The 99,579-nt window shown below is 61.9% G+C and carries 101 protein-coding genes, 4 tRNA genes and 3 pseudogenes (1 of these 108 running past the window's edge); 65 read left to right on the forward strand and 43 right to left on the reverse strand.

The genetic code is table 11. The features are described 5' to 3' along the window. From FFS12_RS12775 to FFS12_RS12800, 6 genes are all read right to left on the reverse strand, one after another. Positions 1-693, reverse strand: the 5' portion of a protein-coding gene (locus FFS12_RS12775) for a glycosyl transferase family protein (protein ID WP_137887168.1). Its footprint begins 306 nt before the window's first position; the window shows 693 of its 999 coding nt (coding positions 1-693); the start codon lies at positions 691-693; the stop codon falls past the left edge of the window. Next, the gene (locus tag FFS12_RS12780; RefSeq protein ID WP_137887169.1) at positions 690-1,025 is read right to left on the reverse strand and encodes a TusE/DsrC/DsvC family sulfur relay protein; all 336 of its coding nucleotides are present in this window, start codon (positions 1,023-1,025) and stop codon (positions 690-692) included. Before FFS12_RS12780 ends, FFS12_RS12775 begins: the two co-directional genes overlap by 4 nt. Further along, on the reverse strand, positions 1,022-1,321 hold the full coding sequence (gene tusB, locus FFS12_RS12785) for a sulfurtransferase complex subunit TusB (protein ID WP_137887170.1): 300 nt from the start codon (positions 1,319-1,321) through the stop codon (positions 1,022-1,024). Before tusB ends, FFS12_RS12780 begins: the two co-directional genes overlap by 4 nt. Then, positions 1,321-1,680 carry a sulfurtransferase complex subunit TusC gene (tusC, locus tag FFS12_RS12790; RefSeq protein WP_137887171.1) on the reverse strand — a complete coding sequence of 120 codons (360 nt, stop codon included), beginning with the start codon at positions 1,678-1,680 and terminating at the stop codon, positions 1,321-1,323. The genes tusB and tusC overlap by 1 nt, the downstream gene beginning before the upstream one ends. 1 nt (position 1,681) lies before the next feature. Continuing rightward, positions 1,682-2,074 carry a sulfurtransferase complex subunit TusD gene (gene tusD, locus FFS12_RS12795; protein WP_137887172.1) on the reverse strand — a complete coding sequence of 131 codons (393 nt, stop codon included), beginning with the start codon at positions 2,072-2,074 and terminating at the stop codon, positions 1,682-1,684. A gap of 113 nt (positions 2,075-2,187) precedes the next feature. After that, the gene (locus FFS12_RS12800; RefSeq protein ID WP_137887173.1) at positions 2,188-2,856 is read right to left on the reverse strand and encodes a Bax inhibitor-1/YccA family protein; all 669 of its coding nucleotides are present in this window, start codon (positions 2,854-2,856) and stop codon (positions 2,188-2,190) included. A gap of 133 nt (positions 2,857-2,989) precedes the next feature. Here FFS12_RS12800 and FFS12_RS12805 point away from each other — a divergent pair. From FFS12_RS12805 to FFS12_RS12875, 15 genes are all read left to right on the forward strand, one after another. Beyond that, positions 2,990-3,077 (forward strand) — tRNA-Ser (locus FFS12_RS12805). Positions 3,078-3,240: 163 nt separating this feature from the next. Continuing rightward, positions 3,241-3,885, forward strand: a complete 645-nt coding sequence (uvrY, locus tag FFS12_RS12810) for a UvrY/SirA/GacA family response regulator transcription factor (RefSeq protein WP_119955230.1) — start codon at positions 3,241-3,243, stop codon at positions 3,883-3,885. Position 3,886: 1 nt separating this feature from the next. Beyond that, positions 3,887-5,710: an excinuclease ABC subunit UvrC gene (gene uvrC, locus FFS12_RS12815; RefSeq protein ID WP_137887255.1), complete on the forward strand. Its 1,824-nt coding sequence runs from the start codon at positions 3,887-3,889 to the stop codon at positions 5,708-5,710. 33 nt (positions 5,711-5,743) lie between these two features. Beyond that, entirely contained in the window at positions 5,744-6,313 is a 570-nt protein-coding gene (gene pgsA, locus FFS12_RS12820; protein ID WP_137887174.1) for a CDP-diacylglycerol--glycerol-3-phosphate 3-phosphatidyltransferase, read from the forward strand. Between the two features lie 55 nt (positions 6,314-6,368). After that, positions 6,369-6,444: transfer RNA gene (locus tag FFS12_RS12825), tRNA-Gly, on the forward strand. 43 nt (positions 6,445-6,487) lie between these two features. Next, positions 6,488-6,561, forward strand: a tRNA-Cys gene (locus FFS12_RS12830). A 190-nt stretch (positions 6,562-6,751) separates the two neighbouring features. Then, positions 6,752-6,838 (forward strand) — tRNA-Leu (locus FFS12_RS12835). Positions 6,839-6,999: 161 nt separating this feature from the next. Beyond that, positions 7,000-8,307, forward strand: a complete 1,308-nt coding sequence (locus FFS12_RS12840; RefSeq protein ID WP_137887175.1) for an integrase arm-type DNA-binding domain-containing protein — start codon at positions 7,000-7,002, stop codon at positions 8,305-8,307. A 76-nt stretch (positions 8,308-8,383) separates the two neighbouring features. Beyond that, complete coding sequence (locus FFS12_RS12845; protein ID WP_137887176.1) at positions 8,384-9,226, forward strand: hypothetical protein; 843 nt, start codon at positions 8,384-8,386, stop codon at positions 9,224-9,226. Between the two features lie 80 nt (positions 9,227-9,306). Then, positions 9,307-9,561: an AlpA family transcriptional regulator gene (locus FFS12_RS12850; RefSeq protein WP_137887177.1), complete on the forward strand. Its 255-nt coding sequence runs from the start codon at positions 9,307-9,309 to the stop codon at positions 9,559-9,561. Next, positions 9,558-9,914, forward strand: coding sequence for a hypothetical protein (locus FFS12_RS12855; protein WP_137887178.1), 357 nt, complete (start codon positions 9,558-9,560; stop codon positions 9,912-9,914). The genes FFS12_RS12850 and FFS12_RS12855 overlap by 4 nt, the downstream gene beginning before the upstream one ends. 3 nt (positions 9,915-9,917) lie before the next feature. Beyond that, the gene (locus FFS12_RS12860) at positions 9,918-10,985 is read left to right on the forward strand and encodes a toprim domain-containing protein (protein ID WP_137887179.1); all 1,068 of its coding nucleotides are present in this window, start codon (positions 9,918-9,920) and stop codon (positions 10,983-10,985) included. Positions 10,986-11,040: 55 nt separating this feature from the next. After that, complete coding sequence (locus FFS12_RS12865) at positions 11,041-12,885, forward strand: DUF927 domain-containing protein (protein WP_137887180.1); 1,845 nt, start codon at positions 11,041-11,043, stop codon at positions 12,883-12,885. A gap of 317 nt (positions 12,886-13,202) precedes the next feature. Continuing rightward, positions 13,203-13,652, forward strand: a complete 450-nt coding sequence (locus FFS12_RS12870; RefSeq protein ID WP_137887181.1) for a hypothetical protein — start codon at positions 13,203-13,205, stop codon at positions 13,650-13,652. After that, complete coding sequence (locus FFS12_RS12875) at positions 13,645-14,880, forward strand: site-specific integrase (RefSeq protein ID WP_137887182.1); 1,236 nt, start codon at positions 13,645-13,647, stop codon at positions 14,878-14,880. Before FFS12_RS12870 ends, FFS12_RS12875 begins: the two co-directional genes overlap by 8 nt. 247 nt (positions 14,881-15,127) lie before the next feature. On the opposite strand, the gene FFS12_RS12880 is transcribed toward FFS12_RS12875, so the two are convergent. The 3 genes from FFS12_RS12880 to FFS12_RS12890 form a co-directional block, all read right to left on the reverse strand. Then, complete coding sequence (locus tag FFS12_RS12880; protein WP_137887183.1) at positions 15,128-15,853, reverse strand: retron system putative HNH endonuclease; 726 nt, start codon at positions 15,851-15,853, stop codon at positions 15,128-15,130. Then, on the reverse strand, positions 15,850-17,214 hold the full coding sequence (locus tag FFS12_RS12885) for an AAA family ATPase (protein WP_137887184.1): 1,365 nt from the start codon (positions 17,212-17,214) through the stop codon (positions 15,850-15,852). The genes FFS12_RS12880 and FFS12_RS12885 overlap by 4 nt, the downstream gene beginning before the upstream one ends. 323 nt (positions 17,215-17,537) lie before the next feature. Further along, entirely contained in the window at positions 17,538-17,732 is a 195-nt protein-coding gene (locus FFS12_RS12890; RefSeq protein ID WP_137887185.1) for a hypothetical protein, read from the reverse strand. A gap of 407 nt (positions 17,733-18,139) precedes the next feature. On the opposite strand from FFS12_RS12890, the gene FFS12_RS12895 reads away from it, so the two are divergent. After that, entirely contained in the window at positions 18,140-18,958 is an 819-nt protein-coding gene (locus FFS12_RS12895; RefSeq protein ID WP_137887186.1) for a DUF2971 domain-containing protein, read from the forward strand. A gap of 1,020 nt (positions 18,959-19,978) precedes the next feature. On the opposite strand, the pseudogene FFS12_RS20390 reads toward FFS12_RS12895, so the two are convergent. Continuing rightward, positions 19,979-20,065: pseudogene (locus FFS12_RS20390) on the reverse strand (integrase); the annotation flags it as partial. A 338-nt stretch (positions 20,066-20,403) separates the two neighbouring features. Between FFS12_RS20390 and FFS12_RS12905 the strand changes: the two are divergent. The 5 genes from FFS12_RS12905 (at position 20,404) to FFS12_RS12925 (ending at position 22,496) form a co-directional block, all read left to right on the forward strand. After that, positions 20,404-20,700: a hypothetical protein gene (locus FFS12_RS12905; protein ID WP_137887187.1), complete on the forward strand. Its 297-nt coding sequence runs from the start codon at positions 20,404-20,406 to the stop codon at positions 20,698-20,700. A gap of 55 nt (positions 20,701-20,755) precedes the next feature. Then, positions 20,756-21,124, forward strand: coding sequence for a hypothetical protein (locus FFS12_RS12910; RefSeq protein WP_137887188.1), 369 nt, complete (start codon positions 20,756-20,758; stop codon positions 21,122-21,124). Positions 21,125-21,184: 60 nt separating this feature from the next. Then, the gene (locus FFS12_RS12915) at positions 21,185-21,397 is read left to right on the forward strand and encodes a hypothetical protein (protein WP_137887189.1); all 213 of its coding nucleotides are present in this window, start codon (positions 21,185-21,187) and stop codon (positions 21,395-21,397) included. Positions 21,398-21,852: 455 nt separating this feature from the next. Continuing rightward, positions 21,853-22,173, forward strand: coding sequence for a phage holin, lambda family (locus FFS12_RS12920; protein ID WP_137887190.1), 321 nt, complete (start codon positions 21,853-21,855; stop codon positions 22,171-22,173). Then, positions 22,170-22,496 (forward strand): lysozyme, encoded by a 327-nt coding sequence (locus tag FFS12_RS12925; RefSeq protein ID WP_137887191.1) that lies wholly within the window; start codon positions 22,170-22,172, stop codon positions 22,494-22,496. The genes FFS12_RS12920 and FFS12_RS12925 overlap by 4 nt, the downstream gene beginning before the upstream one ends. Before the next feature lie 40 nt (positions 22,497-22,536). Here FFS12_RS12925 and FFS12_RS20220 read toward each other — a convergent pair whose 3' ends face one another. After that, complete coding sequence (locus FFS12_RS20220) at positions 22,537-22,662, reverse strand: hypothetical protein (protein ID WP_256657379.1); 126 nt, start codon at positions 22,660-22,662, stop codon at positions 22,537-22,539. Between FFS12_RS20220 and lysC the strand changes: the two genes are divergently transcribed. The 4 genes from lysC to galU all read left to right on the forward strand — a co-directional run bounded on the left by lysC (position 22,661) and on the right by galU (position 25,899). Beyond that, positions 22,661-22,987: an Rz1-like lysis system protein LysC gene (gene lysC / locus FFS12_RS20475; RefSeq protein ID WP_218568977.1), complete on the forward strand. Its 327-nt coding sequence runs from the start codon at positions 22,661-22,663 to the stop codon at positions 22,985-22,987. The two genes, FFS12_RS20220 and lysC, sit on opposite strands and share 2 nt — an antisense overlap. 199 nt (positions 22,988-23,186) lie before the next feature. Then, positions 23,187-23,525, forward strand: a complete 339-nt coding sequence (locus FFS12_RS12930; protein ID WP_137887192.1) for a hypothetical protein — start codon at positions 23,187-23,189, stop codon at positions 23,523-23,525. A gap of 126 nt (positions 23,526-23,651) precedes the next feature. After that, a complete protein-coding gene (locus tag FFS12_RS12935; RefSeq protein ID WP_137887193.1) occupies positions 23,652-25,013 on the forward strand; it encodes a UDP-glucose/GDP-mannose dehydrogenase family protein in 1,362 nt (453 codons plus the stop codon). A gap of 46 nt (positions 25,014-25,059) precedes the next feature. Next, on the forward strand, positions 25,060-25,899 hold the full coding sequence (galU, locus tag FFS12_RS12940) for a UTP--glucose-1-phosphate uridylyltransferase GalU (RefSeq protein WP_137887194.1): 840 nt from the start codon (positions 25,060-25,062) through the stop codon (positions 25,897-25,899). 69 nt (positions 25,900-25,968) lie between these two features. On the opposite strand, the gene FFS12_RS12945 is transcribed toward galU, so the two are convergent. Beyond that, complete coding sequence (locus FFS12_RS12945) at positions 25,969-26,391, reverse strand: VOC family protein (protein ID WP_137819805.1); 423 nt, start codon at positions 26,389-26,391, stop codon at positions 25,969-25,971. A gap of 95 nt (positions 26,392-26,486) precedes the next feature. Between FFS12_RS12945 and gorA the strand changes: the two genes are divergently transcribed. Together gorA and FFS12_RS12955 are read left to right on the forward strand one after the other, a co-directional pair. Beyond that, entirely contained in the window at positions 26,487-27,845 is a 1,359-nt protein-coding gene (gorA, locus tag FFS12_RS12950) for a glutathione-disulfide reductase (protein ID WP_137887195.1), read from the forward strand. A gap of 7 nt (positions 27,846-27,852) precedes the next feature. Then, a complete protein-coding gene (locus tag FFS12_RS12955; protein ID WP_137887196.1) occupies positions 27,853-28,476 on the forward strand; it encodes a trimeric intracellular cation channel family protein in 624 nt (207 codons plus the stop codon). Positions 28,477-28,606: 130 nt separating this feature from the next. Here FFS12_RS12955 and FFS12_RS12960 read toward each other — a convergent pair whose 3' ends face one another. From FFS12_RS12960 to FFS12_RS12970, 3 genes are all read right to left on the reverse strand, one after another. Then, a complete protein-coding gene (locus FFS12_RS12960; protein WP_137887197.1) occupies positions 28,607-29,068 on the reverse strand; it encodes a copper chaperone PCu(A)C in 462 nt (153 codons plus the stop codon). Between the two features lie 180 nt (positions 29,069-29,248). Next, positions 29,249-29,512: a MoaD/ThiS family protein gene (locus FFS12_RS12965; RefSeq protein WP_137887198.1), complete on the reverse strand. Its 264-nt coding sequence runs from the start codon at positions 29,510-29,512 to the stop codon at positions 29,249-29,251. Further along, positions 29,512-30,645 carry a glycosyl hydrolase gene (locus FFS12_RS12970; RefSeq protein ID WP_137887199.1) on the reverse strand — a complete coding sequence of 378 codons (1,134 nt, stop codon included), beginning with the start codon at positions 30,643-30,645 and terminating at the stop codon, positions 29,512-29,514. The genes FFS12_RS12965 and FFS12_RS12970 overlap by 1 nt, the downstream gene beginning before the upstream one ends. Before the next feature lie 585 nt (positions 30,646-31,230). On the opposite strand from FFS12_RS12970, the gene FFS12_RS12975 reads away from it, so the two are divergent. From FFS12_RS12975 to FFS12_RS13010, 7 genes are all read left to right on the forward strand, one after another. Next, positions 31,231-31,920 (forward strand): ABC transporter permease, encoded by a 690-nt coding sequence (locus FFS12_RS12975; RefSeq protein WP_137887200.1) that lies wholly within the window; start codon positions 31,231-31,233, stop codon positions 31,918-31,920. Beyond that, a complete protein-coding gene (locus FFS12_RS12980) occupies positions 31,917-32,630 on the forward strand; it encodes an ABC transporter permease (protein WP_137887201.1) in 714 nt (237 codons plus the stop codon). Before FFS12_RS12975 ends, FFS12_RS12980 begins: the two co-directional genes overlap by 4 nt. A gap of 172 nt (positions 32,631-32,802) precedes the next feature. Next, complete coding sequence (locus tag FFS12_RS12990) at positions 32,803-33,570, forward strand: ABC transporter ATP-binding protein (RefSeq protein WP_137887202.1); 768 nt, start codon at positions 32,803-32,805, stop codon at positions 33,568-33,570. 536 nt (positions 33,571-34,106) lie between these two features. Beyond that, positions 34,107-34,439, forward strand: coding sequence for a cupin domain-containing protein (locus FFS12_RS12995; protein ID WP_137887203.1), 333 nt, complete (start codon positions 34,107-34,109; stop codon positions 34,437-34,439). 85 nt (positions 34,440-34,524) lie between these two features. Next, positions 34,525-35,301, forward strand: a complete 777-nt coding sequence (locus FFS12_RS13000; RefSeq protein WP_137887204.1) for an ABC transporter substrate-binding protein — start codon at positions 34,525-34,527, stop codon at positions 35,299-35,301. A 249-nt stretch (positions 35,302-35,550) separates the two neighbouring features. Continuing rightward, the gene (locus FFS12_RS13005; protein ID WP_137887205.1) at positions 35,551-35,862 is read left to right on the forward strand and encodes a multidrug efflux SMR transporter; all 312 of its coding nucleotides are present in this window, start codon (positions 35,551-35,553) and stop codon (positions 35,860-35,862) included. Between the two features lie 33 nt (positions 35,863-35,895). Then, positions 35,896-36,696 (forward strand): hypothetical protein, encoded by an 801-nt coding sequence (locus FFS12_RS13010; RefSeq protein WP_137887206.1) that lies wholly within the window; start codon positions 35,896-35,898, stop codon positions 36,694-36,696. A gap of 12 nt (positions 36,697-36,708) precedes the next feature. Here the strand turns inward: FFS12_RS13010 and FFS12_RS13015 are convergent, their stop codons facing one another. Continuing rightward, positions 36,709-37,641, reverse strand: a complete 933-nt coding sequence (locus tag FFS12_RS13015; RefSeq protein ID WP_137887207.1) for a LysR family transcriptional regulator — start codon at positions 37,639-37,641, stop codon at positions 36,709-36,711. Between the two features lie 191 nt (positions 37,642-37,832). Here FFS12_RS13015 and FFS12_RS13020 point away from each other — a divergent pair, with 191 nt between their 5' ends. Together FFS12_RS13020 and FFS12_RS13025 are read left to right on the forward strand one after the other, a co-directional pair. Beyond that, positions 37,833-38,489 carry a type 1 glutamine amidotransferase gene (locus FFS12_RS13020; RefSeq protein WP_137887208.1) on the forward strand — a complete coding sequence of 219 codons (657 nt, stop codon included), beginning with the start codon at positions 37,833-37,835 and terminating at the stop codon, positions 38,487-38,489. Between the two features lie 211 nt (positions 38,490-38,700). Beyond that, on the forward strand, positions 38,701-39,552 hold the full coding sequence (locus tag FFS12_RS13025) for a D-amino acid aminotransferase (RefSeq protein ID WP_137887209.1): 852 nt from the start codon (positions 38,701-38,703) through the stop codon (positions 39,550-39,552). 230 nt (positions 39,553-39,782) lie between these two features. Here the strand turns inward: FFS12_RS13025 and FFS12_RS13030 are convergent, their stop codons facing one another. Further along, entirely contained in the window at positions 39,783-40,502 is a 720-nt protein-coding gene (locus FFS12_RS13030; protein ID WP_137887210.1) for a metalloregulator ArsR/SmtB family transcription factor, read from the reverse strand. Between the two features lie 89 nt (positions 40,503-40,591). Between FFS12_RS13030 and FFS12_RS13035 the strand changes: the two genes are divergently transcribed. From FFS12_RS13035 to FFS12_RS13070, 8 genes are all read left to right on the forward strand, one after another. After that, positions 40,592-40,909 carry a Rieske 2Fe-2S domain-containing protein gene (locus FFS12_RS13035; protein WP_137819813.1) on the forward strand — a complete coding sequence of 106 codons (318 nt, stop codon included), beginning with the start codon at positions 40,592-40,594 and terminating at the stop codon, positions 40,907-40,909. 171 nt (positions 40,910-41,080) lie between these two features. Further along, a complete protein-coding gene (gene sufB / locus FFS12_RS13040) occupies positions 41,081-42,529 on the forward strand; it encodes a Fe-S cluster assembly protein SufB (RefSeq protein WP_137887211.1) in 1,449 nt (482 codons plus the stop codon). Between the two features lie 15 nt (positions 42,530-42,544). After that, positions 42,545-43,309, forward strand: a complete 765-nt coding sequence (sufC, locus tag FFS12_RS13045) for a Fe-S cluster assembly ATPase SufC (protein ID WP_137887212.1) — start codon at positions 42,545-42,547, stop codon at positions 43,307-43,309. Next, positions 43,306-44,646: a Fe-S cluster assembly protein SufD gene (sufD, locus tag FFS12_RS13050; RefSeq protein WP_137887213.1), complete on the forward strand. Its 1,341-nt coding sequence runs from the start codon at positions 43,306-43,308 to the stop codon at positions 44,644-44,646. The genes sufC and sufD overlap by 4 nt, the downstream gene beginning before the upstream one ends. After that, complete coding sequence (locus FFS12_RS13055; protein WP_137887214.1) at positions 44,643-45,917, forward strand: cysteine desulfurase; 1,275 nt, start codon at positions 44,643-44,645, stop codon at positions 45,915-45,917. Before sufD ends, FFS12_RS13055 begins: the two co-directional genes overlap by 4 nt. Continuing rightward, entirely contained in the window at positions 45,914-46,375 is a 462-nt protein-coding gene (gene sufU, locus FFS12_RS13060) for a Fe-S cluster assembly sulfur transfer protein SufU (protein WP_137819818.1), read from the forward strand. The genes FFS12_RS13055 and sufU overlap by 4 nt, the downstream gene beginning before the upstream one ends. Before the next feature lie 3 nt (positions 46,376-46,378). Continuing rightward, positions 46,379-47,224, forward strand: a complete 846-nt coding sequence (gene sufT, locus FFS12_RS13065; RefSeq protein ID WP_137887215.1) for a putative Fe-S cluster assembly protein SufT — start codon at positions 46,379-46,381, stop codon at positions 47,222-47,224. Between the two features lie 43 nt (positions 47,225-47,267). Beyond that, positions 47,268-49,253 (forward strand): thioredoxin domain-containing protein, encoded by a 1,986-nt coding sequence (locus FFS12_RS13070; protein ID WP_137887216.1) that lies wholly within the window; start codon positions 47,268-47,270, stop codon positions 49,251-49,253. Positions 49,254-49,292: 39 nt separating this feature from the next. On the opposite strand, the gene FFS12_RS13075 is transcribed toward FFS12_RS13070, so the two are convergent. Then, positions 49,293-50,549 carry an MgtC/SapB family protein gene (locus FFS12_RS13075; RefSeq protein ID WP_137887217.1) on the reverse strand — a complete coding sequence of 419 codons (1,257 nt, stop codon included), beginning with the start codon at positions 50,547-50,549 and terminating at the stop codon, positions 49,293-49,295. Positions 50,550-50,794: 245 nt separating this feature from the next. Here FFS12_RS13075 and FFS12_RS13080 point away from each other — a divergent pair, with 245 nt between their 5' ends. The 3 genes from FFS12_RS13080 to FFS12_RS13090 all read left to right on the forward strand — a co-directional run bounded on the left by FFS12_RS13080 (position 50,795) and on the right by FFS12_RS13090 (position 53,284). Further along, on the forward strand, positions 50,795-51,730 hold the full coding sequence (locus FFS12_RS13080) for a universal stress protein (RefSeq protein WP_137887218.1): 936 nt from the start codon (positions 50,795-50,797) through the stop codon (positions 51,728-51,730). 197 nt (positions 51,731-51,927) lie between these two features. Continuing rightward, positions 51,928-52,602, forward strand: coding sequence for a phosphoribosyltransferase (locus tag FFS12_RS13085; RefSeq protein ID WP_137887219.1), 675 nt, complete (start codon positions 51,928-51,930; stop codon positions 52,600-52,602). A 37-nt stretch (positions 52,603-52,639) separates the two neighbouring features. After that, positions 52,640-53,284: a dienelactone hydrolase family protein gene (locus FFS12_RS13090; RefSeq protein ID WP_137887256.1), complete on the forward strand. Its 645-nt coding sequence runs from the start codon at positions 52,640-52,642 to the stop codon at positions 53,282-53,284. Between the two features lie 122 nt (positions 53,285-53,406). On the opposite strand, the gene FFS12_RS13095 is transcribed toward FFS12_RS13090, so the two are convergent. Continuing rightward, the gene (locus FFS12_RS13095; protein WP_137887220.1) at positions 53,407-53,844 is read right to left on the reverse strand and encodes a Cd(II)/Pb(II)-responsive transcriptional regulator; all 438 of its coding nucleotides are present in this window, start codon (positions 53,842-53,844) and stop codon (positions 53,407-53,409) included. An 82-nt stretch (positions 53,845-53,926) separates the two neighbouring features. On the opposite strand from FFS12_RS13095, the gene FFS12_RS13100 reads away from it, so the two are divergent. Together FFS12_RS13100 and FFS12_RS13105 are read left to right on the forward strand one after the other, a co-directional pair. Next, a complete protein-coding gene (locus FFS12_RS13100; protein WP_137887221.1) occupies positions 53,927-56,290 on the forward strand; it encodes a heavy metal translocating P-type ATPase in 2,364 nt (787 codons plus the stop codon). A gap of 51 nt (positions 56,291-56,341) precedes the next feature. Further along, a complete protein-coding gene (locus tag FFS12_RS13105) occupies positions 56,342-56,632 on the forward strand; it encodes a zf-TFIIB domain-containing protein (RefSeq protein ID WP_137887222.1) in 291 nt (96 codons plus the stop codon). A gap of 205 nt (positions 56,633-56,837) precedes the next feature. Here the strand turns inward: FFS12_RS13105 and FFS12_RS13110 are convergent, their stop codons facing one another. From FFS12_RS13110 to FFS12_RS13155, 10 genes are all read right to left on the reverse strand, one after another. Beyond that, the gene (locus FFS12_RS13110) at positions 56,838-57,404 is read right to left on the reverse strand and encodes a phosphoribosyltransferase family protein (RefSeq protein ID WP_137887223.1); all 567 of its coding nucleotides are present in this window, start codon (positions 57,402-57,404) and stop codon (positions 56,838-56,840) included. Positions 57,405-57,454: 50 nt separating this feature from the next. After that, positions 57,455-58,366, reverse strand: a complete 912-nt coding sequence (locus tag FFS12_RS13115; protein ID WP_137887224.1) for a diguanylate cyclase domain-containing protein — start codon at positions 58,364-58,366, stop codon at positions 57,455-57,457. Positions 58,367-58,782: 416 nt separating this feature from the next. Next, positions 58,783-60,207, reverse strand: coding sequence for a glycosyltransferase family 39 protein (locus FFS12_RS13120; protein ID WP_137887225.1), 1,425 nt, complete (start codon positions 60,205-60,207; stop codon positions 58,783-58,785). Positions 60,208-60,395: 188 nt separating this feature from the next. Next, complete coding sequence (locus FFS12_RS13125) at positions 60,396-61,367, reverse strand: SdiA-regulated domain-containing protein (RefSeq protein ID WP_137887226.1); 972 nt, start codon at positions 61,365-61,367, stop codon at positions 60,396-60,398. A gap of 228 nt (positions 61,368-61,595) precedes the next feature. Next, positions 61,596-63,119, reverse strand: a complete 1,524-nt coding sequence (locus tag FFS12_RS13130) for a glycosyltransferase family 39 protein (protein WP_137887227.1) — start codon at positions 63,117-63,119, stop codon at positions 61,596-61,598. Positions 63,120-63,122: 3 nt separating this feature from the next. Further along, a complete protein-coding gene (locus tag FFS12_RS13135) occupies positions 63,123-63,410 on the reverse strand; it encodes a lipid-A-disaccharide synthase N-terminal domain-containing protein (RefSeq protein ID WP_137820727.1) in 288 nt (95 codons plus the stop codon). Position 63,411: 1 nt separating this feature from the next. Beyond that, on the reverse strand, positions 63,412-64,152 hold the full coding sequence (locus tag FFS12_RS13140) for a glycosyltransferase family 2 protein (protein ID WP_137887228.1): 741 nt from the start codon (positions 64,150-64,152) through the stop codon (positions 63,412-63,414). Between the two features lie 83 nt (positions 64,153-64,235). After that, entirely contained in the window at positions 64,236-65,237 is a 1,002-nt protein-coding gene (locus FFS12_RS13145) for an NAD-dependent epimerase (RefSeq protein ID WP_137887229.1), read from the reverse strand. Continuing rightward, positions 65,234-66,577 carry a UDP-glucose/GDP-mannose dehydrogenase family protein gene (locus FFS12_RS13150; protein WP_137887257.1) on the reverse strand — a complete coding sequence of 448 codons (1,344 nt, stop codon included), beginning with the start codon at positions 66,575-66,577 and terminating at the stop codon, positions 65,234-65,236. Before FFS12_RS13150 ends, FFS12_RS13145 begins: the two co-directional genes overlap by 4 nt. Positions 66,578-66,771: 194 nt before the next feature. Beyond that, entirely contained in the window at positions 66,772-67,458 is a 687-nt protein-coding gene (locus FFS12_RS13155) for a class I SAM-dependent methyltransferase (RefSeq protein WP_137887230.1), read from the reverse strand. 574 nt (positions 67,459-68,032) lie between these two features. Here FFS12_RS13155 and FFS12_RS13160 point away from each other — a divergent pair. Beyond that, on the forward strand, positions 68,033-68,335 hold the full coding sequence (locus FFS12_RS13160; protein ID WP_137887258.1) for a glycosyltransferase family 39 protein: 303 nt from the start codon (positions 68,033-68,035) through the stop codon (positions 68,333-68,335). A 230-nt stretch (positions 68,336-68,565) separates the two neighbouring features. On the opposite strand, the gene FFS12_RS13165 is transcribed toward FFS12_RS13160, so the two are convergent. From FFS12_RS13165 to FFS12_RS13185, 5 genes are all read right to left on the reverse strand, one after another. Beyond that, positions 68,566-68,871: a DUF5676 family membrane protein gene (locus FFS12_RS13165; protein ID WP_256657381.1), complete on the reverse strand. Its 306-nt coding sequence runs from the start codon at positions 68,869-68,871 to the stop codon at positions 68,566-68,568. Further along, positions 68,868-69,554, reverse strand: coding sequence for an isoprenylcysteine carboxylmethyltransferase family protein (locus FFS12_RS13170; RefSeq protein ID WP_137887231.1), 687 nt, complete (start codon positions 69,552-69,554; stop codon positions 68,868-68,870). The genes FFS12_RS13165 and FFS12_RS13170 overlap by 4 nt, the downstream gene beginning before the upstream one ends. Beyond that, positions 69,551-69,790, reverse strand: coding sequence for a DUF2933 domain-containing protein (locus FFS12_RS13175; RefSeq protein ID WP_137887232.1), 240 nt, complete (start codon positions 69,788-69,790; stop codon positions 69,551-69,553). The genes FFS12_RS13170 and FFS12_RS13175 overlap by 4 nt, the downstream gene beginning before the upstream one ends. 48 nt (positions 69,791-69,838) lie before the next feature. Continuing rightward, positions 69,839-70,255 (reverse strand): hypothetical protein, encoded by a 417-nt coding sequence (locus tag FFS12_RS13180; RefSeq protein WP_137887233.1) that lies wholly within the window; start codon positions 70,253-70,255, stop codon positions 69,839-69,841. 101 nt (positions 70,256-70,356) lie between these two features. Next, positions 70,357-70,752, reverse strand: a complete 396-nt coding sequence (locus tag FFS12_RS13185) for a hypothetical protein (RefSeq protein ID WP_137887234.1) — start codon at positions 70,750-70,752, stop codon at positions 70,357-70,359. Positions 70,753-71,006: 254 nt separating this feature from the next. Here FFS12_RS13185 and FFS12_RS13190 point away from each other — a divergent pair, with 254 nt between their 5' ends. The 4 genes from FFS12_RS13190 to FFS12_RS13205 all read left to right on the forward strand — a co-directional run bounded on the left by FFS12_RS13190 (position 71,007) and on the right by FFS12_RS13205 (position 79,406). After that, entirely contained in the window at positions 71,007-73,706 is a 2,700-nt protein-coding gene (locus FFS12_RS13190) for an HAD-IC family P-type ATPase (protein ID WP_137887235.1), read from the forward strand. Between the two features lie 173 nt (positions 73,707-73,879). Continuing rightward, positions 73,880-75,325, forward strand: coding sequence for an NADH-ubiquinone oxidoreductase-F iron-sulfur binding region domain-containing protein (locus FFS12_RS13195; protein ID WP_137887236.1), 1,446 nt, complete (start codon positions 73,880-73,882; stop codon positions 75,323-75,325). After that, the gene (gene fdhF / locus FFS12_RS13200) at positions 75,307-77,964 is read left to right on the forward strand and encodes a formate dehydrogenase subunit alpha (protein ID WP_137887237.1); all 2,658 of its coding nucleotides are present in this window, start codon (positions 75,307-75,309) and stop codon (positions 77,962-77,964) included. The genes FFS12_RS13195 and fdhF overlap by 19 nt, the downstream gene beginning before the upstream one ends. 53 nt (positions 77,965-78,017) lie before the next feature. Next, positions 78,018-79,406, forward strand: coding sequence for an MBL fold metallo-hydrolase RNA specificity domain-containing protein (locus FFS12_RS13205; RefSeq protein WP_137887238.1), 1,389 nt, complete (start codon positions 78,018-78,020; stop codon positions 79,404-79,406). Between the two features lie 19 nt (positions 79,407-79,425). Here the strand turns inward: FFS12_RS13205 and FFS12_RS13210 are convergent, their stop codons facing one another. The 3 genes from FFS12_RS13210 to FFS12_RS13220 form a co-directional block, all read right to left on the reverse strand. Further along, positions 79,426-80,226, reverse strand: coding sequence for a carbon-nitrogen hydrolase family protein (locus FFS12_RS13210; RefSeq protein ID WP_137887259.1), 801 nt, complete (start codon positions 80,224-80,226; stop codon positions 79,426-79,428). Positions 80,227-80,240: 14 nt separating this feature from the next. Continuing rightward, positions 80,241-81,920, reverse strand: coding sequence for an NAD(P)/FAD-dependent oxidoreductase (locus FFS12_RS13215; RefSeq protein WP_137887239.1), 1,680 nt, complete (start codon positions 81,918-81,920; stop codon positions 80,241-80,243). 201 nt (positions 81,921-82,121) lie between these two features. Beyond that, positions 82,122-82,595, reverse strand: coding sequence for an Lrp/AsnC family transcriptional regulator (locus tag FFS12_RS13220; RefSeq protein ID WP_137887240.1), 474 nt, complete (start codon positions 82,593-82,595; stop codon positions 82,122-82,124). A 426-nt stretch (positions 82,596-83,021) separates the two neighbouring features. On the opposite strand from FFS12_RS13220, the gene FFS12_RS13225 reads away from it, so the two are divergent. The 10 genes from FFS12_RS13225 to FFS12_RS13270 all read left to right on the forward strand — a co-directional run bounded on the left by FFS12_RS13225 (position 83,022) and on the right by FFS12_RS13270 (position 93,087). Further along, complete coding sequence (locus FFS12_RS13225; protein ID WP_137887241.1) at positions 83,022-83,921, forward strand: VOC family protein; 900 nt, start codon at positions 83,022-83,024, stop codon at positions 83,919-83,921. A gap of 11 nt (positions 83,922-83,932) precedes the next feature. Further along, a complete protein-coding gene (locus FFS12_RS13230) occupies positions 83,933-84,814 on the forward strand; it encodes a CoA transferase subunit A (RefSeq protein WP_137887242.1) in 882 nt (293 codons plus the stop codon). Between the two features lie 12 nt (positions 84,815-84,826). Further along, positions 84,827-85,630, forward strand: a complete 804-nt coding sequence (locus FFS12_RS13235) for a CoA-transferase subunit beta (RefSeq protein WP_137887243.1) — start codon at positions 84,827-84,829, stop codon at positions 85,628-85,630. 38 nt (positions 85,631-85,668) lie between these two features. Continuing rightward, positions 85,669-86,541 (forward strand): enoyl-CoA hydratase, encoded by an 873-nt coding sequence (locus FFS12_RS13240; RefSeq protein ID WP_137887244.1) that lies wholly within the window; start codon positions 85,669-85,671, stop codon positions 86,539-86,541. Then, positions 86,538-87,608 carry a nitronate monooxygenase family protein gene (locus FFS12_RS13245; RefSeq protein WP_137887245.1) on the forward strand — a complete coding sequence of 357 codons (1,071 nt, stop codon included), beginning with the start codon at positions 86,538-86,540 and terminating at the stop codon, positions 87,606-87,608. The genes FFS12_RS13240 and FFS12_RS13245 overlap by 4 nt, the downstream gene beginning before the upstream one ends. A gap of 117 nt (positions 87,609-87,725) precedes the next feature. Then, positions 87,726-88,484 (forward strand): enoyl-CoA hydratase family protein, encoded by a 759-nt coding sequence (locus tag FFS12_RS13250; RefSeq protein WP_137887246.1) that lies wholly within the window; start codon positions 87,726-87,728, stop codon positions 88,482-88,484. Between the two features lie 14 nt (positions 88,485-88,498). Continuing rightward, positions 88,499-89,665 carry an acyl-CoA dehydrogenase gene (locus FFS12_RS13255; protein ID WP_137887247.1) on the forward strand — a complete coding sequence of 389 codons (1,167 nt, stop codon included), beginning with the start codon at positions 88,499-88,501 and terminating at the stop codon, positions 89,663-89,665. A 10-nt stretch (positions 89,666-89,675) separates the two neighbouring features. Then, positions 89,676-90,731, forward strand: coding sequence for an acyl-CoA dehydrogenase family protein (locus FFS12_RS13260; protein WP_137887248.1), 1,056 nt, complete (start codon positions 89,676-89,678; stop codon positions 90,729-90,731). Between the two features lie 147 nt (positions 90,732-90,878). Then, positions 90,879-92,027 (forward strand): acetyl-CoA C-acetyltransferase, encoded by a 1,149-nt coding sequence (locus FFS12_RS13265; protein WP_137887260.1) that lies wholly within the window; start codon positions 90,879-90,881, stop codon positions 92,025-92,027. Between the two features lie 184 nt (positions 92,028-92,211). After that, positions 92,212-93,087: an SDR family oxidoreductase gene (locus FFS12_RS13270; protein WP_137887249.1), complete on the forward strand. Its 876-nt coding sequence runs from the start codon at positions 92,212-92,214 to the stop codon at positions 93,085-93,087. A 114-nt stretch (positions 93,088-93,201) separates the two neighbouring features. Here the strand turns inward: FFS12_RS13270 and amrS are convergent, their stop codons facing one another. The 3 genes and pseudogenes from amrS to FFS12_RS13285 form a co-directional block, all read right to left on the reverse strand. Next, the gene (gene amrS / locus FFS12_RS13275) at positions 93,202-94,290 is read right to left on the reverse strand and encodes an AmmeMemoRadiSam system radical SAM enzyme (RefSeq protein WP_137887250.1); all 1,089 of its coding nucleotides are present in this window, start codon (positions 94,288-94,290) and stop codon (positions 93,202-93,204) included. Beyond that, positions 94,283-94,441, reverse strand: a pseudogene (locus tag FFS12_RS20480) (AMMECR1 domain-containing protein); the annotation flags it as partial. The pseudogene FFS12_RS20480 and the gene amrS, both read right to left, overlap by 8 nt. Before the next feature lie 16 nt (positions 94,442-94,457). Beyond that, entirely contained in the window at positions 94,458-94,598 is a 141-nt protein-coding gene (locus FFS12_RS13285) for a hypothetical protein (protein WP_256657382.1), read from the reverse strand. Positions 94,599-94,625: 27 nt separating this feature from the next. Between FFS12_RS13285 and FFS12_RS13290 the strand changes: the two are divergent. After that, positions 94,626-95,044: pseudogene (locus tag FFS12_RS13290) on the forward strand (short-chain dehydrogenase); the annotation flags it as partial. A 226-nt stretch (positions 95,045-95,270) separates the two neighbouring features. Here the strand turns inward: FFS12_RS13290 and FFS12_RS13295 are convergent. From FFS12_RS13295 to FFS12_RS19930, 3 genes are all read right to left on the reverse strand, one after another. Then, the gene (locus FFS12_RS13295; protein ID WP_137887251.1) at positions 95,271-96,815 is read right to left on the reverse strand and encodes a DNA polymerase; all 1,545 of its coding nucleotides are present in this window, start codon (positions 96,813-96,815) and stop codon (positions 95,271-95,273) included. Then, positions 96,808-98,664 carry an RNA-directed DNA polymerase gene (locus FFS12_RS13300; protein ID WP_137887252.1) on the reverse strand — a complete coding sequence of 619 codons (1,857 nt, stop codon included), beginning with the start codon at positions 98,662-98,664 and terminating at the stop codon, positions 96,808-96,810. The genes FFS12_RS13295 and FFS12_RS13300 overlap by 8 nt, the downstream gene beginning before the upstream one ends. Positions 98,665-99,326: 662 nt before the next feature. Beyond that, on the reverse strand, positions 99,327-99,579 hold a 253-nt coding region (locus FFS12_RS19930; protein WP_218568979.1), incomplete at its 5' end, for a hypothetical protein.

The raw sequence follows: 99,579 nt of genomic DNA on the forward strand, positions 1-99,579 counted from the left end.
GATGCTGTGGTCGCCGAGCAACTGGCAGGCCTCGCGGTGCGCCGCCTGATAGCCCGGATGGAAGATGCTCTGCAGGCCGCAGCGCGCGTTGAGTGGGTTGAGCACGCGGGTTAGGGAGTGGATCGGCGAACGCAGGCCCAGGGTGTTGCGCAGGTCGATCATCCGTTGCAGTTGCGGCATCCAGTCTGCCAGCGGGCTGAACGCGAGGTTCTGCCGCTCGAGCGCCTGGCCGACCGACGGCCAGTCGCGGCAAAGCGGGATGCCCAGCAATTCGAGCAACTGCTCGCTGTACAGCCGTCCGGCAGTGTGCGCGCCGCCGCCATGCATCAGGATGCGCACACCGTTGTTGGCCAGGCACTTGGCGGCCAGCAGGTACCAGGGCAGGTGGCGTTTCTTGCCGGCGTAGGTCGGCCAGTCCAGGTCAACGGCGAGGGCCGGGGCGCCCAGACGCGCGCGCACGGCCTGGGTGAAGCCGGCCAACTCCTCGGGGCTTTCCTCCTTGTAGCGCATCAGCATCAGAAAGGCGCCCAGTTGGGTGTCTTCGACTGTGCCATCGAGCAGCATGCCCATCGCCTCGCGGGCTTCGTCCTGGGTCATGTTACGGGCGCCACGCTTGCCTTTACCGAGGATGCGCACGTAATGGGCGAAAGGGTGCTCGGCTGGGGTGGTCAGAGTCAGAGGCTGCGGATTCATAGGCAATTGGTCGGCTTCGGCAGGCCCGCCAGTTTGGCGGCGAGTTTGGCTGGGGTGCCCTTGAACAGGCGGTTGAGATGCAGGCTGTTGCCTTTTTCCGGTCCGAGTTTCAGCGCCACATACTTGATCAGCGGGCGGGTGGCCGGAGAAAGCTGGAATTCGCCATAGAAAGCCCGCAGCAGTTGCAGGACTTCCCAGTGCTCGGCGCTCAGCGGCAATGCTTCCTGCGCGGCCAGGGCTTCGGCGACAGCCGGCGACCAGTCGCTCAGCTCGAGCAGGTAGCCGTCTTTGTCCAGCGCGATACTGCGCCGATCGACTATCAATGCACTCATAGCCAGCTGTTGACCTTGGCAAAGCGCGTGCAGATGTCGACAAAGCCCGGGTAGTCGAGCGCCTGCAGGCGGGCCGGGCCACTTAGGGCGCGGGCGTGCAGGTCTTCGTCGAGGGCAAACAACGCGATGCTGGCGGGCATCAGTTCCAGCGCTTGCAGGTGGGCGCTGCCGGGCTGCAGGGCGTAGGTCGCATCGCCCGTCAGCAGCAGCGCATCCGCGGGGCCGAGCAGGCGCAGGCAACTGCTCAGGCGGCTGTCGCTGAACGGTGAATGGGAGAGGATATGCAGGGTGGCCATCAGAGGGTGATCACCTGGTCGTAATGGTCGATAAGGGTGGCCAGCGCCGCATCATCCAGGCTTTCCACCGGCAAATTCAGGGCCTGGGTCTCCAGGCCGCGTTCCTGCAGGCTGCGCGCGCAGGCGTAGAGCGACTCGACGCCAAACAGCGGCAGGGCCTGGAGGTTGGCGGTCAGGTCTTTCTGCTGCAATGCGCTGGCCTGCTGGGCCTGGGCAAGCTGGAAAACCCCGTCGTCGAGAAATAGCAGGCCGATAGGCAGGTCGAAGGCGCCGCCGGCCAGGGCGATATCCAGTGCCTCGCGGGCAGCGGGGCCGGACCAGGGCGCCTGGCGGCAGATGATCAGGAGTGATTTGGCCATCTCAAGGGCCTCCGAAACAGACCAGGCGATCGGCCAGCTGCGCCGCCTCATGCAGTTGCCCTAGGCCGGAAAGCTCCCAGGGCTGGGCCAGGTTGGCGCCGCCGCGTTGGTAGCGTTGCGCCTCCTCCTCATTCAGCACGCCACGACGCAAGGCGGCGGCGATGCACACCACGCCATCGAGTCGCTGCTGGCGGACGAAGGTCGCCCATTCAGCTGACAGGTCCAGCTCATCCTGGGGTGTCACCACATTGCCCGCGGCGCTGTACACGCCATCCTGATAGAAAAACAGTCGCACGATTTCATGCCCGCCCGCCAATGCGGCCTGGGCAAAGCGCAAGGCGCGCCGCGAGGAGGGTGCGTGCGGCGGGGAGAAGAGGGCGATGGCAAACTTCATGGCATACCCAGCAAGGGAGATTCAGCCGGAATGATACGGCCTGAACACACAAGTTGCTCGCCGCCGGCATGAAAAAGCCCGCCGAAGCGGGCTTTTCTAACAGCGGGAATCGATCAATCGTCGCTGCCGGCGATGCCCAGCAACTGCAGCAGGCTGACGAACAGGTTGTAGATGGACACGTACAGGCTGATCGTGGCCATGATGTAGTTACGCTCGCCGCCATGAATGATGGCGCTGGTCTGGAACAGGATGCAGACCGAGGAGAACAGCACAAAGCCGGCGCTGATCGCCAGTTGCAGGCCGCTGATCTGGAAGAACATGCTCGCCAGCGTGGCGCCGATCAGCACAAAGAAGCCGGCGGTGATAAAGCCAGCCAGGAAGCTCATGTCCTTACGCGTGGTCAGCACGTAGGCCGACAGACCACAAAACACCAGGGCAGTCATGGCAAACGCCGAGCTGACGACTTCGCCGCCGTTGGGCATATCCAGGTAGCGGTTGAGGATCGGGCCGAGGGTGTAACCCATGAAACCGGTCAGGGCGAATGTCGCCACTAGGCCCCAGGGCGAGTTGCGCAGCTTGGCGGCGAGAAAGAACAGGCCGTAAAAGCCGATCAGCACCACGAAGAAGCTTGGGTAAGGGACACGCATCTGCTGTGCTACATAGGCCACCAGGCCGCTGAAGGCCAGCGTCATGGCCAGCAGGCCATAGGTGTTGCGCAGAACGCGGCTGACTTCCAGCTGCTCGACCTGCGCGTGGCTGACTGCGTAATCTTGTTCGTGCATGGCAACACTCCTGAAGGGACTAAGGGTTCCGTGACCAAGGTCGAAAAGAATCATAACAGAGACCTTGCCACTGCCAATCTCGAGAGTTTGACAGTGTGTTTCGTTCCGGTATTATTGCCGCCCGCACTTTTGCGGAGGTGTGGCCGAGTGGTTTAAGGCAACGGTCTTGAAAACCGTCGACTGTAACAGGTCCGTGAGTTCGAATCCCACCGCCTCCGCCATCTTCTCTTCGTTCAAATCAGCAGCACCACAACCCAAATCCTGGCGCTCGCTATTTGACGGTTATGCGCCAAGCTAGGTCTTGCCGAGGCTTTTTTGCTAAGGTGGCCAGCATCCGATAAGACCGCTGCAATGAGCGGCTTTTGACGCACAACGAGGTGTCGCTTGATTAGGGTGCTAGTGGTCGATGACCACGATTTGGTTCGAACAGGCATCACCCGCATGTTGGCCGATATCGATGGCTTGCAAGTGGTGGGGCAGGCTGACTCGGGTGAAGAGTCGCTGAAAAAAGCCCGCGAGCTAAAGCCGGATGTCGTGCTGATGGACATCAAGATGCCCGGCATCGGCGGGCTCGAAGCCACCCGTAAACTTCTGCGTAGCCACCCCGACCTGAAAGTCGTTGCCGTGACCGCCTGTGAAGATGACCCGTTTCCCACGCGCCTGTTACAGGCCGGTGCGGCCGGTTACCTGACTAAGGGCGCCGCGCTGGAGGAGATGGTTCAAGCCATTCGGATGGTGTTCGCCGGCCAGCGTTATATCAGCCCGCAGATTGCACAACAGCTGGCGCTGAAGTCCTTCCAGCCGCAGACCAATAGCTCGCCCTTCGATTTGCTGTCTGAGCGTGAAATCCAGATTGCCTTGATGATCGCCGGCTGCCAGAAGGTGCAGAGCATCTCCGACAAGCTCTGCCTATCGCCGAAGACGGTAAACACCTACCGCTATCGCATTTTCGAGAAGCTCGCGATTACCAGTGACGTGGAATTGGCCTTGTTGGCCGTGCGTCATGGCATGGTCGATGCTTCCAGCTGAGATGGCTGAACCGTTCGACTCCAGCGCCTTCCTCGCCACCTGCAGTGGGCGGCCTGGCGTGTATCGCATGTTCGATGCGGACGCCAAGCTGCTCTATGTGGGCAAAGCGAAAAACCTGAAGAAACGCCTCGCCAGCTATTTCCGCAAGACGGGGTTGGCGCCGAAGACCGCCGCATTAGTGGTCAAGATCGTTCAGATCGAAACTACCATCACCGCCAACGAGACCGAGGCGCTGCTACTTGAGCAGACGCTGATCAAGGAATGGCGACCGCCGTACAACATCCTGCTGCGGGACGATAAGTCCTACCCCTACGTGTTTCTGTCCGACGGTGACTATCCGCGCCTGAGCATTCATCGTGGCGCCAAAAAGCAGAAGGGGCGCTACTTCGGGCCTTACCCGAGCGCCGGGGCCATTCGTGAAAGCCTCAGTTTATTGCAGAAGACCTTTTTGGTTCGTCAGTGCGAAGACAGCTACTTCAAAAACCGCACCCGGCCTTGCCTGCAATATCAAATCAAGCGCTGCAAAGGCCCCTGCGTCGGTTTGGTCGATCCCGCCGAGTACGCTCAGGATGTGCGGCACTCGGTCATGTTCCTCGAGGGGCGCAGCAATGCCCTGACTGACGAGTTGTCCAGTGGCATGGAGCAGGCGGCCGTGAACCTCGAGTTTGAGCGTGCCGCCGAACTGCGCGATCAAATTTCCCTGCTGCGGCGCGTACAAGATCAACAAAGCATGGAGGGCGGCACAGGCGATGTGGACGTTGTCGCGGCCATGGTCAACCCGGGGGGGGCTTGCGTACACCTGATCAGCGTGCGCGGCGGGCGCGTGCTGGGGAGCAAGAACTTCTACCCGCAGGTGGCCATTGAAGAAGATGTCAGTGAAGTGCTGGCAGCGTTTCTGGCGCAGTACTACCTGAGCAGTCATGAGCGCGATCTGCCTAGCGAGCTCATCGTCAATGCCGGCCACGACGATTTCCCCGCGTTGATCGAGGCGATTTCAGCGTTGCGGGGGCGGGAGCTGAGTATCAGTCACCGCGTGCGTGGCACCCGGGCGCGCTGGCAGCAGTTGGCGGTGACCAATGCCGAGCAGGCGCTCGCGTCGCGCCTGGCCAATCGTCAGCACCTCGCCGCGTGTTTCGATGCTTTGGCGCAAGCGTTGGATCTGGATGAGCCACCGCAGCGGATGGAGTGCTTCGATATCAGCCACTCCAGCGGTGAGGCGACTGTTGCCTCCTGCGTGGTGTTCGGCCCAGAAGGGCCGCTTAAATCCGATTACCGCCGCTACAACATCGAAGGAGTCACGGCGGGCGATGACTACGCCGCCATGCACCAGGCGCTCACTCGTCGCTTCAGCAAGGTTAAGGATGGCGAGGGCAAGCTGCCGGATATCCTTCTGGTGGACGGTGGTAAAGGGCAGTTGGCGATGGCGCGAGAGGTGCTGCAAGAGTTGGCGGTGCCGGATCTGATCTTGCTCGGGGTGGCCAAGGGCACAACCCGCAAGCCCGGGCTGGAAACCCTTTACCTGAATGATGCGGCCCACGAGTTCACCTTGCCGGGCAATTCACCTGCGCTGCACCTGATCCAGCAGATTCGCGATGAATCGCACCGTTTTGCCATTACCGGGCACCGTGCGCGGCGTGGTAAGGCGCGCCGTACTTCCAGCCTGGAAGAGGTCGCCGGAGTAGGGCCGAAGCGCCGGCGTGAGTTGCTCAATCATTTCGGCGGCCTGCAAGAGCTGGCGCGCGCCAGCACCGAAGAAATCGCCAAAGCACCCGGGATCAGTAAAAAGCTCGCCGAGCTGATTTATGCCGCCCTGCACAGCGAGTAGAATGCCGGCTCACCTCGCAGCCTAGTCGTGCCGATGAATATCCCCAACCTGATCACCATACTGCGCGTCCTGCTGATCCCGATCTTTATTTTGCTGTTCTATCTACCGTTCTCGTGGAGCTATCTGGCCGCCAGTGCGGTGTTTGGTTTTGCTGCCATCACTGACTGGCTCGACGGCTATCTGGCTCGCCGCCTGGAGCAAAGCACGCCGTTTGGGGCTTTTCTCGATCCGGTGGCGGACAAGCTGATGGTGGCTGTAGCGCTGGTGTTGCTGGTGGAGGAGCACGCCACTCTCTGGCTGACCTTGCCGGCGGCCATCATCATTGGCCGAGAGATTGTCATCTCGGCATTGCGTGAGTGGATGGCCGAGTTAGGTGCGCGGGCGCATGTGGCGGTATCTAACCTGGGCAAATGGAAGACTGCTGCGCAGATGGTGGCGCTGGTGATCTTGTTGGCTAACCCGCCATTGCTGACGGTCTGGGTGGTACTCGGTTATGTACTGCTGATTGTCGCGGCGGCGCTGACGCTGTGGTCCATGGTGCAGTACCTGATCGCCGCCTGGCCGCACCTCAGCCCAACCGCGAAAAATAATAAGCTTTTTTGAATCAAGGGGTTGACGGGGTGTTTGGATTCTATAGAATGGCGCCCGTCACCAAGACGCGGGAATAGCTCAGTTGGTAGAGCACGACCTTGCCAAGGTCGGGGTCGCGAGTTCGAGTCTCGTTTCCCGCTCCAATTTGTTGACGTTGACGCCGCAGTTTGCGGCGTCTTCGTTTGAGGCCGGGTGGCAGAGTGGTTATGCTGCGGATTGCAAATCCGTCTATGCCGGTTCGATTCCGACCTCGGCCTCCATTATAGATAAGCCCCGTAGATCTTTGATCTACGGGGCTTTTTCTATTGAGGTGGATGTTCCTTCCGCGCTCAATTTGTAGCCGTTGAAACTTGCGTCGCAGGGTAGGGCTGTATATATTCCTGCGCTCGCCATGGGGCGCGGATGTCGATTCTGCCGCAAGCACCCATAGCCAAGATTTACCGTTCTACCGCCCGGATGGCGAAATTGGTAGACGCAAGGGACTTAAAATCCCTCGTTCGTAAGGACGTGCCGGTTCGACCCCGGCTCCGGGCACCAATAGCAAGATTTCAGATGCTCCCATATGCACCTGAAACCCAGACAAACCGGCCTTCGTGGCCGGTTTTTTTGTGCCTGTATGATTTCAGATGTTCCTGTACAACCCCTGATTTTAGGGATACGTTTAGGGATATGTCTGGTTCGACAAGGAACGTATCCCTATGGCGCGCACTGTTACCCCTCTGACAGACCCGAAATGCGAGGCCGCGAAGCCGCGAGAGAAGGACTACAAGCTGTTTGATGGTCAGGGCTTGTACCTGTTGGTTAAGCCTACTGGTGTGAAGTCCTGGCGATTCAAATACACCAAGCCAGACGGCCGGGGCGGCCTGACTGCCTTTGGCAATTACCCGGCGCTGACTCTCAAAGGTGCCAGGGCTCGGCGAGCCGAGGCGCTGGAGCTGTTGGCCAACGGGCTTGATCCTGTCGAGCAAGCGCGCCAGGTGAAGATCGATGAAGCCGCAGAGAGCACGAATACCTTTGAGGCTGTAGCGCGGGACTGGCACGCCCGAATGGGCAAGTGGTCGAAAGACCATGCCGCTCGGGTACTGAAAGAGATTGAGGCCGACCTTTTTCCTGTGCTCGGTAAGCGCTTGGTCTCTGAGCTGAAAACTCGCGATCTGCTGGCGGCACTCAAAGCTGTAGAGAAACGAGGGGCGCTTGATCTGGTTGGCCGTCTGCGTCAACGCATCGTCGGCATCATGCGTGTGGCTGTTCAGCACAACCTGATTGAGTTCAATCCAGCATTAGATTTGATCGGTGGCACAGTTAGTCCCAAGACTACGCATCGGCCAGCCTTGCCGTTGGATCGACTGCCGGAGTTGATAGGGCGCATTGAGGCCGATGGCGGGCGCCCGCTGACCCGGTTGGCCACCATGTTGACGCTGCTGGTGTTCGTTCGCTCCAGCGAGTTGCGTTTTGCCCGCTGGCCTGAATTCGACTTGAAGCGCGCAATCTGGACCATGCCCGGCGTGCGTACCGAGATTGAAGGGGTTAAGCGCTCGCACCGTGGAGCCAAGATGGGTACCTCGCATCTGGTGCCGTTGTCCCGCCAGGCTTTAGCCATTGTCGAGCAGGTGCAACACCTTACCGGCCGCTTTGATTTGGTTTTTGTTGGCGACCATTACCACCACAAACCCATGAGCGAGAACACGGTAAACAAGGCTCTGCGGCGTATGGGGTACGACACCAAAACCGAAATTTGCGGCCATGGTTTCCGCTCAATGGCGTGCAGCGCGTTGGTTGAGTCTGGCCTATGGTCGCGCGACGCAGTAGAGCGGCAGATGAGTCACCAAGAGCGCAACGGGGTTAGGGCGGCCTACATCCACAAGGCCGAACACATTGAAGAACGGCGGCTGATGATGCAGTGGTGGGCCGACTATATGGACGCCAACCGCGAGCAGCATGTGACGCCGTATGACTTCGCCCATCGGGGCGGAGCTAACGTCGTCGCTTTGAGCAAGCGGGCCTGATCCACCCGACATCAAACTAACCCGCAGGCATAGGGATAACGGCCAAAGACACGGGCAAGAGACAAGAGGTAGTGCTGTGAGTAGTGATATCAAAGAAAAAGCTGTGGATGGTTACATCGAAGAGCACAAGGCCATCGAAACGCTGGTAGATCTGACTGGTAAGAGAATCACCACTGAAAACATGGAGGAGTGTGCTCGCCGAGGCATTGTCCCCGCCTACATGCAGTTCATGCCGAAGAACAAAGATTTGTACAACGGAACGTCCTTTCATCTCGTATATGACGATGCTATCGAATACGGCAACCTGGCTAACCTGACAACCCGTGACCCAGGAGGACTCGAAGGTGAGGAATGGGCGGTATTGCCGTTTCCACTACCAAGCGACGGGCTAGTAAAAGCCAATAACGGCTGGGTTTATCGGGTTTTCGTGTCCCGAAATGACGGCCGTTTGGAGCCGGTAACTGAGCAACACTACGTCAGGGTTTATGCCGATCAGGAGGTCAGGCAGGCAGCTAAGAACGTGAAGCGCTATCTGTCTAAGGGCGACGTTCGACGAATCAATCACGGTTGCTGCCAAACATGGGAGGACCCGGGCGATTATGACATGGACTTAAAAACCGTATGGATTATCGGCCCCTTCGCTGATTGCGAAAGCGCCGTAACCGTAAAAACGAAAAGTCCCGAACGCCCACTAGACCCCCGTGAGCGCACAAGTCTGTATCTGATCATCGCTGCTTTAGCCAATAAAGCGGGCTACCCACTGGTGGATAATCCCAATAGGGCAGAAGCCATGCTGAAAGACGATTTAGCCGCTATTGGTATCTGCGATGATTTGAACGGAAAAGGAACGGCAAAGAAATTTTTTGTAGAGGCCGCAGAAGCAGCTAAAAATGCCCGAACGCGTGCTAATGAGAAATGATTTTTCCTATTAGGACACGCGCTTAGGCTAGTGGTATTGAATCCGCTCCGTGACAACCACATGGACACGGAAGCGGATAAATGCACCCAAACACCACCTCTCCAAGTAAAGGGCTGATCCGTCAGCCCGCCCTCTGCCAATGGCTGGACGTGACCCGCTCCGGCCTCGCCAAACTCAAGACGAAAGACCCAACCTTCCCCAAGCCCATCAAGGATGGCGACGCCCGCCAGGCAGCAGCCTATTACGTTGTGGCCGAGGTCGAAGCCTGGCTGCAATCCAAGATTGCCGCGCGGGACAAGACCCAGGCCGACAGCTCCGAGGGCGCGAAAAAATGAGTGCTCCCAACTACTGGCGGGAACTGATCGCAACCCCGACGGCATCCACCGCAGACAACCTGCCTGAGCAGGCCCGCAGCCTTGAATGGTTAGCCTGTATTGCCGAGTGCCAGGGCGAGCGGTTGAGTTCCGGTATCGCCGCCATCGGCGAACTGTTGGATGGCGCCGCAAGTGCCAACCGCCTAGACGAAGGTGTCGCCGTCGATATTTGCTTGATGCTGGCGGCTTTGGCTGGGCTGTCAGCACAGTTGGCGGCCCTGACCTGTAACGCGAACAGCGCATTGGCCGGCATTCGCGCCACCGCGAATCACCGCCCGGCAACTCCCCACCTGTCACCCGTAAGCCAGGAATAACCCATGAGCTATTTTCAACAGCGCCGCGAGGCGTTGCCGGGATCGGCTTGCCTGAAGAAAGCCCGGATAGTCGAGGATATACGCGCAGTGGCCGCCGTCGCATTGCAGCACGCCGCCGCATTGGTGCCTGAACTGCTGCCGGAAGGCACCCGCAAGGGCAGCGAATGGCATGCCCGCAACCCCACGCGAGCCGACCGGCAGGCCGGGAGCTTTTCGGTTTCGCTGCTAGATGGACGTTGGCATGACTTCGCGTGCGGTGACGGTGGGGGTGATTTGGTATCGCTGGCCGCCTACTTGGCTGGCGTGAATCAGGCGGACGCCGCTTGCGACCTGGCCCGCCGACTGGGGCTGCGCCTAGACGCGCTGGAGGGGCGGCAGAGCACTGGCGATAGTCACGACGATGGCCAACGTCGGCGGCTTGCGGTGGCAAGACTGGAAGCCGAGCAGCGCACCGCCCGAGAGGCCGCCGACAAACTCAGTAAGCAACAGGTCGCCGCCAACTTTGCCCGCCGGCTCTGGCAGGCCAGCGCCGCCGCCCACCCGGCGCACGGCTATCTAGTCGCGAAGCGGCTGCAACCCCACGGCCTGCGCGAGCATCGCGGCGAACTGCTTGTGGCGCTGATCAACACGGCGGGCGATCTGGTGAACCTGCAACGGATCGGCCCCGATGGCGGCAAGCGTTTCCTGTTCGGTGGCCAGGTGCTCGGGGCCTTCCACTTGCTGGGCAGAGTCGAGCCGGGGCGGCGCTTGTATGTCTGCGAAGGATGGGCGACCGGGGCCACGTTGTTTGAACACTACGAGGGGGCCGACGCCGTGGCCTGCGCTATGAATGCCGGCAACTTGCGCCCGGTGGCGCAGGCCCTGCGCGCCAAGTACGGCAGCCTGATAGAGCTTGTAATTGCCGGCGATGACGACCGCCTGAGTGACGGCAACCCCGGCCGCGCGGCCGCCGATGCCGCCGCCCTGGCAGTTGGGGCCATGGTGGTGTTCCCCGATTGGCCGGCGGGTACGCCGCTGGAGCTTTCCGACTTTAACGACCTGCATTGCTGGGATGCCGACCATGACCGATAGGGCAAGTCAGTCGGTGCCGTTCGAGGCATTCGGGGCTGCTGGTCAGGGGGAAGCCATGCCCAGCGGAAAGCGGCCGAGCAAACTGACCAGCAAGCCCGTGCCCAAGAAACGCAAGGTGAAGATCAAGCACCCCACGGTCACACCCGCCCGGCCGAGTTGGGCCACCTACTCCATTTGGGTGCAGACGCGGCAGGGCCACATCCTGGCCCCCGGTCTCTATTTTCACGGCATCCGCGACGATGCGGAAACAGACACGCTGGTTTGCTCGCCGCTGGAGGTGTTGGCCATTACCTGCGATGAGCGCGGGGAGAACTTCGGTCGGCTCCTTCACTTGCTGCCCAAAGGGGCTAGCGCTTGGAAGCAATGGGCCGCACCTATGGAGATGCTGGCTGGTGACGGAGCCGAGCTGCGCGCGGTACTGCTCAACATGGGCGCGACCATCCCGCACAAGCAGCGGCAAGCGCTGATGGACTACCTGATGAGCAGCAGCCCGGAACGCCAAGCCATGGCGGCCACGCGCACCGGCTGGCATGGCCCGGCTTTATTCGTCATGCCGCGCCGGGTGATCGGCGGCGGCGACGTGGTGTTTCAGTCGACCGAGGCCGGCGGCCATGAGTACGACACGGCCGGCGACCTGCCCGGCTGGCAAGCCGAGGTGGCCGCCCGCTGCCTGGGCAATCCGGTGCTGATTCTCGCCGTCTGCGCGGCCCTGGCCGGGCCGTTGCTGACCCTGCTCGACGCCGACGGCGGCGGCTTCCACCTGCTGGGCGACAGCTCCAGTGGCAAAAGCATTGCGCTGGCCGTGGCCGCCAGTGTGTGGGGCAAGCCGCGCGATTTCCTACGCACTTGGAACGCCACCAGCACAGGCCTGGAAGGCGTGGCCACGCTGCGCAATGACACCCTGCTAGTGCTGGATGAAATCGGCGAGGCCAAGCCCCAGGACGTGGGCGGGATCATTTACGCCCTGGGTAATGGCACCGGCCGGCAGCGCGGCAAGGTATCGGGGCTGCCGCGCCAAGTGCAGAAGTGGCGGGTCATGGTGCTGTCCAGTGGCGAGCTGACCATGGGCAAGCACATGGAAAGCGCCGGGATGCGCAGCAAGGCCGGCCAAGAGCTGCGCCTATTGGACGTGCCCACCTATCGCCGCTATGGCGCCTATGACGATTTGCACGGCTTGGGCCTGCCCCATGATTCGGCGAGCGAGGATGGCCGCAAGGGCGCCGGCCGGGCATTCGCCGACATCCTCAAGCGCGCGACAGCGAAACACTACGGCCAGCTTGGGCCGGACTTTGTCGAGCTGCTGGTGACACGTGCGCAGGCGGCCGAGGCAGATGCAGCCACCGAGCTGGAAGCCTTGTTCGCCGACATGCGCCAGGGCTTCCCCGTGGGCACCGGGCAGGATGCGCGTGCGGCGGCGCGATTCGCTATCGCCGCCCTGGCCGGGGAACTGGCCATACAGGGAGAGTTGCTGCCGTGGCCGCAGGGCACCGCCATCGCCGCAATGCGGGAACTGTTCGGTGCCTGGGCTGAGTTTCGAGGCCGTGGTCAGTCCGAAGACGCCAAGATCATCCGGGCAGTGTCCACCTTCATCGACCGACACGCCGCCCGCTTTGCCAGCATCGACGGCACCGATAGCGCAGCGGTGCATGACCGCGCCGGTTGGTATCGCACCCATGGTGAAGGGCGCTTGTACCTGTTCACTCCGCACGCACTGGCGGACGCCGCCCAGGGTTTCGATACGCGGCGCGTGCTGGCCTGCCTCGACAATGTCGGCGCCATCGCCGAGCGCGACAACGACCGCGACGGCCGCTTGACCAAGCGTGTGCGGGTCAAAGGTGAAGGCATCGCGCGGGTTTACGCCGTCAATCCCGCCGCCTTGCTGGCCGCCATGGAGGAATAGCCATGGTGTGCCAGAACTCTCCGACCAGAAAGCCCAGGGTCACACCGGGAACAAGCCGCCAGGGGCAGCAGGCACGGGCCTTTGCAGGTAACTCTGCTGGGTCACAGGCCGGGAACACACCGGGAACAACCGGGAACAGTGCTCTGTTCTTTTGTTCCCGGTGTTCCCCATCAAATCCTTTACCGGGAACAGCTACAGGCCCTGCTATTGCTGGCAGTTCCCGGTGTTCCCGGTGTGACCCAGGCCAACAGCAGGTAGCGCGCAGTAGCGGGCCGGCGAAAGCGGCGGGACTCGACTTGGCCGCCCTGGGTGCATTCGTGCGGCAGTCGCTGCCCAGCACCGCCAAAGCAGAGGGCGGCAGTACCTCGAACCTGCCCGCTGCGCAGTGGCTGGAATTACTGGCTGCCGTGCTGGGTTGCTCGCCCGGCTGGCTGCTGGAAAGCGGCCGGTTGGATGCCGATGACCTCGCCGCGCGCGGCCGTATCAGTGATGTCGCCCGGCTAATCCGCTCGCATGGTTGGACACCACCGCCACGCCCGCAGCATTCGCCGGCACCGGCCACCGACTCAAGCATCGCCGCAGCAGTGCCGGCGGCCTGGTTGGCTGCCCGTGACACCTATCTGAGCCACGTCATGGTGTGTCGCGCCTGTCGGGCCCACCTCGCCAATTCCCCCACGCACTGCTCGGCCGGCGCCGAGCTGCGCGCGCAATACGACCAACAAACCACCGACCACCTCATTTCAACCCTGGAGGCTCCACATGCCTAAAACCGTAAGCGTCACCCTGTCCGAAGCGGCCATCAAAAAGCACGCAGGCGACGGCGAAGTCGCAGAGTTGCGCGACACCATGCGCCCGATCCGCTTTCGTTACCGCAAGAGCCGGGAGCGGGGCAGCTTCTTTGTTGTCCACAGCTCCAAAGGGAAAGCCTACTGGCATAAGGTCGGCAACTACCCCGACCTGCCTGTTAAGGCGATGTTGTCCATCCTGCCCGAGGTTTTGAAACGCTTGGCAGTGGAGCCACGGCATGGGGCACTGGCCACGACTGGGTGGTCTACCGTGGGCGATGTGCTGGAGTGGTATGCACAGCGCGTCGCCAACGACGGCAACCTGAGCAAGAACCGAAAAGCCACCGCGCGCTCGGCCGTGAAATGCCAGCTCATCCCATGCCTGGGCGCTGTGCGCTTGGTCGAACTGAACCGCGCCACACTGGACACCCAGTTGATGTGGCCGCTGCAATCGCAGTACAGCGTGGCGCATGTTCGGTTGGTATTCGGCGTGCTCAAGGTCGCCATCAAGCAAGCGACCAGCCTGGGGTTAATTGGCATCAATCCGTTGGCCGGGGTGACCTTCACCGACTTCATCAAGACCAAGATCAAGCCCAAGGACGCCCGCCTGCGCCCAGCCGACTGTGTGCGCCTGCTGGAGCAGTGGGCCGCGCGCTACACCCGCGAACGAAACGGGGTCGGCCTGGCGGTGCTGATGCTGGCCCACGGCACGCGGATCGGCGAAACCCGCCAAGCCAAGTGGCGGCACTTCGACCTGGCTGGACGAACCTGGCATATCCCTGCCGTCGATACCAAGACCAAGAAAGCCCACACGCTGCCGCTCACTGCCCAGGCGTGCGCGTTCCTGAGTCGCTACCGGGCGAGCCAACTTGCCACCGGCTATGACGGCGCCTATCTGTTCCCCGGCGTGCAGGGCAGGCCCTTTAGCGAAATGCAGGCGCAACTGGCGTTTACCGCGTTGTCGGGCGAGGAATGGACAAGTCACGACCTGCGGAAAACAGCCCGCACGGCCTGGGCTGACCTGGGCGTCGATTACCTAATTGGCGAGCTGTTGCTGAACCATGCGCTGAAGGCCCTGGACGTGACCTACATCCACACCACTGCCGAGGCGCAAAAGCGGCAGGCCCTGGAGCGCTGGCATGCCTGGCTCGATGAGCGCGGCTTTGCGGCCCTGCACAGTCCTGCCGAGGGTCGCACAGCCAGGACATAACCAAGACATGTCCAGTCCAGCCCCTACCGCCCGAACCAGTGGCGGCGGGGCTGGGCGACGGCTTCGAAATTGATTACAGGGGAGTAGGTTTTAGAAACTGGCAAAGTGCCTACTTGCAGACTGCTGCCTTGTATTTACTGAGCTAGCACATTTGCCTCACATGATCACTGACTGACATTTCGCGTTCGGTCTGATCAGCTTGCCATTACCACACATAGCTAGACTGACTAGGGAAGAGTCGCAGCCTTCACACAAGCTCGGGTGAATGCTCTTGCAGGGTCGTCTCAGCAATTTGGCCGAAGAGCTGACGTGTGAGACTGAAAAATCGTTGAAGTCGGTTGTTGATAGGGACCAGTTCAATTACGGCCCAGCTCTCAAGACTCCACCCTTTCGCCTCGTGTTCTTGGAATAGCTCGTCCATTTCATCCCACCACTGACGTCGACGTGTGATCAAGTAGGGGCTGTTAAGGTTGAGAGTGTCGATAGTGTGTTGTGCGCACCCTCGCTCATGGGCCCCTGAAACGGGACTAGGTACGATGCGGCCGTCGGACAAGTAAGCGAAGAAGCTAGCGGTATCTGGTTGGTGGCAGGAAACGAAAAGATTGATGTCACACCCTTGCTGTTTTCCCGGTGCATGGCCTCCAAAAGCCGCGTGCCCCTGTACCTTGAGCGTTTGCAGACCATTTACGATATCAAGGGCACTGGCAGCAAGATTGCTGTAATCAAAAGTGCGTGGCGGGTTCTGACTTTTATTTTCCACATGCTCAATGTGATAACCAAAGCCTTCCTCATCTGCGCGCAACTCGCTGTAGCAGCATAAATGGTACTGCTCATCCAGCAGGAATCGTAGAACTTCATCTTTGTGACCAAAACTACTCCAGCGGCTCGTTGCCTGCTGGCTGGTTGCTGGTGGATTGTTGTGTGCCCGATTTAGGTGGTAGCCACCATCGCCAACCTTGGAAATACTCCTCATCCCTTCAGCGCCTCTTGGCGTTGGATGCTGCGCTCAAGCCGCAGCAGTTGAGGGTGTTGTTTGCCGAGTGCCTTGCTTAGACTTTGCATGAGAAGTTTTGCTTCTTGAGTCTTGTAGCGGCCTAAGTCCACCCATTCAGTCAACCGCTGCAAGTCAGCCTTTTCGCTAACTGGCGGCTGCGGGTCAACCATCATCACGCTATGCAGCACGTCTCCGCTGGGCTCACCGTAGGTCATCGCGAGTGGAGAAGCGGCAATGATCTTGCCGTTTGCATCCGGGCCGATAATACGGATGTTCTCTCGCTTGACGGTGCTTAACACTTGGGGGCTATGGGTGGTAACGATGAATTGCGTGCCAGGGAATGTACGTGTTAGATCGGTAAGAACATGTTGCTGCCACGCAGGGTGAAGGTGCAGATCAACTTCATCGATGAGTGCGATAGCTGGCAAGTCCAGCGGATTCAGAGCCTCTTTGGTGCCAACACCAATCTGGTTATTCGCTTGCGCCATGCGGCGCGCAAGATCCATCACCAAGCCCAGCACGACCCTGTAACCATCACTCAATTCGCTTATTCGGAGCGTACGAGTCACGCCGTCTGGCATTTTCCGGTCAATAACGAAGCGCACTGGTCGAATTTCGGTGCGCGGATTGCTGAAGCCATCTGGCAGCATGCGCACGATTGCATCCCGCACAAGCTGGAGCTCGGGTAGACGATAATCAAAATCACGGAGTGATTCCCTCTCGCGTCGCTCTTGGTCCTCCATCGCATTGAACCACTCAAATGCAGCCCGAAAACGCGAGTCAGGCTCTAGGGCTCCAGCCAACGCCTCAAAACGTGAGAATTGTTTCTTGAAGCCTCTCCTACGTTGAACCTCGTCACGAATTGCGCGATTCGTGCCGTAGTAGGCAATGACTGGCAGGAAATATGGTGAGTCTTCAGCTGCCGCTTGAACTAGAGCCAGGGTGTACTCGTTGAGCTGCTTCACGCCAAGCGCGAGAGAGTCTTGGAAACGGTCAGACAGTGCTTTTTTTATTTTGGTGGCAGTCACTGCACTATCACGTCTGCGACCGCCTGACCAGACTATATCTTTGCCTTCCCTGCTTTTCGCTTCCCATACAAGCATCGTGAAAGGTTCACGACGCTCCCGCTCATTAAGGCGGATATCAGAGTCCTTGATAGTCAGGCCCGTGATGCCGGGGAGCTTGGTAAGGTAACGGCCAAAACCTATTGCAATTGCATCAAGAATAGCCGTCTTGCCGGCCCCGTTCTCCGCAATGATGACGGTCAGCTTTGGGTCAAACTCAACATTCAACTCATCAAAGCAGCGGAAGTCGCGCAGGCTTAGACGTTCAAGCCTCATAAAAGCTCTCCTTTGCACTGCTCTGGGAGGAGGGTGCACAAATCAAGATACTGTTGACCATCAAGTTAGGCCTGATGCGCGCTCTCTGGCGACGTCAGTCCCACGCTTCACGCAGCGCGCTGTCCGTCGTGGCGATGGCCAGAGTGGAATCATCGTGTAGTTTTTTTCGAAGCCATAGTCAGAGTTATCAGAACATACGCGCACTTAAGCAGACAACATTACCATCTATGGCGAGATCACTCTCCAGAAGGAAGGTGCCCGTGCACGGTTGCCTGCTTTGGCCTCTAGCATGCAGGCGCTTGGTCAAGTTATTCAGTCCCTCCTCAGAAGACTGGGTCCCTCTGGTAGAGTTTTTTTCCATTACGGTCGTCAGGCCCGCGCGGTTCGCGAATTTTCCAGCCCGGCGAAATCGGTGCCCTTTGTCCACCTTTTTTGACCAAAAAACACGCAACCTGAGCACTTAACATGTTGTTTTTCTTCACCTCTGTCAGCGCAAGAAAAGGCGGCAAGGTGGACATGCCAAGCGCACTGAATCCTAATCTAGCACGCGACAACCAGTGTGGTTGCTGGGCTCCGGTTTGGCCTGGGTGCGTAATTGCATCGCACTTGACCTCCCATTTGCATTGCCACTGACCAGTCAATTGCATTCGACTTGACCAGCACACGCCGCAGTGACGACCGGCAGAGAACGGCCCAGGCTGTGTGAAAACGTTTTGAGTGCCAAGCGCTGATCAATCAATGATCAAATTTGATGCTCTCTCGCGGACTATATGCAAGCTGGCTCGAATAACTTCTGCAGATTTCGCGTGGCAGCGCGAACCTCAGAATTGAGCGGGAGTTTTCACACAGCCTGGGCCAGCAGCGGACGGTGGACAGGCTGATAGCGAAACAGTAGCGTCAGGATTTTATTTAGGCATTTGAACCCATGTCACCGCCGCTGCGCCTCTACAAGTACGAGGCCTTTACCGCACAGTCGCTTCAGAACCTGAAGGACCAATTGATCTATTTCGGTTCCCCGCTCGCTTTCAATGACCCTTATGACTGCGCGCTTTCACCGCGCATTAAGGAGCCAACCGACGTCGATGTTGAGAGAGTGCGAAGTCACTACTTAGCGAAGCCCGAAATCGAAAATAGGGTTCGGCGAGAGTTCGAGACGGCATCCCCGGCTGCACTTCGGCATATGCTCCTTCGCATAGGTCAGAACACCTTAGATGACATGATCACAAAGTTTCTGTCACAGCGTGGGGTCACCTGCTTTTCAGAGAAGAGGGACAGCCTGTTGATGTGGTCTCACTACGGAGATCATTGCAAAGGTTTCTGCCTGGAGTTCTCAACCTCGGCCGATCCATTTCACAAAATTAAGAAGGTCCGCTACACGCAAGACATGCCTGTTATCGACGTCGTTCCGATGCTGTGCGATGAAGACTACGACCCTGTAGTCGATCTTTATTGCACCAAAGCGATCGATTGGGCATACGAGCACGAGTGGCGTGCTATTCATAGCCAAGCCGGCACGGCGTATCGGTATCCGTCCGAATCACTCACCGGCATCTACCTCGGCCCGGACATGCCCTTCACTGCATTTGAGATCATCGCGTTAGTTCTCGCAGGGCAAAACGAACACGTTCAGCTCTGGCAGGGTTCTCGTAGCAAGTCTAACTTCTCGGTTGAATTTCGGCCCGTAACATACACGTCGCATCTGGAAGCAAAGCGACTAGGACTGCTGGGGACAGCAGATGCCTAACCGGTCACTCAAGTCGACACCCCTCGGCCCACGACTCAGCCCTAACGTTTCGCACTGTCTGCTTTGGGTCCAGGCGGTGTGAAAACTCCTGCTCAATTCTGAGGTTCGCGTTGCTACACGAAGTCTTCAGAGGTTACCCGCGAAATTAAGAAAATGAGTAGAGCCAAGGAGGCAGGTTAGTAAGCCTGGGGGGAGCTAGGGTCGGACGTGTGGGGTGTGAGCCAGGGTCAGAGATGACGTAGTGGTTAGCCTCCCTAGCCGCTGACTTGTGCTTGATGTGTGCCGAGCTGGGCAGGGGTATCGGGTGGCGACAACCGAGAGTATTTATCAAAAGGTACTCCCGGCCCCCACCCCCATAGAGGGTAATTCGGGGCCCGCGCGTTCGCTGTGTACGACCCATTTTCAGTGGTTGGTTGTTGTGTAGTGATGCTGAATATCTCGATTGCCCGCCAGCTAACACAGGCAGGCCAATCCGTTCAGCAGAAAACCTAGGATTTTCCTCGAAAGCCCTTGATTGACGGGGCATCGAGCGAGTGGCCGAACCGACTGCGAGGTGGTTAAAAACATACCTTCGGGCCGCTAAATTTTTCGGGCCGCCTAGCCCTAAACACAACAACTGATGCGCCCAGTAGGTAGCAAGGTCATTATTTGCCGGGGCCATGTAGAGCAAGCGATGCGGGGTTGTGCCAGTGTTACGGTGACTCAGCTTTTTTGTGCCCGTAAAAGAGGGGGCTCCACTGTATAAGCGCATATGTCGGTTCGTTACGCGTCACGATGAAGGGGGTAGTTTGTGATTTAGGGATACGTTTAGGGATACGTCCTCACTTGCCTACTGGATACTCCCAGTGAATACTTGGGATACGCATCACTGTTCGACCCCGGCTCCGGCACCATTTAAAATCAAGGGCTTACAGGCGATTTCGCATGTAGGCCCTTGTTAGTTTATGGGCCGCAATTAATGACTTGGGCCGCAATTCATCGCGTCGGGGTTACTTTCTTGCCCTTACGCTCGCGGATGTACTACTCGGTCATGACGACGGTGGTATGCCCAAGTTGATCCCTGGCTTGCATGATATCGCCACTGGATTCGGCTTTGTCCGGAGCTGCTGGACGCTTACTGATTGGGCCTGATCGTCGTGTCATGACGAGATCGATCGCCGCCCGCTAAGCGACTGGAAGGATTTCACCAGTCGCCTGCAGGACGAGAGTGACCCACTGCGCTACATCGAAGCCCAGGCCATCTGGGGCCGCACGCGGATCAGCAGCGAGCGGACCGATACCGTCGACAACATCGCCTTCGTCTTCTGCGGGCATACCGTGCTGTGCAAACCCGCCCAATTGGGCAATCACCTATTCATCGACACCGGCGCCGTGTTCGGTGGACGGCTGACCATGGTGAATCTGACGAACTTCCACTACGTCCAAGCCGCCAGGGAGGGTTCTGAATGAGCCAACTGCCCACGGAAGAGCAAGACCAGATGGCGCTGATCGAGTGGTTCGACCTGCAGTACCCAACGCTGATAGGGCGCCTGGCTGCATCCGCTGGCGGGGCCTGGATGAAGATGCGCACCGCCTGCCGGCAGAAGGCTGCCGGTAACCGTAAGGGCTTTCCTGACCTGAACCTGCTGAATCGAGGCGTCCGGGTACGTTCGGCGCAAGGCCACGGAGATCGACGAGAGCGGCAAGGAGATCACCTACAGCCGCCTTGTGTTCGCTCCTGGTGTGAAAGGCACTCGCCCTGACAGCACAAGATCGACTGGCGGTTGCGTCCACCTGACTATCGCCGGTCGAGTTCAAATGGCCATCGGCACACTCCGCTCTGACATCCGTGCTTTTGGAAACTGGCTGTACAGCCCTGTCCCGACTGCAGAGGATCGAGAAACCGCCGAGGAAATCGTTTTCCATGGCGCCTATCGCGCTCTCGTCCAGGCTGGCGGCCGCATGACCAGGGCGAAGTGGCAGAAGGCCGAGTATGTGGCCAAGGGCGTGCTCTATCGCTACCGTCGCATGCACCAGGGCGGGCAGAGTGCATGCGAAGACCCGCTAGCGAGCCCCGAGGCATTCCGCGCCGCGTTGCTGGAAACCGACGACCTGAAGTTATCTTCTGAACAGTGGGGGCAGGGAGTGGGGTGGTTTCATCCAGCTATGCTTCGACGGGTGCCATGATCTGGACAAGCTGGCGCTAGCCCCGGTGGCGGCGGTCATTGGCGAGATGAAGGAGGCAGCGTGAATCACTTGGATTTATTGAAGGAGGACGTCAGGCAGAGCGTCGATGCACAGGGAGTGGCTCTTTTGTCCGGCATGGTGATCACCGATGTAGGTGCTACCGCAATTGCTGGTCAGCTACGCCTCCACTGCATCTACTTGAAGAAGGAAGATCGTTACGAGTTCGGGAGAAATATGTACCGAGCAAGCTCGCCGGACCGCGTCATACGGTAGACGTTGTAACGTATTAACAGAAATGTCCGGTTCGCTCATAGTTTTTCCCATCCTGTCGTTCTTTCCTCTGAAGAAAACGATCTTAAAAAGCCCGGCCCACGTGTCGGGCCTTTGTTATGCTTATGGTGTAGGTGAGAACGCAGACTGATGCGCAAGAGGATAGCAAGGAGACGTGGGGCGCGTTCCCAAGGGTACACGGTTAGAAAGATCTCCTGTGTGAGATCCACCCCTTATGCCGTGTGAAGCAGAAGAACTCATAAATCTTCTGCGAGATGCCTGATAAACCTTGTAAGCCGGAGACCAGCGCCGGCCACCTACTTTGAATTCCAAGCCCGCCATGTGCGGGCTTTTTTATTTCTGCTTCACGTTGGCACTCCCTCTCGCTAGTTCCTTTGCCCGCCCTCACTGCGGGCTTTTTTATTCACCAAGCGGCCCATGCGGCCAGGAACGGAGCCATGAAAATGGATCACGGCCTAAACCTGTGGGCGGCATTTATCGCCTGGGTGGCCACACACCACCGTCAGCTATACGCCTTCGGTTTGTCCGTGCTGATTGCCGTGGTACGCGTGACCCACGGCCGTGGCGGGTGGCGCCAGATGGTCATGGAGGGCGCCTTGTACTACCTGGCCATACTGACCCTGGTTCCGCTGCTGGCGCACTTCGGCCTGCCTGACTCAATGGCCACCTTCGCGGGTGGTGCGGTCGACTTCATGGGTGTCGAGAAGCTGCGCGATTACGCAAATCGCTTGATTGGCTGGAAGGTCGAGCAGGTATGAACACCAGTGACGCTGGCCTCGCCCTGATCCAGGACTTCGAGGGCCTGCGCCAGACCGCCTACCGTGACAGCGTGGGCGTGTTGACCATCGGCTGGGGTCATACTGGCCCGGACGTGGTGCAGGGCATGACCATCGACCGCGCCGAGGCTGAGCGTCTGTTGCGTGATGATCTGCATGACGCCGAGCGCGCCATTCAGCGCCTGAAAGTCCTCAGCCTCATCCCCCATCTGGGTATGGGCACTGCTCGCAGTCGCCGCCATTGTCGGCCTCCAAGAGCTGCGCATCAGCTGGAAGGAAAGCGCGCTGACTTCGGCTGTAGCTGATCTGGCTACGGTCGAAGCCGCAAACGCTACGTTGTCCGCATCACTTATCAGCCTGCGCAATACCGGCAAGCCGCTCCGCGAGAACATCACCGAATCCCAGGTCAAGCAGGCCGACACCAAAACGGCCGTCCGCCAGCACGACCAGAAAGCCGAGGCCATCAAGCATGAGAGCAAGCCTGTACGCGATTGGGCTGACACTGCTTTGCCTGCTGACATTGCCCGGCTGTACCAAAGGCCAGCCATTTCTGGTGCAGACGACTACCATCGATACCTGTCAGCCCCCGACAGCGTGCAGCCTGCCAGCGGAAAGCCCGCTGAGTAACGGCGACCTGGAAGGGAAGGAGCTCCGGGCACCACTATTCATAAGGGTTTCAGGAATGCACCCCTGTTTTTCTGAAGCCTTGAAGTTTTCTGTCAGTCACCGGTCAATCACCGCACTAGAAAAGGTGATAAGCAGAGCGCCTGATCGATGGCGGATTCGGCCGCGATAATTAACACCACCCCTTGGCGTTACGCCCTTCATTTTTCACTCCCTTGATCACCAATCTGGTTTTCCGTTTCTCGGATTACATCTTTAAGCTCCACATGCTTTCATGAACCTCATGGGCATGTTGCTGGCCTAAACCCATGATGCCGACCCAAGGCGGAATTCGAGTAACGATGAGGATTGGCTCTTAGCGAAGTGAAGAGATGAGCAAACGCACTACTGTACTTCTAGCGCTATCAGCGTTCGTAGCCTCTGCAGCCTTTGCTTATGAGCCGGCCGACGAACTGCGCTCTGCGCCAATCACCCGGATCTACATAAGCCCCGGCGCCAGCGGAAGTATCGGCACTTCGAGCCGCTATGAGCGCTACGACAACTACGGCGGCTATCCTGTGCCCAGCGGTGGGTACACGAACGAGCGAAGCTTTCAGGGCAGCGGCTCCTCGCAAATCAGGGGAAATGTCACCCAGAGCATCGAGTACCCGGGCGTCGGGGAGTTCCAGCGCCAGCCCGGCAGCCGCACTGTAGAGGTCAATAGGCGGTAATAGCCGCTCGCTCCGAGGCTTGTTCCGATCTGCCCAGGGCTTCTTGTCACGCCGCTGTCGCACCCCCGTCACACGCTTGCCACCGCTATTCGCTGCAATCACTGCAACTCATCTGGAGGTGCGGCGATGCGACTATGCGTAATCGGAGCAGGGTATGTTGGGTTGGTGACGGCGGCCTGCTTTGCCGAAATGGGCAATCGGGTGGTCTGTGTCGAGCGCGATCCGTTCCGTGTGGCGCGCCTCTCGCGTGGCGAAGTGCCAATCTATGAGCCTGGGCTGGAGGCCATGCTCAGGCCCCATCTCGCCAGTGGCCAACTGAGTTTCGCTCAGCAGCTTGAAGAGGGCGTCAAACAGGCGGAAATCGTCTTTATCGCCGTCGGTACGCCGAGTGGAGAGGATGGCTCGGCCGATCTGTCGCATGTGCTGGCGGTAGCCGATCAGTTGGGGGCGACGCTCAAGCAGGCTTGCGTGGTGGTGAATAAATCCACGGTGCCGGTCGGTACGGCCGAGCGGGTGGCGCAACTCATCAATGCTCGTCTGGCTGGTCGCGGGCTGGCATTCAGGGTGACGGTGGCGAGTAACCCGGAGTTTCTCAAGGAGGGTTCGGCGGTCGAAGACTTTATGCGCCCTGACCGCGTGGTGTTGGGCTGTGATGACGCCGAAACCGCCGAACTGCTGCGCCGGCTCTATGCGCCATTCCTGCGCAACCACGAACGGGTACTGAGCATGGGGGTGCGGGCTGCAGAATTCAGCAAGTACGCGGCCAATGCTTTTCTGGCCACGAAAATCTCCTTTATCAATGAGATGGCCGGGCTTTGTGCACGTCTGGAGGTCGATATCGAGGAGGTGCGCCGTGGCATTGGCAGCGACAAGCGCATTGGTACGCACTTTATCTATGCCGGTTGCGGCTACGGCGGCTCGTGTTTTCCCAAGGATGTTCGCGCGCTGATCCGCAGCGCCGAGCAGGAAGGCTTCGAGCCCGCCATTCTGCGGGCCGTAGAGGCACGCAATGCCCTGCAGAAAACCGTGCTGTTCGAGTCGCTGCAGGAGCACTTTGCCGGGTATCTGCAAGGTCGGGTGGTGGCGCTCTGGGGGCTGGCTTTCAAACCGGGCACCGATGATTTGCGCGAGGCGCCCAGCCTGGTTTTGCTCGAGGCCTTGTTGGCCGCCGGGGCACGGGTGCAAGCCTGTGATCCAGTGGCTATTGCCGGCGTCGCGGCCCGCTATCCACAGGCATTGGCCAGTGGCCAGCTGTGCTTGAGTGAATCGCCGTATACCGCAGCAGAAGGGGCCGATGCGCTGGTGTTGGTGACGGAGTGGAAACAGTTCCGTCAGCCGGACTTCTTGCGGATTCGTGGCCTGATGCGCATGCCGGTGCTGCTCGATGGGCGCAATATCTACGATTCCCGGGAACTATCTGCGCTAGGTTTTCTCTATCGAGGCATTGGTCGGCCAGTGGCGGGCCATTGTAAGGCGAGTGCGGCGTGATTAGACTGCGCGGCACAAAAGTACGACCCCTCCTTCAAGGATTCACATGATCAAGAAATGCTTGTTCCCGGCTGCCGGTTACGGTACTCGCTTCCTGCCAGCGACAAAGGCCATGCCCAAGGAAATGCTGCCGGTGGTGAACAAGCCGCTGATCCAGTATGGCGTCGAAGAAGCCCTCGAGGCGGGCTTGTCGGAAATCTCTATCGTGACCGGCCGTGGCAAGCGCGCGCTGGAAGACCATTTCGACATCAGCTACGAACTCGAGCATCAGATCAAAGGCACGGATAAAGAGAAGTACCTGGTTGGTATTCGTCGTCTGATCGACGAGTGCAGCTTCTCCTACACCCGTCAGGTGGAAATGAAAGGCCTCGGACACGCGATTCTCTCCGGTCGTCCGCTGATCGGCGATGAGCCCTTTGCCGTGGTGCTGGCGGATGACTTGTGCGTCAACCTAGACGGCGATGGCGTACTGACCCAGATGGTCAAGCTGTACAACCAGTTCCGCTGCTCGATCGTGGCGATTCAGGAAGTACCGCTGGAAGACGTATCCAAGTACGGCGTGATCGCCGGCGAGATGATTCGTGACGACATCTACCGTGTGAACAGCATGGTCGAGAAGCCCAAACCCGAGGATGCTCCGTCCAACCTGGCGATTATCGGGCGCTACATCCTGACCCCGGATATCTTCAAATTGATCGAAGAAACCGAGCCAGGCAAAGGCGGTGAAATCCAGATCACCGATGCGCTGATGAAACAGGCCCAAGATGGTTGCGTGCTGGCCTATAAATTCAAAGGCAAGCGTTTCGACTGCGGCGGCGCCGAAGGCTATATCGACGCGACCAATTTCTGCTTCGAGAACTTCTACAAAACCGGCAAGGCTTACTGATCGAGCCTCTTGCTGAACTGAAAGAGCCACCTTCGGGTGGCTTTTTTGTTGTGCGGAAAGACACCTGTATCAAGGAATCGGCATCGCCTCGGAACCTGGCCCGAGTGGTTGGCCATAGCTGAACTCGACATAGTTGCCGGCCGGGTCGCGCAGGCCGCAGTAGTAGCCGACCGGGTAGGGTTCCTCGCGCGGCGCCCAGATCAAGCAGCCCGCAGCCTGGGCTTGCGCGGCGATCGCCTCGACCTGCTCGCGGCTGTCCACGGCAAAACCAAAATGGCTGTAATCGTCTTCGGCCAGCTGCCGTGCCTGGCCGCCGGGCATGATCACGAAAATAAACTCATGTTCCTTGCCGGGCTCAGCCAGCCAAACAATCCGTGAGCCTTTGCCGGCGCGCTCATGGATCACCCGCATCCCGCAGAACTCTCTGTAGAACTGCACGCAGGCCTCAAGGTCGGGGACATGCAGGGCGAGATGGGTCAGCGTGCGGCGCATGCTTTTTCCTCCTGACGTATTGTTCTCAGTCTAGGCCCAAGCGCTGCGCTGGTGGGCGATTGGGGTATGCTGGCGGCCTGATTAGGAGACTCCCGATGACGTACGACTTCGACCTTTTCGTGATTGGCGCCGGTTCCGGTGGCGTACGCGCGGCACGCTTCGCGGCGGGCTTCGGCGCGCGCGTGGCGGTGGCCGAAAGCCGTTATCTGGGCGGCACCTGCGTGAATGTGGGCTGCGTGCCGAAGAAGTTACTGGTCTACGGTGCGCATTTCGCCGACGACTTCGAGCAAGCGGCGGGTTTTGGCTGGTCTCTGGGGGAGGCGGGCTTTGACTGGGCCACGCTGATCGGCAACAAGAATCGCGAAATCCAGCGCTTGAATGGCATCTACCGCAACTTGCTGGTGAACAGCGGTGTCACCTTGCTGGAAAGCCATGCGCGCCTGCTGGATGCGCAGCATGTGGAGGTCGACGGTCAGCGCTTTAGTGCCAAACATATCCTCATCGCCACTGGTGGCTGGCCACAGATCCCCGAGATCCCTGGTCATGAGCATGCCATCAACTCCAACCAGGCGTTCTTCCTCAAAGCGCTGCCCAAGCGGGTACTGGTGGTGGGGGGTGGCTATATCGCCGTCGAGTTCGCCTCGATTTTCCATGGCCTGGGGGCTAAGACCTCGCTGTTATACCGTGGCGAATTGTTCCTCCGTGGTTTCGATGGAGCGGTGCGCAACCATCTGAAAGACGAGCTGAGCAAGCGCGGCTTGGATCTGCAGTTCAACGCCGAGATCACGCGGATCGACAAGCAAGCGGATGGCAGCCTGCAGGCCACCTTGAAGGATGGCCGGGTGCTGCACACCGACTGCGTGTTCTACGCCACCGGCCGCCGCCCCATGCTGGATAATCTGGGCCTGGAGAACACCGGCGTCGAACTGGATGAGCGTGGCTTTATCCATGTCGATGAACAGTTTCAGACCACCGAACCCTCGATTTTCGCCCTCGGCGATGTGATCGGGCGCGTCCAGTTGACGCCGGTGGCGTTGGCCGAGGGCATGGCCGTGGCGCGTCGCTTGTTCAAGCCGGAAGAGTACCGCCCTGTGGATTACGCGCACATTCCGACGGCGGTGTTCAGCTTGCCGAATATCGGCACCGTAGGTCTGAGTGAAGAGCAGGCGCGTGCGGCCGGGCATGAAGTCAAGGTGTTCGAGAGCCGTTTCCGGCCGCTGAAACTGACCCTCACCGAGTGCCAGGAGCGCACCTTGATGAAGCTGGTGGTGGATGCCAAGACCGATCGCGTATTGGGCTGCCACATGGTCGGTCCGGAAGCGGGGGAGATCGTTCAGGGCCTGGCCGTTGCGCTCAAGGCCGGAGCCACCAAGCAGGTGTTCGACGAGACCCTCGGGGTTCACCCAACGGCCGCCGAAGAGTTCGTGACCATGCGCAGCCCCGTTGCATCCTGAGGATTCCATGGAACTTCTGTTCTTCCTGAGCGACCTGTTCGGGGTCGCGGTGTTTGCCGTTACCGGTGCCTTGATGGCCGGACGCAAGTCCATGGATTTGTTCGGGGTATTGGTGATCGCCATCGTCACCGCGCTGGGTGGCGGCACCTTGCGCGATGTGATTCTGGACAATCACCCGGTCAGCTGGATTCGCGATGACACTTATATCCTGGTGGCCTCGCTGGCCGCGGTCGGTACGGTGATCTGGGTACGCCTGACCCAACCCATTCACGAGAAAGGCCTGTTGATCGCGGATGCCTTCGGTCTCGCGGTGTTCACCGTGTATGGCACCGAGGTGGCGCTACGGCATGACGTGCCGATGAGCACGGCGGTGATCATGGGCGTGATGACGGGCGTCGCCGGTGGGGTGATGCGCGATGTGATCTGCAACGAGATCCCACTGATTTTCAAGAAAGAAGTCTACGCCACCGCCTGTATCGCCGGCTCGCTGGTGTTTATCGGGTTGCTCCAGTTGGCCGCGCCGCATTGGGTCGCGACGGGTATCGCCATGTTGGTGGTGCTGCTGACACGACTGGCGGCGATTCACTGGCACTTGGCCCTGCCACGCTTCCATCTGCTGGATAGGGACTGAGGACGCTCTAGACCCTAGGCTGGGTAGAACAACGTGAAACCCAGCGCACCCACAATGCTGAGTTGACGCGGGGCTTCGGCTGAAGCCTCTAGCCAGCCTTCAGATACCGCGATAGGTAAACGGGCGGGGCTTAGTGATTGGCGTGTTCGTCTGCTGCTTGCGCTTCGATAGCCACTTCGACCTCAACCTTGCCGGCCTTCTCGAACTGCAATGTCAGCGGGAAACGCTCACCGGCTACCAGCGGTTGCTTCAGGCCGAACAACATCAAGTGAGTGCCGCCCGGAGCGAATTTAACCGCGCCGCCGGCGGGGATGCCGACCGAGTCCAGGTGCTGCATCTTCATCACTTCACCCAACTGAACAATGGTGTGCAGCTCGGCCTTGGCCGCCCGCGGTGTGGCTGCGCCAAGCAAGCGATCTTGCGTCTGGGCATTGTTATGGATGACGAAATACGCGGCCCCCGTCGGCGCATTCGGCGGCAGCGCGCGGGACCACGGATGAGCAATATGCAACTCGCCAGCGGTGTATTCGTGAGCGAAAGACGCGCTGCAAACCAGTGCCAGCAATGTCGAAGTCAGCATCCGCACCAGCATCTTGGTTGTCTCCCTGCGGTCAGTAATCAAGGTCGCGGCAAACCATAACATGGGCTCAGTGGTTTACCGATGCGGCGGGGGGAGGCCCCACTCAAGCGCCGGGACGCCCTGCGGCGGAAACAAAGGAGCAGCCAACAGCTATCTGTCCCCGAGCATTCGGATGCTGTCGACTCCGAGGCGTCACCCGCCCGATAGCGCGGCGACCAGGACCACCTCCGCCCCGGCTGGCAGCGGCGCGCTCAGCGCCCGCTCGATCTCGCCGTTGACGAACAGCTTGAAGTGCGGGCGCAGCGCGCCCTGTTCATCGACGACGCGAAAGCGCAGGCCGGGGTAGCGCGCGTCCAGTTCGACGAACAGCGCGGCCAGGGTCGGCGGGTCCGCCAGGCTCAGCTCGGCGACCCCGCCGGTATAGCTCTGCACGTGGGTGGGTAGGTGCACCTGCATCAGCAGGCCTCCAGCGCATAAATTTCCGGCAGGTGGCGCACCAGGCAGGTCCAGGACTCGCCCTCGTCCGCGCTGCCCCAGACCTCACCGCTGCTGGTGCCGAAGTAGACGCCGGCCGAGTCGCAGCCATCCACGCTGAGGGCCTGGCGCTTGACGGTGAACCAGGCCTGCTCGGCGGGCAGGCCCTGGTCCAGCCGCGCCCAGGATGCGCCGCCGTCGCGCGAGCGATAGAGCGCCGGCCGCCCCTGCGGCGACACCCGCGGCCAGACCTCGCTGCCGTCCATGGGGAACAGCCATAGGGTGTCCGGGTCGCGCGGGTGCAGGCCGACCGGGAAGCCGATGTCGTAGCGCAGCCCGTCCGGCGTCGGCAGGTTGGCGCCTATGTCGCGCCAGGTCTCGTCCGGCCGGTCGAGGCGGAACACCCCGCAGTGGTTCTGCTGGTACAGCCGATCCGGGGCGGTGGGGTGCAGCCGCACGCAGTGCGGATCGTGGCCGTATTCGTGGTAGCCGCCGGGCGGCGGCGCGGGCAGGAAGTCGGCGCGCACGCCACGGTTGAGCGGGCGCCAGGATTCGCCGCGGTCGCTGGACTCGAAGGTGCCGCCGGCGGACAGGCTGACGTAGAGATGCCCGGCGTCGCGCGGGTCGATCAGGATGGAGTGCAGCTTGGCGCCGCCCGGCGGCCCCTCGTTCGGATCGCCGGCCCAGGCGCGGTAGCTCGGGTGCTGGTTGAAGCCATCCACCCCCGCCCAGTTACGCCCGCCGTCGGTGCTGCGGAACAGGCCCTGCGGGGTACTACCGGCGTACCAGACGTCGGGCTCCGAGGGGTGGCCGGGGGTGAGCCAGAACACATGGTCGAGCACCCGGCCGTTCGGCTCGGTGGGGAAGGCTGGCGGCGTCTGCGCCTCCTGCCAGTTGGCGCCGCCGTCGGTCGAGCGGAACACGGTCGGCCCGAGGTGGCCGGTGCGGGCCGCGGCCAGCACCAGGTTGCGCTCGCGCGGGTCGCTGAGCGCGTGATGGATGATGTGACCGAGGAAATGCGGCCCGGACAAGTCCCAATGCCGCCGCTGCGCGGTGCTGGACAGTCGCCACAGGCCTTTGCGGGTCGCAATCCAGAGCTGGATAGAGGGGGGCATGGCATCTCCTCGGCGTGGACACACCTGCGCAGTGTAGGCCACCGGCGCTGGGGCCTTACGACTACCCGATAAGCGTCGAACCCCAGCACTGACTCAGGTGGTGAGCCAGAGCGATAAGGGGCGAATTAACCGTGGTCCCCGATTCAGTGCGGGATTGGCCTTGCTCTCGAATAACGAGCAATAACGTCATGGCCAGCGAACTTAGCATGAGAAGCCGCATGAGAAGCCGCGCTGCGCAGACAAAGCCAGCTGGGCAAGATTCACCATGTCCCGTCAGGCAACAATGATTGACTCTTCGTTGATGATCGCGCGCAGCCATTCGCTGAACATCGTGCTGTCCACTTGCTGCGGCAAGCGGCGCACGTCATCCCTCTCAAGGAGCCGCCTATGTTCCCTGGCGCAGATTCAACCACGCTGGCCCGATCGCTGTCGGCTGATAGCGAGCATCCGCAGGGCCATCTATCCCGTTCGGCGCTGGCTCTGCTGAACCTGAAACCTCTGCCTTATCCGATCGAACGCTGTGTAACCGCTGCTGGCAAAGACTGACTTGAGCAGATCCTCAAAGCGCTTAATAAGGAGAGAACGATGTTCTTGGAAGGTTACGGCCCGCTGATTCTGAGCGGTACTTGGGCGACGATCGAGCTGGCTGTGCTGTCGCTGCTGCTGTCGCTGCTGATCGGGCTGCTGGGGGCCAGTTTGAAACTATCCAGCAACCGTCTGCTGCGTGGACTCGCCACCGGCTACACCACGCTGATTCGCAGCATCCCCGACTTAGTGATCATGTTGCTGCTGTTCTACAACATCCAAATTTTCCTCAACCACATCACCGAATGGCTGGAAGTCGAGCAGATCGTCATCAACCCGTTCCTGGCCGGGGTGGTGACCTTGAGCTTTATCTACGGAGCTTATTTCACCGAAACCTTCCGCGGCGCGTTTCAATCGGTGCCGCGCGGCCTGATCGAGGCGGCGGTGGCTTATGGCATGTCCCCTTGGCGGGTATTCAAGCGCGTATTGTTTCCGCAAATGATGCGTTTTGCCTTGCCCGGCATCGGCAATAACTGGCAAGTGCTGATCAAAGCGACCGCGCTGGTGTCGATTATCGGCCTGTCCGATATCGTCAAAGCCACCCAGGACGCCGGTAAAAGCAGCATGCAGCTGTTTTATTTCACCCTCGTCGGCGCCTTTATTTACCTGGCGATCACCACGATTTCCAGCATCGTATTGACTTGGCTTGAGCACCGCTATTCGGTGGGCGTCAGAAGGGCTGAACTATGATCGAGATCATTCAGGACTATTGGCAGGCCTATTTGTGGAGCGACGGCTATCGTTTATCCGGCGTGGCGATGACGCTATGGCTGCTGATTCTTTCGATCGCCTTCGGCTTTTTGCTGGCGGTGCCTTTGGCGATTGCGCGGGTTTCCAAGAACCCGCTCATTCGCGGCCCGGTATGGTTTTACACCTACGTATTCCGCGGCACGCCGCTGTATATCCAATTGCTGCTGTTTTACAGCGGCGTGTATAGCCTGGAAGTGGTGCGCGGGAATCAAATGCTGGACGCGTTTTTCCGCGAAGGCTTCAACTGCACCGTGCTGGCGTTTGCGTTGAACACCTGTGCCTACACCACCGAGATCTTCGCCGGGGCGATCAAGTCGATTTCCTACGGCGAGGTGGAGGCGGCACGCGCCTACGGCATGTCCCGCTTCATGCTGTACCGCCGCATCATAGTGCCATCCGCGCTGCGCCGCGCGCTGCCGTTCTACAGCAACGAAGCGATTCTGATGCTGCACGCCACCACGATCGCGTTTACCGCCACCGTACCGGACATTCTGAAAGTGGCGCGCGACGTAAATTCGGCGACTTATGCCTCGTTCGAAGCATTCGGCATCGCTGCCCTGCTGTACGCGTGCATTGCTTTTGTGCTGGTTTGGTTGTTCCGCCGCTTCGAGATCCATTGGCTGGCCTTTATGAAACCCCAAGGCCACTAACAGGCCGTTGAAAAATGTAGGCGAGGCAGCCGAGACAAGGCGAAAACGGCCGAAAAAGCGCAGTTTACGTGTTGTAAATGAGCATTTTGAGGCCGTTTTTAACGCCGTATCGGCAACGTAGGTAGTTTTTCAACGGCCTGCTAATCCGCCTGGCTGCACTGGAGAAATCACAATGTATAAATTGACGGTTGACGACCTGTACAAAAAATATGGCGATCACGAAGTGCTCAAGGGCGTGTCGCTCAAGGCCAAGGCGGGTGATGTGATCAGCATCATCGGCTCTTCCGGTTCCGGCAAAAGCACCTTTCTGCGCTGCATCAACTTCCTCGAGCAGCCGTGCGCCGGGTCTATCACGGTGACCGGCGAAGCGATCCAGACCAAGCGCGACAAGCACGGCGCGCTCAAGGCGGCCAACCAGAAGCAGCTGCAAGCCATGCGCAGCAAGCTGGCCATGGTGTTCCAGCATTTCAACCTGTGGGGCCACATGACGGTGTTGGAAAACATCATCGAGGCGCCGATCAATGTGCTGGGCATTAGCCGCGCAGAAGCGCTTGAGCGCGCCCGTAAGTACCTGGCCAAAGTGGGCCTGGCGTCGGCGGTAGAAGACCAGTATCCGGTGCACTTGTCCGGCGGCCAGCAGCAGCGCGTGGCGATTGCCCGCGCGCTGGCGATGGAGCCGGAGGTGATGCTGTTCGATGAACCGACCTCGGCGCTGGACCCGGAGTTGGTGGGCGAAGTGCTGAAGGTGATGCAAGCGCTAGCTGAAGAAGGTCGCACCATGGTGGTGGTGACGCACGAGATGGGGTTTGCCCGCCACGTGTCCAACCATGTGGTGTTCCTGCATCAAGGCAAGATCGAGGAGCAGGGCCACCCGTCCGAGGTGCTGAACCAGCCGAAGAGCGAACGTCTACAGCAGTTCCTCAGCGGTAGGCTGAAATAACCTCCTAGTGTGCCGTCTCTAGATAAAGGTTCTGCACGGATTAGCGTGAACCAAGGCAGTGGTTGGCAGGCAAGCGCAGCAACCTCGTAGGCTGGGTTAGCGGCGTATGCCAGCAAGGTACAGGCGATACATTTTCCGAACGCCGCGTAACCCAGCACGGCGTCGGTACTCGCGCTGCCAATGCTGGGTTACGCCGCGCCAGATCCGGCTGCTTGAGCGGACCACCGCGCACGCGCCTAACCAGCCTACGGAACTGATCGTTATTGCTGCGACAGCACACTAGCTGTGCCAGCGGTTCCTGAGGTAATTGCAGGATTGGCCTCGCTCTCGAATAACCCGGCATAACCTCATGGGCCGCGAACTCGGCAGGAGAAGCCGCGCTGCGCAGACAAAGCCAGTTGGGCGAGCCTCACCATGTCCCGTCAGGCAACAGTGATTGACTCTTCGTTGATGATCGCGCGCGGCAATTCGCTGAACATCGCGCTGTCCACTTGCTGCGGCAAGCGGCGCACGTCATCCCACTCGAGGAGCCGCCTATGTTCCCTGTTGCCGATTTAATCACGCTTGCCCGGTCGCTGCCGGCTGATACCGACCACTCGCTGGGCCATCTATCCCGTTCGTCATTGGTGCTGCTGAACCTGAAACCTCAGCCTTATCCGGTCGAACTTCACCAAGAGACCGAGCGCATCTTGGTGCTGCAGGGTGAGGCGGGCGTCGAGTTTGAGCAGGGTGCAGTACGCCTGGCCAGCGGGGCGCTGTTGGTCCTCCCGCCCGGACAGCGGCATACCTTTTCCGCGGATTCGGATGCGGTGGTGCTGGCGATCTTTGGCGAGCCGGATGAAGCGGCAGCTCCAAACCCTCCCTGCTGAGCGGGGATTGCCGCGCTGCGGTGGCGAGGAAGCTGCCTTTGCAACTCCAATAACCTCAACCAACCATAAAAAGAGGCTTTAACTCATGAAAAAGGTATTTGCAGCGATGTCGCTGGCGCTGATGGCGGTATCCATCGGAGTGTCGGCCAAGGAGTTGAAGGAAATTCGTTTCGGCGTCTCGCCGGATTCCCCCCCGTTCGAACTGAAAATGGCCGATGGCAAGCTGGTCGGTTTCGATATCGACCTGGGCAACGCCATTTGCGAAAAGCTCAAGGCTGAATGCGTGTGGGTGGAGAATGACTTCGACGGCATGATCCCGGCGCTCAAGGCTAAGAAGTTCGACGGCGTGCTCTCTTCCATGAGCGTAACTGAGAAGCGCCAAAAGCAGATCGCCTTCTCCGACAAACTGTTCAACGCCCCGGTGCGCATGGTGGCCAAAAAAGGCTCCACGCTGCTGCCGAGCGCTGAATCGCTCAAGGGCAAGCGCATCGGCGTGCAGCAAGGCACTACGCAAGAAACCTACGCCAAAACCTACTGGGAGCCGCAAGGCGTGACGGTGGTGCCGTACCAGAACCAGGATTTGAACTTGGCGGACTTGCTGTCCGGTCGTGTGGACGCCACGCTGCAAGACGCGGTGCAAGCCGACATTGGCTTCCTGAAAACCCCGCGTGGCCGTGACTTCGCGTTTGCCGGCCCGACCCTGAACGACCCAGAAACCCTGGGTAACGGTACCGCCATTGGCCTGCGCAAGGACGATGTCGAGTTGCGTCAGCTGATCAACCAGGCGCTCGCCGACATTCATAAGGACGGCACCTACCAGCGTCTTGAGCAGAAGTATTTCTCGTTCAGCATCTACGAGTAAGCCGTTGCGGGTGGCCTGCCCTTTGCGGGCGGGCCATAGCATAAGTTGCTTTGCTCCGCGGGCCAGCTTTCCCCCGGCTCCAGAAAATGTCTGCCCCAGCCGGCATTCTTGCGTGGACCTAGTGCAGATCTGCTTCGAACACGGGTGAAGTGTTGAATCAAGCGCAAGCATCGATGCCCACGAGGGCAGGTTGCCGGAAGGCGGCTTGGGGATAGTGGTTGTCGATCGCGGTTAAGCAAAGGAAGTGACATGGCCTGGGTGATTTTGCTGTTTGCGGGTGTGCTGGAGGCGGTCTGGGCGATCGGGCTCAAGCGTAGTAATGGTTTCAGCGAGTGGGGGCCATCGCTTTACACCGTGCTGGCCATGGCTGCCAGTGTCTGGCTGCTGGGGGTGGCAATGCGCGAAATCCCGATCGGCATTGCCTACGCCATCTGGACGGCAATCGGCACCTTGCTGGTGTTTATCTTTGGTGCGCTTTGCGCAGGGCAATCCATCAGCCTGATGCAGGCGCTGTGTGTGCTTGGGCTGGTTGCCTGCTGCCTGGGCTTGAAATTCGCTTGATACGCCGTTGCTGCGTTTGCCTGGGAGTCATGCATGAAGGACAGAGCCGTTCCTGAGAGTTATATCGGCGTATGGCGGCGAACCTTGCTGCAAACCGCCACCGGTGAGAGCGATACCAGCACCCGGGTGTTCTGGCTGCAGTCGCGGCGCTTGCATGCCGATCTGCGCATCCGCTTGGACCGGCCGGTTTTGCCGGCTGGCTTGGGATTGGACGGCATCACGCCCGAGCAAGCGCTGGCGCTGGCCCGCCAGGGCGGGTTCGCGGGCACCACCCGGGTGGATGGCGATCTGTGCTGCTGGCAGCGTGAAATCGACTATCGCCCGCCGGCATTGGCGCCGGACATCGGCGCCATCCGTTTTGCCTCGGCAGATACGCTGCTCGAGGATTGCGTGCACGGCCGCTACCATGAGCGCTGGCAGCGGCTGCCCGATTCGCTGGGGGCTAGCCAGGGCTTTCGCCTGGAAGAAGTGGGCGCGTCCGGCGCAGCGCCGCGGATCGCTTATCTGCTGGTGTGCGGGGTTTATTTTGCGTTTGTGCGCAGCCGGGGGGCAGCCTTGCCGGCTGGCGCGAACCTGGTGTCCCTGGTCGAGGCCGCGCAGCAGGCGCAAGAGCGGGTGGCGCTGCTGGACTGCGAGCTGTCGTTCGGGCGGCGCGATGGCGAGGCGCTGAACTGGCAAATCGAGCTGTCGACCCTGCCGATGCGCGAGGGCGCCAGGCTGTTTGCCGAGCCGCCGGCGCTCCTCGGCGGGGCTCCGCGCTGGCAGGCTAACGATCGGCTATGGATCACCAGCCTCAACGGCCCGGTGCTGTGGCAAATCACCGATGCCGATTGATAGGCAGCCCGCCTAATCCGGGGCGGATTCGGTGGTCTGAGCCGCGGACTTCATCGCCTCGACCACATAGTTGAGCCAACCGCTGGCGCTGCTCGGGCGATAAACCAGCATCACCTGCTGGGTACAGGAGAAGGGGTTGTCGGTCAGGTCGAGCCGCAACAGCTGCAGTTCGGCCAGCGCATAGTCCGGCAGGTAGGCCAGCGCCAAACCGGCGCGCACCAGGCCATCGACCAGCAGCAGGTCATCGCTGCGGTAGCGGATGATGCGCGGTTGCCGATCGTCGCGCCAGCCGTCGGTGGCCGGCCCTCCCTGCAGCCCGCGAAACGGCGGCTGGGTCGGCACCACGAAGGGGTATTGCAGGACCTCGACCACCGTGGCACGCGGGCCGCTGGCGGGGGCTGCGACGGCGAGCGGGTGGCCGGCGCCGATGGCCACCTCAAAGCGGGTCAGGCCGATCTTCAGTGCGCTATGCCGCGGGTCGAGCGCGCCCAGGGCCGCCGTGGTCACCAGGGCCAGATCCGCCTCGCCGCGCCCCAAGGCGCTGAGCGCCTCGTCTTCCTTCTCGTTGCCGAAAGCCACTTGAGCGCCGGGAAAGCGTTCGCCGATCAAGCTGGCTATCCGCCGCCCCCAATTCAACTGCAACAGCGCCGGCCCGGCGATCCGGCAGTGGAAACTGCCGCGAGTCCCCAGAAACTCGCTGCGCATCTGGTCGGCACTGGCCATCAGCGCCGCGGCCCGGTCGAGCAAGCGCGCGCCGTCGGCATTCAAGCGCAGATTGCGCCCCTGGCGGTCGAACAGCGTGGTCTGCAGGGCTTGTTCCAGCCGCTTCAGCCCCTTGGATAGGGCGCTCGGGCTCAGGTGCAGTTCCCAAGCGGCATCGGCCAGGTTTTGGTGGCGCGCCAGGGCCAGGAATTGGCGCAGGGTGGCCAGGTCGAATGTTTCCATTTGCTCAATAGAAGTTGAATATTCGTGGATAAAAAAGCAAGTTTTATGGCGGACAATAGCTGACGTTTTCTGCCTCGGCAAGGAGGGGCGATGCTCGGCCTGACGCGCCCACTCCACCTTGTCTCAGCCTACGTTAAGGAGTTGGCTATGCACGCTTTGGGTTCGGTACTGGCTATGCGGGGAGACGCCGCATGAAGACAATCGCCTGCATTCAACATCTGGCCGAAGAAGGCCCCGGTGCCCTGGCCGATTGGGCCCTGCAGCGTGATGTTGCCATCGAAGTGTTTCGCGCCGACCTGGGGCAGTTACCGACCCATGGCGGCTACGCTGCCTATGTGCTGCTGGGCGGGCCGTTCGATGCGGTAGGGGCGGCTTGCCCGCCTTGGCTGGAACAGGAGAAGGCCTGGCTGGGCGGCGTGCTGCGCCAGGCTAAGCCGGTGCTCGGCATCTGCCTGGGCGGGCAACTGCTCGCCGATCGGCTGGGGGCGCGGGTTGCCCCCATCGACCAGCCAGAGGGCGGATGGTGCAAGGTGGAACTGATTGGCGATGCTGGGCCTAGCCTAGAGGTGCTGCAATGGCACGAATGGGGCTTTGCCCTGCCGGCCGGGGCCAGGCATCTAGCCCGTGGCGCGGACTGGGCGAACCAGGGCTACGCGGTCGGCGAGGCGCTGATCGGGCTGCAGTTTCACCCCGAATGGACGCCGCAGATCGTGAGTGCGCTCAACCGCCGCTTCGCTGCCGAGTCGCCGCTGCCCATGCCTTCGGCTGCGGACGAAGCCCGTTACGCCCGCGTGCATGGCTGGTTCTTCGAGTTGCTCGAGCGCTGGGCGGGGTCATGGTCGAAGTGACAGCTGCTGCCAGCGCGGCGCTGCAGCTATTCTATGAATGCCGGCAGCGCACGACTTCCCCTCGCCGGGGCTTGGTTGCGCCAATCAGACTGGGCACAACATAGCCCCCCAAAATTGCGCGGAATTGCGCCCAGTCCTCGGCCGATTTCGGCCGATTATTGGCAAAGACCGACTCATTCTTGCCTATGGGTTCGGCCTGCCTGGAGATGACATGACGGTATTCCTCAACGGCGCCTTCGTGGCGCCGGAAGATGCGAAGATTTCGGTGTTCGACCGCGGCTTCATTTTTGGCGATGGCGTGTACGAGCTGATTCCGGTGTACGCCGGCAAACCGTTCCGCCTGGATCAACATCTGCAGCGCATGGAAAACGGGTTGGCCGAAATCCGCATCGGCAACCCCTACCCGCGCGACGAATGGAGGCGCCTGATCGGCCAGTTGCTGGAGCGGCACCAGGGTCAGCAGCTGTCGCTCTATGTTCAGGTCACCCGTGGCGTGGCGCCGCGCGACCATGTGTTTCCAGTGCCGGCGCCGACCCCCACCGTGCTGATGACGGTCAGCCCGCTGCCGCAACCCTCCAAGGCCGCGTGCGAACAGGGTATCAAGGCGGTCACCCAGGCCGACTACCGCTGGGGGCGCTGCGACATCAAGTCGATCAGCCTGCTGGCCAACGTGCTGCTGCGCCAGCACGCCGCGGACGTGGGAGCGGCCGAAACCATCCTGATCCGCGACGGCCTGCTGACCGAAGGCTCCACCAGCACGGTGTTCATCGTCAAACACGGCGTGATCGCCGTGCCGCCGCTGTCGCACATGATGCTGCCCGGCATCACCTACGACGTGCTGCTGGAGCTCGCCCAGCGCCACGGCGCGCCTGTTGCGGTGCGCCCGATCAGCGAGGCCGAACTGCACGCCGCCGACGAAATCTGGATCGCCAGCTCCAGCAAGGAAGTGCTGGCGGTGGTGGAGTTGGACGGAAAACCGGTTGGAGACGGCCGGGTTGGGCCGGTTCAGCGTGAAATGTTCGCTTGGTATCAAGCGTTCAAGAACGATTTGATTGCTTCATGAGTGAAGAACGCACCACCCGGCTAGGGAAGGTCTGAACAAGTCCCTCCCGTCCAGATAAATTGATCGCACCCAAAATGACCAGAATGCCCCCATGGGGAAAGGGGTTGCTCGAGGTTTGTTTGGATCAGATAAATCACTACGCCCCCTTTTGCGCGGCAGGGGAAAGCCCGCTCGGGAGAGGAGGTGGTTGGCCCGTCGATTGGCGCGCGCTCCCGGCACGGCGCGGGCGATTAGTGGCCGACGCTCGGCGCGGGCAGGCCCGGGGTCGCGAGGATGCGGTAAGTACAGCGGCGGTCGCCGGCGAGGAAGTGCTCGACGCGCTCGACCGTGACGCCGTCACCGAGCAGCTCACGGAACAACGTCAACTCGCCGCCGCAAAGCTGGGTGCAGAAGTGCGCGGCCTGGGCGATCGCGCAGTGGTTCTCCACCAGTTCGATAGTGCCATCCTGGGCCGGGCGGCACTCGGCCATGAAGCCTTCCGCGCAGCGGATTCTCGCCAGGGCGGCCACGCGCTGGTCGAGCGGCAGGTCCTGGCGGGGCATCTGCGTGCGATAGGCGGCCACCTGTTTGCGTGTCCAGCCGTCGGTCAGGCGTTCCAGGCCCTCTTCGCCGAAGGTGCTTTGCACCACCTGCAGCATGTCGACCGCCAGCCCCGCGTGGTGATCCGGAAAGCGCGTATAGGCCTTGGGCGTCAGCCGCCAGATGCGGGCGGGGCGGCCAATCTTGCGCTGCTCGTCGGTGAAGTCGACCAACCCCTCGCCGTAGAGGACGGAAAGGTGCTGGCGCACGGCCATGGCCGTCACCCCCAACTGCTCCGCTACCCGCGCCGTGGCCTGGGGCCCGTCCCGCTTGAGCAGGAAGAGGACACGCTCCCGACCGGAACCCGGAGCCGCGGAACTCTTGCTGGTAATGCGCATGGTGGTTCCCTTTCCATACTTTGGAAAGTTCATTATTGACAATCGAGAGACGACCGTCTAGCTGTTGAATTTAGCGGCGTGGCGTCCTGCTACGAGCGGCGGTCGCACCCTGGAGGGGCGCCATGAGTGAATTCGTCAAGGTCGCCCGCGTCGGCGACATCCAACCGGGCAGCGGCAAGACCCTGAACCTGAGAGGAACACCCGTCGCACTGTTTAATGTGGACGGCCAGTACTTCGCCATCCACAACAGCTGCCCGCACGAGGACGGCCCGCTGGGCGAAGGAACGCTCTGCGGCTGCGTGGTGACCTGCCCCGTGCACGCCTACGAGTTCGACGTGACCAGCGGCGAATGCCTCACGGAATCGGCCTATCGAGTCGAGCGGTTCGAGGTTCGGGTGGACGGCGACGACATCCTGCTGCGGCAATCGGCGGATGCTTGATGCGCGGCGGACGAACTCGCGCCGCAACCGCCAAAAGGTAACTGCGCGACCGACCCAACCCATTGAATTTACAGGCTATCCATACTTTATAAAGAACCTGCTTGCTAAATATGCGGATGGAGTATAGTTAAAACGATCGAACCGTCCTGCCAGAAGCAGGAGGAGTAAGCGATGAGCACTGACAATGCCAAGATCCGCGAACTCAGCAGTCGCGCGTACAAGTACGGCTTCGTCTCCGACCTGGAGAGCGATGCCGCCCCGCGCGGGCTCAACGAAGACATCATCCGCCTGATCTCGGCGAAGAAGAACGAGCCGCAGTGGCTGCTCGACTGGCGTCTGAAGGCGTACCGCCACTGGCTGACGATGCGCGAGCCGACTTGGCAGAACGTCCACTACGCGCCCATCGACTACCAGGACATCATCTATTACTCGGCGCCTAAGCCGAAAACGCCGGGGCCCGGGAGCCTCGACGAGGTCGACCCCGAGCTGCGCGCGATGTTTGGCAAGCTCGGCATCTCGCTCGCCGAGCAGGAGCGCCTGACCGGCGTCGCGGTGGACGCGGTGGTCGACTCGGTCTCGGTGGCGACCACCTTCAAGCACAAGCTCGCCGAGGTCGGCGTGATCTTCTGCTCCTTCTCGGAGGCCGTGCAGAACCATCCGGAGCTGGTGCGCCAGTACCTCGGTTCGGTCGTCCCCTACAGTGACAACTTCTTCGCCACGCTGAACTCGGCGGTGTTTTCCGACGGCTCCTTCTGCTATGTGCCCAAGGGCGTGCGCTGCCCGATGGAGCTGTCGACCTACTTCCGCATCAACGCCGCGGATACCGGCCAGTTCGAGCGCACCCTGATAGTCGCCGAGGAGGGCGCCTACGTCAGCTATCTCGAGGGCTGCACCGCGCCGATGCGCGACAAGAACCAGCTCCACGCGGCGGTGGTCGAGCTGGTCGCGCTGGATAACGCGCAGATCAAGTACGCCACCGTGCAGAACTGGTACCCGGGCGACGCCGAAGGGCGCGGCGGCATCTTCAACTTCGTCACCAAGCGCGGCAAGTGCGCAGGCAGAAGCTCGAAGATCTCCTGGACCCAGGTCGAGACCGGCTCCGCCATCACCTGGAAGTACCCGGGGGTGATTCTCCAGGGCGACTATTCGGTCGGCGAGTTCTACTCGGTCGCCCTGACGACCAACCACCAGCAGGCGGACACCGGCACCAAGATGATCCACATCGGCCGCCACACGCGCAGCACCATCCTCTCGAAGGGGATCTCCGCCGGCCATGGGCAGAACACCTACCGCGGCCTGGTCAAGATACTCAAGGCGGCGACCGGCGCCCGCAACCATACGCAGTGCGACTCCCTGCTGCTGGGCAGCCAGTGTGGCGCGCACACCTTCCCCTATGTCGAGGTGAAGAACCCGAGCGCCCAGGTCGAGCACGAAGCCTCCACCTCGAAGATCAGCGATGAGCAGCTGTTCTACTGCCGGCAGCGCGGCATCCGCGCGGAAGACGCGGTGCCGATGATAGTTAACGGCTTCTGCCGCGAGGTGTTCAAGGAGCTGCCGATGGAGTTCGCGGTGGAAGCCCAGAAACTCCTGGGCGTGAGCCTGGAGGGCTGCGTGGGCTGAGGCCCGAGGTGGAGCATGCTCGAGATCAAGAATCTGCACGCCAGCGTCGAGGGCCGCGAAATTCTGCGGGGCATCACGTTGCGGGTAAACGCCGGTGAGGTGCACGCGATCATGGGGCCGAACGGCTCCGGCAAAAGCACGCTGGCCCAGGTTCTGGCGGGCCACGAGATTTATGAGGTCAGCGGCGAGGTGCTCTACGAGGGCCAGGATCTGCTCAGCATGCCGGCGGAAGCGCGCGCGGTCGCCGGCGTCTTCCTCGCGTTCCAGTACCCCGTGGAGATTCCCGGCATCGGCAACCTCTACTTCCTGCGCACGGCACTCAACGCCGTGCGCAAACAGCGTGGGCTCGAGGAGCTCGACGCGCTGGACTTCCTTGCGCTCGCCAAGGAACGCATGGCGCTGGTGGAGATGGACCAGAGCTTCATGAGCCGCGCCGTCAACGTGGACTTCTCCGGCGGCGAGAAGAAGCGCAACGAGATCTTCCAGATGGCGATCCTGGAACCCAAGCTCGCCATCCTGGATGAGACCGACTCGGGCCTCGACATCGACGCGCTGCGGATAGTCGCGGCCGGCGTCAACGCCCTGCGGCGCCAGGATCGCGCACTGCTGGTCATCACCCACTACCAGCGGCTGCTCGACTACATAGTTCCCGATCATGTCCACGTCATGGCCAACGGCCGGATCGTGCAGTCTGGCGACAAGGCGCTGGCCGTCGAGCTCGAGAAGCACGGCTATGCCAGCTACGAGCAAGACTCGACAGCACCCGGAGCCGGGCCATGAACACCGAGCCGAGCACCGCGAGCGCGGCATTCCTCGCCCGGCTCGAGCCTAGGGCTGACGCCCGGCAGCCCGCCTGGCTGTGGGAGCTGCGCCGCGCGGCGTTCCAGTGGGTAGCCGAACACGGCTTTCCCACGGCCAAGGACGAGGCCTGGAAGTACACGCGAGTCGCGCCCATCCTGGCGATTCCTTTCCAGCCGGCCGAGCCGGGCACGAGCCGGCGGCTGTCGGCCGCGAGCGTCGAGCGGCTCGCCGGCGACTACGGCGGCTCGCGGCTGGTCTTCGTCAACGGCTATTTCGTCGCGGAGCTTTCGGTGCTCAAGCAGTTGCCCCAAGGCACCCGGGTGAGCAACCTGGCCGCGCTGCTCCATGCCGACAGCGGGGCCGACAACGGGGCGCTCGAAACCCTGTTCGCGTGGTCGTTCCGTGCCCAGCCGCAGGCCTTCAGCGCGCTGAATGCGGCCCTCGCCGAGGACGGGGCGCTGGTGCGGATTCCCGCCCATACCACGGTCGAGGCGCCTATCCACCTGGTGTTCCTCTCGGACGCGGGCGCCACGCCGCTGGTGTCGCATCCGCGTGCCTTGGTACGGATGGGGGCCGGCAGCCGCGCGACCCTAGTGGAAAGCCACGTGGGCAGCGGGGGCGAGCTCTACCTCAGCAATGCCGTCAGCGAGGTCGTACTCGAGGCTGGCGCGGTGCTCGAGCATTACAAGGTGCAGAACGAGAGCACGACGGCCTTCCATGTCGCGCTCCTCCGCGTGCGCCAAGCCCAGGGCAGCCGTTTTACCGCGCACTCCTCGGCGCTCGGCGCGGCGCTGGCGCGGCAGGAGGTGCGGGTGGTGCTCGAGGGCCCCGGCGCGGAGGTCGCATTGAACGGCCTGTACCTGCCGCGGGGCGAGCAGCACCTGGACAACCAGACCTGCATCGAGCACCTGGCGCCGCGTTGCACCAGTCGCGAACTCTACAAGGGCGTGGTCGACGGGCGCGGGCACGGGGTCTTCGACGGCCGGATCATCGTGCGCCCGGGCGCGATGAAGACGGATGCCTGCCAGACCATCAAGACGCTGCTGTTGTCGGAATCGGCCCAGGCCAACACCCAGCCGCGGCTGGAGATCTTCGCCGATGACGTCAAGTGCGCCCACGGCGCCGCCGTCGGCCAACTGGATGAGCAGGCGATCTTCTACCTGCGCTCGCGGGGGATTCCCCAGGCGGCGGCGCGGTCTCTGCTGACCTACGCGTTCGTCAGCGAGATGCTGGAGCTCATCCGCCTGGCGCCGCTGCGGACCCAGGTTGAGCGACTGGTCGTAACGCAGTTGCGGGGCGTGGAGGTGGCGGCATGAGCGATCTCGAGAGCAGTCTTCAGACGCTACCGAAACAGCTCGAGCGCGCGGCAGGCTACGACGTCGAGCGCGTGCGCCAGGCATTCCCGATCCTCGCGGAAACGATCTACGACAAGCCGCTGATCTACCTCGACAGCGCCGCGACCAGCCAGAAGCCGCAGGCGGTCATAGCTGCGATGTCACGTTTCTTCTTGAAGGAGAACGCCAACGTGCACCGTGGCGTGCACTACCTCTCAGTGCGCGCCACCGAGGAGTACGAGAAGGCTCGGGCCAAGGTCCAGGGCTTCCTCAATGCCGAACACGTCGAGGAGATCGTCTTCGTCCGTGGCACCACCGAAGCGGTCAATCTGGTGGCGCAAACCTATGGCAAGGTCCATGTCCATGCCGGCGACGAGGTGCTGATCAGCGCCATGGAGCACCACTCGAACATCGTGCCCTGGCAGATGCTCTGCGAACAAACCGGCGCCCAGCTGCGAGTGGCCCCCATCGACGACGCCGGCGAACTCCGGCTCGATGAGCTGGAACGGCTGATCGGGCCGAGGACCAAGCTGGTGGCCGTCGCCCACGTCTCGAATGTGCTCGGCACCGTCAACCCGATCCGGCGCATCGTCGAACTCGCCCACGCCCGGGGCGCGCGCGTGCTGGTCGATGGCGCCCAGGCGGCGCCGCATCTGCGAGTCGATGTGCGCGCGCTGGGCTGCGACTTCTACGCCCTGTCGGGCCACAAGATGTACGGCCCCACCGGCATCGGCGTGCTCTACGGCCGCCGCGAGCTGCTCGAGGCGATGCCGCCCTACCAGGGCGGCGGCGACATGATCCTCTCGGTCAGCTTCGAGAAGACCGTCTACAACAAGCCGCCGTACCGCTTCGAGGCGGGTACGCCGAACATGGCCGGAGCGATTGGACTCGGCGCGGCGATCGACTTCCTCGGCGAGCTGGGGCCAGAGACCATCGCCGCCCACGAGCAGGCTGTGCTGGCCTACGCGCAGCAGGCGCTCGCGGCGGTGCCCGGCCTCAGGCTGATCGGCACCGCGAAGGACAAGGTCGGCGTGCTCTCGTTCGTCCTCGACGGCATTCATCCGCACGATATCGGCACCATCCTCGACCGTGAGGGGGTCGCGATCCGCACCGGGCACCACTGCGCCCAGCCCCTGATGCAGCGCTTCGGCCTAGCCGCCACGGCCCGCGCCTCGCTCGGCTGCTACAGCACGGAGCAAGACATCGATGCGCTGGTGGCCGGTCTGGCCAAGGTCCAGGAGCTGTTCCGATGAGTAGCGATGAGCTGCGCGACCTCTACCAGGACGTGGTGATCGACCACGGCAAGCGGCCGCGCAATTTCCGCCAACTGGATGGCGCTACCTGCACGGCGGAGGGCTTCAATCCGCTGTGCGGCGATCAGCTGAGGATTTATATCAAGCTTGCGGACGGGGTGATCGAGGACATCGCCTTCCAGGGGGCCGGCTGCGCCATCTCCCAGGCCTCGGCGTCCTTGATGACCCTGGCGGTCAAGGGGCGCAAGGCGGAGGAGGCGCTGGCGCTCTTTGCCCGCGTGCATGCGCTGCTGACCGAGGGGCCGAGCGCCCAGGTGACCCCCGCAGAGCTCGGCAAACTCGCAGTGCTCTCGGGGGTCTGGGAGTTCCCGGTGCGGGTCAAGTGCGCCACCCTGGCCTGGCACACGCTGCGCAGCGCCCTCCAAGGGGGCGACGGCGCACTGGTCTCGACGGAGTAAGCCATGGCAGCCGAGCGGCGCACTTCCAGCATTCCCAGCATTCGCCTCAGCGACTCGGCGCGGCGAATCTTGCGCGACGCCCTGGCCGAGGGGAGCGGGGACTGGGTGCGGCTCAGGATCGACGAGCGCTTCGCCCATGAGCTGCTCTTCGGGCCTGGCGCCGAGGGTGATATCGCCGTCGAAGCGGACGGCCTCAGCCTGTTGCTCGATCCCGCGAGCGCGCGGCGAGCCGATGGCCTGTCCATCGACTTCCTGTATGAACTGAGCGGCGCCGGCTTCAAGTTCGACAACCCCAACCAGCCGGGCCGCGCCCGGCCGATCGAGCTCAGCCGGGACTGCGCGGCAAGCCTGATTCCGCGCGGGGAACGGCTGCAGCTGGCGCGGGGCGAGTGGGTGGTCGTGACCCAGGCGCTCGGCGGCAGCTTCACGGTCAGGACCGCCAGCGGCCAGCTGGCGCGGATCGCCGCCAGCGATGCCGACGCGCTGGGCTACAGCGTCCCCCAGGCGAGCGGCCAGCCGGCGGAGGCCGGAGCCTTCGACCTGGTAAGCCAGGTGCTCGACAGGCTGCGCACCGTCTACGACCCGGAGATTCCGGTCAACGTGGTCGACCTCGGGCTGATCTACCAGTGTGAGGCGCAGCCGCTCGAAGGCGGCGGCCAGCGGGTCGCGATCAAGATGTCCATGACCGCGCCCGGTTGCGGGATGGGTGACGTACTGAAGGAAGAGGCGCGGGCCAAGGTGCAGACGCTCCCCGGCGTCAGCGAGGTCGACATCGAACTGGTCTGGGAGCCGCCCTGGGAGCAAAGCCGCATGTCCGAAGCGGCCCGCCTGCAGCTTGGTTTGTTGTGAGGAGGGCTGCTGTGAAGAGCCAGGTCATTGTGAGGAGCCAGTCATGAGCAATCGACTCGCCAACGAAACCTCGCCCTATCTGCGGCAACACGCAGAGAACCCCGTCGATTGGTATCCCTGGGGCGAGGAGGCGTTCCGCCGCGCGCACGATGAGGACAAACCCATCCATCTGTCGCTGGGGTATGCCGCCTGCCACTGGTGCCACGTGATGGCCCACGAGTCGTTCGAGAACCCGGAAGTCGCGCGCCTGCTGAACGAGCGCTTCGTCAACATCAAGGTCGACCGCCAGGAGCGGCCCGACCTCGACGACATCTACCAAAAAGTCGTGCAGATGCTGGGGCAGGGCGGCGGCTGGCCGCTGACGGTGTTTATGACCGCGCAGCGCGAGCCGTTCTTCGCCGGCACCTACTTCCCGCCGCAGGAGGGCTACGGCAGGCCCGGCTTCGCCCAGCTCCTGCGCGGGCTGAGCGCGGCCTGGCAGAACAACCGCGCGGCGCTGCGACAGAACGTCGAGCAGTTCCTCCAGGGTTACCGCGTCATGGAGAAACTAGTGCTGGAGGGCGAGACGCCGCCGGAGCAAGACCAGCCGGCCGCCGCCGCCCGGCTGTTTGCCAAGCACACCGACCGCGTGCACGGGGGCCTGGGCCAGGCGCCCAAGTTCCCCAACCCGGCCTGCCACGACCTGGTCCTGCGCCTCCATCAGCGCCTGGGCGAGCCGGACCTGCTGCTCTCCTTGGAGCTGACCCTCGAGCGCATGGCGGCCGGCGGGCTCTACGATCAGCTGGGCGGTGGCTTCGCCCGCTACTGCGTGGATGAGCGCTGGGCCGTGCCGCATTTCGAGAAGATGCTCTACGACAACGGCCAACTGGTGAAGCTCTATGCCGACGCCTATCGCGCGACCGGCAAGCCTGCCTGGCGGCGCGTGTTCGAGGAGACGATCGACTACATCCTGCGCGACATGACTCATCCCGAGGGCGGCTTCTACGCCAGCGAGGACGCCGACAGCGAGGGTGAGGAGGGCAAGTTCTACGTGTGGACCCCGGCGCAGGTGCAGGCCGTCCTCGGTGAGCCGGACGCCGCGCTGGCCTGCCGCGCCTACGGCGTGAGCGCGGCCGGTAACTTCGAGCATGGCAGCACGGTGCTGTACCGCGCGGCCGCACTGGACGCTGCGGAGGAGGCGCAACTGGCGGGGCTGCGCGACCAGCTGCTGGCGGCGCGTGACCGGCGCGTTCGCCCGGGGCGCGACGAGAACATCCTCACCAGCTGGAACGCGCTGATGATCCAGGGGCTTTGCGCCGCCTACCAGGCCACGGGCACCGCGCGCCACCTGGACGCAGCGCGGCGCGCCGCCGATTTCCTTCAGGCGCGCCTCTCGACCCCCGCGGGCGGCCTGTACCGGGCCTGGCGCGAGGGCACCGCCAAGGTCCCGGGCTTCCTCGAGGACTACGCCTTCCTCGCCAACGCGCTGCTCGATCTCTACGAGTGCGGCTTCGACCAACGCTATCTCGAACGCGCCACGCAGTTGGTCGAGCTGATCCTCGAGAAGTTCTGGGCGGACGGCCTCTACTTCACCCCGAGCGATGGCGAGCCGCTGGTGCACCGGCCACGCGCGCCGCACGACGGTGCCTGGCCCTCGGGCACTTCGACCAGCGTGTTCGCCTTCCTGCGACTCTTCGAGCTGACCGGTCGCGAGCTTTACCGCGAGCGCGCCGAGCAGGTGTTCGCGATGTACCGCGCCGCGGCTGCGCAGAACCCCTTCGGCTTCGCCCATCTCCTGGCGGCGCAGGACTTCGCCCAGCGCGGCCCGCTGAGCATCGTCATCGCCGGCGAGCGCTGCGCCGCTCGCGCCCTGGTGGCGAGCCTGCAGCGCCGCTACCTGCCGGCCCGCGTCCTGGCCTTTGCCGAGGATGTGCCGATCGGCGCGGGCCGGCAGCCGCTTGCGGGGCAAGCCACCGCCTATCTGTGCCGAAATCGCAGCTGCGAAGCCCCCGTGACCAGCGCCGCGGCGCTGGTCGAGCGCTGCCTCTGATCATGCTGTTGTTCCTCCGCAAGGGTGGCCAGGCTGGCGTCAGGCCAGCAGCCAAGTCTGGATCAAGGCCCCGCCCCACAGAGCACCCAGCACCAGTATTTGGCCGGGTATCACGCGCCTGGAAAACTTCGCCCCACCACTGGTCCAGGCGACCAGGCATTTTGAGCAGGCGTTGGTGGTCAAGGCCGCGAGAACCGGGAGGATGGCGCTGGCTGCCGGCAGCTGCCCGGCTTTTACCAGCAAGGCGACGGCGGCGGAGGGCGCGTGCGCATCGGCGAAGCCGCCCAGGGCCGTGGCGATGAAGACACCGCTTTGCCCGAGCCAGGCCAATAGCGCCGATGACAGCAGCGAAATAGCCGCGATGCCGAGCGCCACCAGGAGTGCCAGCTTGAGGTTGAACGCGCCGCCCACATCGATCGGGCTATGGCTCTCAGCTTGCTTGCCGCGGCGCATGAAGACCAGCGCGTAGATCAGGGTGGTGACGAAGCCTAATGCGAGCGGCAGCCACATCAGCCGTAGGGTCGGCAGGCTGACGGCGCCGAGCACCAGGCTCATCTGCACCATGGTGGCGAGGGTGGACAGGATCGCGGCGGTGCTGGCCGGCAGCAGGAGTGCCGGCTCGTCGCGGGCGCGGCTGCCCATGGCGGCGATGGTCGCCGTACTGGAGGCGAAACCCGAGGCGATGCCGGTAACCGCTAATCCGTAGCGGGTGCCGAGCAGGCGCACGGCAATATGGCCGGCGGCCCCAACCGCCATCATCAAGACCGTGAGTGTCCAGATGGTGCGCAGGTTGATGGCGGCAAACGGCCCGATAAAGCGGTCCGGCACCAGTGGCAAGATCACCAGGGCGGCGGTCGCCAGGATCAGGCCATCGCGGACTTCGCTTTCGGAAAGCTGCGTGCGGACAAACCGGTGCAGGCCCTGTCGGTAGGTCAGCAGCAGCGTCAAGACGACGCCGAAGGCTATGGCTACGCCGGGTTTTTGCGCGCACAGCCCGCCCAACACCAGCACCAGCAACAGGGCGACCTCGGTGGTCATGCCCGGCTCCTGGCTCGGGGTCTTGAGATAGGCGGCCGTCACCAACGCGGTCAAACCGAGGGCCATGGTGGCGAGCAGTAGCACGCCGCCCAGCAGCATGCAGACATAGCCGAGTAACGAGGTGGCGGTGAAGGTCCGCAGGCCGGCAAAGCCCCGCTCTTGGCCAGCGCCTTTCTTGCGCTCGCGCTCCAAGCCCACCAGCAGGCCTATGCCCAGTGCGGCGGCGGCGGAGTTGGCAAGGGTGTCGAGTTCATCCATAGGCCGCTATCCCCGATTGGCTATCCGGCACTGGCTCACTGGGGGCCGCCGGGTTGATTCAGATCAAGGCGTTGTCGGAGCGGCTGGCCAAATAATGAAACTCACCCTCGGTGCTGTCAGCACGCAACAGCAGGCCGACAGCGCGTGATTCAACGCTTCCTCTTGATCCACAGTAGTCGGGATTCACGAGGAAGTCCCTGGCGCGCGACGGCTACAGATCCTGGTTCGGCCAATGGAGGTGTCCCATGTCCGAGTATCAACGCTTACTGCTGGTAGCCCCGTCCGAGATGCGCCGCACCCCGGCATTCGAGCGGGCGGCCGCCCTGGCCAGCGTCAAGGGCGCAGCCTTGCACATCGTTGCATTCGATTATGTCGAAGCCATCGCGACGACCGGTTTGTTCAACCAAAGGGTGATGGCTGAGGTCCGCGAAGGGTACTTACAGCGGCACCGTTTGTGGCTTGAGGACGAGGCCGAACTGCAACGGAGCAAAGGGCTGACGGTGACCACGGAGGTACTTTGGGTTCAGCAGCCTTACGAGGAAATCCTGGTGCATGTGAAGGAAATGCAGGCGGATATGTTGATCAAGGATGCTCATCAGGAGCCGGCGCTCAAACGCGCCTTCGTCACGCCGTTGGATTGGCAACTGCTACGCGACTGTCCCACGCCCCTGCATCTGGTGACGGATGCCAGGCATCCCTTACCGCGCCAGATAGTCGCGGCGGTCGATCCCTTCCGCCCGGAAGAGCAGATCCGGGACTTGAACGATCGGATCATCCTCACCGCACTGAAGTTGGCGGCGCAATGCAATGCCGAACTGCATCTGCTGTATGCCTATGATGTGTCCTCCATGCTCGCTGCGGAGATGGGCATGGGTATGGGCATGGGCACGCTGCCGTTGTCGAGGGGCCTTAGCGAAGAATTGCGCGCCGCCCAGGAGCAAGCTTTCACCGGGCTGGCCGATCGCCACGGTGTACCGAAGGAGTGCCGGCATTTCCTTCTGGGGTCGCCCATCCAGGTGATTTCCGAGTTCGCCGTCAGCAGTCTTGCCGATGTCATCGTGATGGGCACCGTGCATCGTCGAGGCTTGCACAAACTGCTGGGCAGCACCGCCGAGCACGTCCTCTATCGGGTGCCTTGCAGCATTCTGGCGATCAAGCCGGAAAACGCCGTGGAGAGCTAGTTGTTGAGGTTCGCTAGGTCATGCAATGAGGTAGCCGCCGAAGTGACTATCTGAAGTCCAACCTGCTGCCTGCCGTATCCGTCGTCGATCCGCTCGCCGCAGAGCGCCTACGGAGCACCCCGATCCATAGGTCGAAATCAAAGAAAACCGCGCGAGTCTGGCGCATAGTGAAACGACGATACTCAGGAGATGACACCATGACCTGGGATATTCCTTTTCGCGACCGCCGGACGGCCGGTGAAGCGCTGGCTTCGGCCTTGCTGGAGTTTCGCGAGCGGCCGGAGGTGATAGTGCTGGGCTTGCCGCGGGGCGGCGTGCCGGTCGCCTATGAAGTGGCCAGCGCCTTGGGCGCGAGGCTGGATCTGATGCTGGTGCGCAAGCTCGGCGCGCCCGGCCAAAAGGAATTGGCGATGGGGGCCATCGCCGGCGGCGGGGTCCGGGTGCTGAACGAGGATGTGCTGCGCTATCGGCAGATCAGCGCAGAGGACGTGGACGCCGTCGTTCTAGAAGAAAGCCAGGAACTGCAGCGACGCGAACGGGCCTATCGGGGCGAGCGCCCCTGGCCGCAACTGGCGGGGCAACTGGTGATTCTGGTGGATGACGGGCTGGCGACCGGCGCCACCATGCGCGCGGCCATCGCGGCCACCCGCCAGCAGGCCGCCGCCGGCATCATAGTCGCCGCGCCGGTGGGGCCCCTGGAGACCGTGACGCTGCTGCGGCGCTTGGTCGATCGGGTGGTCTGCCTGTTTATCCCCGAGTTCTTCTATGCGATAGGTCAGTGGTATCGCGTGTTCGACCAGACCTCGGACCAGGAAGTTCAGGCCTTACTGCAGCACGCCTGGGCGCGGGAAGCCGGGAGCGGCGGGAGTTGAAGCCATGGGCACGCCAACGGGACTTCAGCAACGGCAGATGACCTTCAGCCTCGACCAGGCGCACTTGCATGGCGAATGGGTCGCGCCGGAGGGCGCCGAAGGTTTGGTGGTGTTCGTCCACGGCAGCGGCAGCAGCCGCTTCAGCCCGCGCAATCGCAGCGTCGCGCGGTATTTCAACGACCTTGGCCTGGCCACCTTGCTGTTCGATCTGCTCACCGAGGCCGAGCAGCGCGTCGATGAGGTCAGCCGCGCGTTCCGCTTCGATATTCCGCTGCTGAGCCAGCGCCTGACCGAGGTGATCGATTGCCTGCGCCGCGACGCCGCCGCGGGCGAGCTGGCGATCGGCTTATTCGGCGCCAGCACCGGCGCCGCGGCGGCGCTGATCACCGCGGCCGAGCGGCCCCGCGAGATCGCCGCGGTGGTGTCGCGAGGCGGGCGTAGCGATCTGGCCGGGAGCGCGCTCGCGCGGGTCGAGGCGCCGACCCTGCTGATCGTCGGCGCGGAGGACGACACTGTGCTGGCGTTGAACCGCCAGAGCAGCCAGCAGTTGCATTGTCCGCAGCGGCTGGCGGTGATCCCGGGGGCCACCCATCTGTTCGAGGAGCCGGGCAAGTTGCTGGAGGTGGCCGAGCTCGCCGGCGACTGGTTCCTCGAGCATTTGCAGCGACGGTCAGTGGCTTAGTGGCCTGTGTGGCGAGTTCAATTAGTCAATTTCGGCGCCTGAAGGGGAGCACGCAGAGTTCGGAAAAAATCGTCCGCTAAGGCACCAGCCCCACTTGCCTTAGTTTAAAACACGGGCTCTGTTCAGCTCGCCTTGCCAAGCGGATGACAGGAGCAACCCTCCCCCTCGGCTGCCTGTGCCAGATTGCGCATGATCCCGCACTCACTGGCTTTCTGATTGGCGTGGCAGGTATCACGCAGCGTGTGCAACTGCCGTTCGAGCAAGCGAAGTGATTCGAGTTGCTGGTGGATGCGCTCGATCTGCCCGTCGATCAGCTGGTTGATCTCGTCGCAGGCCAATTCGGGGTTAGCTTGAAAGCTACGTAACGTGCGCACGTCCGGCAGCCCCATGCCGAGCGAGCGGCAATGGCGAATGAAGTTTAGCTGCACCAGGTGCGCTTCGGCATAGCTACGATAGCCATTGGGCTCGCGTGCCGGCACGTCCAGCAAGCCTTCTCGCTCGTAAAAGCGCACCGTTTCCACATCGCAATCGCTGCGTTGTGCCAGTTCACCGATCCTCATTTCGTATTCCTCCAAACAGTGCTTGACCCTGTAGTTACTATAGGCTGTTGAATGGTGGCATTGTTCCCTGGGGTACACCAGCATGAGTCAGCACAACGAGCCTAATCCTGTGTTCCGCCGCCACCTGCAGAAGAAAAACGAGTGCGGTGGGTCAGACCATGACCATCGGGCTGAACACGACCAGGCGCAAGCCGATGAAGCTAGTCACGATCACGATCACGATCACGATCACGGCCACGACGGCCACCAGCATGATCACATCGATGCGTGCTGCGCTGCTGGCACGGAAACCAGCAAGGGTGTATCGCCTGCCAAGCACACTCCGCCGCCCAAGGGCGCCAGCCGGGTGCGCTACCGCATCGACAAGATGGACTGCCCCACCGAGGAACGGCTGATCCGTAACCGCCTGGAACCGATGCCTGGGATCGCCCGGCTCGATTTCAACCTGCTGGATCGGGAACTGACGGTGCACCACCGCCTGGACGATCCGCAGCCCATCGCCGCCGCGTTAGCCGCGCTAGACATGGCGCCCAGCCTGCTTGAGGCCGGTGCGCCGGCAACCGCCGTGCCACCGGCCCTGAGCGCAAAACTGAAAGGGCTGCTGGCCATCAGCGGCTTGGCTGCGGTCGGCGCCGAAGTCATCGCCTGGACGACGGGGCAGGAAACCTCCTGGCCGGTGATGGCCCTGGCTGCGCTGTCCATCTTGAGCGCCGGCCTGCCCACCCTGAAAAAGGGCTGGATCGCACTCAAGAACCTGACCCTCAACATCTATTTCCTGATGTCACTGGCGGTAGCCGGTGCCGTCATCATCGGCAAGTGGCCAGAAGCGGCGATGGTGGTGTTCCTGTTCGCCATCGCCGAGGCCATCGAAGCGCTGTCGCTGGAACGGGCGCGCAACGCGATCAAGTCGCTGACCGCGCTGGCCCCTGAAACCGCCGAGGTCAGGGTCGGGGACGGCTGGCAAGAGCAACCGGTGGTTGGGGTGGCGGTTGGTAGCCGCATCCGGGTTCGTACCGGTGCACGGGTGCCGCTGGATGCACGCGTCGAATCCGGGCGGGCCGCGCTGGACCAGGCGCCGATCACCGGCGAGAGCCTGCCGGTGGACAAGCAGACCGGCGACGCCCTATACGCCGGTAGCATTGTCACCGACGGCGTGGTGGAGGCGACTGTGAAGGCCGTAGCCGGTGACAGCACCCTGGCCCGCATCGCTGCAGCCATCCAGGACGCGCAATCGCAACGCGCGCCGACACAGCGCTTCGTCGATCAGTTCGCCCACTACTACACCCCCGCCGTAGTTGCCCTGGCCATCTTGGTGGCCGTGCTTGGCCCGCTGCTGTTCGGTGGCACGTGGGGGGCTTGGCTCTACCAAGCGCTGGTAATGCTGGTAATCGCCTGCCCATGCGCCCTGGTGATATCCACGCCGATCACGGCGGTCAGCGGGCTGGGGGCAGCGGCCAAGCATGGCATCCTGATCAAAGGCGGGGTTTACCTCGAAGGTGGCCGTCTACTAAAAGTCGTGGCGTTGGACAAGACCGGCACACTGACTCAAGGCAAACCTGTGCTGACCGATGCGGCGTCGTTTGGCGACATGCCGCTCGAGCAAGTCTTGATGATCGCGGCCAGCCTTGACGAGCACAGCACCCATCCGGTGGCGCAAGCCTTGGTCAGCGGATGGCGAGAAAGGCAGCCCGATGCCACGATTTTTCCGGTCGAAGATTTCAGCGTGCTCAACGGCCGTGGGGTCAAGGGCAGCATCGACGGCCAGCCGTGGCATCTGGGCAATCATCGCCTAGTCGAGGAGTTGGGTGTGTGCTCGCCAGCGCTCGAAGCGCGACTAGCGGTGCTGGAAAACGCCGGCAAGACCGCCATCGTCCTGTGCGCGGCCAGCGGCCCGGTGGCGGTGCTCGCGGTCGCCGACACCGTTAGGCCCGAGAGCTTTGCGGCAGTGACGGCCCTCAAGGCGTTGCACGTCGAACCGGTGATGCTGACCGGCGACAACCCGGCCACCGCGCGGGCGATTGCCGATCAACTCGGTATCCAGGACGCACGTGGCAACCTGATGCCAGAAGACAAACAAACCGCTGTCGCCGAACTCAAGGATCGTCATGGCGCAGTCGGCATGGTCGGCGATGGCGTGAATGATGCCCCGGCGTTGGCGCGGGCCGACATCGGCTTCGCGATGGGCGCGGCCGGCACCGCCACTGCGCTGGAAACCGCCGATGTCGCCATCATGGATGACGATCCGCGCAAGATCGCCGACTTCATTGCCCTGAGTCGGCGGACCGCATCCGTCTTGAAGCAGAACATCGCGCTGGCACTGGGCATCAAGGTGGTCTTCCTCGCGCTGGCGCTGAGCGGCCATGCGACGCTGTGGATGGCCGTGTTCGCGGACATGGGCGCGAGTTTGTTGGTGGTGTTCAATGGGTTGCGATTGCTGCGCCGATGACGCCGGAGTCCGTTCTTTACGATTGGTTGGTCCCCGCAAGGAGATGAAATCATGCAATGCCCCGTCTGCAAGGACATCGCGCTGGTCATGACCGAACGCCAGAGCATCGAAATTGACTATTGCCCACAATGCCGTGGTGTTTGGCTGGATCGCGGCGAACTCGACAAGATCATCGAGCGCAGCCAGCAGCAGGAGGCCGGTCGATTACCTCAGGAGATCGGACGCATGCCGCCACAGAATGCTGCCCCGGAACAATTCGGCTACAACAGGCATGGCGAGCACCGAGGTCACCACGGTCAGCAACACGGCAGGAAATCGTTCTGGAAGGAAATTTTCGACTAAGCATGCCGCATTCCGCAGGGTCAGGTTGAGCTACACCTCAACCGGGCGTCAGGCGTACGATTTTTCCGTTTTCTCTGTTCCCCCTGAGGCCCCGATACTGCGTTGCCGCTCCTCGCCATAGCCCTGCTATGACTGGTCGCGGCGCCTTGTCTCAGGACTCCAGGCATCCGAACTTGAGTTAACCAACTAGCCGTACAGGCCAGGCTCAAGGTGTGCGACGCACGATCTCGATGCGGAACTCGGCCTCGTAGGGCGGAACGTTGCATTCGACGATATCGCCCGGCGCGATCTGCAGGCGCACGCCGACCACGTCGGCGTGGATTGGCTGGGTGCCGACGCAGCGATCCACCAGGACCGCCGTGCCAATCTCGCGGGCGCCCAGGCGTGCCAGGTAGGCGCACACGCGCAGCAGCGAATGGCCACCGTAGAGCACGTCGTCGACCACCAGCAGGCGGGTCGCAGGCAGATCCAGGCCGGCCAAGGCCGGGTTCTCCTCCAGGGCCGTTTCGGCATGCAGCACCCGCAGGTCATCGGCATAGCGCTTGACCTTCAGTGGGTAAAGCGGCGCCGCTATACCGTGTTGCGCCGCCAGCCGCTGCTGGAGCATGCGCGCCAGCGGTTCGCCGCGCCTGAGCAGGCCGATCAAAGCCAGCGGCTGCACGGGCGTCAGCCAGGCCGCGATGCGGCGGGCCATGGCGTCCAGCACGGCGTCCAGTTCCTCGGTGGTGTACAGGCAGACGCGCTGCCCGGCCGGTTTGCTGTCTGTCTCCATCGCGCTGCCTCCTGGCACATGCAAAGGTTAGAGTCGGGCGCCGTGGGCGGCTAGGCTGGGCCGCTGCACGGCCGATCCGCCAGGCAGAAGCGGTAAGCGCCGCCCCCGGCTGCCTTGGCCCGGTACATGGCGGTATCGGCCCGGCTGAGCAGCTCCTCGGCCGATAGCCCGTCGCGGGGGTAAAGGCTGATGCCGATGCTGATATGGATCTCGACCGCCTGCTCATCGATCCCGAACGGTCGATCGATGCTGGCGACCAATTGCCTGGCCAAGGCCTCGACCACCTCGGTTTGCTCGAGGCGAGTAATGAGGATGGCGAATTCGTCGCCGCTCAAACGGGCCACCACATCGGACCTGCGCACCGCCCGGCCGAGGCGCTCGGCCACGGCGATCAGCAGCTTGTCCCCGCTGGCGTGGCCCAGGGTGTCGTTGATGGTCTTGAAACGATCGAGGTCGAGAAACATCAGGGCGAACAGTTGCTGGGTGTGCGCCGCGTGGCTGATCGCCTGGCGCAGCAGGTCGAGGAAGAGGGTTCGGTTGGGCAGGCCGGTGAGCCCGTCGTGGTAGGCAAGACGACGCATCTCCGCGTGTTCCTGATCCGACACCGTGAGGCTGTGCTGGATGGCGATGAAGTGGGTGATCACGCCTCTGGCGTCGAGCAGCGGGGTGATGACCTGATTGACCGTGTAGCAACTGCCGCTCTTGTGGCGTTCGACCAGTTCTCCCTGCCAGGGTTGGCCGGCGAGTATCGTCTGCCACAGATCCTGATAGAAGCTCGGGCTTTGCCTGCCCGAGTACAGCAGGTGCGGCGTCTGCCCGATCAGCTCCTGGCGCGGGTAGCCGCTCAGGCGACAGAAGGCATCGTTCAGCCAGACGATGCGGCCCGTGCGGTCGGTAATCAGTATGGCGTTTGTCGCGGCTTCCAATGCCCTTACCAACAGCTGTTGGTCATGCTCGCTCATGGGGCACCTCGCTGGGGGCGAAGCTACTCGTCTGCTCTGCTGAACCCTTGATCATGATCAGCAAATGCCTGCTGCAGGAGCCAGCATGCTGGCGCAAGCGCTCGCGCACAAGCAGTGCTGCGGCGCCATCTCACCTACGCTTGATCTAGCGCAAGAAGTCCCTCGGTCACTTGCCTAACGCTAGTCGAACTCCGCCCACAAGCTGGGTGAAATGACGCTCTGGGGGCACAGGTGAAAGCACTCCAGCGGCATGCCGCAGTCCACCGCTTCTACCACCTCGCCCGGACTCCGCTGACCGGGCGGGCCTGTTTCGTCGCGCTTGAGCTCGGCCCACAAACTCTGCTGGGCGACCTCAACCGGCCAGTTTAAGGCTTGGAGGTGTCTACGAAATTAATGGCGATTCAAGCTACACAATTTCACAACGCGTTCTGACATAAATTGCCTAACTGAATCAATAGCGCTTCTTTCCCGCTCTTCAAATAGGGCTTGAAGTGTTTGGTCGCACAGCGCGACAACCAAGACAGTGTCGTTGGGGGCGGCGCCATGACGAAAAGCTGGGCGTCACGCGATGCATGCGACCTGACCTGATCCTCCGTCAGTTCCTGGATGGAACGGCCAGCGTAGAACACCAGACGCATATCTGGCGGGCCGAGGCTGTAGATCGTTTGAGCAGGATTAGCGGCAGTCGCAACCCTAATCCCAGGGAGGGCTTGGACACGATAAGCGAATACCTGTCGTTCGAACACTGCATAAAAACTAACAAAACAGATGAGCGTCAATGGCGGCAGCCAGGTCAGGATGCTGCGCCACCAACCTTGCACTGAGGTGAGCACCCTTACCCAGTGATACGCCAGCAAAAGAGCGATAACCGGGTAAGTCGGCAAGAGGTATTTCGCGTGTTTATCGGTAAAAAGGGAAAAAATCAGGAGCGGCACAAGTGCGGCACACGCCAGTAAGTTGAACTCGGGAACCGTGCGGATTTTTTGCCATAACTGCCGTGGTCGGATAAACAGCACAAGCCAAAACGGGAAGAAATCCCCCGCCAGGTAAGCCAGATAGGAGTACCAAGGCTCTCCGCCGTCGCCGCTAACTTTATCGACGATGTCTTGTTGGAGTATCGATTGCCACACGCCCCATCCTTCCTGCAAGGTCACGGCAAAATACCAGGACCCACCGATCAACAAGGCAACCAGCCAACCCAAACCATCACATAAAAAAGCCTTGGCGCGTTGATGGGACTGGAGCAGGGCAAAGATAAGAATGGGGATGGAGACGAAGAGCAGGCTCACCGGCCCTTTGGTCAGCAGACAACAACCAAGGATCGTATAGCTGAGCAGGACCCAGCGACGACTACCGTTGCCAAACAGATAGGGCCAGGCAGACAACAGGGACAATAGGCAAAGTCCAGTCAGCGACATCTCGATTTCAGCCCGTCTGGCGAACATGCTGAAACCGGCATTGGCCGCCAAGAATATGGCTGCAAAGATTCCGACCTGGCGCCCACCCAGCTTTGAACCCAGCAGATAGACGCCGGTGAGGCAGGAGAGCGCGAAAAGCGCCGAAGGCAGGCGCATGGCCCACTCTGAAACCTCGCCGAGCAGATGCACCGGCACGAGGGTCAGCCAATAAAAGAGCGGCGGCTTGGCCAGATATAGACTCCCGTTCATATACGGGAGCAGCCAATTGTTTGCTTCATACATCTCGCGAACCGTCACCGCTCGCCTGGCTTCGTTGACGCTAAGAAACGGGATATCGCCATTTCCCCAAAGGCACAGAAGAAGCAAGAGCACCGCTAAAACGACGCACCAAAACAAACTCTCTTTCCCGATTTCTATTTTCATGAAAATCGATCTCAAAGGGGGCGTGACAATTCCACGAGACTGCGCTTAAACAGGTCTCGAGTGTCGATCATGGGCTTATTACCAGAGTTCGTAAGGTACTTGGTCTTAACCCCCCGTGAAACCGTCGAAATTTTCGGCGGCGATGTCACTGAATTTTTTGCTACGAAATTCTAGAGTCAAGCATGTTATTACCGTAAGACTGGCTTTTCCCCATTTTTATGGAATGCGTAGAGTAAGTTAGGCTCACTGGCTATGTACAGATTCCCATCGTTATCCAAAGTCACTCCTTCAGCTTCAAAAATGGATTTTTTCACATCGCTAAACCCGCTCAAAAACGTACGAGAACTGACCATTTCACCTTCCTCACTAAGCTCGATCAGCAATTTTGACTCTTGACTAAGTATGAGGATATGACCTGTTTTAGGGGCGAAGTGGATGTCTGAAATATCGGTCGCAAAAAAATTTGCGTTTACCCAACTGGTTAGATCACGGATGTTTATTTGCAAGTTCCCTTCGAGACTCTTGCGTACCCCTGTGATTTCATAGAGCTGACGCGGGCCGCGCTCTTTGGCTACGAAGAGACGATCATTTTTAGTGTCATAGGTGATACCTTCAAAGCCCTTGTTGGGGGGGCCAAGATTGATGCCTAGAGAAATGAACTTAGCATCCTTCTTGTCGATGGGGCCTGGTGTTTCAGGTAACCGGAGAAAACACAGCTGTTGAATTCTCTCGTCGACTATTGCTACGAGACCATTGCCCATGTACGCGATACCCTCCGTATCTTCGAATCCGACAAGAGGGTATTGATCGATGACTTCTCCGCTCTTGCTCAGAGACACGACCTGCATGGGGGCGGCATTTGTAATGGCCAGCAAACGGTCCTTATCATAGTCATAGGTAAGACCAGATAGATCATTCCCTATTCCCTGTATGGGTTTTTCATCGAGATACACTTTATAGTCTGGCAGCCAGATGCTTTTGCCCACCCAGGCGGGGGCATTCTGCGTGCTAACCAAATAGAAGTAGAGGCGCTCATGCCAGCGAAAATTAATTGTGGCAACGGAGGCGATCGCTACGGCTAAGAGAACCAGAATCCAGAGCATGGTTTTGCTATTTAAGCGTTTCGTTCTCGGCGGACTAAGTTCAACTCGGCTATTCATGCGAACAATCCATCTTAGAGTGAATATATCTACGAGGTTGAAAGGAGGCGCTGATCTGCTTGTTGTATTTCCGGGAATGTCTGAATCAGCCCTGCGTGTTCTGCTGTCCTGACCACCGATTTCAAAACCAGAAGCTCAGCCATTAACTCAGTGACTCCGATCCTCCCGACTCTCGTTTAAGCCCCGTCGAGGCGAAGGGATAGAACAGAGGGCTGTTAAACGGGCTCTTCAAAAAGGCGAAGTTTTCCAGGCGAAGCGATAGGACTTGAATGCCGTGCTGTCATGACATTGGCCGTTATCGGCGTCCGCCCCCACCAGGAACCACTCCTCTCGTGAGGTATCGCCGATCTTCCGCGCCTTCTCCGGGTTGAAGCAGCGCGCCAGTTCGCCGGCCGGGATCAAGGCTGAGGCCTGTGGATGGCCCTTGAGCCACTCGACCGCCTTATCGATCTGGCCTGGAGCACCCATGCCGAAGTGCACTATGGGTTGCCGGGCGAACAGCCAATGTCCTTCACGCCAGTTGGTCAGAACCAGGTCGGAACCCTGGGTGAGTGCCGCAGCTTCAGCCATCAGTGACTGGTGGGGGTTGGCCCCCTCCTTGATGGGCTCGAGGAAGCCACGGGCGAACCAGGCGACGAACCAGAATACGGCCAGTCCGGTGAAGATCTTCCGGCCCAATGGGCGCTGGCCGAACCAGCGGCGCAACAGCCAGGGCACCAGTGGCGCAATCACCAGCACCAGGCCAGGGAGGGCCGGGTAGATATAGAGTTTGCGTTTGCCGCTGCTGAGGGTGAAAAACAGCAGGACGAGGACCACCCAGCCGAGCAGTACCAGAACCCTGCCATCGTGCTTGAGCAGTTGCCGGCGCCAGGCTGGAATCAGCCAAGGCAACGCCAGCACCAGCGGCAGCCAATACTTGGGGATGACCTTGGCGAAGAAGTACCAGAATGGCTCTTGGTGGGCCCAGGCGCTGGCATAGCGTTGCGCCGTCTGGCGCAACAGAATCTCGTTCACATAGGCGCGACTGGCCTCATCGCCGTGGAGCACTACGGTGAGAACCAGAGGCAGCAGCCAAACGGCAATCGCGGCCAAGGCCACCACCAGCCCGAGCAGCCAGGCACGGCCCTGACCAGGCATGCGCACGACGCCCGACCAGCCCTTGCGTGCGGCATAGGCGTAAGGGATCAGCATCAGAATGGGTAGGAAGCCGACGCCCTTGCTGATGATGCCGAAGCCCATGGCGGCACAGGCCAGGTAGAACCAGCCCCAGGCCGGACCCAGCAGCAGATGCCGGACCATCCCGTATAGGCCAAGCACGATCCACAGGCAGAGAAAGCCATCGATCTGCCCCGCTCTTAGTATGCTGTAGGTTTGGTAGGTCGCCAGGAACAGCAGGCTGGCGATCACGCCGATGCGGCGGCTCCACAAGCGCGTACCTAGATCGTAGAGACAGGCCGTGGCGACGAGGCCCGCCAGCAGCGCGGGGAGAAACAGCGCCACCCTCGGCAAGCCGGTGATACTGGTGAACAAGGCGACCATCCACATGAACAATGGCGGCTTGTCCGGGTAGATCTCGCCGGCGCGGTGGGGGATGAACCAGTCGCCGTTTTGCAGCATTTCCAAAGCGACGCCGAGAAACCGCTCTTCATCGACGTTGGCCGGCTGGCGCAGGCCAATCCCGGCCCCCACCAGCAACGCCGTCAGCAGCAACAGGCAGAAAAGCTCCAAACGGGGGGAAATAGATAGCCGCACGAATCAGCCCCTTTCTTCTTCCGGATGGTTTTTTTTGACCCGGGCGATCAATTGCAGATTGCGCAAGTAAACGATGAAACCGAAAGACTGCCCGAGGATGAAAACCGGGTCTTCACGGTAAATGGCGTATGCCAGCAGCAAGGCACTGCCGACCATGCTCAGATACCAGAAGCCGACCGGAATCACGCTGCGTTTCTTGTATTCGCTGTACAGCCACTGCAGGGCGAAACGGCCGGTGAATACCAGTTGCCCGGCAAAACCGACGGCCAGCCATAGAGTTTCCCTGCCCATATCAGTTCTCTAGCTCGCGAGGAAGTACATCGAAGCGTGTGCGCCTGATCAGCCACCAGACTCCGAACAGATCGAGAATGCCGACCAGCGCGCGATCGATATTTCCGTACTTGGACACACCCGCGCCCCGCGGGCGATGGTTGACCGGGTGCACCAGCATCCTGCCCTTGTGGCGTTGAATCAGCGCCGGAATGAAGCGGTGCATGTGATCGAAGTAAGGCAGGCGCAGGAATGCCTCCCGCTCGATGAGCTTCAGACCGCAACCGGTATCCGGCGTCGCGTCCTTGAGCAGTCGGCTACGCAGTTTGTTGGCAAACCGCGAAGCCCAGCGCTTGCTCGCCGTGTCACGCCGATTCACCCGATGCCCGGCAATCAGCTTGAGGTCCTCGGGGCATCCCGGGGCGCGAATGATCGCCAGCATGCCGGGGATGTCCGCCGGGTCGTTCTGCCCATCACCATCGAGCGTCGCCAGCCATTTGCCCTGAGCCGCGCGAGCCGCATGGTAGAGCGAGGTGCTTTGCCCCAACGAGCGCTCATGGCTGAGGACCCGCAGTTGCGAAAAACCGGACCGTTTCAGGGTTATCAGCTGCGCGGAGCTGTTATCGGTACTGCCGTCATCGACGACAATCACTTCGAACGACTCACCAGAAAGGGCATGGCGAATCTCTTGCAACAGGCCGGGAAGATTCTCGGCTTCATTCTTTGCAGGGATCAGTACTGAGAGGTAAGGACTAGTCGACATTATTAGTTCACTGACAGATTGGTCTTATAGTTTTAATGCAATGCAACCGCTCATTGCGCCTTAGCCACGTGCGACTGGACGGATCAAACTTCGTAGAAGCCGCGATACCACTCGACGAAATTCTTCACGCCGACACTCAAGGTGGTGCTGGGCTGAAAGTTCACCCGTTGGGAAAATTCGCTGACATCGGCCCAGGTTCGCACCACATCGCCGGGCTGCATGGGCATGAAGTTCTTGATCGCCTCGATGCCTGTCGCCGCCTCGATGCAACTGACGAAGTCCAGCAACCTGACTGGCGAACCCAGGCCCAGGTTGTAGATCTTTGCCGGGGCGACTTGTGCGCCTTGCGAGCCGTCCATGGAGACTTCATGGGTTGGCGGCAGGCAGTCTTGGATCCTGGCCAGCCCTTCCACCACGTCATCGATATAGGTGAAGTCGCGGGACATCTCGCCGTTGTTATAGATATCGATCGGCTGTCCGCCCAGTATCGACTTGGTGAATTTGAAGGGAGCCATGTCCGGCCGCCCCCAGGGACCGTAGACGGTGAAGAACCGCAACCCCGTGGTTGGCAACCCGTACAGGTGGGAGTAGGTGTGCGCCATCAGTTCGTTGGCGCGCTTGGTGGCCGCGTACAGCGACACCGGGTGATCGACCGCATCGGAGGTGGAAAACGGCAGCTTGGCGTTCATGCCATATACCGAGCTGCTTGAGGCGTAAACCAGATGCGCTACTTCGCTATGCCGGCAACCTTCCAGAATATTCAAGAAGCCGGTCAGGTTGGAGTCCGCATAGACCTCGGGATTCTCCAACGAGTACCTCACTCCAGCTTGCGCTGCCAAGTGAATCACTCGCTCGAACTTATGTTCTTTGAAGAGTATTTGAATACTTTCTCTGTCTGCGATATCGATCTTTTCGAATTTAAAATTCGTATGGACCTCAAGCTGGCTCAGGCGCGCCAGCTTGAGGTCGACACTGTAGTACTCATTCAGATTGTCGATTCCGACTACTTCATGCCCGGCAAGGCAGAGTCGCCTTGCCGTGTGAAAGCCGATAAAACCAGCCGCACCAGTCACCAAAAACTTCATGCCTCACCAACCCCCACGACAGCCCGCCCAATGGCGTAGTAGGCGATGCCCAGCGCTTTCAGTTTCGACGGCTCGAAAATGTTTCGACCATCAAAGATCACGTTGTCGCTCAGGGTCTGCTTGATGAAGTCGAAGTCGGGAATACGGAAGCTGCGCCACTCCGTGAGAATCACCAGGGCATCGGCGCCGACCAGTGCCGCCTCCTTGCTCTCGGCCAGGAGCAGATCGCTTTTATCGCCATATATCCGGCGGGCCTCCTGCATGGCTTCCGGATCGAATGCCTGGACCCTGGCACCGGCTAGCCACAAAGCCTCCAGCAGTACCCGGCTTGGCGCCTCGCGCATATCGTCGGTGTTCGGTTTGAAGGACAGGCCCCAGACGGCGAAGGTCTTGCCGCTGATGTCTGCGTTGTAGTGCTTGTTGATGTTCTCGAACAGCTTGTTCTTCTGTTTGCGGTTCACCGCCTCGACCGCTTCCAGCAATTGTGGCGCGTAACCCACCTCTGCCGCAGAGTTTCTCAGTGCCTGAATGTCCTTGGGGAAACAGGAACCGCCATAGCCGCAGCCGGGATAGATGAAGTCATAGCCGATGCGTGAATCCGAGCCGATGCCTTTACGCACCATCTCGATGTCCGCGCCAAGACGCTCGGCCAGGTTCGCCATCTCGTTGATGAAGGAAATCTTGGTGGCCAGCATGCAGTTGGCGGCGTACTTGGTTAGCTCGGCGCTGCGAGTGTCCATGATGATCATTTTTTCGTGATTACGGCTGAAAGGCTTGTACAGCTCACGAAGTAGATCAATGACGCTGGGATTCTCCGTGCCGATGACGATGCGCTCCGGGCGCATGCAGTCATCCACGGCCGAGCCTTCTTTTAGAAATTCAGGATTTGAGACGACCTCAATGCGGAACTCCCGCTCTCTCGCCTGTATTAAGGATAGGATCCTGTCGTTGATCTTCTCCGCTGTACCCACAGGGCTGGTTGATTTGTTGATCACAAGCTTGGAACAGTCTGCATACTCGGCAATGGTTTGCGCGACAGAAAAAACATTGCTGAGGTCGGCACTCCCTTCGGGACCGGCGGGGGTGCCAACCGCAATGAAAATGACATCCGCAAAAAGAACGCCAGCTTTGGGATCCGTGGTGAAGCTCAGCCTTGTCGAAGCCAGATTGTTCTTGAGGAGCTCTTCCAATCCCGGCTCATAAATAGGGGACACACCCTCGTTCAGCGCTCGAATCCTATGCTCATTGCTATCAACACAGCAGACAAAGTGGCCAACTTCAGCGAGACATGCCGCTTGTGTTAGTCCGACATAGCCGGTACCAAAAACTGTGATCTTCATAAACGATTCGTACTCGAATAAAAGCAGCACATTGCGATGCTTTTTTAGGTCCGCTGCAAAAGCCTGAGGCTCATCACCTTCCAGGCCCATCCTGTTGTAGTCATCAGTCCATTAGAAACACTGCCGCTCGATGCTCACCATTTTTTGTTACAGCGGAATGTTCCCGTCAGCGCGTCTCACTCTTTTTGCTCTTTTCAATCTGCCTTGCGAAGTACATAAACTCTCCACATAGCCAAGCCTGGCAGGCAATTCTGATGGGCCAGGATCTGAAAGCCGACCTCTTTAAACTCGGATTCAATAGTGGTCTTGGGAGTGACAAAACACTTCTGCTGCTTGTCGCGACCCTCGCTTGCAGCGACTTTCTTCGGCAGGCGTTTACGTCTCCAGGCCTCGTAATTCCCATCTACCCAAAGCGAAACGACCAAAGTGTCCCGTGCGACTCGATGAAACTCACGGAGCATCGCCAAACGATGCTCGCTAGCGCCGAAGCGGTGAAGAAAGTGCATGCAGAAAATCGAGTCCACGGAATTGTCCGATAGATCGATATCGAAAACTGACGTTTGGAATATTCTGATGCGGGCAAGGACGTGTGCTGGCTGAGTAGCTTGCGCCATGGCAAGCATGTCGCTTGATTTGTCAGCAGCCAAAATCACGCGGTTGCTTTGCTCGGCGAGAAGAGGCCATAAGCGCCCCCGGCCGCAGGGGAGATCTAATACCAGATTCGGCTCGCTTGCTTGTTTTAGGGCGCGCCGAACTATCTGCCTATAACGCCAGTATGAGAGCCGTCGAGCCAAACTCTCGCCCGGATGCTTATTAGCATATGCGTCGGCTCGCGCGCATAGATTTTTTTTTGATGAGTCGGACTCTTCGATCCCTGGCATGGGTGCATCCGTACACTTCGTGAAGACCGAAAAGTACTGCTCGGCATGTCAATAGACAGTCAATAAATTGTGAAAAAAACGTGAAATCAGATTTTTTGAACCTGGCTGAGAAGCAGCGCCCCTCAAGCGCAACAGTCGATCCGACACCCCAGTTACAAGGTGTCGAACGGGGTTTCTAGTTTGATGTGGCCCAGCAAAATCTGCACTGCACGTAGCAAAGAATTCCCCGGCGTCAATTGTCTACTTCAAGTCTCCGAGACTCGGGAGCCCGCTTGCTGCAGTTCGGCCAAACGAGGTGTTTCATCTTTTGCGGATATTTTTTTCACAAGAATTTGATAGTTGTCTGGGTAGGCTTGTTCTCTGAAAGAGAGCGGGCTGCCATGACGCATGCTCATGAGTGGGATAAGTTGCCGAGGTATGGCGGCGCACGAAGCGGTAGTCGCCAAATAACGACCGACAATAAAAAACCTTTACTTAGAGGCTGTCATAGCCGATGAGACGAGCTGCACATCATGATTGGCAACGCACTGCCTTCATGGTCTTACTGGGGTTGTTGCTCGTGCGCTTGGTATTGATGGCCTTTGTGCCGCTGACCGACACCACTGAAGCCCGGTACGCCGAGATTGCCAGGAAGATGCTGGAAACCGGCAACTGGATTACGCCATTACACGACTACGCGGTGCCATTCTGGGCCAAACCTCCGCTTTCGACCTGGCTAGCCGCCGCGGCCATGGGGCTGTTCGGCGAGACGGAACTGGCGGTGCGGCTGCCATCCTTGCTGTTGTCCCTCGCGGTTCTGTGGCTGACGGCTGATCTGACCCGGCGACACAGCTGTCGGGACGCCGGAATAGCGGCAGCGCTTGTCGCGCAGCCGTAAGGCGTTCCCGACCACCGAGACGGAGCTCATGCTCATCGCCAACGCGGCGATCAGCGGCGACAACAGCCAGCCGGTGAAGGGGGAGAGCAGGCCGGCCGCGATGGGGTGCATCGGGCAGGTGTAGAGGGTGCTAGGCGATAGCGTCGTGGTGGTGGCTGGCGCCGCCGGCCCGGGCGGATGTCCGGGCGCGGTCCGGTGCCGATGCTGGGCGTGGTGCATGGGCGAATCCTTCATCGCGGCCTCCTGGCTCGGCGCGGCTTAGCGCGGCTTGCCCTGGAGCTTGCCGTACAGCCAGGCAAACAGGGTTCCGACCAGGCCCCCCAGACGCTCAAGACCAGCAGCGGCCCGAGGAAGGTCGTGGCGCTGTAGGCTTGCGGCGTCAGCAGGCGGCCGAAGTCGAGCCCATGGAATAAGGCATTGAGGAAGGCGATGCCCTGCGCCGGCCACAGCGCGTAGAGCAGCGCGCAGAGCGTGTAGGAAATCGCCAGGGTCAGGGTCAGGGCCAGGGCGAGACCGGTGTTCCAGGGGCCGTTCATGATGGATTCCTCGGGGTTGGCCGGCCGCCATCGGCGGCGTTGGGACGACGGGCGGATGGCCGGGGCAGGAACGCCGGGGTGCGGGCGCGGTAGGCCAGGTAGGCGGCGCCGAATTGCACGGCCATCTCTTGCTCCTCGCGCTTGGCCAGCCTGGCATACATCACCAGCAGGATCGGGAACATCACCAGCGTGATCAGCGTCGGCCACTGCAGCAGGAAGCCGAACATGATCAGCACGAAGCCGACGTACTGCGGGTGGCGGATACGCGCATAGGGGCCGTCCAGCGCCAGCGTGCCGCTGCCCTGGGCCTGGTAGAGCACGCGCCAGGCGGCCGCCAGCAGCCAGAAGCCGGCCAGGATCAGCAGGTTGCTGAGCAGGTGGAAGGGGCCCCAGTGGGGATTGACCCGCCAGCCGAACAGCATTTCGAGCAGATGGCCGGCGTCGTGCGACAGGAAGTCGATGCCGGGAAAATGCCGGCTGAGCCAAGGCAGCAGCAGGTAGAGGGTCAGCGGGAAGCCGTACATCTCGGTGAACAGGGCCACCAGGAAGGCCGAGAACATGCCGAAGGAGCGCCAGTCGCGCGCGCTCTTCGGCTTGCTGAAGCTGAAGGCGAACAGGATGAACACCAACGAGTTGATGACCACCAGCGACCAGAGGCCATAGGCGGATGCGGCGTGGTTCATGACGGGTCCTCCTGGTCCGGCCGGCGCGGCGGCTCCGGCGGTCCGGGCCTATGGCGATGGCCGCCGTGGCCGTGGTGCATAAACAGATGCATCAGTGGGCAGGCCAGCAGCAGGTAAGGCAAGGCGCCCAGCAGGTGGGCGGTATGCTCGGTGATCAGGAAGAAGCCGACGACGGCGACGAAGCCCCAAAACACCCAGCGCTGGTAGGGGGTGCCCTTATCGGGTACGTGATTCATCTCGTTTTCCCTCCACGCGGCGGCTACGACGCCGCCGCGTGGCCCGCTTCACTGGCCCATCGGCATCTTCATCATGCTCGACTGCTGATCCATCATCTGCATCATCATGTCCATCATTCCCATGCCGCCGCCGTCCCCTCCGTCAGACATCATGCCCATGCCCATGCAGCCCTTGCCGGCAGGCATGTCACGCATCATCGCCATGGCGTCCTTCATCGCCAGCATGCCCTCCTGCATGGCGGCTTGGCGCTCGGCTGGGGTCTTGGCGGCGGCGGCCTTGTCGCGGGCGGCCTGCAGCTTCTGCATCTGCTCGGTCATGGCCGGGTCAGCGACGGGCTTGGCCGGGGTGCTGGTCTCGGCCTGGGGCGTCTGGGCGTCGCTCGGGTGATGGGCGTCGGTGGCGCAGGCGCTGAGCGCGGTGCTGGCGAGTACGGCGGCAACAAGCAATTTCAGTTGTGCGTGCATGACGATCTCCTGGTGGTTAGGGCAAGTCAGGTGCGGCTGGACCGCACCGAATCGGCGCAGCAACGCCGGACGGCCAGTTTCCGGCCGCCCTGGCACTCGGTTTAATCGTTGAAGCGGACGAAACTCAGGCGGGCTGGCGGTCCCGGTGGTGCGGGCCGGCGGCATGGGGAAAAGACGCTGGCTGGTGGGCCCTGGATGTCGAGAAGCAAGAGTACGGGCAACGCCAGCAAAATGATCCAGCCGGCCAAGTCGAACGCCGAGGCTTGGATCGCAGGGCTAACCGTGCTGCTGGCATCTGCACAATGCTGCAGGACGCCGTTGGCATGCAGGGCGTGTTCATCGAACTGCTGTGGGTTGGCGAATTGATTGTGCGGCGCAGGCAAGTCATGGCTGGGCAGCACCAAGCAGCCCTGAACCGTCGCCACGGAAAACGCCACTACCCACATCGCCAGGGCGAGGCGTAAGAGCATGTGCAGGTGCTGACGGAACCCTTGCATGGGATGCTCCTGTTAATTGGATGCCCGATACATTGCAGCCACTATAGTGAAGCGCCGAAAGGCTGCCGTTGACCTATATCAAGCGAACAGCAAAGCCGCTGCTTGGCGGACACAGCGGCCGCCTGCTGGCGAGTGTGGCCAGGGTCGCCATACTGGAGGCGAAACCCGAGGCGCTGCCGGTAACGGCGAGTGCCCCGCCTTCTGTGTGTGCCGGGGCGCTGTGATGGGGCCAATCATCAGGGGATAACTTGACCATGTCCGAATGGCACGCAATGGCACCCAGTCAAGTGACGGGCCAGCTCAAGGTCGATCCCGACCAAGGGCTCGCGGAGTCCGAGGCGGCGGCGCGATTGCGGACTCACGGCGCCAACCGGCCGAGTGTTCGCCCGGGCCGCAGCCCATTTGCCCGGTTTGCCGCGCAAGTCGTGCAACCCCTGGTGCTGGTGCTAATCGCGGCCGGTACTGTGACGATCTTTCTTGGCGAATGGATCGATGCCAGCGTGATTTTCGGCGTAGTGCTGATCAATGCAGTGCTCGGCTTCGTCCAGGAAGGCAAGGCCGAGGCGGCCTTGGCGGCGCTCGCCCGGGCCGTGGCGGCAGAGGCCACGGTGTTGCGGGCCGGCACCCGCCGCAGACTCGATGCCGCCGCCCTTGTGCCCGGCGATCTGGTGGTGCTGTCGAGCGGGGACAAGGTGCCTGCCGACGTGCGCCTGCTCGCCAGCAAGGAGTTGCGCACCGCCGAGGCGGCGCTGACGGGTGAATCGCTGCCGGTGGATAAGTGTACTGAGGCGCTGCCGGCCGATACGCCGCTCGCCGACCGGCACAACATGGCCTATGCCGGTACGCTGGTGGTCGCCGGGCAAGGCACCGGCGTGGTCGTCGCCACCGGCGATGCCACTGAGACCGGCCGCATCTGCGGACTGATCGCCCAGGCGCCGGAACTGACGACGCCCTTGACGCGCAAGATGGGCGTGTTCGCCAAACATCTGCTGATAGCGATACTGGCCCTAGCCGCGCTCACCTTCGTCGTCGGCGTGCTGCGCGGCGAGTCGGCCTTCGCCATGTTTATGGCGGCGGTGGCCCTGGCCGTGGGCGCGATACCGGAGGGGTTGCCGGCGGCCATGACGGTCACGCTGGCCATCGGCGTCGCGCGCATGGCCAAACGCCGCGCCATCATTCGCAAGCTGCCGGTGGTCGAGACGCTGGGCAGCACCACGGTCATCTGCTCGGACAAGACCGGGACGCTGACGGAGAATGCGATGACTGTCCGTGCCATTTGGGCCGGCGGGGAAGAGTTTTCCGTCACTGGCCATGGCTACGGGCCGACCGGCAGCATTGCCTGGGTTGGACAGCCGGTAACGATAGCCGGCGCCCTGCGCGAGACCCTGCTGGCCAGCGTGCTCTGCAATGATGCTCGCCTGGTGCGTGAAGGCCCGCATTGGACGGTCGTCGGCGACCCGACCGAGGGCGCTCTGCTGGTCGCCGCGCGCAAGGGCGGGCTGGATGAGGACACGCTGAATTCGATCTTTCCGCGGCTGGACGAACTGCCTTTCGACTCGGCCCGCCAATACATGGCGACGCTGCATGAGATCGAAGGGGCGCGCATCGTCTGCGTGAAAGGCGCCGTGGAGAGGCTACTGCCCAGCTGTGCCAGCATGCTGGATCGCCAGGGTCGCGAGGCGCCGTGTGCAGCGGAGGCCATCCACGCGGAGGCGCTGCGCATGGCGGAAAGCGGCTTGCGCGTACTGGCCGTGGCCCGCTCCGAGCTCGCGCCGGGGCAACAGCTCGAACAGGCTCAGATCGGCGCTGAGCTGGTGTTCCTCGGTCTCATCGGCATGCTCGACCCGCCACGGCCGCGCGCCATCGGCGCGGTGCGCACCTGCCATGCGGCAGGCATCCGGGTGAAGATGATCACCGGCGACCACCCAGGTACGGCCATCGCCATCGCCCGCCAACTCGGCATAGTCCACGCTGGAGCGGGGGCCTTGACCGGCCGGGAACTGGCCAAGCTCGATGATGACCAGTTGCGTAAGGTGGCGGCGCAGATGGATGTGTTCGCCCGGGTCGAGCCCGAACAGAAGCTGCGGCTGGTGAGCGCCTTGCAGGCCAACGGCGAAGTGGTGGCCATGACCGGGGACGGCGTCAACGATGCGCCGGCGCTCAAGCAGGCCGACATCGGCGTCGCCATGGGCCAAGGGGGCACCGAGGTGGCCAAGGAGGCCGCCGCTATGGTGCTGACCGACGACAACTTCGCCACCATCGAGGCGGCAGTCGAGGAAGGGCGCGGCATCTACGACAACCTGGTGAAGTTCATCGCCTGGACTATTCCGACCAACGCGAGCGAGGGGCTGGTGATCCTCGCCGCGGTCTTCGCCGGCACGGCGTTGCCCATCACACCGCTGCAGATCCTCTGGATCAACATGACCACCGCCATCCTGCTGGGGATGATGCTGGCCTTCGAGCCGGCCGAGCGCGGCATCATGCAGCGACCGCCAAGAGCGCCGACCGCCCCGGTGCTCGACCGCGGGCTGATCCAGAGCATTGTTCTGCTCAGCGTGCTGATACTGGCCGGCGCCTTCGGCCTGTTCGAGCTGGCGCTCTATCGGGGGCAGTCGGTGGCAGAGGCCCGGACTATCGCCGCCAATGTCTTCGTGCTGGTAGAAATTTTCTACCTCTTCAACTGCCGATCGCTCACCCGCCCATTCTGGTCCATGGGTTGGTTTTCCAATCCCTGGGTGTGGGTCGGCAGCGTCGCGATGCTGGTGCTGCAGTTGGCCTTCACCTATATGCCCGCCTTTAACCGCGTGTTCCAGACCGCACCCATCGGCATCCAGGAATGGTGGGCGATGGGCGCGTTTGCGGCCACGTGCGCGCTAATAGTCGAGGCTGAAAAATACTGGAGGTCTTCCAGGAAAATACCGCCCCAGGCTGCGCAAGCCACCCGGGAAAGATGAAGAGACTGCAACGACGGTGGAAAGAACAGGATGGCGTCAATCCAGCGCACTGCCCGGCGCTGCTGCGCCATCTCGCCTAGGCTTGATCTAGCGCAAGAACTCCCTTGGCCACTTGCCTGACGCTAGTCGAACTCCGCCCACAAGCTGGGTTAAACGACGCTCTGGGGGCACAGGTGAAATCACTCCAGCGGCATGCAACGCTCAACAGCTTTTACCACCTCGCCCAGACTCCGCTGACTGGACGGGCCTGTTGCGGCCTGGCCTGTTTCGCCGCGCGCGGCGACGACCCGGCGCGCTGGGCTGCGGCGGTGGCTGGCGAGGTTCCCGTCTATTGCCTGGGCAAGTGCTACGTCGGTCCCAGTGACACGGAACTGGAGGTGCGCCCCCAGGTCGAGGTGCATAGCCGCAGCAGCGTGCTGTTGGCCAATCTGCTGACGGGCGCGGTGCGCGATTTGCCGAGTTATCGTGCGCGCGGCGGCGGGGTGGCGCTGGAGCGGGCGCGGGCCATGGCGCCGGCGGATCTGGTGCGCCTGGTCGAGGCCTCCGCGTTGCGCGGGCGCGGCGGCGCCGGCTTCCCGGCCGGGCGCAAATGGCGGGCGCTGGCCAGCCAGGGCGGCGCGCTCAAATACCTGGTGGTGAACGCCGACGAAGGCGATTCAGGCGCGTTTTCCGATCGCTTCCTGCTGGAAGACGACCCGTTCCGGCTGATCGAGGGCGCGGCCATCGCCGCCCATGGGGTGGGGGCGAGCCGTGGTTACCTCTACCTGCGCAAGGAGTATCCGCAGGCCGCCCAGGTGCTCGCCGCGGCCTTGCTGCAAGCGCGCACGGCGGGCTGGCTGAGCGCGGCCTTCGATATTGAACTGGTGGTGGGCGAGGGCAGCTACCTCTGCGGCGAGGAAACCTCGTTACTCAATGCCCTGGAGGGGCGGCGCCCGGATGCCCGGCTGCGGCCGCCGCAAATTACCGAACGGGGATTGTTCGACGCCCCCACCCTGGTGCAGAACGTCGAGACCCTGTGTGCGCTGCCCTGGATAGTCGAGCACGGCGCGCAGGCCTATGGCGAGCTGGGATTTTCCAACAGCCGGGGGACCAAGCTGCTTTCGCTCAATTCGCTGTTCCGCCGGCCGGGGCTGTACGAGGTGGAGTTCGGCATGCCGCTGAGCGAGGTGGTGGAGCAGTTGGGCGGTGGTTTACGCCGTGGCCGGCTCAAGGGCGTGATGGTGGGCGGGCCGCTGGCGGGCATAGTGCCGCCGCAGTTGCTCTCGACCCGCCTCGGTTACGAGGAACTGCAGGCCATCGGCTGTGCGGTGGGGCACGGCGGGGTGATCGCCTTTGCCGACGACAGTTCGATCCTGGAGATCATGGCCCAGGTGTTCCGCTTCGGCGCGCGGGAGTCCTGCGGCAAATGCACGCCGTGCCGCCTGGGTACGCCGACGTTGGCCGCTATGTTCGAGGGTGCCGTCCAAGGCGGCCGGCTGGACCCAGCCCGCTACGCCGCGCTGGTGGAAGCGTTGAGGGTCGGCAGCCTGTGTGGCCACGGGCGCGGCCTGGGCGAATTCGCCCGGGCGGTCGAAACCCATTTCGCCGAGGAACTGTCCGCATGCCTAGCATCAGCGTGAATGGCCAGCCGCACCCTTGCGCGGTCGGCACCCGCCTGCTGGATGCCTTGCAGGCGGCGGGCACGGTGGTGCCCCATCTCTGCCACGACGAGCGCTTGCAGCCATTTGGCGGCTGCCGACTGTGCCTGGTCGAGGTCGAGGGGCACGAGCGGCCGCTGGCGAGTTGTGCTGCGTTGGTCGAAGACGGCATGCGCGTGCGCACCCACAGCGCCGCGCTGGAGGCCCTGCGGCGCACCCAGTTGCAGCTGCTGGCGGAGTCTTACCCGCCACAGGCGGTGCTCGCCGAGCCCGGGCGGCCCTTCCATCGACTGCTCAACCAGTACGGCGTGACGGCGGGCGGCGCGCAGCGTGTGGGCCTGTTCCAGGACGACAGCCATCCCTACCTAGGTGTGGCGATGGATCGTTGTATTCACTGCTACCGCTGCATCCGCATCTGCGAAGAGCTGCAGGGGCAATTCGTCTGGGAGGCCTGGGGCCGCGGCGAGACCGTCCACATCGCCCCGGGCAAGGGCGAGACCCTGCTCGACGGTGGTTGCGTGAGCTGCGGCGCCTGCGTGGATACTTGCCCGAGCGGCGCGCTCTTCGACAAGCGCAGCAGCGTCGAGCCGGTTGGCTGGACCCGGACCACCTGCGGCTATTGCGCGGTGGGCTGCCAGATGGACGTGGGCCACGCCGAAGGGCGCGAGGTGGCGGTACGCCCGGTCGACAGTCCGGTCAATCGCGGCCATCTGTGCGCCAAGGGCCGCTACGCCTTCGAGTTCAACCATGCCGAGGATCGGGTCACCTTCCCGATGATCCGCCGCGCCGACGGCTGGCAACGGGTGAGCTGGGACGAGGCGCTGGATTTCACCGCGGCCCGACTGCAGGCCATTCTCGATGCGCAGGGGGCGGATGCGATCGGTGTGCTCGGCTCGGCGCGCGCGAGCAACGAGGAAAACTACCTGGCGCAGAAGTTCGCCCGGATCGTGCTCGGCACCCATAACGTGGACAGCTGCGCCCGGGTTTGCCATACGCCGAGCGCCAAGGCGCTGAAGACCATGCTGGGCACCGGGGCGGCGACCAATAGCTTCGACGACATCGAGCAGGCCCAGGCCTTCCTGCTCTGCGGGGTGAATCCCACGGAGAATCACCCGGTGGTCGGCGCGCGGATCAAACAGGCGGTGCTGCGCGGCGCCAAGCTGGTGGTGCTGGACCCGCGCCGCACCGAACTGGCGGCCCTGGCCGATGTGCATCTGGCGGTACGGCCGGGCTGCAACGTGCTGTTGCTGAATGCCCTGGCCGCCACCCTGATCGAGGAAGGCTTGATCGACCGGGCCTTCCTCGCCGAGCGCAGCAGCGGGTTCGACCAGTACGCGGCCTTTATCGCCGGCTATGCGCCGGAGCAGGTGGCCGCGGCCTGCGGCGTGGCGGCGGCGGATATCCGCGCCGCCGCGCGAATCTATGCGGCGGGGCAGCCGGCCATGTGCATCCACGGCCTCGGCATGACCGAGCACCTGCAAGGCAGCGAAGGCGTGATGACGCTGATCAACCTGGCCCTGCTGACCGGCAACCTCGGCAAGCCCGGCGCCGGGGTCAACCCCCTGCGCGGGCAGAACAACGTACAGGGCGCGGCACATATGGGCTGCGATCCGGTGTCGTTGACCGGGGCACAGTCGATCAAGGAGGCCGGCGCGCGGTTCGAGGCGCTCTGGGGCGCGCCCTTGCCAAAGACCCACGGCCTCAATCTGCTGCAGATGATGGATGCAGCCAAGGCCGGCGCGCTGAAGGCGATTTGGGCGTTTGGCTATGACCTCTACCTGTCGCTGGCCAATGCCAATGCCACCGAGGCCGCATTGTCCCGGCTGGAGCTGGTGATAGTACAGGACCTGTTTCTGAATGAGACGGCGGCGGCCTTCGGCAGCGTGTTCCTGCCCGCGGCTTCGTTTCTGGAAAAGGACGGCACTTTTATGAACTCGGAGCGCCGGGTGCTGCGCATCCGCCAGGTGCTGCCGCCACCGGGCGAGGCGCGGCCGGACTGGTGGATCATCCAGCAGTTGGCCGCGCGCATGGGCAAGCCTCAAGGCTTTCGCTTTGCCGGGCCACAGGCGATCTGGGATGAGGTACGCGCGCTCTGGCCGGATGGCGCCGGGCTGTCCTACGCCCGGCTGGAGCGGGAGAACCCGCATTGGCCTTGCCCGAGTGAAGAGCATCCCGGCACCCCGGTGCTGCACCGCACGCGCTTCCCCATCGGCAAGACCGCGGCGCTGGCCTGTATCCCGTTCGTGCCTAGCTCGGAGCAGGTGGATGACGACTACCCGCTGCTGCTGACCACCGGCCGCACGCTCTATCACTTCAACGCCGGGACCATGACCTACCGCACGCCGAATGCCATTTTGCAGCCGACCGACAGCCTGGCCATAGCGCCGGCGGACGCCGTGCGGCATGGGCTGGCCAGCGGCGAGCGGGTGCGGGTCATCAGCCGCCATGGCCGGGTGGAACTGCCGGTCCTGGTCAGCGAGGCGCAGCGCGAGGGCGTGCTGTTCACGACCTTTCACCGCGCGGACCTGTTCGTCAACCGGCTGACTTCGGCAGTCCGCGATCGGCTGGTGGACGCCCCGGAGTACAAGGTGACGGCGGTGCGCCTGGAACGCATCGCTTAGTCAGGGCAGGCAGGTGCAATCCCATTGAAAAAACAGGGTTTAAGGAGGCGAGCATGCGCATAACTTTTCTCGGCGCGGCCGGTACGGTAACCGGCAGCAAATACCTGCTGGAGCACGACGGCAAGCGCGTGTTGATCGATTGCGGGCTGTTCCAGGGCTACAAGCAATTGCGCCTGCGCAACTGGGAGCATTTTCCGCTGCCGGTGGGTCAACTGGACGCCATAGTCCTGACCCATGCCCATCTGGATCACAGCGGTTATCTGCCGGTGCTCGCGCGCGATGGCTACCGTGGCCCGGTCTACGCGACCGCCGCCACCTGCGAGCTGGCCGAAATTCTGCTGCGCGATAGTGGTCGCTTGCAGGAGGAAGAGGCCGAGTACGCCAATCGCCGTGGTTTCTCCAAGCACCACCCGGCGTTGCCCCTGTACACGGAGCAGGACGCCGAGCGCGCGCTGAAGCTGTTCCGCCCGCTGCCGCTGCACCGCCCGCAGGAGATAGTGCCGGGCTTCCGAGTGCAACTGCGGTCCGCCGGGCACATCCTCGGCGCGGCAACCGTGGAGGTCGTGGCCGGTGGCACCACCCTGGTCTGCTCGGGGGATTTGGGGCGCTTGAACGACCCGGTCATGGTGACGCCAGAGTCCATCGAACACGCCGACTATCTCTTGGTGGAGTCGACCTACGGCGACCGCCGGCATTCCAGCGAGCCCCCTGAGCAGCAACTCGCTGAGGTGATCACCCGCACCGCGCTACGGCATGGCATCACGCTGGTACCCTCGTTCGCGGTAGGCCGCGCGCAGTTGCTGATGTACTACCTGTACCGCCTGAAGCAGAACCGAGCAATTCCCGACTTACCGATCTACCTCAACAGCCCGATGGCGACCGATGCCACCGAGTTGTATCAGCGCTTTCGCAGTGAGCACCGACTCTCTGCGCAGGAGTGTGAGGGGATGTGCCATATCGCCCATATCGTGCGGTCGGTCGAGGAGTCCAGACAGCTGGATCAGCTACGCACCCCGGCGGTGATCATCGCCGCCAGCGGCATGGCGACCGGTGGCCGGGTCCTGCATCACCTCAAGGCGCTGGCGCCGAACCCGCATAACACCCTGCTGTTCTCCGGCTTCCAGGCCGGCGGCACGCGCGGGGCGCTGATCCTCGGCGGCGCCGAGTCGGTGCGGATACACGGCGAGGAGGTGCCGATCCGGGCCGAAGTGGTGGCGATGGAGAACCTATCGGCACATGCCGACGCCGATGAGATCATGCAATGGCTGCGTGGCTTCAAGCGCCCGCCCCGGCATACCTATGTGGTGCACGGCGAGCCGTCCGCGGCAGACGTGCTGCGGCGGCGCATCGGTGTCGAACTGGGCTGGTCGGTCTCGGTGCCCGAGCATCGCGATACGGTCGAGTTGGCTGGCGGAGCACAGGCCGATGCGGCGCGAGTCTAGGACTTCGCGCCGTGCTCGGCTAGCGTCTGCTCAGTGAGTCGTAGAGCTCGGGGCGGCGGTCCTTGAAGTAGCTGTTGATGGCGCGCGAGGCCTGCATGAGGTCGCGGTCGAGCGTGCCGATTATCAGCGCTTCGTCGAGGCCGGCCTGGGCGATCCGGGCACCGTCCGGCGCGGCGATGCTGCTCAGGCCGCAGTACTGGATCTCGCCCTCGCTACCGCAGTAGTTGGCGTAGGCCACGTAGCACTGGTTCTCGAAGGCACGGGCCCGTACCGTGACCTGCGCAATGAAGTCGTAGGGCACCATGTTCGCCGTTGGCACCAGCACCAGGTCGGCCCCGGCCAACGCCAGCCGGCGGACATTCTCCGGGAACTCCAGGTCGTAGCAGATCAGCAGGCCGAGCCGCCAGCCGTTCAGTTCGACCAGCGGGAACTCGCCCTCCGCCACGGCGAACATCGAGTGGTCGAGCGTGCCGAACAGGTGCGTCTTGCGGTAGTTGCACAGGCTTTGCCCCTGCGCGTCCAGCAGTTGCACGGCGTTGTAGATCCGGCCATCGCCGGCGCGCTCGGGGTAACCGTAGAGAATGGCGATGCCCGCGGCCTGGGCGATACCCGCCACGCGTGCGGCCGAGGGACCGTCGCGCGGCTCGGCGAGCGCGCTGACCGCGTCGGCACCGATGTTGTAGCCGGTGAGGAACATCTCCGGGCAGACCAGCAGGTCTGCCCCCTGGGTCGCGGCCTCGGCGGCCAGCCGTTGCAGGCGCTCGAGGTTGCCGGGAACGTCCAGCGGCCGCGGCGGGCATTGATACAGGGCTATGCGCATGGGGGCTCTCCCGTTCATTCCGGTAGCGCGATCGGACCCAGCTCAGGGAACAGATCCCCGGGGCCGGGGTTCTCCGCATGAGACTGGCCGCCGAAGTGCTTCATGATGCCCCAGACGGCATTCAGGGAGGTCTGCACCGCCCCTTCGACCCAGGCCGGGGTCCAGGACACGTCATCGCCGGCGATGAAGATGCCGCGTTGCTCGGCAGGCATGTCGTCCTGCATGAAGTGCGCGTACATGCGCTGGTTGTAGCGGTAATGGCCTGGCAGAGCACCCTTGAAGGCGCCGAGGAAGTGCGGGTCGGCCTCCCAGGACACGGTGATCGGGTCGCCGATGATGTGGCTGGCGATATCCACGTCCGGATAGATCTTCTTCAGTGCATCCAGGGCCAGCTTCACGCGCTTTTCGATCGGCTGCGGCAGCATCTTCAGCGCATCGCTCATCCAGGAGTAGGACAGGCAGATCACCCCCGGCTTGTCGTCGCCGTTGTCGAACAGGTAGGTGCCGCGGGTCAGGCGGTCGGTCAGGGTCATGCTCATGGTGTCGCGCCCGGTCTGCGGGTCCTTGTCCTTCCAGAACGGCCGGTCGACCATCACGAAGGTCTTCGAGGACTGCATATAGCGGGTGCGGTCGAGGGCCATCCACATCTTCTGCGAGAACAGCGATTCCTCGCACTCGATCTGGGTGGTCAGCAGCCAGCTCTGGCAGGTGGTCAGCACCGCCGCATAGTGACGGGTGTCGCCCCAGTTGTCGGTGACGGCGAGGCGGCCGTCGGCGGCGCGGGCGATGCGCTTAACCCCGGGGCGCGGGGCGCCGTGGTGCAGCGATGAGAGGCTGGTGCCCTGCGGCCAGTGGACGCAGCGCTCCGGCGCATGACGCCAGATGCCCAGCGGCACCTGCTCGACGCCGCCGACTATCAGGTGCTGGTGGTCGTCGCAGTTGGTCATCACCACGCGGAAGATTTCCAGCATCGAGTTGGGGAAGTCGGAGTCCCAGCCACCGGTGCCGAAGCCGACCTGGCCGAACACCTCGCGGTGGTGGAAGGACAGTTTGGCGAAGGCCTTGGAGCTGGCGACGAAGTCGTAGAAGGTGCGGTCGTCCCAGAGCGGCACCAGGGTGTTCCACAGCTCCTTGAGGCGGGCCACGTCGCGGTCGCGGATCGCCTGCTGGATCTCGCCGAAGCGCGCGCCGTCCTCCAGCGCGTCGGCCCAGGCATCGGCGACTTCCTGGAACAGTGCCGGCAGGTCGGCGAGCTTCTGCGCGTAGTAGGTCTTGCCTTCGAGGTCGATGACGGTGCTGCCGGAGGCCGGGGTCAGTGGGTTGGGGAAGGGGCGGGTTTCCAGGCCGAGCTTGTCGACATAGTGGTAGAAGGCCGTGGAGGAGACCGGGAAACGCATGCCACCCAGCTCGGCGATGATGCCCTCGGTGCCTTCGAAGGCCTGCGAGCGCAGGCGGCCGCCCATCTTCGCGGCCTCGTAGACCACCGGCTTCAGGCCCAGCTTCATCAACTCGTAGGCGGCGACCAGGCCGGCGATGCCAGCACCGACAATCGCCACCTCGGCGCCATGCTGGTCGGCCGGGATGCTGCCGAGGCCGGCGGGATGCTCGATCCAGTCATCGAAGGCGAAAGGGAAGTCCGGGCCGAAGATGGTGATCGGCTTTTTGCCGTCTGCGGGGTGGCGATTGTTGTTCATGATTGACCTTGATGGCGGGAGCAAAGGGGGCTGCCGGCGAGGGGCAGCAGTGGGGCCATTCTAGGGCGCGCTAACTTCGTCTATAAGACGCATAGTGTCGTCATTTGGCAGTCATACGATGCAAAACGACGAGCACTCTGTGCAGAATGACGAAACTCGCCCTCTCCCGTTTAGGGGAGAGGGCCGGGGCTTAGGCATCCCTCAGCCCGGGGGAGAAAGCGGCTGCCCGCGGTCCAGCTTGCAGCTGAGGATGATCGAGGTGGTGGTCTTCTCCACGCCGTCGACGCTGCCGATCAGGTCGAGCAACTGATCGAGCCGTTCCGGCGAGTCGGCCCGCAGCCAGGCGACGTAATCGAACTCGCCGCTCACCGCGCAGAGTTGCTGCACTTCCGCCATGCCGCTGAGCCGCCGTAGGACTTCCTTGCCGGAGCGTGGCTTCAGGGTGATGCCGACATAGGCTTGCAGCCCCCCGTCCACCACGCGTTGGCCCAGGCGCACGCCATAACCGGTGATCACCCTGGCCTTTTCTAGGCGCGCCAGCCGCGAGGTCACCGTGGTCCTGGCGATGCCCAGGCGACGCGCCAGCATCGCCACGCTCTCGCGGGCATTGATCTGCAATGTTGCAATCAGTTGGCGGTCGATTTCGTCGAGGGTTGGAGGGCGGGTGTCGGGCATGGGATCGCTCGGGAAAGGGCTGTGCGGTGTCGTGATCAAGGACGCAAGGCTACCTGAAGGTCGGCAACCTGTAATCAACCGAGGTTAAGCCTCAGGCATCCAACTTATTAAGTAGAGTTAAGTCGAGCGGGCGATCCTGTGATGCCCCCGGGCACTGCAGCTACCCCTCGAATGACCGGCACTATTTTTAAACCAAAGAAAATCCGTTGAGTGAATCGCCCCGGGTTTATCGAGTCTTTCAATGCTCGGCTGACCGGTAGAGTCAATGCCTTAACTGACTGGCATTAGCGCCTGACCGGCCTTTCCCGCTAGTCCCAACGGACGATGTTGCCCCCGCGCCAAGGCGCTTAAATCGCTCTCCATAGGGCCTCCCCGGTATTTGCTTCGGGGCGGGCCAAGTCCTGACAGGAATGAGGAGCGCGCCCCATGGATATCCGTGGTCTGGGTTATGTCACCGTCTTATCCACCGATCTGAATCGCTGGCGCGAATATGCCGGTCAGGTGCTGGGCACGATGGTTGTCGCCGGCCCGCTTGAGGACGAGGTGCTCTATCTGAAGATCGATGAGCGCCACTACCGCATTCTGGTGGAGCAGAGCGATCAGGACGGCTACGGCGCCAGCGGTTGGGAGGTGGCCGGCAAGGCCGCCTTCGAGCAGGCGATCGCCGAGCTGGAACAGGCCGATGTGCCGGTGCAGCGCGGCAGCGCGGCGCAAGCTCGCGTGCGCAAGGTGCAGGAACTGGCCTGCTTCAGTGACCCTGATGGCAACCGCCACGAGCTGTTCTGGGGCCCGCTGCAGGACTTCGCCCGCTTCGTCTCGCCGGTCGGGGTCAAGGGCTTCGTCACCAGCGAGCTGGGCATGGGCCACGTGGTGCTGCCGGCGCCGAGCTTCGAGCGCTGCCGCGACTTCTATGAGCGGGTGCTGGGTTTCGGCCTGTCCGATCTGATGAAGGTGCGCTTCACCCCGGACCCGGCGGAGCCGGAGAAGCGCATCCATTTCATGCACTGCAATAACGGCCGCCACCATTCCTTGGCCATCTTCGAGTGCCCGATGCCCCACGGCTGCGTGCACATGATGCTCGAGGTCAATGCCCTCGACGAGGTCGGTCGCGCGCTGGACCGCATGCAGGCGCATGGGGTCAAGCTGTCCGCCACCCTTGGCCAGCACACCAACGACCAGATGGTCTCCTTCTATATGAAGACCCCGTCCGGCTTCGACCTGGAGTACGGCTACGACGGCCTGGTGGTGGACTGGAACCAGCACACGCCATTCGAGAGCACCGTGGTCAGCCACTGGGGCCATGACTTCAGCGTTGGCCGCCAGTGAGGACTTCGAGTATGGACAAGCGTATGACCACGGCCGAGATAGTCGGCCAGTTGCGCGACGGCATGTGCATCGGCATCGGCGGCTGGGGCCCGCGGCGCAAGCCGATGGCGCTGGTGCGGGAGATTCTCCGTTCCGATCTCAAGGACCTCACGGTGGTCGCCTACGGCGGCGCCGATGTCGGCATGCTCTGCGCGGCCGGCAAGCTGAAGAAGCTGGTGTTCGCCTTCGTCTCGCTGGACTTCATCCCGCTCGAGCCTTACTTCCGCAAGGCCCGCCAGGAGGCCGCCATCGAGGTGATGGAGATCGACGAGGGCATGCTGCTGCTGGGCCTGCGCGCCGCCGCCATGGGCGTGCCCTTCATCCCCACCGCGGTCGGTCTGGGCACCGATGTGCTGACCCACAACCCGGAGCTGAAACTGATCGCCTCGCCCTATGCCGACGGCAAGGACTGGGTCGCCATGCCGGCGCTCAAGCTGGATGCGGCGCTGGTGCATGTCGACCGCGCGGATCAGCGCGGCGTCTGCCAGATCCAGGGGCCGGATCACTATATGGACGACCTGTTCGTCCGCGCCGCCGAGCGGGCCTATATCAGCTGCGACGAGCTGGTCGACAGCAGCTATTTCCACAGCAACCCGGAGCAGGCGCGCCAGGTGTTTTGGGAACGCAACCAGACCAGCGCCGTGGTGCATGTGCCGGGTGGCGCCCATCCGTCTTCTTGCGCGCCGCTGTATGGCTTCGATGTCGCGCACTTCAAGGCCTACAACGCCTCGGCTCAATCGCCGGACGGCTGGCAGGCCTATGTCGAGCAGTACCTGAACGGCACAGAAGAGCAGTACCGGGAAAAGGTCGGCGGCCTGGCTGCCATCCGCCAGCTACCCCTACCGGTTTTCTAAGCGAGGCTCGATATGACTACTACTGCAACCCCTTACAGCCTGGCCGAACTGCTGATCTGCGCCGCCTCAGAGGCCTGGCGCGACGACGGCGAGGTGCTGGCCACCGGCATTGGCGTAGTTCCGCGCCTGGCCGCGTCCCTGAGCATGCTCAGCTCCAACCCCGAGCTGCTGATGACCGACTCCGAGGCCTTTATGGTCGCCGAGCCGGTGCCGCTCGGCGCGCGCAACGGCTACAAGCCAAAGCTCGACAGCTGGATGGGCTTCTCGCGGATCTTCGACAACGTCTGGGGCGGCAAGCGCCATGCCCTGGTCGGTCCGACCCAGATCGACCGCTTCGGCCAGGCCAACATCTCCTGCATCGGCGACTACGCCAAGCCCAAGGCGCAGATGCTCGGCGTGCGCGGCTTTCCCGGCAACTCCATCAGCCACGCCAACTCCTTCCTGGTGCCCAGCCACAACCGCCGGGTGTTCGTCGAGGGCGAGGTCGATATGGTCGCCTCGGTCGGCTACAACCCGGCACGCCTGGCCCGTGGCTGGTCGCTGGACGAGATCGACATCCGCCTGGTCGTCACCGACCTGTGCGTCCTGGATTTCCAGGGGCCGCAACGGCAGATGCGGATCCGCTCGCTGCACCCCGGCGTAACCGTGGCCGAGGTGCAGGACAACACCGGGTTTGCCCTGCATGTGCCGGAGTCGATTGCGACCACGACGGCGCCGAGCCTGGAGCAACTGATGCTGATCCAGCAGCTGGACCCGCACAACCTGCGCGCCAGCCAACTGAAAGACAACCCGCCGGGCGAGCGCAGTCCGCGCTGACGGCCACGAGAAGTACCGCCTTGCCGGAGAAACAGTCAATGAGCGAGCAGAACGATCAAGAGGCCGAAGTGGTGCTCTATGAGGTGCGCGGCGCAATCGCCCTGGTCACCATGAATCGCCCCGAGTACCACAACGCCCAGAACTCGCGGATGACCTATGCGCTGGACGCCGCCTTCCGCCGCGCCTGTGACGACGACGAGGTCAAGGTCATTGTGTTGCGCGGCGCCGGCAAGCACTTCTCCGCCGGCCACGACATCGGCACTCCGGGGCGCGATGTGAACCAGAGTTTCGAGCGCAGCAGCCTCTGGTACGACCACGTCAACAAGCCCGGTGGCGAGTTCCTCTATGCCCGTGAGCAGGAGGTCTACCTCGGCATGTGCCGGCGCTGGCGCGAGATGCCCAAACCGACCATCGCCATGGTCCAGGGCGCGTGCATCGCCGGGGGCCTGATGCTGGCCTGGGTCTGCGATCTGATAGTCGCTTCGGATGACTCCTACTACGCCGATCCGGTGGTGCGCATGGGCATTCCGGGGGTGGAGTACTTCGCCCACGTGCATGAGCTGAACCCGCGTATCGCCAAGGAATTTCTCTTCCTCGGCGAGCGCATGCCGGCCGAGCGCGCCTACCAGATGGGCATGCTCAATCGGGTGGTGCCGCGCGAACGGCTGGAGGAGGAGTGCCTGGCCATCGCCGGGCGCATCGCGCAGATGCCGCGCCTCGGCCTGCAACTGAGCAAGCAGGCGGTGAACAACGCCGAAGACCTGATGGGCAAGCGCGCCACCATGGACATGGTGTTCGGCTTGCACCACTTCGCCCACGTGCACAACGAGCTGTGCTCCGGCGACAAACTGGGCGGTTACGACGCCAAGGCCATGGCCAGCTCCCAACGCAAAGCCACGGAGGCGCAATGACAGTCTCCCTGAACACTCGCCTGACCGAGCTGCTCGGCTGCCGCTACCCGATCATCCAGACCGCCATGGGCTGGGTCGCCGACCCCAGGCTGGTGGCGGCCACCGGCAATGCCGGCGGCTTCGGCTTCCTCGCCGGCGCCACCATCGAACCCGAGCGCATGGAGGCGGCGATCCTCGAGACCAAGCGCCTGACCGACAGGCCGTTCGGGGTGAACTTCCACATGTACCAGGCCAACGCCGGCGAGATAGTCGAGCTGGTGCTGCGCCACCAGGTCAAGGCGGTCAGCTACAGCCGCTCGCCGGGCAAGCAGATGATCGCCCGCCTGAAGGACGCCGGGGTGGTCTGCATCCCCACGGTCGGCGCGCTCAAGCACGCGCTCAAGGCGGTGGAGATGGGCGCCGATGCGGTCACGGTGCAAGGCGGCGAGGGCGGCGGGCATACCGGCTCGGTACCCACCGCGCTGCTGCTGGCCCAGGTGGTGGATGCCGTGCAGGTGCCGGTGGTCGCCGCCGGCGGCTTCAAGGACGGCCGTGGGCTGGTCTCGGCCCTGGCCTATGGCGCCGAAGGCATCGCCATGGGCACGCGCTTCCTGATGAGCGCCGACAGCCCGGTGCCGCCCGCTACTCTGGCGCGCTACCTGGCGGTGCGCGACCCGGCGGCGATCATCGTCAGCCGCGCCATCGACGGCATGCCGCAACGGATGATTCGCAACGAACTGCTCAATCGGCTGGAACAGTCGGGCGGCCTTATGCGCCTGCTGCTGGCGCTGAAGAGCGGCCTGGCCTACCGCAAGCACAGCGGCATAAGCCTGGTCCAGCTGCTCGGCAGCGCGCTACGGATGCGCGGCGCCGGCGAGCTGACGGCGGCCCAGACCCTGATGGCGGCCAACGCGCCCATGGTGATCCAGAAGGCCATGGTCGAGGGCCTGCCCGAGCAGGGCGTGCTGCCCGCCGGGCAAATCGCCGCGAGCATCGACAGCCTGCCGAGCTGCGAAGAATTGATTGGCCAGATAGTCCGGGAAGCCGAAGCGCGCCTGGCCGAACTCGGCCGCCGCGCGCTTTCTTGAGAGGGCGGTTTTGTAGGGTGCGCCCTGCGCACCAAGAGCGCCGTACAGCTGGTGCGCACAGCGCACCCTACGGCCGAGAAATCGAACGATTTATGTGGCGAATTTAGGGGGAGTCCGATGAGCAAGCCATTCCACACGAGCATCGACAATGGCATCGCCGAACTGGTGTTCGACCGGCCGCCGGTGAACGCCTTCGACTGCCAGGGCTGGGCGGATATCGCCAGCACCATCGACGGCCTCGGCCGCGACCCGGCGGTGCGGGTGATCGTCATCCGCGCCGAGGGCCGCGGCTTCTGCGCCGGGGTGGATATCAAGGAATTGGCCGCCGACGGCAACCTGATAGTCGCGGTGAACAAGGGCAACTACGACAGCTTCAAGGCCATCCACCGCAATCCCAAGCCGGTGATAGTCGCGGTGCACGGCTTCGTCCTCGGCGGCGGCATCGGCCTCTGCGGCGCGGCAGACATCCTGGTCGCCTCCGACTGCGCGCGCTTCGGCGTGCCTGAGGTGGACCGTGGTGCCATGGGTGGCGGCGCGCACCTGCAACGCCTGTTCCCGGTGCAGAAGGTCCGTCACATGTACTTCACCGGCGAGCCGATCGACGCCGCCGAGGCCTACCGACTGGGCGCGGTGGAGCGGGTGGTCAAGCGCGAAGAATTGCGCGAGGCAGCGCTTTCCATCGCCCGCCAGATTGCCGCCAAGAGCCCGGCGATGATCGCCCTGGCCAAGGAGGCGCTGACCGGCATCGAGGACGGCAACCTGGAAGACAAGTACCGCTGGGAGCAGGGCTTCACCCTCGAGGCCTACCGCTCGCTGGATTCCCAGGAGGCGCGCGATTCCTTCGTGGAAAAACGCAGCGCCCAGTTCAACGGCTGACAGGACAGAATTCTATGGACCTTAGCTATACCGAGAGCCAGCAGGCCTTCCGCGCCGAGGTGCGCGCCTGGCTGGCGGCCAACGTGCCGAGCGAGCCGCTGCAGTCCTTCGACACCGAGGAGGGCTTCCGCCAGCACCGCGCCTGGGAAGCCAAGCTCAACGAGGGCCGCTGGGGCATGGTGACCTGGCCGACCGAATTGGGCGGGCGTGGCTGCGACCTGATCGAGTGGCTGATCTTCGAGGAAGAGTATTACCGCGCCGGCGCGCCGGCACGGGTCAACCAGAACGGCATCTTCCTGCTCGGCCCGACCCTGATGGAGTTCGGCAGTGAGGAGCAGAAGGCCCGTTTCCTGCCGCGCATGGCCACCGGCGAAGACATCTGGGCCCAGGGCTGGTCGGAGCCGGGCGCCGGTTCCGACATGGCGGCGATCCGTGCCAAGGCCGAGCGGGTCGGCGACAAGTACATCCTCAACGGCCAGAAGACCTGGTCGACCCGTGCGGTCTGGGCCGACTGGCTGTTCGGCATCTTCCGCACCGACCCGCAGTCCAGCCGGCATCACGGCCTGACCTTTATCCTGCTGCCGCTGGACAGCCCGGGTATCACGGTGCGGCCGATCCCGCAGCTCAACGGCCTGCCGGGCTTCGCCGAAATCTTCTTCGACGATGTCGAGGTGCCGGTGGAGAACGTGCTCGGCGGCGAAGGCATGGGCTGGCATGTGGCAATGTCCACCGCCGGTTTCGAGCGCGGCCTGATGCTGCGCTCGCCGGCACGCTTCCAGGAAACCGCACGGCGCCTGGTCGAGCTGTACCTGGCCAACCGCGAGGAGGCCGACCGCGACCCGGCCATCGGCGAGGCGGTGATGCGCGCCTACCTGGATGCCGAGGCCTACACCTTGGCCACCTATATGACCGCCTCGAGCCTGGTGCAGGGCGGCAAGATCGGCCCGGAGTCCTCGACCAACAAGATCTTCTGGTCCGAGTTGGACCAGCGCATGCACGAGACCGCCATGAGCATCCTCGGCCTGCGCGGCGAACTGCTGCCGGAGGCGCCGGACGCGGGCGAGGTCGGCCACTGGCTGGACGGCTTCCTGTTCGCCCAGGCCGGGCCGATCTACGCCGGGACCAACGAAATCCAGCGCAACATCATTGCCGAACGCATGCTTGGCATGCCGCGCGCCTGAGGGGCAGACGATGGACTTTAGCTTTAGCCAGGACCAACTGCTGTTCCAGGCCAACGTCAGGAGCTTCCTGACCAACGAAGTCATCCCGGAGCGCATTCGTGAACTCTGGCAAACCGACAGCGGCCGCAGCGACGAGCTCTGGGCGCAACTGGTCGAACTGGGCCTGACCGCCATGAGCGTGCCGGAAGCCTTCGGCGGCTTGGGCATGACCGAGCTGGATTTCGTCCTGCTGGCCCAGGAGTGCGGCTATGCCGGCCTGCCGGAACCGCTGGTGGAGACCATGCTGGTCGGCGTGCCGTTGCTTAGCGCCTTGGACGATACCCACCAGGCCCTCAAGAGCGAGTGGCTGACACGGGTGGCGGAGGGCGGCGCGCGTCTGGCGGTGGGCCAGCCGGGTAATCCGCTGGTCAGCGATGCGCATGTCGCCGATCTGCTGCTGTTGCCCCACGGCGATGAGGTGCACGCCGTGCCGCGCGCGGCGGTGAACCTGACCCGCAACGAGTCGGTCGACCCCAGCCGCCAGCTGTTTCGTGTCGACTGGACGCCGAGTGCCGCCACCCGCGTTGCCGAGGCGGAGCAGGGCCGGACGCTGTGGGCCGCGACTTTCAATCGCGGCGCCCTGGGCACGGCGGCCCAGCTGTTGGGCCTGGCCAAGCGCATGGTCGACCTCGCAGTGGACTACAGCTTCGAGCGCAAACAGTTCGGCAAGCCGGTCGGCTCCTTCCAGGCGGTCAAGCACCTGATGGCCAACGTTGCGGTGCAGATCGAGTTCGCCAAGGGCCCGCTGTACCGCGCCGCTTACTCCTTGGCCGAGGGCTTGCCGGGGGCGGGCGTGCAGGTCTCCCACGCCAAGCTGGCTTGCGCCGAGGCCGCTCTGTTGGCGGCCAAGAACGCCATCCAGACCCATGGCGCCATGGGCTACACCTGGGAGGTCGACCTGCAGCTGTTTATGAAACGCGCCTGGGCCCTGGACAAGGTCTGGGGCGACCGCGGCCTGCACAAGGCGCGGGTGCGTGAGGCGTTGTTCGGCGGCGCGCTGACGCCCGGCGCCGGGAACACCTTTTAGCCCGTAGCCCGGATTGCATCTGGGCTACCCAACCAACGCCAACTTGTAGGGTGGAAAACCGCACAGCGTTTTCCACCAAGAGCGGTGGATGTGCACAGCGACATCCACCCTACGGCCCTGACCCTTTATCTGTTTGAGGTTTTTGACATGGCGGAAGCCTTTATCGTCGACGCCGTCCGCACCCCCACCGGCCGGCGCAAGGGTGGCCTGAGCCACATTCACGCCGCCGACCTGGGCGCGCACGTACTGCGCGCGTTGGTCGAGCGCAACGACATTCCCGACCACGAATACGATGACGTGATCTTCGGCTGCGTCGATACCATAGGCCCGCTGGCCGGCGACATCGCTCGGACCAGCTGGCTGGCTGCCGGGTTGTCGCAGGAGGTGCCGGGCACCACCATCGACCGCCAGTGCGGTTCCTCGCAGCAGGCCGTGCATTTCGCCGCGCAGGCGGTGATGAGCGGCACCCAGGACGTGGTGATTGCCGGTGGCGTGCAGACCATGACGCAGATCCCGATCTCTTCGGCGATGACCGCCGCCGAGCCGCTGGGCTTTAGCGATCCCTTCAGCGGTTCGGAAGGCTGGGTGCGCCGCTATGGCAAGCAGCCGCCGACCCAGTTCCGCTCGGCGCAGATGATCGCCGAGAAGTGGGGTCTGTCCCGCGCCGAGCTGGAGGCCTATGCCTTGGAGTCCCACAACCGCGCCCTGCGCGCCATCGAGGAAGGCCGCTTCGCCCGTGAGATCGTCCCGCTGGCGGGTGTGCAGCATGACGAAACCCCGCGCCGGACCAGCCTGGAGAAGATGGCCGAGCTGGACTTCCTGTTCGGCTGCGACCGGGTTACCGCGGCAGTTTCCAGCCAGACCTGCGACGCTGCCAGCGCCATGCTGATCGTTTCCGAGAAGGCGCTGAAGCAATATGGCCTGACCCCGCGGGCGCGCATCCAGCACATTAGCGTGCGCGCCGCAGACCCGATCTGGATGCTCACCGCGCCGATCCCGGCCACCGCCTACGCGCTCAAGCGCGCCGGCATGCGCCTGGAGCAGATCGACCGGGTGGAGATCAACGAAGCCTTCGCCGCGGTGGCCATGGCCTGGCTCAAGGAGACCGGCTACCCGCACGAGCGGACCAACGTCAACGGTGGCGCCATCGCCCTCGGCCATCCGCTCGGCGCCACCGGCACCCGCCTGATGTGCAGCTTGCTCCATGAGCTGGAGCGCAGCGGCGGCCGTTACGGCCTGCAGACCATGTGCGAGGGCGGCGGACAGGCGAATGTCACCATTATCGAACGGCTCTGAGACCTCGGCCCTCTCCCCAACCCTCTCCCCGTCGGGAGAGGGGGCTATCCGTGGATACACAGGATTCAGTTGGTCGCGGGAGCTTTCTCCCCCTCTCCCATTCTTTGTTCATGAAGAGTGGGAGAGGGGCCGGGGGAGAGGGGGTTAATAAGTCATGCAATTTTTGAAAATTCGGAGAACAACAATGCCTATTTGCAAAGACCGTGTAGTGATCATCACCGGCGCCGGCGGCGGGCTGGGCAAGGCCTATGCGCTGGCCTTCGCCGCCGAGGGCGCCAAGGTGCTGGTCAACGACATCAAGCTCGAGGCGGCGCAGGCCGTGGTCGCCGAGATCCGTGCCCAGGGCGGCGAGGCCGTCGCCAATAGCCACGACATCACCAACTACGCCGACGCCGCGCTGATAGTGCGCCAGGCCATCGAGAGCTTCGGCGCCCTGCACGTGCTGGTGAACAACGCCGGCATCTGCCGCGACCGCATGTTCGCCAGCCTGACCGAGGCGGACTGGGACGCGGTGATGGCGGTGCACCTCAAGGGCCACTTCTGCATCGCCAGCCATGCGGTCCAGTACTGGCGCGAGCAGGCCAAGGGCGGCGCGGCGGTCAAGGCGCGGATCATCAACACCAGCTCCGGCGCCGGCCTGCAGGGCTCCATCGGCCAGTCCAACTACGCCGCCGCCAAGGGTGGCATCGCCGCCCTGACCCTGGTGCAGGCAGCCGAACTGGGCCGCTACGGCATCACCGCCAACGCCCTGGCCCCGGCCGCACGCACCGGTATGACCGAGCAGGTATTCGCCGACGTGATGAAGAAGCCGGAAGACGGCTTCGATTACTTCGCCCCGGAGAATGTCGCGCCGCTGCTGGTCTGGCTCGGCTCGGAGGAATCGCAGGGGGTGACCGGGCGGCTGTTCGAGGTCGAAGGCGGCAAGCTGTCGATCGCCGATGGCTGGCGCAAGGGCCCGGAACTGGACAAGGGCGGCTGCTGGCAGCCGGAGGAGCTGGGCGCGGTGGTCGAGCAGCTGATCGCCCAGTCCGTGCCGGCGCAGAAGGTCTACGGCAGCTGAGGCGCGCCGATCCTTCCCAGGCTCCGCCTGGGAAGGCCGCCCCCGGCGCCCTCGCGCCCGCCGCCGGTCAGGCTCTCGCACTGGAGCCAGGGAGCCATCGAGCAAGCGCCCCTGTCAAAGGCCGGGGTTCAGCCGCACGGGAATCCGCCGCTGGCCGAAGGCGCCGGCATAGGGGCCGAAACGCCCGGCGATGGGGGTGTGGCACTGCGGGCAGTGGCCGTCCGCCGTCACCCGGTAGTCGAGGATGCGGTACCAGTCACGCACAATCAGTTCCTCGCCGCAGCCCGGGCAGCAGGTGGTGCCGCCCTCGGCATCGTGCACGTTGCCGGTGTAGGCGTAGTGCAGGCCCTGGTCACGGGCGATCTGCCGGGCGCGGCTGAGGGTCGCCGGCGGGGTCGGCGGGGCGTCGAGCAGCTTGAAGTCGGGGTGGAAGGCGGTGAAGTGGATGGGCACATCCGGCCCCAGTTCCTCGTGCACCCATTTGCACAGAGCCTTGAGTTCGCCATTCGAATCGTTGTGGCCGGGGATCAGCAGGGTGGTGATTTCCGTCCAGACCTGGGTTTCGTGGTGCAGATAGGCCAGGGTGTCCAGCACCGGCTGCAGGTGCGCGCCGGTGAGCTTGTAATAGAAGTCGTCGGTGAAGGCCTTGAGGTCGACGTTGGCGGCGTCCATCACCGCATAGAATTCGCGCCGCGGCTCGGCGTGGATATAGCCCGAGGTCACCGCCACCGTCTTGATGCCGCGGGCCTGGCAGGCCAGCGCCGTGTCTATGGCGTATTCGGCGAAGATCACCGGGTCGTTGTAGGTGAAGGCCACACTGGCGCAGCCCGCGTCTTGCGCGGCCAGGGCGATCTGCTCGGGGCTGGCCTGATCCATCAGGCGGTCCATGTCGCGGGACTTGCTGATGTCCCAGTTCTGGCAGAACTTGCAGGCCAGGTTGCAGCCCGCCGTGCCGAAGGACAGCACCGCCGAGCCGGGATGGAAGTGGTTGAGCGGCTTCTTCTCGATGGGGTCGATGCAGAAACCGGATGAGCGACCATAGGTGGTCAGCACCATCTGCTCGCCTTCGCGCTTGCGCACGAAGCAGGCGCCGCGCTGGCCGTCGCGCAGCTTGCAGTCACGGGGGCAGAGGTCGCACTGGATGCGGCCATCGGCCAGGGGATGCCACCAGCGTCCCGGGTAATGCTCGGTAAAGTCATTCATGGTCTACCTCCCGCCACTTGCTGGCGCTGTAGCGCGCCAGGCGGATGTCCGCATGCCAGAAATCGGCGGGCAGCCCCGCCTTGCGTTTCAGTTGCGTCAGGAAATCTGCCGGGTGGGGCAGGCTCCCCCACACCTGCGGCAGGAAGGTGCTACGGGCCTGCCGGTACTTACAGGATCAGGCCGTCGCGGCCCGGCCGCAACTGCTCCCGCACTTGCCGCGCGCTGTCCGCCGCCAACGCCTCGGTGGCCGAGAGTGACGACACTTCGATGCGGGCCTTGGCCAGTTCCTCCCGGGTCAAGGCAGGCAAGCGTGGGCCACGGCTGGCCGCCCCGACGGCATTGGCCTGCAGGGTTCCATCTGCCAGTCCAACTACGCCGCGGCCAAGGGTGGCATCTGGTGCAGGCCGCCGAGCTGGCGCGCTACGGCATCACCGCCAACACCCTGGCCCCGGCCGCCCGCACCGGCATGACCGAGCAGGTGTTCGCTGACATGATGAAAGCGCCGGAAGACGGCTTCGACTAGTTCGCCCCGGAAAACGTCGCGCCGCTGCTGGTCTGGCTCGGCTCGGAAGCCTCCCAGCACGTCAGCGGCCGTCTGTTCGAGGTGGAAGGCGGCAAGTTGTCCATCGCCGACGGCTGGCGCAAGGGCCCGGAGCTGGACAAGGGTGCCCGTTGGGCGGCGGCCGAGGTCGGCGCGGCGGTGGAGCAACTGATGGCCCAGGCCATGCAGGTGCAGAAGGTGTATGGCAGTTGAGGCTGAACCGACAGGAACGACCGGGCCGTATGGCCCGGTCGTTCATTTACGGATTCGCGTTAGTCATTCCGTCAGATGGCTGCTATCGACCCGATATAGGTAGTCCGTCCCGTCTTCCGTAATACTCGGTACGGCTGGCAGATAGCTGTCAGCGAAGGCGGAAAATGTATGTCTAGGTATCGAAAACGTTCGATTTAGGAGGGGTTTGATATGAGGATAAAGTAGATCAGTTAATAAAAAAATTGCTGAGTGATGCCTTGCCAATAATTTTGCCCTGGAAATGGTCTGTCATTGTCGCTGAGAACATCTTGGCAACAATATTGGCATCAAAGTCATTGGAGTGCTGGAAGAGTACAGCATCGTGCATCGGAACTTTGATTTCAATGCGGCGCTCATTTCTTAGATTCAGAAGGGCCTTCTTAAATATCAGTGATGCAGTACCTTGAACCAGTTGACTTACAGCGGACCTTTTTTCTTGTTCCGTTAGCGGGCCGGTTCTATCGCGTTTCATATGATTGCCGAGACAGGTGCTTATACGGCTGTACTCCTTGAACTCGGCTTGAACTGAGTTTTTCCATTTTTCGAAAGTTGTAAATTTGTTGAAAAAATCTTTGGCGGCTTGTCTGTCTGCGCCATAACCGGAAGCTGCATCGTACAAGCTTTGTCTCCTCATGCCGTAAGCGTATGAGAGAAATAGTCTTTTGGCCTCTTTGCGATTCGTCTTGTTTTTGAAGATATCTTCGGATGCTGTTTCGTAGAGGTCACCGTTAGCATAGAGCTTTAAAATTTCTTGATCGCCAGACAGAGCTGCCATTATCCCAGCTTCATATTGCTCGAAGTCTATATATGAAAATTGTTTGTCAGGGTCCGGAGATAAAATGTTTCTATGTTGTTTGGCCAGGTTTTGTAAGGATGGGTCTTTGTAATATATCCTCGATGTTATCGATCCAAAGATGTCTGCTATTGGGTATATTCTTTTTTGGCTTAGCGGTATTAGGTTTAGCACCTTTCGGGACTTTGCGATTTTCATAAGTTTTAGAAAGTCGACTGCAAAGTTGTCAGGCATTGGTACGAACTTCAATACATAGTCAACGTTAACGCCGGAGAAATCGTAGCCCTTGGGTTCAAGGTAATTGATGATATCATCGTCTGTTGGGATTTCTAGTGGCATATTGTATTCGGCTGAGAACTTTTTTAGTGCCGTGTAGTATTCAAAATCTATATTCTTTTTGTGGAAGCGTAACTGATCTGTATTTATGGTGATGCCGTCTGATATGGAACGTGTCAACTGTTCTGTAACCGGGCGTTCAATCTGAATGAACCGCTCCCACTCATTGGATTCTTTAGCTGCTGCTTCTATTTGCTCAGAGAGCATTAGCATAGCTTCGCCTATAGTTGCGAGCACCCCGTCATCGATTTCAGATGTTCGATTAAATATAGACAGGTACTTCTTAACTACCTCGGCGTCGGTGAATTGGCTGAGTGATTTTGCTATGTCTACTTTCTCTCTTGCTTCTCGGTCCGCCCGTTTGCCGGATGTTGAAATTCTCAACTCTTCAATGTCGGTAACTGATTTTGGTAGCTGTCTTGTTGCATGGTATATGGTCGGTGCAATAAGCCAGTAGTCATGACAAATTATTTCGGATTCTTCTCGAACTAATTCTTCTGCCGATGTCTCTGTGAGTGTATTGTCGTTCCATATGTAGAGTTTATCCCTGCCTTGTTCGGTATAGTCGCGGATGAAGATTAGAACTTTTTTATGATTATTCATACGGACTTATTTCCTCATAAATACTTAGTGCGCTAATGGGCTCTCTTTCGACTAAGGGGATGCCGTTTTCAAAGTATGGTTTGGCGCGAGACGCGGTCCATTTAAGCTTTGTACTGAGCTGGGGGAGTAGTGGCGCAATTTCTTCCTTGGTGAACTCGCTGGCGGCTAAGAGAAAGTTTCTCTGATGGTAGTAGGGCCAGTCAATACTGAACTCTTGGATTAGAGGTTTGAGTTCTTCGGTTTCATCTACACAGCGCAAATAGATGAATATTGCTGAGCACTCCGGTTGAAGGACGTCCGATCTTATCTTTCTTCTGGCGAGTTCGAGAGTGCCATCGTTTTTGTGCTTTGCTCTTGCAAGCAGAAGCCAAAGGTGAAAATTTTGCCATGAGTAAATTGAACGGTCGTGGTCTTGCAGGTACAGAGATATTTCTTCTAGTTCTTGTGGGGTTGGATTGAGTGCCCATAGAATTCGGCAGTATTGGTCTGTAGAGGCGGCGTGTTCTTCTAGGGTTTTGATTAGCAGTGTTTTTAGGTCTACTGCTAAATCGGTGTGTATATCGAATAGATTTGCTTCTGTTAATTGTATAAGTCGATTTATGGCAAAGCGAAACTGCCTTGATTGTGATTGCTTTTGGTCAATGCATTCGCGCAGTAATTGATGGATATATTTTGCGGATCTAGCTATTACTCTTCTGCTCCTAGATCGCCACATGCTATCAATGGTTAGGCTGCGATCGTCAGAGGTCGGAAAATTTTCGTTGACCTCTTCTGCTGAACTTTCGTTACTCAGGATTTTTGTTTTTCCCGAGTTTATATTCATACCCACTGTTCTGAGTTGGTTGATAAGTTCAGTTAGTGCTTTTTTTGCTGTTCGCGGTGTCTCGCATATTATTCTGATGTCATCGACATATCTGTAGTAGTCGTAACCAAGCTCTGCCATTTTGTGATCGACAGCATTTAGTACGACGTTTGCTATAAAAGATGAGGCGTCACGGTTTTGAGGAAGGCCGTGTTTCTCGTTGTAGCCCCAGCGAGATAGAAGTTCGCATAATGTGTGTATTGCGTTGCGGATAAGTAGCTTTTGTGGTCCGCTTGCATTTATTTTTGCTATGTTTATTTCAAATGCCGATTTTATTGTTTCTATAGATATGTTTTCAAAGTAGTTAATGATATCTGTAACTAGCAACGCTTGATTATTTTGTAATGCTGTTCTAGTGACTCCTTCGAAGGTGCTCCAGAGGTCGATGCGGCTTTTGAATATATATCTTTCAGATGCCCTGTTCTTGTTAAATCTGTGGCCCAGGACTCTATGTGATAGCAACGGATCGTAAAAAGGAATCAAGAAAGAGCAAATAGCCTGGTAAATGAATCGATCATAGAAGTCGGTTTCTAGGGAGTACCTTAAGCCTATTCCCTTTTTAGGTATGTTATAGACGGTTCTTTTTGCACCTAAATATTTACCGTTTCCATCTAGTATTAGATTCTGAAGGTTTTCATGTAGATATTTTTTGTTTTCGAATAGGTCACGGTGCTGGATTACATCGACAAACCAGTCGTCTCGCATGTCTTGGTTTAGATGTTGCAATACTGTATCTGTTTCTATATCGAATGCGAGAATTTTTATCGGTTCTTTTTTTTCTTCTTTGATGATTCCTTGGTCTACGCACCTCTGTATAAGTGATCGTAGTTTTCTTTGGGTTTTTTTGTTCTTTATGGCAGGATCGTTGCTGTTAATTAGATCGATGATTGAATTGAGGTGCTTTGTTATATCGTCTCCCGCTGTCGCACTTTCATCTTCTGTTTTGGTGTGGGATTCCTGTTCTTCGTTTTCTTGTTCCTGCGACATATTTCATTCCTAAAATATTCGTAATTGCTTGTCCTGTGTTTCGTAGAGTATTTCGATAATCGGCATCTTTTCAAGTCAATTATTGCTTGATGCCAGGCATGGAGAGGATGTTTACATCGATGCGTTGTGACGCTAGTGATGTGCTTGGGCTTTTTGTAGCCGATGCGGCACATACTGTGCAGTCCATCGAGCGGCTCTATGCTCTCTTCGTGTAGACCCCACGTGTGCTAAACGAATGGCTGCTTATGGCCCAGAGCGTGTAAAAACGCGGCGAGCGTTGGAAAGCAGATACTTCGTTGATGCTTCACCGTTCTGAAGACCGTGGGGGCTTCAGCCAGGCTTAATCGGTGTGCCGGGTACTCTTCTGGGTTTTGGCCTCCGAGAACCTCCTGCATGCGGTTATCGCGCAGAAGAAAAGGCCTCAGGCCCTCAATGCCGCCATCAAAGCACTACTGCCCAGCAGGTTCAGCACCCGTTTGAGGTTGGGGTAATGGGAGACAGTACCTTTTTAACCGTGCTACCCCATCCGACTAAACCCATTCCCCACACTGCAGCCAGGTAGGATGGGTTGAGCCTGCGATACCCATCAATGGGTCAACGAGGTTGCCGGAGTGCCTGTGGGCAGCGGCGATGGGTATCGCTGCGCTTAACCCAGCCTACGGTCAGCGCTTTGCCAATAGCCCCAGGCTCTCCCCCAACCGCCGCGCTAACTCGCGCTCACCGGCCGCCACCGCGCGGTCGCCCTGGGCCAGTTCGCTAAGGCTGGTGTGCATGGCTGCGCCGAGCAGGAGCAGGGCGCTGGCTTCGGGGTCGGCCAGTGGCGGAATGTGGCCGAGGCGCTGCAGTTCGGCGAGGCGCTGGCTGAGGGTGTGGTGGGCGGCGTAGCTGCTGGCGCTGTGCGGGTCGGGCTGGGCG

Source organism: Pseudomonas sp. 2FE, assembly GCF_005503735.1.
Taxonomy (GTDB): Bacteria; Pseudomonadota; Gammaproteobacteria; order Pseudomonadales; family Pseudomonadaceae; genus Aquipseudomonas.

Excerpts from the sequence above, each read along its gene's own strand:
- FFS12_RS12780 (WP_137887169.1), bottom strand. The coding sequence starts at position 1,025 with ATGAGTGCATTGATAGTCGATCGGCGCAGTATCGCGCTGGACAAAGAC.
- tusB (WP_137887170.1), bottom strand. The coding sequence starts at position 1,321 with ATGGCCACCCTGCATATCCTCTCCCATTCACCGTTCAGCGACAGCCGC.
- tusC (WP_137887171.1), bottom strand. The coding sequence starts at position 1,680 with ATGGCCAAATCACTCCTGATCATCTGCCGCCAGGCGCCCTGGTCCGGC.
- tusD (WP_137887172.1), bottom strand. The coding sequence starts at position 2,074 with ATGAAGTTTGCCATCGCCCTCTTCTCCCCGCCGCACGCACCCTCCTCG.
- FFS12_RS12800 (WP_137887173.1), bottom strand. The coding sequence starts at position 2,856 with ATGCACGAACAAGATTACGCAGTCAGCCACGCGCAGGTCGAGCAGCTG.
- uvrC (WP_137887255.1), top strand. The coding sequence starts at position 3,887 with ATGGCTGAACCGTTCGACTCCAGCGCCTTCCTCGCCACCTGCAGTGGG.
- pgsA (WP_137887174.1), top strand. The coding sequence starts at position 5,744 with ATGAATATCCCCAACCTGATCACCATACTGCGCGTCCTGCTGATCCCG.
- FFS12_RS12840 (WP_137887175.1), top strand. The coding sequence starts at position 7,000 with ATGGCGCGCACTGTTACCCCTCTGACAGACCCGAAATGCGAGGCCGCG.
- FFS12_RS12850 (WP_137887177.1), top strand. The coding sequence starts at position 9,307 with ATGCACCCAAACACCACCTCTCCAAGTAAAGGGCTGATCCGTCAGCCC.
- FFS12_RS12855 (WP_137887178.1), top strand. The coding sequence starts at position 9,558 with ATGAGTGCTCCCAACTACTGGCGGGAACTGATCGCAACCCCGACGGCA.
- FFS12_RS12860 (WP_137887179.1), top strand. The coding sequence starts at position 9,918 with ATGAGCTATTTTCAACAGCGCCGCGAGGCGTTGCCGGGATCGGCTTGC.
- FFS12_RS12865 (WP_137887180.1), top strand. The coding sequence starts at position 11,041 with ATGCCCAGCGGAAAGCGGCCGAGCAAACTGACCAGCAAGCCCGTGCCC.
- FFS12_RS12875 (WP_137887182.1), top strand. The coding sequence starts at position 13,645 with ATGCCTAAAACCGTAAGCGTCACCCTGTCCGAAGCGGCCATCAAAAAG.
- FFS12_RS12880 (WP_137887183.1), bottom strand. The coding sequence starts at position 15,853 with ATGAGGAGTATTTCCAAGGTTGGCGATGGTGGCTACCACCTAAATCGG.
- FFS12_RS12885 (WP_137887184.1), bottom strand. The coding sequence starts at position 17,214 with ATGAGGCTTGAACGTCTAAGCCTGCGCGACTTCCGCTGCTTTGATGAG.
- FFS12_RS12890 (WP_137887185.1), bottom strand. The coding sequence starts at position 17,732 with ATGTCCACCTTGCCGCCTTTTCTTGCGCTGACAGAGGTGAAGAAAAAC.
- FFS12_RS12895 (WP_137887186.1), top strand. The coding sequence starts at position 18,140 with ATGTCACCGCCGCTGCGCCTCTACAAGTACGAGGCCTTTACCGCACAG.
- FFS12_RS12905 (WP_137887187.1), top strand. The coding sequence starts at position 20,404 with ATGAGCCAACTGCCCACGGAAGAGCAAGACCAGATGGCGCTGATCGAG.
- FFS12_RS12910 (WP_137887188.1), top strand. The coding sequence starts at position 20,756 with ATGGCCATCGGCACACTCCGCTCTGACATCCGTGCTTTTGGAAACTGG.
- FFS12_RS12920 (WP_137887190.1), top strand. The coding sequence starts at position 21,853 with ATGAAAATGGATCACGGCCTAAACCTGTGGGCGGCATTTATCGCCTGG.
- FFS12_RS12925 (WP_137887191.1), top strand. The coding sequence starts at position 22,170 with ATGAACACCAGTGACGCTGGCCTCGCCCTGATCCAGGACTTCGAGGGC.
- lysC (WP_218568977.1), top strand. The coding sequence starts at position 22,661 with ATGAGAGCAAGCCTGTACGCGATTGGGCTGACACTGCTTTGCCTGCTG.
- FFS12_RS20220 (WP_256657379.1), bottom strand. The coding sequence starts at position 22,662 with ATGCTTGATGGCCTCGGCTTTCTGGTCGTGCTGGCGGACGGCCGTTTT.
- FFS12_RS12930 (WP_137887192.1), top strand. The coding sequence starts at position 23,187 with ATGAGCAAACGCACTACTGTACTTCTAGCGCTATCAGCGTTCGTAGCC.
- FFS12_RS12935 (WP_137887193.1), top strand. The coding sequence starts at position 23,652 with ATGCGACTATGCGTAATCGGAGCAGGGTATGTTGGGTTGGTGACGGCG.
- galU (WP_137887194.1), top strand. The coding sequence starts at position 25,060 with ATGATCAAGAAATGCTTGTTCCCGGCTGCCGGTTACGGTACTCGCTTC.
- FFS12_RS12945 (WP_137819805.1), bottom strand. The coding sequence starts at position 26,391 with ATGCGCCGCACGCTGACCCATCTCGCCCTGCATGTCCCCGACCTTGAG.
- gorA (WP_137887195.1), top strand. The coding sequence starts at position 26,487 with ATGACGTACGACTTCGACCTTTTCGTGATTGGCGCCGGTTCCGGTGGC.
- FFS12_RS12955 (WP_137887196.1), top strand. The coding sequence starts at position 27,853 with ATGGAACTTCTGTTCTTCCTGAGCGACCTGTTCGGGGTCGCGGTGTTT.
- FFS12_RS12960 (WP_137887197.1), bottom strand. The coding sequence starts at position 29,068 with ATGCTGGTGCGGATGCTGACTTCGACATTGCTGGCACTGGTTTGCAGC.
- FFS12_RS12965 (WP_137887198.1), bottom strand. The coding sequence starts at position 29,512 with ATGCAGGTGCACCTACCCACCCACGTGCAGAGCTATACCGGCGGGGTC.
- FFS12_RS12970 (WP_137887199.1), bottom strand. The coding sequence starts at position 30,645 with ATGCCCCCCTCTATCCAGCTCTGGATTGCGACCCGCAAAGGCCTGTGG.
- FFS12_RS12975 (WP_137887200.1), top strand. The coding sequence starts at position 31,231 with ATGTTCTTGGAAGGTTACGGCCCGCTGATTCTGAGCGGTACTTGGGCG.
- FFS12_RS12980 (WP_137887201.1), top strand. The coding sequence starts at position 31,917 with ATGATCGAGATCATTCAGGACTATTGGCAGGCCTATTTGTGGAGCGAC.
- FFS12_RS12990 (WP_137887202.1), top strand. The coding sequence starts at position 32,803 with ATGTATAAATTGACGGTTGACGACCTGTACAAAAAATATGGCGATCAC.
- FFS12_RS12995 (WP_137887203.1), top strand. The coding sequence starts at position 34,107 with ATGTTCCCTGTTGCCGATTTAATCACGCTTGCCCGGTCGCTGCCGGCT.
- FFS12_RS13000 (WP_137887204.1), top strand. The coding sequence starts at position 34,525 with ATGAAAAAGGTATTTGCAGCGATGTCGCTGGCGCTGATGGCGGTATCC.
- FFS12_RS13005 (WP_137887205.1), top strand. The coding sequence starts at position 35,551 with ATGGCCTGGGTGATTTTGCTGTTTGCGGGTGTGCTGGAGGCGGTCTGG.
- FFS12_RS13010 (WP_137887206.1), top strand. The coding sequence starts at position 35,896 with ATGAAGGACAGAGCCGTTCCTGAGAGTTATATCGGCGTATGGCGGCGA.
- FFS12_RS13015 (WP_137887207.1), bottom strand. The coding sequence starts at position 37,641 with ATGGAAACATTCGACCTGGCCACCCTGCGCCAATTCCTGGCCCTGGCG.
- FFS12_RS13020 (WP_137887208.1), top strand. The coding sequence starts at position 37,833 with ATGAAGACAATCGCCTGCATTCAACATCTGGCCGAAGAAGGCCCCGGT.
- FFS12_RS13025 (WP_137887209.1), top strand. The coding sequence starts at position 38,701 with ATGACGGTATTCCTCAACGGCGCCTTCGTGGCGCCGGAAGATGCGAAG.
- FFS12_RS13030 (WP_137887210.1), bottom strand. The coding sequence starts at position 40,502 with ATGAACTTTCCAAAGTATGGAAAGGGAACCACCATGCGCATTACCAGC.
- FFS12_RS13035 (WP_137819813.1), top strand. The coding sequence starts at position 40,592 with ATGAGTGAATTCGTCAAGGTCGCCCGCGTCGGCGACATCCAACCGGGC.
- sufB (WP_137887211.1), top strand. The coding sequence starts at position 41,081 with ATGAGCACTGACAATGCCAAGATCCGCGAACTCAGCAGTCGCGCGTAC.
- sufC (WP_137887212.1), top strand. The coding sequence starts at position 42,545 with ATGCTCGAGATCAAGAATCTGCACGCCAGCGTCGAGGGCCGCGAAATT.
- sufD (WP_137887213.1), top strand. The coding sequence starts at position 43,306 with ATGAACACCGAGCCGAGCACCGCGAGCGCGGCATTCCTCGCCCGGCTC.
- FFS12_RS13055 (WP_137887214.1), top strand. The coding sequence starts at position 44,643 with ATGAGCGATCTCGAGAGCAGTCTTCAGACGCTACCGAAACAGCTCGAG.
- sufU (WP_137819818.1), top strand. The coding sequence starts at position 45,914 with ATGAGTAGCGATGAGCTGCGCGACCTCTACCAGGACGTGGTGATCGAC.
- sufT (WP_137887215.1), top strand. The coding sequence starts at position 46,379 with ATGGCAGCCGAGCGGCGCACTTCCAGCATTCCCAGCATTCGCCTCAGC.
- FFS12_RS13070 (WP_137887216.1), top strand. The coding sequence starts at position 47,268 with ATGAGCAATCGACTCGCCAACGAAACCTCGCCCTATCTGCGGCAACAC.
- FFS12_RS13075 (WP_137887217.1), bottom strand. The coding sequence starts at position 50,549 with ATGGATGAACTCGACACCCTTGCCAACTCCGCCGCCGCCGCACTGGGC.
- FFS12_RS13080 (WP_137887218.1), top strand. The coding sequence starts at position 50,795 with ATGTCCGAGTATCAACGCTTACTGCTGGTAGCCCCGTCCGAGATGCGC.
- FFS12_RS13085 (WP_137887219.1), top strand. The coding sequence starts at position 51,928 with ATGACCTGGGATATTCCTTTTCGCGACCGCCGGACGGCCGGTGAAGCG.
- FFS12_RS13090 (WP_137887256.1), top strand. The coding sequence starts at position 52,640 with ATGACCTTCAGCCTCGACCAGGCGCACTTGCATGGCGAATGGGTCGCG.
- FFS12_RS13095 (WP_137887220.1), bottom strand. The coding sequence starts at position 53,844 with ATGAGGATCGGTGAACTGGCACAACGCAGCGATTGCGATGTGGAAACG.
- FFS12_RS13100 (WP_137887221.1), top strand. The coding sequence starts at position 53,927 with ATGAGTCAGCACAACGAGCCTAATCCTGTGTTCCGCCGCCACCTGCAG.
- FFS12_RS13105 (WP_137887222.1), top strand. The coding sequence starts at position 56,342 with ATGCAATGCCCCGTCTGCAAGGACATCGCGCTGGTCATGACCGAACGC.
- FFS12_RS13110 (WP_137887223.1), bottom strand. The coding sequence starts at position 57,404 with ATGGAGACAGACAGCAAACCGGCCGGGCAGCGCGTCTGCCTGTACACC.
- FFS12_RS13115 (WP_137887224.1), bottom strand. The coding sequence starts at position 58,366 with ATGAGCGAGCATGACCAACAGCTGTTGGTAAGGGCATTGGAAGCCGCG.
- FFS12_RS13120 (WP_137887225.1), bottom strand. The coding sequence starts at position 60,207 with ATGAAAATAGAAATCGGGAAAGAGAGTTTGTTTTGGTGCGTCGTTTTA.
- FFS12_RS13125 (WP_137887226.1), bottom strand. The coding sequence starts at position 61,367 with ATGAATAGCCGAGTTGAACTTAGTCCGCCGAGAACGAAACGCTTAAAT.
- FFS12_RS13135 (WP_137820727.1), bottom strand. The coding sequence starts at position 63,410 with ATGGGCAGGGAAACTCTATGGCTGGCCGTCGGTTTTGCCGGGCAACTG.
- FFS12_RS13140 (WP_137887228.1), bottom strand. The coding sequence starts at position 64,152 with ATGTCGACTAGTCCTTACCTCTCAGTACTGATCCCTGCAAAGAATGAA.
- FFS12_RS13145 (WP_137887229.1), bottom strand. The coding sequence starts at position 65,237 with ATGAAGTTTTTGGTGACTGGTGCGGCTGGTTTTATCGGCTTTCACACG.
- FFS12_RS13150 (WP_137887257.1), bottom strand. The coding sequence starts at position 66,577 with ATGAAGATCACAGTTTTTGGTACCGGCTATGTCGGACTAACACAAGCG.
- FFS12_RS13155 (WP_137887230.1), bottom strand. The coding sequence starts at position 67,458 with ATGCCAGGGATCGAAGAGTCCGACTCATCAAAAAAAAATCTATGCGCG.
- FFS12_RS13160 (WP_137887258.1), top strand. The coding sequence starts at position 68,033 with ATGGCCTTTGTGCCGCTGACCGACACCACTGAAGCCCGGTACGCCGAG.
- FFS12_RS13165 (WP_256657381.1), bottom strand. The coding sequence starts at position 68,871 with ATGAACGGCCCCTGGAACACCGGTCTCGCCCTGGCCCTGACCCTGACC.
- FFS12_RS13170 (WP_137887231.1), bottom strand. The coding sequence starts at position 69,554 with ATGAACCACGCCGCATCCGCCTATGGCCTCTGGTCGCTGGTGGTCATC.
- FFS12_RS13175 (WP_137887232.1), bottom strand. The coding sequence starts at position 69,790 with ATGAATCACGTACCCGATAAGGGCACCCCCTACCAGCGCTGGGTGTTT.
- FFS12_RS13180 (WP_137887233.1), bottom strand. The coding sequence starts at position 70,255 with ATGCACGCACAACTGAAATTGCTTGTTGCCGCCGTACTCGCCAGCACC.
- FFS12_RS13185 (WP_137887234.1), bottom strand. The coding sequence starts at position 70,752 with ATGCAAGGGTTCCGTCAGCACCTGCACATGCTCTTACGCCTCGCCCTG.
- FFS12_RS13190 (WP_137887235.1), top strand. The coding sequence starts at position 71,007 with ATGTCCGAATGGCACGCAATGGCACCCAGTCAAGTGACGGGCCAGCTC.
- fdhF (WP_137887237.1), top strand. The coding sequence starts at position 75,307 with ATGCCTAGCATCAGCGTGAATGGCCAGCCGCACCCTTGCGCGGTCGGC.
- FFS12_RS13205 (WP_137887238.1), top strand. The coding sequence starts at position 78,018 with ATGCGCATAACTTTTCTCGGCGCGGCCGGTACGGTAACCGGCAGCAAA.
- FFS12_RS13210 (WP_137887259.1), bottom strand. The coding sequence starts at position 80,226 with ATGCGCATAGCCCTGTATCAATGCCCGCCGCGGCCGCTGGACGTTCCC.
- FFS12_RS13215 (WP_137887239.1), bottom strand. The coding sequence starts at position 81,920 with ATGAACAACAATCGCCACCCCGCAGACGGCAAAAAGCCGATCACCATC.
- FFS12_RS13220 (WP_137887240.1), bottom strand. The coding sequence starts at position 82,595 with ATGCCCGACACCCGCCCTCCAACCCTCGACGAAATCGACCGCCAACTG.
- FFS12_RS13225 (WP_137887241.1), top strand. The coding sequence starts at position 83,022 with ATGGATATCCGTGGTCTGGGTTATGTCACCGTCTTATCCACCGATCTG.
- FFS12_RS13230 (WP_137887242.1), top strand. The coding sequence starts at position 83,933 with ATGGACAAGCGTATGACCACGGCCGAGATAGTCGGCCAGTTGCGCGAC.
- FFS12_RS13235 (WP_137887243.1), top strand. The coding sequence starts at position 84,827 with ATGACTACTACTGCAACCCCTTACAGCCTGGCCGAACTGCTGATCTGC.
- FFS12_RS13240 (WP_137887244.1), top strand. The coding sequence starts at position 85,669 with ATGAGCGAGCAGAACGATCAAGAGGCCGAAGTGGTGCTCTATGAGGTG.
- FFS12_RS13245 (WP_137887245.1), top strand. The coding sequence starts at position 86,538 with ATGACAGTCTCCCTGAACACTCGCCTGACCGAGCTGCTCGGCTGCCGC.
- FFS12_RS13250 (WP_137887246.1), top strand. The coding sequence starts at position 87,726 with ATGAGCAAGCCATTCCACACGAGCATCGACAATGGCATCGCCGAACTG.
- FFS12_RS13255 (WP_137887247.1), top strand. The coding sequence starts at position 88,499 with ATGGACCTTAGCTATACCGAGAGCCAGCAGGCCTTCCGCGCCGAGGTG.
- FFS12_RS13260 (WP_137887248.1), top strand. The coding sequence starts at position 89,676 with ATGGACTTTAGCTTTAGCCAGGACCAACTGCTGTTCCAGGCCAACGTC.
- FFS12_RS13265 (WP_137887260.1), top strand. The coding sequence starts at position 90,879 with ATGGCGGAAGCCTTTATCGTCGACGCCGTCCGCACCCCCACCGGCCGG.
- FFS12_RS13270 (WP_137887249.1), top strand. The coding sequence starts at position 92,212 with ATGCCTATTTGCAAAGACCGTGTAGTGATCATCACCGGCGCCGGCGGC.
- amrS (WP_137887250.1), bottom strand. The coding sequence starts at position 94,290 with ATGAATGACTTTACCGAGCATTACCCGGGACGCTGGTGGCATCCCCTG.
- FFS12_RS13295 (WP_137887251.1), bottom strand. The coding sequence starts at position 96,815 with ATGAATAATCATAAAAAAGTTCTAATCTTCATCCGCGACTATACCGAA.
- FFS12_RS13300 (WP_137887252.1), bottom strand. The coding sequence starts at position 98,664 with ATGTCGCAGGAACAAGAAAACGAAGAACAGGAATCCCACACCAAAACA.